This window comes from Sneathiella sp. HT1-7, from assembly GCF_020731145.1.
Classification (GTDB): Bacteria; Pseudomonadota; Alphaproteobacteria; order Sneathiellales; family Sneathiellaceae; genus Sneathiella.
In genome coordinates, this window is the sequence record NZ_JAJFZN010000004.1 from 1 (window position 1) to 113,841 (window position 113,841).

Genomic DNA, 113,841 nt, shown 5'->3' on the forward strand with positions numbered 1-113,841 from the left:
TAACCGGAAGGACATCAAACCCCTTCCAGAAAAACAAAATTACCGCGGGGTGGAGCAGCCCGGTAGCTCGTCAGGCTCATAACCTGAAGGTCGTAGGTTCAAATCCTACCCCCGCAACCAAATAATACAACGGCTTAGCAGGAAACTGCCGAGCCGTTTTTTGTTGACCGGAAGCATAATGGAAGCATAAAAGTATTTTTGTGCAATTTGATATCAAAATCTCCAATACGTTTTAAATATCTCAATGACCGTGGAAAAGGTTAAATTAATCGAAACTATTTTCTATTAATGATAGCGTCCAAAAATAAGACCTGTTACCTTCCTTTGTATTGCTGATTGAAGTGAAATAGTATGCACGGTAATTTGATGGCATCGAGTAAGGGAAGTGAGCCACTGTCGAATTAAAATATCTAAATCACTTTATTTGGTATCCAAAAAACAAAAAAATCAGTAACCATTTGTTTGGGGAGAAAGGTGGAGCCATGATAGCCTCAAAGCATCTGATAGCGCTGCTACGAAGCCATATCGATGGCGACAATGAGCAGTTCTTGTCTGTGGCTATGCAGGTTGCGGCTCATGAAGCGCGTCAGGGGCATGGTAATCTTGCGCAGCAACTCCGAGATTTAGTCGATGAGGCACGCTCACTTAAGCAAAGCCGGTCAAGCAGGCCTGTGCCTTTTGCCCAGCCCAAGGGCGATCTTGCTGCACTCATTTCGGCCAGCTATTCGGAAACACGTTTGTCCAGTATGGTATTACCGACGGCGCTAGAACAGCGCCTAAAGCGTATAATTACAGAGCAGCGGCAGCAACATAGACTCGTCGAGCACGGCCTGCACCCAAGACGGAAGATATTGCTTATTGGCCCGCCTGGATCAGGCAAGACGATGACGGCTGCGGCTCTGGCAGGCGAGCTTACATTGCCACTTTTCACAGTTGTTTTCGACTCTCTAATCACCCGGTTTATGGGTGAAACAGCGTCCAAACTGAGGCTCGTTTTTGACGCTATGCTTCAGACAAGGGGTGTGTATTTTTTCGACGAATTTGATGCAATCGGCGCCCGTAGAGCTGAACGCAATGACGTTGGAGAGATCCGGCGGGTGCTGAACTCATTTCTTCAGTTTTTGGAGAATGACAACAGCGAAAGTCTCATTATTGCCGCGACAAATCACCCTGAATTGCTTGATCCAGCCCTTTTCCGGCGGTTCGATGATGTCATCCACTACGATTTGCCTAACCCTTCCATTGCCTCAAGCATTTTGAAAGCACGTTTGTCAGGATTTGATACTAAAGGTATGCAGTGGAAGGATGTCGTAAAAGAAACCTCTGGGTTGAGTCAAGCCGAGGTTTCACGGGCCGCTGACGAGGCGGCAAAGCGGGCAATTCTCGCTGAACGTACTAAAGTTACGCGTGATGATCTATTGGGAGCAATAGCCGAACGCAAAGCGTCTACTGAACGGTAATTGGAGGCGCAACGTATGGCAGGAGAAGATCAACGCCCACTTCCACATATTTATTTACCCGCACATGGCGAGAGAGAAGATTTCACATCGCCACAAAGCGGTGGGGGCGGCGTAACAATCCCCCAGCGGAACCGTGAGCAACACGCCCAGCGGCTTGATCAAATGCTTACAGTAGCTGTTGACGTGGCTCAGGAGCGGATCGTCAATCGTGATCTTGAAATCAGTGGCGGCACGCCGGGCTTCTATCTTGAATTTGCGCTCCCACAATCTCAGCAGTCTATGCTGGATAAGCTGGAAAATAAACGAGGAAGAGAGCACATCGAATTAGTGGCCGCACGGCCGTCCATCGATGATCCAAATCTCATCAAGGCAACTGTGTTTGTCCCCGAATCAAAGCGTGAGTACTATCTAAGCAAAGTTCGCGCTTATAGGGAAGAGGATAATATCCGGTACCAGAAGGACGATGAGGGTAACTTCATACAAGATGAAGCTGGAAATCGCGTTGAAAAATCCCGCCGCCCCAAGAACGAAGACTTGGTTGCTTCATTGGAAACGGTGAGGATTGCAGAGGCGGAGTCACTTTACACGGATGATCTACAATTATTTCCGGCGGCGGGGCAGGAAGTCTGGTGGGAGGTATGGCTAAGAAATGATGGCCGCCCGATTCTGGAACATGCTGCGGGTCAACTCGATCTGATGACAAAAGAGCATTCCGTGACCTTTCCCGAACGGGAGGTGGTCTTACTTTGCGCTGCCCCAGAATCAATTGGTCTGATCATTGCCAATACCGATGCGATAGCCGAGCTTCGAATGGCACGGGATACTCCGTCCTTCTTTATGGAGATGAACGGAGCAGAACAGATTGAGTGGTCACAAGAGCTTGCTGGTCGAATTGTTGCGCCGGGAGTAAATGCTCCTGCCGTATGCTTGCTCGATAGTGGAACCACGCGTCGTCATCCACTCATTACTCCCGCTCTTGCAGAGGAAGATCAGCAGGCTTGGAATGCTGACTGGAACGTTGAAGATGTTGGTGCTCAGTGGCTCGGGCACGGCACTCAGATGAGTGGCGTAGCACTATATGGTGACCTGATAGATGCGCTTGTGGCAAATGGGCCGATTGAACTTTCTCACCGACTCGAATCCGTAAAAATTCTCCCTGATCATGGTGCCAATGATCCTGATCTATATGGCTATATTACGGCCGCTGCTGTGGGACGCACAGAAGTTCAGGCGCCTGAGCGGCCCCGAGCCTATTGTCTTGCTGTCACTAGCGTGGGCGATTATTGGCGTGGCAGACCGTCTTCATGGTCCGCTGCGTTGGATGACCTTGCATATGGCGATGGAGAAGATCAGAGACTGATCGCAGTTTCCGCAGGTAATATTCGAAACTACTACCCGGCAGGAGAATACTTAGATCAGAATGATACCGCAGCTGTAGAGAATCCTGCTCAGGCATGGAATGCGCTTACTGTCGGTGCCGTCACAGAGAAGATCACGATTACAGACCCTGATTTCTTGGGATGGCAGGCAATGGCTCCTACAGGAGACCTTTCACCCTCCAGCCGGACATCGGTAAGCTGGCATCACGATTGGCCCATCAAGCCCGACGTTGTATATGAAGGCGGCAATCATGGTGTCGATCCGGCGACCGGTAACAGCGATCATATTGACGATTTGGCTCTACTAACGACATTTAACCGGCCCGAAGAGCGGGCGTTCACCGTAACCGGCGACACGAGCGCTGCTACTGCGCAAGTTGCCCATCTGGCTGCACAGGTTCTTTCCGGCCGACCAGAATTATGGCCAGAGACTGTCCGCGCATTGATTGTTCATTCTGCGGAATGGACTCCGGCAATGCTACGGCATTTACCGGCCCACCCGAACCAAGGTGATCAACGTCTTATCTTGCGCCGTTATGGTTATGGTGTGCCAAGCCTTGATAGGGCGCAGCGCAGCTTCAACAGTGACGTGACACTGGTCGTAGAATCTGATTTGCAGCCTTACCTTCTTGAAGGGTCACGGACAAGCAGCTGCGATATGATGCTTCATGATTTACCATGGCCAATCGACAAGCTCAACGAGTTAGGCGAAACACCAGTAGAGATGCGTGTCACGCTGAGCTATTTTGTAGAACCCAATCCGGGTGAGCGAGGCTGGACGAAACGGCATCGTTATGGTGGGCATGGCCTGCGCTTTTCTGTCAAGCGCCCGGAAGAGAGCATTGATCGATTCCGTTGGAGAGTTAATGCCGCTGCGCGTGAAGAAGATGAGCGCGTCGGCAGAGCTGGTAACGATGAGGGCTGGGTACTTGGCCCACGGCTTCGCGATAGAGGGTCGCTACATTCTGATGTTTGGCGTGGTACGGCTGCTGATCTTGCTAACCGCCATGCTATTGGGATATTCCCTGTCGGAGGATGGTGGCGCGAGAAGCCAAGGTTAGATCGAGCTAATCGCCGTGTACGATATGCTCTGGTTGTGAGTCTTCGAGCTAACGTGGATATCGATCTTTACACAGAGATTGCTAACGCTGTTGGTATTGAGGTCGATATAGATACGTAATAAATTTGTTATTACTGTGCAAGATATTGATTTGTATTTGAAAATATTTAGTTTGAGAGAGAATATTTCATACATAATTGTTACGATATTTATTTTTAGTGAATGTGAGTTCGTTTCATTTTCTATCTTGAAATAAACACATACCGCCTTTCCGCCTTTTTGAGCTTGGAATAAAAATATTCCGTATCCCGGCAAAGGCTTTCGTACACCAGCTTTTGAACAGTCTCGGGTAGGGTTTCCGGGGACGCCGCTCGCCGATCCTCCAGTATCGCCGCATAGGAGGCGGAAAGGCCGGTTATTTGCCGCCCCAGCATCTCGGCATGTTCATGCCGGATTATCTCTTTCACGGCGCTCGGAGAGGCGTTGCAGGACATTTCAAAGAGGTCGAAACGCATTTCATGTTGAACCCGGTCCCAAAGCGGATCAATGGGCCAGCGGGCGCGATTGGTATCGCTCGACGGGATGCAGTATCGGATGGCGGATAGCGTTTCCTGCATCAAATCGCCGAGCTTATCGTCAAGGTCAGTCCATTTGCGGATATCCCATCGATCTTTGAGAAGCTTTTTGCCTGCCCGGCATTCAACCCGCCAGACTTGGGAAGCATCCCTGTCTTGCGGATCAATCGGCGGGAGTCCGTCCGCTTTCAGATTGGCATTCCAGATTTCCCACCATTCCGCTTTTCGCTTGGCGATAACGTCTGCCCGCTTGTCATAAATGGCGATCTGCCGTCCCGGCATCTTACCAATGCGCACGCCCGTCACGCGGCCCGAGCGGCCATGCACTTCCATTTCATGATTATCAATGCGGCTGCAACGTGAATGCATGACAAAATGCTCCGGGAAAAGCTGAAAGCCGGGGATGAGAAAATCAAGGCAGCAATCGACGCGGCCAATGCTCTCCGCACCGTCTGGATAGGGCGCGCCAATCACTTCCATAAAGTCGAACAGTCGAGTCCGGACGCCGCCCAGACCATAGAGGGCGAGGGAAAGGGATTTGACCGATACCCGAATGCCCCATGGATCGCGGGGATTGGGCTTCCTGAAGAACCAAGTCTCCCCGTCCGGGCCTGTATCCACCCGGTAGGCGTAGCCGCCTTGTGCGCCACTTTCAGCGACATGCATCAAAGCGCCGTTATAGTCCAGCAACTGCGTCTCATGGGAGGCGGCAGCTTCTTCTTTTGCCGTTTCCAATAGCGCCGCTAGTTCTTCCGGAATGCGTGATTGGAAGGCGATATCCAGTCCGTCAAAGCCTTTGTGTATCAGTTTCATCATGATTTCCTCCTACTTACTTCGGTGTATTTCTGGAGGGGGGTGTTACAAGACCCCCCGTTTACGGAATTGTTCCGTTGGTTTGTGATAGTTAGTTTGCTGTTTGGTGCGCTCCGCGCAGGGGAAGTTTTTAGGGGTTTTGAGGGAGGGGGCCGGAAAGCATCCCCTCCCGTGGGAGACAAAACACGGGAGGGGTGAGGGCTCCGCTCACAACCAGCCCTTCTGAGCGGAGCAAGGGTCAAGACGCGGAAAATGCGGAGGTGTTGGAAATCAGCAAAGACTCGGACCACGCAACTAATTCCCTGCGGCGATATCGAATGGAGCGGGAAGAGACTTTGACAAACTTCGGGCCGCCACCGCGCACCCGCCAATTTTGAAGAGCGCGGACGGTGTAACCTAGAAATTCTGCCGCTTGTTGCTCATTAATGAGCTGGTCAGGATCATATTTTATGTCTTGAGTATTGGTCGGCTGCATCGGTGTTCCTTTCATCGTTAGTCATGTGATGAAAGAACCTTGACCCAGTAGCCTGTCTAAAAAAATGTCTATAAAAGGGATCGCAATTTATAGTTTTTAGACAGTGCGAGTGGGCTTATTTGTGTTTCGCAATGAGCGGATTGACGATATTCGCCATTGTCTTATCGCCAAGACCACGTTCGCCAATTTCATTATCTGGGTAGTTGGCAAGGACCCATTGCCGGATAGCGGGATAGTTGGATTTCATAGGGCCGGAGAAATCAAGCAGCCCTTCCTTATAAAGCGCGTGAAAGGCCTCATTGATTTGATTTTGTCGGCTGGGCCGCCCGATGCTTTTTTCGGATTCTTGGCTGCTGGGCAGCATGTCCGGCGGCGCAATACGAACGCCAACAAAGGTTATTCCGTTTGCGGATACGGTTCCTTCATGCCAGTCTACCCAGTCTTCCCATGTATCAGGCGGGAGGAGTTTGGGAGAGCTTTCCGGCTGACGAGGTGCCCGAAAGCCAATCGTTTGAATTTTTCCGGATATTAGAAGTTTGATAAAATCTGCCTCCCAATCGTTAATTATCTCCGGCGGGGCTTTTGGATAATAGAGCTCTCTCGCTTCATAGATATACGCTTCCGGCAGAAGCTCCGCAGCTTCTTCCAAGATAGGCCATATATCCGAGCCAATAGCTTGATCGTACCGTGAACGCTCTAATTCAGCTTGGCACGCAGTTTTATATTTTTCTCTGAGCGTTTCGTCTACATCGGTGATAATAGCAGCCTCGATTGGAATAGCGGATTTCCAAGTATCCCAATTTGTCATGTTCTTCGTTATCCTAATCGACGAGCAATACAGAGTAATGGTGTGATACTAACCGTTTGTCGATTGGAAATTCCAGCATCTTGAATGAAGCCGCGCCCCTGTATCGTTTCCTATTGTATCGAGCACGGTGTGAGTTAGGGGAATTTGCGCCTTACGTAACGATACGTATCCTATTCAATCGGCAAAATTCGATTGTAGCTGGTGTAGTATTGTATCGATATGAAGGACACTATTATCAATTTCGAGCGCTTGAAGATTTTTATTCTCTCGGTAAAGTACTCTGAATGATGGAAATATTTGAAGGTAAATTCCTGAAAGGTAACGAATGTCTTTCAAACTTCTGATAGTTGCGGGATTAGTCGGGTTGCTGGTCGCCTGCAATGGTGCAAACACGGATACAGCAGTGAAGGATGAGTCGCCGATGAAGGCGACGCTTTCAAACTACTTCTATCATCAACTGATGGCAGCCGCAGGTGTGGGAAAAGTAAGTGACAAATCTTATAATGCGGAGATCAAAATCGGCGACACTAACCCTTACAATAATGGAAGCTTAATTCATCAGTACAAGGCGATGGCCATGTGCGTGAGCTGGGATGTCAATACATCGTCGGACAAAAAGACGACGGAAAACGCCGAAACAATAGTAGAAACGAAAACTACTAATTTCCAAATCTTTGCGAGGCCAAAAGCGGTTGAGATTAGCAACAGTGATGATTGGAACGTCGCCGGTTTTAATTCGTTACGAAATTGCGAGCAAAAGAAATTGCAGAAAGAACTGAACTGTAATTGTCAACTGGTAGATCGAGACGATACTAATGTTCTCGAAATTCCTGATGATATTTTGCAGTTCGTTCAACCCAATAATATTTCCCAGTGAGTTGCTGGGATGGCTCGCGCCTGATCTGCCAACTACTGAGGCAAAATGAAAAGTTTTTTGATCATCTACAACGTGCTTTTGGTGATGTCGTTATTGCTATGGCCCATGCTTCTGATTGGGTCGGTATTTGCGTTTGATGCCCCCGGCTCAGAAAATTCGCTTTTAACGAAGATGTTTGTTTTCTCTATTGCGGTGTATCCAGTGGCGGCTCTGGTTGGCGGGATAGGGTTTTGGATAGCGCTCAAGAAAAATAGCCTATCGAGTATGAAGTCATTTTCTTGTATTTCGGCAATTTCTCCAATTTTCATTGTTTGTTCTATCGCTCTGTTACAAGTCGTTTGCGGGGGCGAATTCAGCTGTAGAATTTAGGGTTTTATGGCTGTAGCACTATATGCTTGATCCTTTCAACAGCCTCGCCAATTCACTCGATACGCGCTCGGCGGCGTTTTGCATGGGATCGTCGGCAAGGTGCGCATAGCGGGCGGTTGTCTGCACCTGACTGTGCCCCAGCAGCTTGCCGATCATGGGAAGGCTCTCGCCCGATCCGACGGCGATGGAGGCGAAGGAATGCCGGAGATCATGAAGGCGCACATCTTTGAGATTGGCCGCCTTTCTTATCCGCCGCCATGGTTTCTGCATATCCGTGATATGGGAACCGGGGAGTTTTCCGGTAATGACGTAGGGGTTATCCTCGATACGTTCGACATTTGCGAGAACCTCCAACGCCGCCGGGCCGAGATAAATCCGTTTCGGGCCCGTCTTTGAATCCGGCAGATACGCCGAATTGCCTTTTATGAAGTCCCATTTGAGGGTTTGTATCTCTCCAAGGCGGCAGCCGGTCAGGATCAAAAGCCGGATACAATTAATTGCCGATCGTGATTCAATGCCTTCCGCTTCCAGATCGGCAAGTGTCTGGCCAAGGCGGGAAAGCTCCTCACCGCTCAAATACCGCTCTCGCTTCTTCTCCTCATATTTTTTGACATGACGGCAGGGATTGGTTCCCTCGGGGCGAAGGCCCCAGACTTCCGCCTGATTGAACATGACCGAAAGAACGCCCAAGGTCCGGTTCGCCTGATAGGGTTTGTCCCGGTGCTTGTGATGCAGATCGGCGATATCGCTTCGCTGCACTTCCTCCACCTGTACCGTTCCAAAGGCAGGCTTGATAAAAAGGTCCATGCAGCGGCGATATTCCTTCGCTGTGCTGTCCCGGCAATGAGAGGGGACATAATCCGACATAAACCTCTCGCAAAGTTCCGACACAATAGCCGCCCCGCGCTTGCGCTTGGCTTCTTCCGCAGGGTTTGCCCCATGGGCAACGCCTCCCAGCAGCTCACGGGCCTTGTCCTTGGCTTTTTCGGCGGTTACCGTCCCGTATCGCCCCAGCCCTTTCCGCCGGGTGCGCCCGCCGCCGTCCCGGTATTGAATGAGGAATGTCTTGCGCCCGGACGGCAGCACCCGCAAGCCATAGCCGGGCAGGGTTTCATCCCAGACAAAGTAGTCTTTCTCTTTCACTAAAAGGCCGTCAATGTTACGCTTGTTCAATCTCATATTCGCTTCCATTCCTCAATCTGGAAGCATAATGGAAGCAAGTGACAGCGAAAATCAAGATATTTATGAGAAGGCAAGAGTAACGATTATATATAATATCACAATTATAACAATGCTATATGTCTAACTATGCGACTAAATGCTAATCCGTGATAACATTAAAAAACTAACTCATAACCTGAAGGTCGTAGGTTCAAATCCTACCCCCGCAACCAAATTAAAAAGGGTCCCTTCAGGGACCCTTTTTTGTTCGGTGGCAAGGGCCAGGATGAAAAGCTTAGGGAAGTCCATCAAGGCTTTCCGAGGTTCGCGGCCAGCGCGAAGCGCGCCAGTCGCACGCATCACGGCGAAGCCGCGAGGACGCAAAAGCCGACTTCCGTAACCAATATTATTTTAGCCCGCCCTTCGGCGGGTTTTATGTTGTTTAGGGTGAGTATCTTTAAGTGCTGCTGTTGGTATCAGACGGCATGCCATGTGAAATTTAGATCTTCGCGGAATGCAAACCGGGCAAGATGTTGGGCGATGATATCTTGCAGGCGTTCAACTTCTGAATTGTCAGGAGTCACAACTGTCATTGTGAGCATGGTTTCATCGGCAGCCAATCTGCACTCTCCCATTGGAAAAGTGATTTTTCCGGCCTGTTTGTCAAAAGATACCTGAATTTTATGAGCGAAATGCTTGCATAGTTGCTGCAAATACTTCTGGGCGTTGGGAGTATCGATACTACAGATACTTTTTGTTGGTGATATTAATTCAGTCATTTCTATTCTCTACTAACTTGGCGGCTGCATCGATTGCAGCGGCTATATTTAGAGCGGATTGCTCATCAAGATTTTTCTCTTTCAGGCGAAGGCGTATTGCGATTTTTAAGTTTTTCACAGCCTGAAGAATAGGGCCCGGAATTCGTACTGAATCTGGCCCTACACGTGTCAATAGGGCCTCTGCCGCCGTACGGTTTGCTGTTAGGAATGCATGGCCCTCTTTTGTAATACCATAGCTTTTTCGACCGCCAGAACTCGCTGTGTCAATTGAGGTGTATCCCATGTCGTTAAGCCAGGCGAGGGTCGGGTACATGACACCGGGACTCGGCGAGTATGCGCCGTCAAATCTCTCTTCAATCAATTTGATAAGCTCGTATCCGTGCCGAGGTTCTTCGGCGATCATCATAAGAACAAGAAGGCGGAGTTCCCCATAGTCGAAAAGGCGGCCACCGCTGCGATGGTGCCGTCTTTTTTGGGAAGTATGGTCCGACATTTTATCTGGGTGGTCGGATCGGCAAACGTCCTTTTGATGGTTGTCTATATTTTTCATAGTTCCGATATATATTTAGATATATCTAAAAACAAGATATATCTAAAAAAATTTAGTTGCTGGTTTGATAATGAAACAGGAGGGCTGGCTATTATCAGCAGGAGTATTTTGAAGCAAAGCGGACAGCATTGGCAAAGGTATCGGTATTATCCGCGGTGATAACAAAGGCCCCATTGCCACCAATGATATGGTCTTTGAATGCGAGTTCAAGGTCATAGTTGTTGGGTAGACCGGAACAATAGCGGCAAAGAATCGCAAGGCCATTGATTGTGATACCGGCAGCAATAACTTCCTGCCGTGCCAGTTCAATTGGCGACCCATCCCAATTATTGGCGCTATCTGCGAAAATATCGATAAGGCTCTTTCCGAAGAAGAATGGCATTGTAATCGCGTGCTTTTCTCCGTTGCCGCCTTGCTATCGGTAAATTGACGCGGCTATAGTAGCGCTGAAGTGAAACGACAAGATTTATGCCTCAAGTATGGGGTGAGACGGAGGAAAAGTGGTGAGTATTCCTGATGTAGTCCCAATCGGTGTTGAGTTGCTGGACGAACCAATTCTGAACAAGGGCACGGCTTTTACTGTTGAGGAACGAGAAAAATACGGCCTGCTTGGCCTGTTGCCGCCGCATGTTGAAACCCTTCAGGAACAGACGGACCGCGCATATGACGCGCTCAAGGCGAAAGATACCGATCTGGAACGGCATATCTATCTCCGCGCGCTTCAGGATACGAATGAGGTACTTTTCTATAATCTGGTGATTAGCCATGTGGAAGAAATGATGCCGCTGATCTACACCCCGGTGGTGGGGGAGGCATGCGAAAAATTCAGCGAGATTTACCGACGTCCGCGCGGATTGTTCATTTCATATCCGCATCGGGATGAAATCGATAAAATACTCGATAACGCGATGAACGAAACAGTCGAGGCAATTGTCGTCACCGATGGAGAGCGTATTCTCGGCCTTGGCGATCAGGGAACCGGAGGCATGGGAATTCCCATCGGCAAGCTCGCGCTCTATACTGCGGCGGGCGGGGTGGATCCCTCTGTTACCTTACCGATTATTCTCGATGTCGGGACCAACAATCAGGAACGGCTCAACGATCCGCTCTATATCGGTTGGCGGCATGAACGGATCAGCGGCGATGACTATTTTGCCTTTGTTGATCAGTTCGTGCAGGCGGTGAAACGCAAATGGCCAAAGGTTCTCTTGCAGTTCGAGGATTTTGCCCAGCCACATGCGGAGCCGTTGCTCGCTAAATACCGCGATCAGCTCTGCACTTATAATGATGACATTCAGGGGACGGCGGCCGTTGCGGCGGGTACCTTGCTGGCGGCCTGCAAGATGCTGGGCAAGCCACTTTCGGCCCATCATATCGCCTTCCTAGGCGCAGGTTCGGCGGGCGCGGGCATTGCTGAGCAGCTTATCCGCATTATGATGGATGAAGGGTTATCGGAGGCGGAGGCCCGGAAGCATATCTATATGGTCGATCGCTATGGTCTTTTACACAGTGATATGGATGGGCTGATGGAATTCCAGCAGCGGCTCGCGCAGGATCATGGAAGCGTTGCCTCCTGGTCGAGCGCGGATGACGGCAGCATCAGCCTGATGGATGTAGTGAAAAACGGGATGCCGGATATCCTTATTGGCGTATCGGGGCAGCATGGCCTCTTTACCGAAGAGATTATCCGCGAAATGGCAAAGAATACGGAGCGGCCGATTATCTTCCCGCTCTCCAACCCGACATCAAGGGCGGAGGCTGTGCCAGCGGATATTCTTGAATGGACCGATGGCAAGGCGCTGATCGGGACGGGGAGCCCGTTCGATCCGGTGACCTATAAAGGCGTGAGCCATCACATTGCCCAGAGCAACAATACCTATATTTTTCCGGGCGTCGGCCTTGGCGTGCTTGCCTGTGAGGCAACGCGTGTCACAGATAACATGTTCATGGCGTCATCAAAGGCGCTTGCGGCGCTGTCACCAGCGCTGACGGATCCAACCGCCCCCCTGTTGCCGCCGGTCTCCGACATTCGAAGTGTTAGCAAGGCAGTCGCGGTTGCTGTTGCCAAGCAGGCCGTAGCCGACAAGGTCGCCCCAGGGCGGAGCGATGCGGAGCTAGAGCGCTGCATTGAGGCAGCGGTCTGGACACCCGCATACAAAAAACTGACTTAAAACACGGATTTATAGAGGGTTATTTTATGGCATTCGATTACGCAGGGTATCAGCCAAAAGGGGACAAGAAGAATTCAGAATTCTTTGATGAGTTCCGCCTGAAAATATTTGAACGACGTAAATCCAGCGGGATAGAGGATCTTGTCGGTAATATGCGCTGCTTGGTCACGCAGGTGGATCCGGGAACCAGCCTTGCGACGATGATTGAGCTTTACGAGATGACCCCCTATCGCCACGCGGCGAGTTATATCGGCGAAACCCATAAGTTTCATGTGCTCCACAGTCGCCCCGTCTTTCCTGCCTTGATCCTGATGGAGCCTTTAAGCGGTGCATTCGAGGAATATATCACCCGCGTCAACCGGATGTATCCGCTGTCGCGCGCAACCCCTCACAGCCGCTACGTCGGGGAAATTTACGAAAGCAGAAATAACGACGAAATTCGCAAGACCCTTGAAGATCAGGCCGCAAGATTTGAGTATCATGGCGAGGTTGAAAATCCTTTCTATGCCGCCGATGGATTTCTCTTCACCATGCCGTCGGATTTTACCGGTAATCGCATTGGCTACAGCGGTCATGATTTTAACAATCCGGACAGTTTGGGCCTCGGCGGGCGGTATGAATTGTCCGCGACGGAGCAGGCACAGCTTGAGGCGGCGGCAGCATTCTCCGAAAGCTCGGGTGTTGGGGAGCTTCTCCTCGGGGTGGATCATATGGCGACCCGTATTCTCGCAGCAGATCGGGAAGATGCTATTCTCGAATTCCTCACCCATGTGCCTTATTATTTCTGGGGAGCCTATAACATCATGGATATGAATTCATCGACCAACGTCAATCGTAATGGCTCGGTCATGGATGACAAGCTTTCCCCGGCCAAGGTCTTTACCGCCAACAATACGCCTTCCTTCGTGAATAGCTTCGAGAACCGGCCCATGCCGACGGAGACTTTCGTCCGGAACTACGGTCGACGGATGCATCATATTGCGATTGAGGTACAGGACGGCGATCATGCGACGGGCGAAAAGAATGTCGATTTTGTTGTGGATGCGCTGAAAGAGAAGGGCGTGGCTTTTCTTGCCCATGTCGTTGGCGAGTGCAAGGATGAGCCAAACCTGAAGCAGATATTCTCGAAACATTCAAAAAATACCATCCTGATCACGGAATATGTCGAGCGGTGTCATGGCTTTGACGGCTTTTTCACCAAGGACAATGTCGCGGCGCTTACTGCGGCGGCGGGCCAGGATGAACAGTTCAAGCATGGACAGGTCTTCGACTGACGGGTTACTTTCCGAGAAATTGGTCAAAACAGGGACAGGGGCGGCGCATCATGGCACGTAATATCTTTTTCGGAATATCCGTAGCAGGATTGCTCCTGATCTTTCTCGTGCAGTTTTTCTGGCCGCCGGTCATTCATCTGCTTTGGGTGCTGATCCCCTATATCCTGCTGGGCTTTTATGACATGCATTTCGCGCATCATAACGTCCTCAGAAATTATCCGGTGATTGGTCATTTGCGATACGCATTTGAATTTATCAGCCCGGAAATACAACAGTATTTTATTGAGACCAACGAAAGCGGTCGTCCCTATAATCGGCAGCAACGCAACCTTGTTTATGCGCGCGCGAACCGGGGTCTGGATACCCAGCCTTTCGGGACGCAATGGGACATCACCGATGTCGGGTATCAGCGGGCAAGCCACTCGCTGGCACCCAAGCATGTCGATCCGAGTAAGGGCAGAGTTCTTGTCGGCGGTCCGCAGTGCAAGAAACCTTATAATGCGTCACGCCTGAATATTTCCGCCATGAGCTTTGGCGCGCTCAGCGCAAACGCGATCCATGCGCTCAACGCCGGCGCGAAAATAGGTGGTTTTGCTCACAACACGGGGGAAGGGGGGCTCAGCCCGTATCATCTCGCGGGGGGTGGGCATATCATTTGGCAGATTGGCACCGGCTATTTCGGTTGCCGCACGGCGGAGGGGAATTTTGATCCCGAGAAATTCAAGGCCGCCGCAAATCGCGACGTGGTCAAGATGATCGAGATTAAACTCAGCCAGGGGGCGAAGCCGGCTCATGGCGGAGTATTACCTGCGGCTAAGGTGGATGAGGAAATCTCTAAAATTCGCGGTGTGCCCATGGGTAAGGATGTTCTTTCTCCTCCTGCTCATTCCGCATTTTCCTCGCCGGAGGGACTGCTTCATTTCATGGAGGAATTGCGGAACATGACCGATGGCAAACCTGTCGGGTTCAAGCTCTGCATTGGACGTCGCAGTGAATTTATGGGCATCTGTAAAGCCATTCTGAAAACCGGTATTCAGCCTGATTTCATCACCGTTGACGGGGCAGAAGGCGGCACCGGTGCGGCCCCACTTGAATTTTCCAACCGTCTTGGCGTTCCCATCGATGAGGCATTGATTTTCGTTCATAACTGCCTGGTCGGAATTGGTCTTCGCAAAGAAATCCGCATCATCGCCAGCGGTAAGGTCGTCACCGGTTTCGACCTGATGGAAAAAATAGCCCTTGGCGCGGATATGTGTAATGTCGCGCGGCCGATGATGTTTGCGCTTGGTTGTATCCAATCGCTCCGCTGTAATACCAATACATGCCCGACAGGGATCGCCACGCAGGATCAAACGCGCGCACGCGCCGTGGATATCCCAACCCGGCGGGAGCATGTCGCCAACTATCATGACGCGACGATTGAGAGTTTCCGCGAGTTATTGGGAGCCATCGGTCTTGACGATCCCGAAGATCTGACTCCGCATCATATATTCCAGCGGGTTGCCGATCATACAGAACTGTCGACCGATCAGATCTATGAGTATCTTGATGAACGGGAATTGCTTTCGGATACAATCCGGCCAAGCTATCAGAACGACTGGAATAGCGCTCGCGCAGAGGCTTTTTGACCCTATTGCAGGATTGCGGCGTCTTTCAGGGCGTTTGAAATTTCTGTCACCGTGACCACCCCGACGAGGTCCGCCGCGGTTTGCGCATTCGGGGCCGTCGATACGAGCGCGATATCGGCTTTGTTCTGGTCAAGAATTTGCAGTACGTCAATCATACCGTCTGTCTCGGCGACAATGACGTAATTTTCCGGCTTGCCGACAGAGAGAGTTTCCTCTGGACGGGTCTTATCAACAAAGCGCCGCTCTGTCTTGATGATCCGTCCTTCCCGTGTCCAGACAAAGATACCGGGACTATTGGGTGGAATATCACCCTCCGTCAGGACGATAAAGGTACGGGTCATGATATCTTTGACCTTTTTCGCCGCCAGGAACGCAGAATTCATGCCTTCCGGTACCGCATGACCGCGCCGATTAAGCTTAAGGGTATAGATACTGGCCGGAGATAAATGTCGGCGCACTACATAGGCGGAGGCCGCTGTGAGGATGGTTGGCAAAACAGTGTTGTGGTCGCCTGTCATCTCCGCCAGCATGACGACGCTGGTAAAAATTGCGCCTGTGGTTGAGCCAATCATCGCTGCCATACCGGCAATCGCGAAGACCGGGATACCAACGTCAAGTACCGGAAAGATCATATGCATAACACTGCCGAAGGCCGCGCCCAAAGTCGCTCCCATAAATAGCGAGGGTGAGAACACGCCGCCGGAGGCGCCGGAACCGAGCGTCAGGCAGGTCGCAATCATTTTCAGGACGAACAACAGCAGCAGGAACCACGGATCAGAGAGGGCATTTGTCAGGACATCCAGAATGGTCGCATAGCCAACGCCCTGCACATAGAAATGCCCGGCATAAAGCTGCATAAGATAGATCATCACCCCGACCAGCCCCATACCCAGCATATGGCGGCTGTAATAATTGCCGGGCATGGCGTCGAATTTGTCTTCTGCCCAATAGATAGCCCGCACGAAGACCGTGGCCGCAACACCGCAAATGAGGCCGAACGGCAGGAACAGGATCAGGCCCCAGTTTGCGCCAATCCCGAATTCAGGGATCTGTAACGCGGGCACATCGAAGCTTGGGGTCATACTCAGAAGTTGTCGCCCGATATAGGTGGCCAAAATTGTCGATGTGACGACAAGAAAAATACTCTGTGCGCTGACGGATACCAGCAACAGTTCGACCGCAAACAATATGCCGCCAAGTGGCGCGTTGAAGGTAGCGGCAATTCCGGCGCCGGCCCCCGCCGCTACGAGGATAACCCGCTGATGCGCAGGCATGGAAACCCAGCTTCCCATCATAGAGCCGAAGGTGGCGCCAATCTGGATGATAGGCCCCTCCCGTCCGATGGCACCGCCGCTGCCGATGGAGAGGGCGGACGCGATGGATTTCACGACCACGACAACGGGCCGGATATGTCCGCCGTTATAATAGATTGCGTCCATTACCTCAGGCACGCCATGACCCTTGGCCTCCGGCGCGAAGGTCTTGACCAGCCAGGCGACGCCGACCGCGCCAACCACAGGCACAAGAATGACCCACGCGCCCCAAATATCTGTGGCGGTGTGAATATTGGCGTCATAATGGAAATCGAATTTCTGCAAAAAGAGGAGATTGTGGAAAAAGCCGATCAACAGCCGGAAAATCCATGCCCCGATACCGGCGATAACCCCGACAAAGATAGCAAGCACACATAACAGCACAATGCTGCGATTTTCAGTATCCGGCATTTACTTCCCTTAAATATACATAATGGCGGCCATCATAGGGATTTTAACATAGGGATAAAGTGTTTAAAGGGCCCTAATTTTGGATGCTGGTTTAAATTTTCCTCTTTCTGTTGAAATTTGTCTCTGTTCCCCCTCATTATGAGGGTCCTTGATTGAGGAGAAAACCAGATGTCCGAGCCCTTACCGTCCTGGCGCAATGCGAATGTTCCGAACCCTATCCGGAGCGAGATGGAGACCTTGCGCCAAAAGCTCGATCTCGATGTACCGGCAAAAAGGGACGTGAGCCGCAATCTGCTGATCGCGACCTGGAATATCAAGGCCTTTTCCTCCCTCACCGAGAAATGGCTGGCCGGCGATGATGACATTCCGAAACGGGATTATCGCGGCCTCTGGGCGATTACCGAAATTATCTCGCGCTTTGATGTCATAGCCCTTCAGGAGATAAAGGGTGACTTAAAAGCACTTCGCACCATGATGAAGACACTGGGTCCGAATTGGCAATTTCTGATGACGGATGTCACCCGTGGCGACGCGGGGAATAGCGAGCGCATGGGCTTTATCTTCGATAGCCGTCGGGTGCAGCTTTCCGGGCTCGCCGGTGAACTTGTCATCCCCGAAGATGGTGTCATCGGGAGTGGCGCATTGCAGCGCCAGTTCGCCCGCACGCCCTATGCGGTCAGCTTCATTGCGGGCAAGGATACCTTTATCCTGACTACGCTGCATGTCGATTTTGGCGCGAATTCAGCGGGCCGTATCCCGGAGCTGACAGGCATAGCCGAATGGCTCTATGAATGGGCGGGGCAGGCAAATTCCTACGGACAGAATTTTATCGCCCTCGGTGATTTTAACATCGACCGCCATGGCGATGCACTTTGGCAGGCGTTTACGAGCAGCGGTCTGACCGTTCCGCCTGAGCTTCATGGCGTAAAGCGCTCCATTTTCGCGAAAGATAACGATCCGCAACTTAAGAAATATTATGACCAGGTTGCCTGGTTTGAAAGTGGCGGCAAGCGGAAGCTTAATCTCGACTATGTGACGGCAGGCAGTTTTGATTTCGTGCCGTTGATCTATACCGAGACAGATTTCACCAACGCCACGAAACAGCACCGCCTGTCCGATCACTACCCGCTCTGGGCGGAGTTCAACTGCCGGAGTTAGCGGCTAACCGTAAACAGCAGTCCCCCAGAGCTGGTTATGGGTATAGCGGGCGCCATGAGCGAAACCGACGGGGAGGATTTTCTCAATCTCCGCCAGATCAGACGCCGTGAGATTCATGGCATCCGCCTCTGCGCATTCCTGCAAGTGATCCGCACTTCTTGTGCCAGGGATCGGGACCATATCGCCATCCAGCGCGAGTACCCAGGCAATAGCGAGGGTGGCAGGCGTAACGCCCTTATCCGCGGCCATGGCGTTGAAAGGTTCAAGTGCCTTCATGTTGTAGGTGAAGTTCGGCTCGATAAAGCGGGGATTGTTCTTCCTGAAATCCGTGTCCTTGAAGGTCGATGGGTCGAGAGGTTTCTGGCTGAAGATGCCGCGTCCGACGGGAGAGAAGGGAACGAAGGTGACCCCGAGTTCCTGACAGGCCTGCACCATGCCAAGTTCGGGCATCCGGGTCCAGAGGGAGTATTCGCTCTGTACGGCCATGACCGGATGCACCGCATGAGCACGGCGAAGGGTGGTCGGTGCAATCTCTGAAAAGCCGAAACCGCCGATCTTGCCTTCCTTCTTGAACTTGACGAGCGTTTCAACCACTTCTTCAACCGGGCGGGTCTGGTCCTGCCGATGGATATAGTAGAGTTCAACATGTTCGACACCAAGGCGCTTGAGCGATTTCTCAAGTTCACCGCGTAAGTAGTCTTCACTATTGTCAAATGTGCGTTCCGTAGCGCCGGGTTCACGTTTGATGCCGCCCTTGGTCGCAATCTTGAAGAAGTTCGGATGGTCCTTGATGAAGGCGCCGATAACCTCTTCCGACTTACCCGCACCATAGACATTCGAGGTGTCGAGAAAATCAACCCCGAGATCCATGGCTTTCGCCAGCGTCGCATGGCTTTCCTTGATGTCAGTTGCCCCGTAAAAACCTGCAAAACTCATACAGCCAAGGCCAACAGCCCCCACCATCAATCCGTCACTTCCAAGCGGTCGCTTCTGCATATAACAACTTCCTTTTTTTCAGCGTCTTGTTTTTTATCCAATAATGTTACTATGTTAGGATCACGGCGCAAGCGGATAAAAAAATAAATAGAAGGGACCGACCCCATGCATAAACTTGAATTTTTCTTTGATTGTTCCAGCCCCTGGACGTATCTGGCTTTTGAAAGCCTACAGCAAATGCTGACGCGCCATCCTGATCTTGAGGTAGCCTATCGGCCATTTCTGGTGGGGGGCGTATTCAATACGGTAAACCCTTCGGTTTATGCATCGCGAGAGAACCCGGTGATCCCGAAGCAGCGTTATGGCAAGAAGGACCTGCAAGACTGGGCCGAGTATGTTGGCATCAAGATCATTCCGGCATCCGATCTGAAGGTTTTCCCCGTCAATAGCGTGAAAGCCATGCGTGGCGCTTTCGTCGCGATAGAGGAGGATTGCCTCGTTCCTTATGCCCGCCGGGTGTTTGAACGCTATTGGAGCGAGGGCGCAGATATTTCTCAGGAAGAGGAGTTGAACGGTATTATTGCCAATGTCGGGCTCGACAAGTTCGAATTCTACGACAAGATCAATGACCAAAAATACAAGGATATGCTGAAGGACAATACCACGGAAGTGATCGAGCGCGGCGGCTACGGCACGCCGACCATGTTCCTTGACGGCACGGATATGTATTTCGGCAATGATCGGTTCCCGCTTATTGAAGCGAAACTAAAATAATAATAAAGATATATAAGGTATTAAAATGATTGATCTTTATTACTGGCCCACACCGAACGGCTGGAAAATTTCCATCGCGCTTGAAGAAATGGGCATCGACTACCGCGTCGTCCCGGTGAATATCGGGAAGGGTGAACAGTTCGAGCCGGATTTCCTTAAAATCAGCCCGAACAACCGCATGCCCGCCATCATCGATCAGGACCCGGCCGACGGTGGGGAACCGATTTCTGTCTTTGAGACCGGTGCGATCCTGATCTATCTCGCGGAGAAGACGGGCAAATTCATGCCAAGTGATATTCGGGGCCGCAAGGAAGTGATTGAATGGGTAATGTGGCAGATGGGCGGTCTTGGCCCAATGCTCGGCCAGAACGGGCATTTCAAGTTCTATGCGCCTGAACAAATCCCTTACGCGCAGGAACGCTACTCAACGGAGGCACTCCGGCTTTTTGACGTGCTGAATACCCGGCTGGAAGGGCGGGATTATATCTGCGGGGAGTATTCCATCGCCGATATGGCCTGCTGGCCCTGGATCATTACCTATAAGCGGCAGGAGATTGACCTCGGCGAGTTTCCCAATATCCGCCGTTGGTATGACACCCTGAAATCCCGGCCTGCCCTCCGGCGGGGGTATGAAGTCGGCAAGGATATCAGCAAACCAATTGGAAAATGGAGCGAGGAATCGCGAAAACATCTGACAGCGCAGCGGCAACCAGCCAAATCGTAATTTTAACTGAATGAGCGATTTGACCGCTTATGTGAGCCTGTTTTTCAGCGCTTTACTCTCGGCAACGATCCTGCCCGGCACGTCAGAGGCGGCAATGGTGCTGCTCCTGAATGAAGGACAGGGCCTGCCCGTCCTGTTGTTTACCGTTGCGGTGATCGGGAATGTGTTGGGATCGGTCGTGAACTGGATTCTTGGCCGGTACTTCACTCATTTCAAGGACAGGAAATGGTTCCCGCTGAAAGAGAAACAATATGATCGGGCGGTGGGGTGGTTCGACCATTATGGGAAATGGACGTTGCTGCTTTCCTGGGCGCCGTTCTTTGGTGACCCGCTGACCATCGTCGCCGGGGCCATGAGGGTGCATTTTGGTTTTTTCTTGCTGCTGGTGACCCTCGGTAAGGCAGCGCGTTACCTGTTCGTTGTTCAGGCCGCGCTTGCCGTACTGGAATAGTTAGTCTGCGCCGTCAGCTTCGAGATACTGACCGGCCGTCCAGCCAACCATACCATTATACTGGATATTGCACCATTTACGTCGAGTCTCAACCTTGCGAATGGCGGTTGTTGAATTGCGCCATTCAAGATAGGGCATACCGACATGGCAGCCCAGATTGACAATGCCGTCAGTTTGGGCGGGCAGGGAACCTATCTTTTTACCCTTGAGAGACGGGTCTTTTCGAACATTTAGTGTGGCCCCTGGCTTCATATTGACCTTGAAATAATCGGGATTATCAATTTCAGCGTTCGCCGTGGAGGCGAGGGGGGCAATCGCGACACTTAGGCCGGCGGCCATAACGCTGATACGCAGGGCAGTTTTAACGGTAGAGATCGCTTTCATCGCAACAAATGCATCCTGTTTATGGCTCACAACACACCTCATCAGATTATTAATCTAAATTGACATTCCCCGATGATCAACAAAAGTTATTAAAAAACGGTTGTTAATAAAGGTTAACAATTTGTGAAATTAGGTTGGGCTGAGTTTATTATGATATTTTACACAGATTTTTCCTGCAAAAAAATTTGCTTGGCGTGATCCTTTGAGACCAGAAATTTCCGCGCTATGAATTAACCATATTATGCGCCGGACCGGTAAGGTCCGGATTCTATAAGGGAATTTACCCGCCGAATGGTGATATTTACATATATTTAATTATAGATTCAAAGATGGATACTAATGCATTGATTTTTATTAAAAATTTTTTCTATTATTTTTTCAACATATCCCCCGAATGAGGTATGAAAATCCTAATCTCCTCCGATATTGTTTTCACACTCATAGTCTGCCGGCCGTCTTCTGTTGTAAGGCTGACCGACGAATATTATGGATAGAAAAATGTCAGTGAATGAGATTGGCGAGGAGATTGTTTTTTCGGATGATGAAAGCGATACGCTTTTCATTTCTGCCGGAAAACATGACCTTGAGGCCTTCGAAAATATTAAGAATTTTTCTCATATGCTCGGGAATGAGGGCGAAGAATTCATTGCGTTTGCGTCTCTGGCTGGCTCAGAACCTGGGGATATGGACAACTTCGTCTATGCCGAGGAAGATACTTTCGATCTTGATCTGGTTCTGGCCACTACCACAGCGGAGGACGCGCCTCGGTCGTCACTTTCTATCAATGAGGCCCTGCCGGAAATTGCGGAAAGCAGCATAGATCTTGATCAACTTTTCGACATTATGCAGATTAATGCTGTGCTGTCTTTCTCTGAAACTGTTGATCTTGAATTAAGCGCGCCTGATGCGGTTGCTGATTCCGCACGGGAGATGGCTCTGCTGGATAGCTCTGCCCTTCCTGTATCGTTTCTCGACAGTCTTGATCCTTGTGCCGGGGTTGAAGATCTTTTCAAAAAACTGGTTCTTGCCGAAGAAAGCTAAGTCATCACATATTTCTTGCGATGATATGATGACGACATAGGCTTTGACGCGGCCCGTCGTTCGGCTATCATCCCCTAAACTAGAATAAAAAGAATGGGGGAAAGATGACCACGATCGACGATACCAATATATTCCTGCCCGACCTTTGGTCCACTCACGCTACCTTCAGTCCGGATAAAGATGCCCTGATTTGCGGAAACGAGCGGCGGAGCTGGGGCAATTTCGACAAGAATATGAGCCGGATTGCCAATGCGCTGATTAATCGGAACATCGGGCAGGGGGATAAGGTCGCCGTACTGGTCAGCAATAATATCGAGGCGGTGGAGATCATCTTCGGCGTCACGCGGGCCGGGGCTTGCGTAGTGCCATTGAGCGGGTTGTTGACGGCAGAACAGCTCGCCGTGCTGATCGATGATTGCGATGCGAGCCTTCTGATAGCCACCGAGAGCTATCTTGAACGCATCACGGATATCCGGGAGCGGCTCAAGAAGATTCCGGCGAAGAATTTTATCGCCGCGGATTTTACCGCCGATGGCTGGGTTGGCTTTGAGAGTTTTCTCGGCGACGCCTCCGATGCGATGCCAACGGTTGATTATCGCCTGGAGGATGATTTCAATATCATCTACAGCTCTGGCACGACGGGCCTGCCCAAGGGAATTGTCCAGACCCATCGCGCACGTCAGCACTGGTCCTACAGCAATGCGCTTGAGCTTCGCTTTCACAGAAATGCGGTGGCAATGACCACAACCTCGCTTTACTCGAATGGCACCTGGCTTATGATGCTGCCGATCCTGTTCCTGGGTGGTACGCTTGTCATCATGCCGGAATTCAGCCCGGAGGCATTTCTGGAAACAGCGGTCACCTACAAGATCACCCATACCTTTATGGTTCCGACACAATTCATCGTCACGCTGGATCACCCAAAATTTGATGACTATGACCTGAGTTCCCTGGAGTCGGTCCTCTGCGCGGGATCACCACTCCGGCCCGATACAAAGGCGGAAGTGTTGAAGCGCCTGACTCCGAACTTGACCGAGCTTTATGGCTGTTCCGAGGGCTTCGGGTCCATGTGTCACCCTGATATGCATGCGATCAAGCCTGGAAGTGTCGGCAAGCCCGTGTTGGGCTTTGATCTGAAAATTTTCGATGATGATGGCAATGAACTACCCCGTGATGAGGTTGGGGAGATTTGCGGATATGGCGCGGGCATGATGAAAGAATACTACAAGCGCGATGACCTGAGTGAGGCAATTGTCGTCCGTGACAGTCACGGGCGCAGCTTTCTCCGCTCCGGCGATATCGGCCGCATCGACAAGGACGGGTATCTCTATATCATGGACCGCAAGAAGGACATGATTATCTCCGGCGGTTTCAATATCTTCCCTGCGGATATCGAGGCGATAGTCGGCGAGCATCCGGATGTTCTGGATGTGACGGTGATCGGCGTGCCCCATGAAAAATGGGGAGAAACGCCGCTCGCGCTTCTTATTGGGCGGGACGGGGTTGAAGATACGGTGGAAATAGTTAAATGGGCCAATGACCGGCTCGCCAAGAGCCAACGCATCATCGGGGCGGAATTGCTTGCGGAGTTCCCGCGCAACGCGCTTGGCAAGGTTGTAAAACGCGAACTCAGGGATCCCTACTGGGAATAACCCGAACAAAAGAAGGAAGAGGCAAATGCGCTCCGAAAAAGTAATGTTTAAGGGCACAAGTGGCATGTTGGCGGCACGGCTGGACCTACCCGTCGGCACACCGCTGGTGTATGCGCTTTTTGCCCATTGTTTTACCTGTTCGAAGGATGTGTTTGCCGCGTCGCGTGTCTCGACAGCGCTTGCAAATCTCGGGATTGCTACCTTGCGGTTTGATTTTACTGGTCTTGGGGAGAGTGATGGGGAGTTCGAGAATACAAACTTTACCTCGAATATCGCCGATCTTCTCCACGCTGCGGAATTCCTTGGCGAAAAGTTTGACGCGCCAAAACTGCTAATCGGGCATAGCCTTGGCGGGGCGGCGGTGCTCGCCGCGGCGGCGGATATCCCATCGGCAAAAGCCGTTGCCACTATCGGGGCTCCCTTTGATCCGGCCCATGTCGGTCATCATTTCATCGATCAGCATGAAAAAATTAGATCAGAGGGCGTGGTCAAGGTCGATATCGGCGGGCGTCCGTTCAATGTCAGCCGTCAGTTCCTGGAGGATATCGAGGATCAGGCTCAGGCGGAAAAGCTCCATCATTTGCGAAAAGCCCTGCTGATTTTCCACAGCCCGACAGACAATATCGTTGGCATCAGTAATGCTACGAATATCTTTGTTGCGGCCAAGCATCCGAAAAGCTTTATCTCCCTCGATAAGGCCGATCATTTACTCAGCCGGAAAGAGGACTCCCAATATGTTGCGGAAGTCATAACAAGCTGGGCCCGGCGCTATATCCCGGAGCTCACGCAAAGCAAGGCGAGAACCGGCTTGAAACGACAGGAGGGGGATACGCTTGTTGTGGGCGCCCCACCAGAGAAATTCCTGCAATATGTTGATAGTAACGGGCATTCCCTGTTGGCTGATGAGCCGTTTGATTATGGCGGAACCAACCGTGGGCCGTCACCCTATGATTTATTGCTGTCCGGCCTTGGCGCCTGTACCTCAATGACGATCAGGATGTATGCGGATCGCAAGAAATGGCCGCTGGAGAATGTCGCGGTACGTCTTCATCACAAGAAGATACATGCAGAGGATTGTGATGACTGCGAAACAGGGACGGGAAAAATTGATGTCATGACCCGGCAAATAGAACTTACCGGCGAATTATCGGATGAACAGCGCGGTCGTCTGATGGAAATTGCTGATCGCTGCCCGGTGCATCAAACCCTGATGTCGGAAATAAAAATTGAAACGGTCATGGCCTGATACGGGGACGGGGCGCGTCAGTTATTCTGTCTCTTGCGAAAAGATAGATTGATGCGCGATGGTGCCACATGTATCTAGATCGGGAATCAGGGAATTACCCGATTCAAAACACAGTTTCGCCACGATTGTATTGGATAATGTAAAACTCGGTAAAGTTTTACCAAAATGCATCCCAAATACAACAGATTTTGGGCCTTGGAAAATTCCTTATCCCGTCATTTCCCCAAATTAACGATATGTTAATACTTCCCTGAGAGATTATCTGCAGGACCACTGTAACCATCGTTTTAGTATTGCGTATCGATGTAAGGATATTTTCTCGTGACGGAGCAATTTCATAAGCATTTTGGCGTTATTCTCGCCTTTCTCGCTGCGCTTTTTGCGCTTCTGTTCTTCTGGACTTATCAGGTTTATTCCCTGAATGCGCCAGCCCGTTGGCTCGACGCGGACCAGCATTTTGTCGATACCACAAATAACAATGAACAGGTTATGAGCCTCGTCGGCTTCCACAGTATGATCCACAACTTTAAGGATTATTTGCTGCGTGGTGAGTCTGAGGATAAGGACCGTTTTTTTGAACATTTCGATGATGCCCGCGAAGAGTTAGATATCTTGCGCGCTCATTTTGGCGCAGAGGTAGAGACGGAAGTGCTGGCGATTGATGCGATCTTGCGCGACTATTTCGTCTCCATCAACCGGGTTGATCAACTCCGCGAAGAAGGCAAGTCGATTGCCGAGATTGATAAGGCGATCTCCATCAATGACACGGCCGCCTTCAACGCATTTCGCAAGATTCTGGATTTGTATGAAGCGGAAAAAGCAGAAGTCCGCACTCTCGTTCTGGGGGCAATGGATCAGGATCGTGACAATCTGCAATCTCTTTATACAACCCTGTTTGCGATAGGTCTGCTGCTTGCCATTGCTGTGGTAATGGGTCTGCGCTTTGAATATTTGAAACGCCGCGCGTTGCAGGAAAAATCAGAAACGAAGTCACTGCTTGAAAGCTTTCTTGATTATTCGACGGTGCCATTTTTGATCGCCGGTCCCGACAGGATTATTCGTCATTGCAATAAGGCCGCTGCACAGCTTCTGGAAACAAAGCCTGCCAATCTCGTCGGGGCATCGCTCGCGCAGATTATTGAAACCGATGTACCTCTGAATGAGGTGCTATCGTTCGACATCGGCCGCACCAAGCGGATCAGTACAGAGATTGAACTTCAAAGCGGTCGCAAGCTGCCTGTGCGTGCCGATTTTTCGACCAACCGAGATGGTACGATGCGGATAGTTGCGCTGTTCGATCAAAGCAAGGAGTTGAAAATTCGCGAACGTATCCTGTATGAGGCTGAGCATAAGATGACCAACGACACGATAGATGGGAGTCTCTCCATCCGCCGTGATATCCAGAAATTCAACGATTTGGTGGCTGAATTCGCCGAGCATATCGGCTATGACAAGAAGGATTTCGCGCGACGGGCACTCGATATTGCACAATCGCTTAAATCTCATGTCGGAAACTTCATGTCGCAGTCCAATCCGGTTACAGAAGGACGGTTAGCGCTTAATCTGGATGGGCCGGTTTCGCAGAAGATCAGTGAGACAGTCTCCGCCACACTTGAGAAATTTGATAAAGCAATTCTGGATAATCAGTTGATGTTTAATTGGGTCAATCATGTGCCGGAGGTGCGGGAAATTGACTTTCCGGCGCAGCTTCAGCGCATCCTGAATAACCTTGTCAGCAACGCGGTTAATTACACCAAGCCGGGCGGAGCGATCAAGATCACCTCTTCAATAGAGGGGGAGTATCTGATCCTCAAGGTCGAGGATACCGGCATCGGGATCGAGGAAGAGGATATCCCGCGCATTTTTGAACGCGGCGTGCGGATGAAGAACGCGGCGCAGATGTGCGGCGGCCTTGGCATTGGTCTCAATGCTGTGCAGGAAACATTGCGCAACCTCGGCGGCAAGATTACCTGCAATTCCTATGCGGGGATTGGGTCAGATTTTGTGGTGAAAATTCCTGTGGCGCAACAGCCAGGAACCACAAACTCAGTAACGACGGCGACGGCCTCCTAGAGGCGAGTGACACCTTTATCTCTCAAGCTGTCGGCAATATAGGCACTTAACCATTTGCTGTGATCTAGATACCGTTCCCGTGCGTGTTTTTCATCGGCGGAGAGCAGTAGTTCCTTAATTTCGTTATGATCGCGCAGACAGCGCTCCTTCTGCTCGTGCTCGATATGACGCATTGCCTCAAAATTAGCCCGTTGAATAATATCGCGGAAAGAAAGACCCGTTTCCTGCAGTTTGGTGTTGCCGTTCAGGATAAACAGGCTGCGGTGAAATTTCTCGTCCGCCTCTGCCCAGGCATCGGCATTATCGCTTCGAAGCGCAGTTTCCTCGCTGGATAGTGAATAGAGAAGCGGCATGATATCGGTCCGCGATAACTTGCGGGTACAGATATTGCCGATGGCCTGCATTTCCAGTCCGGCAACAACCTGATAATACTCTGCGAGTTCAACGGCGCTTAAGGCAAGAATACGAATGCCGCGCTTGGGCACAATCTCAACGACTTTTTCCGTCTGCAGGCGGAGCATGGCCTCCCGGATCGGAGTCCGGCTCATGTCGAGCTGGCGTTCGATCTCTGGAATATTGATGAAGCTGTCGAGCGGAATTTTACCCGTATTGATCTCCGCCTTGATGGCCGAATAGGCCATGTCGGTCAGTGATTGCTTCCTCGGCACCAGAGACGGGCGCGCTTTATATTGCAAGGCAGTAGTCATAATGAAGACAGTTTGCCGTGAGGATGGTTGAAAAAGCGTTAATTAAACTCGGGTATTTGTCTGTCATGTCGGTGGGGCAGGGCATACGCCTGCTCTAGGAGAGGCAGATCAGGGTGTATTGGAAAACAATATAATATATTAAGGATTGTTTTACGTGCTTTTATTATAAGCTCGCTAAATATTTCATTAAACTTTAGAGAGTGGTTTTCGCCCCGTCCAGTTTGCAGGTCTTACTCCATTAATAATCTCATCAGCATGAGCCCCGGCCTCTTTCGGCTGTTGCTCGCCTCCCTCGTCGTCGTAAGCCATGTCTCGCGATATGACGTCGGGCGCCCGGCAGTTTTTATCTTTTTCGTCCTGAGCGGGTATTGGGTGTACCGCATGTATGATAGCAAATACCGGCGGTTTTCCAACCCCGTCAAAGCCTTCTATCTGTCTCGGTTTTTGCGTATCTGGCTATTTTTTGTCGTCTGCTGCCTGGTCGCCATCGTCCTTAGCGGTCATTTCGTGCCGGAGGACCTGTATGCCCTGCTGATTATCGGTGTCGCCTCGCGAAGCCACGATCCGCTCGGGGTGTCCTGGTCGCTCGACTATGAAATACAGTTCTACCTACTGCTGCCGCTGATCTGGCTGCTGTTCAACCGCATTACCGACCTACAGATCGCGGTGCTGTCGATCTCGCTTCTGGTGATCGTGATGATGGCCGGCGCACATGCCCTTGAAGCCTATTACGGAATCCTCACTGTGTTCGGCTTGCTGCCGCTGTTTCTGGCAGGTTGCTTGCTGGCGAGGCTTGACTACTGCCCGTCTGTCCACGCCGCAGCGATCAGTCTGGTCCTAACGGCGGTTGCCGTCATCGCCGTGTATTTTGTCCCGGCCACACATGACCTCTTGATCAAGGACGCTGGGAATCCGATCACCAAGGATTTGTTCTTCATTTTCATCTCGGGCATGCTGCTGCCGTTCATCGCCTATAATGTATCGCAAAAAAGCGACGGGCTGGATCGCCACGCTGGCAACTGGTCCTATGCCCTCTATCTGCTGCACAGCCCGATCATCACGGCGACCTATGCCCTGATGGCGGCGAAGATGGGGCAGCCCGCACTCAAAATTGTCGCCGTGGCCTGCGCATATGGAGGATCGCTGTTGATGTATCTTTTGATCGACGCCCGGATTGAGCGATGGCGTACCCGAAAATTCGAGGCCATCCGCTGACGCTACAAAAAATCGCCGCTCACGCCCGCCATTTCAGGAAGTACTTTTCCGCTTTCCCGATGATCCAGGCGAAGATGAGACCGATGCAAGAGAGGATGGCGACGCCTGTAATTAATTGGTCCGTCGCCATCAGGCTACCCGCGATCAGGATGTAGGCGCCGATACCATATTCGGCGGCGATCATCTCAGCGGCGACCAGAAGGATAATCGCGATGGCGGCGGAAATCCGCGCGCCGGAAAGAATAGCGGGCAGGGCACCCGGCAGGATAATTTTCCGGATTATCGACATCCGCGTAAGGCCAAAGGACTGTCCCATGCGGATCAGGCCGCGATCTACATTATCGATCCCGCCATAGGTGGCGATGACCGTTGGAAAGAAAGTCCCGAACAGGATGGTGGCGACCTTCGATCCCTCGCCAATGCCGAACCAGATGATGAACAGCGGCAGGAGCGCGATTTTCGGGATCGGGAAGATCGCCGAGACAAGCGGTTGCAGGCCGGACCGGGCAATCGAGAACAGCCCGATCAGGGTGCCGACGATAATACCGAGCATGGTGCCCGAGAACCAGCCGATCAGGAGCCTTTGTAAGGAGGCCGCGAGATGCTGCCAGAGAAGGCCGGAATTCACCAGATTCATAAAGGCATCAAATGCCTCCGACGGGGCAGGCAGGATCAGCGGGCTGATAAAGCCCGTGCGGCACCCCCATTCCCAGAAGGCTATAATCAGGATAAAAACAATCGGCGCGACGATTTTTCTCGATTTCGGCAGGAAACCGCCGCCGCGGTAGGGAACCGGTTTCCCTGTTATCTGATTGCCGACAGTTTCATCACTCATCAAGAAGCTCCATATCGGCGGCGCGGGCCTCATCGCGCATCAAATTCCAGAGCCGTTTCTGGATCGCCTCCAGCTCCGCATTCTCGGTTGTCCGTGCGGAAAGGGGCATATCAATTTCAACAATATCGCGGATCTCGCCGGGTCGACGGGACAGGACGACGATCTTGTGCCCCAAGCGCACGGCCTCGGCAAGATTATGGGTGACGTAAGCGGCGGTATAGTTTTCCTTTTCCCACAAATCGACAAGATCATCCATGAGCAGTTCCCGCGTCTGGGAATCGAGGGCGGACAACGGCTCATCCATCAGCAGGACGGCGGGCCGGACGGAGAGGGCGCGGGCAATGGCGACGCGCTGTTTCATGCCACCGGACAGCTGCCGGGGATAGGCCTTCCTGAAATCGCTCAGTTTCGTGCGGGCAAGCACATCAGCAATGATCTCCTCGCGCGCGGCGGCATCGAGGGGGTGGTTCTCTAGCACGAGGCTGATGTTTCCTTCCACCGTCCGCCAGGGGAGAAGCGCGAAATCCTGAAAAATATAGGTGAGGGGATTGAGGCAGTCTGCCGGCGGTTCGCCAAGTTGCAAAACCTCCCCCGAGGCCGGGCGCTCCAGACCGCCAATCATACGAAGAAGCGTTGACTTCCCGCAGCCCGACGGTCCGATAATGCAGACAATCTGCCCCTGTTCGATATCCAGATTGATATCGCGAAGGACCTCAACCTCATCATAGCGGTGAGTGATATGGCGAAGACTGAGGTCCATCTGCTATTTAGAAGGTCTCGACATAGTCGGTGTTGACCAGAGTTTCGATTGTGATGCTGTCCTTGACCAGACCTTCTGATTTGAACCAGTTAAGCTGGTCCGTCACATTGGTAAGGTTAAGTGCGGCCCCTTTGTTGACACGCATGGCACCATTTCGGATAGACGGGCCTGCCTTCTCGATCGGCCGGTCAGCATAGACATATTTATGGATCAGCTCCACCATGGCGGTGGCACCTTCTTCACCTGCGGTCTTGTCGACAAGAGCCGCATTGAAGTCATCCGCGCCCTTGGAGAAGGCGGCCAGGAAACGCTTCACGAGATCGGGTTTTGTTTCTGCGTTTTCGGTCGAGGTAAATACCGTTGTCACCTGATAGTCAGGGATGTAATCGGCAACCATGCCGATCTGGACAACGGCAGGACCCTTGGCGAGAGCCTTCGCGATATGCGGCACGATGGACCAGCTATCGACCTGTCCTGATTTGAGGGCACCGATGATCGCGCCAACTTTTTGCAACGAAACCAGTTTCATATCAGATGTGGAAAAACCTTCCTTCTCGGCAATTTTTGACGCCATGTAATGGAAGGAGGAACCAGCCTGCGTGATGCCGAAGCTGCGGCCCTTCAATTTCGCCGGGCTGGTGACGCCCTCATCATAGGCGGCTTTGGAAACGAGGATGATCTGCCCGTCAATGCCGGGTTCTTCCTGCAATGCGCCGCCGATTACCTTGATCGCGCCCTTGTCTGCGAGATTGATCAGACCACCTGATATGGCGGTCACGCCGAAATCCACATCGCCTGAGGCAATGGCGACGGCCATTGGCTGCGCGGCTTGGAAGAATTTGAACTCGACTTCCAATCCTTCGTCGGTGAAATAACCTTTTTCAAATGCGACAAAGCTCGGTGCATGGGACGTGAAGCGGAGCGCACCAACAGTGATTTTGTCGGCGGCGGCGGCCGTGAGCGTTGTGCCCCCGATTGCGGTAAGGGCGACAAGGCCACCGAGAAGCGCCTTTTTAAATGCCCGTCTTGATATTGACATCATGGAATTATTCCTCCCGAAAGGATTGATTTTTGGATCGCGTGATTTTGGCCTTTATCTACTTGGATATCCCGCCGGGAGTCAATTGATAAACTGCGGCTCTATTGCCCCGCAATCCAGCTTTTTACAACCGTCATATCCTCTCTAACGGCTACGATATCAGCGCGCATTCCGGCCGCAATCCGACCATGCGTCTTTTCGAGGCCAAGGAATGCCGCCGGGCTAGACGTTGCCATTATTACCGCTTCCTCCAGCGGGAGATCCAACAGGGTGACCGCATTGCGCACTGCCGCCGCCATATCAAGCGCGGAGCCAGCGAGCGTGCCATCCTTCGTGGTCAATCGACCATCCTTGAGAGTGATATCAGTCTCACCAAGTGTGAGATGGATTTCTTCTGTCCCAATGGTGGACATGGCATCCGTGACCAGCATCATATGATCAAGGCCTTTTACGGCGAGGGCTGCTTTCAGGGTTGCCGGATGCACATGGTGACCATCATTAATAATACCACAATAAACGTCCGGGGAATTTAGCGCCGCCCCAATGAGACCGGGCGCGCGGCTCTCCATCGGGGGCATGGCATTGTAAAGATGGGTGACGCCTGTCAGTCCGGCCTCTATCGCCGCCTGCATTTCTTTAAAGCTCGCGGTACTATGTCCGGCAGAGACATGCACGCCTTTCGCTGTCAGTTCCCGAATAATCTCCAGCGGGGTTTTTTCTGGTGCGAGCGTCACCAATACCTTGCCCAGATCGCCCGCAGCCACGAGATCGACAAAACGGTCGTCAATGTCGCGAATATGTGCTTCATCATGGACGCCTTTACGCGCCGGGTTGAGATAGGGCCCTTCGAAATGGATACCGAGAATTCCGGGCATGTCTTGCGCAATCGCCTCCCGGATCAGGGCGGCGATACGCTCCATCTTTTCCCAGCTATCGGTGATCAGGGTCGGGAGCATTGCCGTGGTGCCGAATTTCCGATGGGCAGCAGCAATAGTGGCAATGTCCTCAAGGTTTGTCGCATTGTTCAACATAACCCCGCCGCCGCCATTGACCTGCGTATCGATAAAACCGGGAAGCAAGCGATATCCGTCATAATTCTCGCATTCATACCCGGCAGGGCAATCAGATTCCCGACAGAGGCCCGCAATCCGTCCGTCGTCGATCAGCAACGTAAGTTCATCCTGCCAGCTATGTCCGGTCAGAATTTCCGCGTTTATGAGCGCCTTTTTCATGAGCGTACCGTGCCGGTCTTATTGATCAGGCCCGTCCGGTTGTTAATCAGCCGGAGCGCGCCGTCGAAAACATCGCCACGCGGCTGGGCCACATAGCGGCCATGCGCCTTGTCGAGCCAGGGGCGGATCGGTTCGGCCAGCCCGCCGACATGATGTATTTCCTTCACATCTCTTCTCACAAGGGCGCGGATTAGCTGATTGACTTCTTCGGCGATGGTCCGGACAAGGCTCTTTGCCACCTCATCCTCTTTTTCCGCATATTCGATGACGAGGCCCGCAAACGCGCCATAATCAACAGGCCTTGCCGTGCGGGCCCAACAGGAAACCTCAGCCGGATGGGCCCCGACTTCCGACAGCAGTTTCTTGCAAAAGGGGGAGGACGGCAGGATGTCATCATAGGCCTGCAGCGCCCGGCGCACGGCAAGATGACCGAGGCGCGCGCCCGACCCCTGATCGGAAACGGGAAAGCCCCATCCGCCGATATAGAATTTTTCGTCACCTTGCACCGCGAAGGCGCAGGAGCCGGTGCCGGTGATCAGCAAGCCGCCATCTCCGCCAGCAAAAGCCCCAAGCTGGGCGACGAAGGCATCCGTCTCTGCAGTCATGGAGGCAAACGGATGGGTGACGCGCAGGAATTCCTCCCGGCGCTCAGCCTCGACCAATCCGGCCATGGCAAAACCTGCATGCAGGCGGGAAAGGGGAATCGACAACCCGTCCAGCTTAGAAAGAGCATTACGGGTGGCACGGAAAATTTCGCTCAGCACTGCATTCAACCCGAGAGAGGCATTGGCTGGTCCGCCATGCCCTTCGCAAAGCATGGTGCCATCCTGGTCGTACAGGCGGACACGGCAATTGCTACCACCGCAATCTGCCGCCAGATAGACCGGTGTGTCATCCGCTCCTGTCATGTAAAACCGTTGCCCGTCCCAAGCTTAAAGGAATTTCTTATTCCCTTTGTTTCAAATTGAAATTAGGATCAATTGATCCTCCCTATAGTATTGGAAAAATGACAGGCTGCAATGCTGTGATTAGGAAAAATTAAATGAAAACGCAAGTCGCGATAATCGGGAGCGGTCCGGCGGGCCTCCTGTTAGGTCAGTTACTCCATACTCAAGGCATAGATAATATTATTCTTGATCGGGTGAGTCCGGGATATATCCTTGAACGGATACGCGCCGGCGTAATTGAGCAGGGATTTGTTGACTTGATGAAAGAAGCCGGTGTGGCCGAACGTATGCTGCGCGAGGGTGAAGTCCATCATGAAGTTGATATCGCCGTTCATGAGGAATATCACACCATTAATCTGACTGAATTGACGGGCGGAAAATCCGTCACCGTCTATGGCCAGACAGAAATAACTCATGACCTGATGGATGCGCGGAATGCGTCGGGCCAGATTTCCTTCTATGACGCGAAGAATGTTACTCCCCATGACATGAAGAGCGATAAGCCATATGTCACCTTCGAAAAAGACGGGGAGAAACATCGAATTGATTGCGACTATATAGCCGGTTGTGACGGATCCCACGGAGTTTGCCGCCCGAGTATTCCTGCCGGTGTGCTCAAAGAGTATGAAAGAGTATATCCGTTCGGCTGGCTTGGCCTTCTTTCAGATACGCCCCCGGTCGATTACGAATTAATTTATGTGAAAAGTGACGAAGGGTTCGCGCTTTGCAGTAAGCGTTCCGAAACACGGAGCCGATATTATGTTCAGGTGCCGCTGGATGAGAAAGTCGAGAACTGGTCCGATGACCGCTTTTGGGAAGAACTTAAACGTCGTATTCCGGATGATGCGGCGGCGCGGCTGGTGACGGGACCATCGATCGAGAAGAGTATTGCGCCGCTTCGCAGTTTTGTGGTTGAGCCGATGCAGTATGGCAATATGTTCCTGCTTGGTGATGCCGCCCATATCGTCCCGCCGACAGGGGCAAAGGGGCTCAACCTCGCGGCAAGTGATGTCAATACGCTCTATCGCATTCTGGTAAAGACCTATAAGGAGGGGCGCAAGGATCTCACGGCCCGCTACAGCGAAATTGCCCTTCGCCGGGTATGGAACGGGGTGCGCTTCTCCTGGTGGATGACCAATATGCTGCATCACTTCTACCGCGACAGCATCGAGGACAAGATCCGCGATTCCGAAATCAGCTTTTTCCTCGCCTGTGAACACCGCCGACGTATCCTCGCCGAGCAATATGTCGGGCTTCCTTATGAAGAAATTGTATAAGGACGGCTACCAGACGCCGAAATAGATGCCGCGTTTTTTCGCGGTGTCAGTCTTCTTTTCGATTTCTTCATGCGACGTCGTCGTGCGATTTCGCCGGTGGCGGAGCCAGTGATTGAGCCGCTCTTCCATCTCAGCGCGGATTTCCTTGTGTAAGTCGCTTTCCCCAAGATCAATCAATTCGTCAGGATCTTTTTGTAAATCGAAAAGCTGCGGTCGGAAATTGTCGTATGAGATATATTTCCACCGTTCGGTCCGGAGCATATAGGCACGGGCCTGATCCGGCGGTAGCTCAAGCGAAAGACGTGCGCCTCGCCAGGAATAGTCTGCCTCGCTGATAACAAAATCGCGCCATTCAGAGCTATTATTTCCCTCAAGAAGCGGCAGGAAGGATTTCCCTTCCAGCTGATGCGGCTTCGCTTCACCGCCGAGAGCGTCGATAAAGGTCGGGATGAGGTCAATCGCCTCGATCAGGGTATGAAGTTCGCTGCCGCGCGTCCCGGCGCAATCATGGCCCGGGTGGCTGACGATCATCGGGATGCGCACGCTTTCCTCATGGAACATTTCCTTCTCGCCGAGCCAGTGATCGCCGAGATAATCACCATGATCACTGGTGAGCACAATCAGTGTATCGTCAAGCCGTCCCTGTTCTTCAAGGAAGCTCATCACCCGGCCGATGTTATCGTCAATCTCCGTGATCAATCCCATATAGGCAGGGATGACATGGCGGCGCTTTTCCTCATCGGAGAAATTCACACTTTCCTCATGTGCCATAAAGGCCTCGATCACCGGATGCGGATTTGCCCGCTCTTTTTCTCCGCGATTGGCGGCAATCACATCTTGCGGCGAGTACATATCGTGGTAGGGCGCTGGCGCGATATAGGGCCAATGCGGCTTGATATAGCTGAGATGCAGGCACCAGGGTGTATCGGCGAGCTCGGTGATCTTGCTCATGGCGCGGTTCGTCATATAGGCGGTTTCCGAATGCGCCTTGTCCACACGTGCGGGCAGATGCGCATTGCGAAGATACCATCCGCTGACCACTTCGCCCTTTTCATTGACGCCGGAGTTCGCGTAAGTATGCCAGGGGTTATCCCCGTCATACCCCTGATCGCGCAAATAGACATTATAGGCGAGGTTCGGATCGGTGGAGGCATCGGGGTGAAGACCGTCATCGCGCTCCCATGGCTCAAACCCGCATTCCGCGGCAAGGGTGCCTTGAACGCTGCCCCGGTCGATGCCAAGCCGTTTCATGCCTGCGGCATCCGCCGCCATATGGGTCTTGCCAACAAGTCCGGTGGAGACACCTAACTCTCGCATATGATCGCCGAGCGTCGGCTCCCCGATACTGAGCGGTACGTTGTTATAGGTCGCGCCATGGGACTGCACATAACGCCCGGTATAAAATGACATCCGCGACGAACCACAGACCGGTGCCTGACAGAAGGCATTGGGGAACAGGACGCCGCGTTGCGCCAAGGCGTCTATATTCGGGGTTTTGATGGATGGATGACCGGCGCAGCCGAGGTAATCGGCGCGGAGTTGATCACACATGATGAAGAGGATATTTCTGACGCTACCCATTTCTTCTCTTTTCTTTAATTGATAATGATCAGATCACAGGATCGTCCAGCCGGTCCATATAGAAAGAAACATAACCCTTGATATCGAGCATCTCCGTAAACGGTTCCTCATAGGACCAGGCGAGATTGGCCTCGGTCCCGAAACTCCAGTAACTCGCCATGCCTTTATAGGGGCAATAGGTGTCCTTATCCGTCATTGCCGCTTGATCAAGGCGGACGTCTTCGGGCGGAAAATAGACCAGTGGCGGGTAATCGCCCTCCCGCAGGATAATCGCGCGGTTGCTGCGGGCGATGGTTTCCCCATGCAATGCGGCAACAAATTCCCGCTCCGGTCGTTCCAGAACAATCCGATAATCGGGGTTCTTGGCGAAACCGGGAGAGGGTTCAGAGACGTCATCCGTCATTTCTGTTTCCAAGTTTTTGTCTCCTTATCACATGGCGGGACGGGCGCTTAGTATGGCCGCGCTTATCACATGAATACAAGGATGTTTTTATTGGATTTTGGCAATCATTGGGCCGGAAAGGTCGACCGGCGCCTTTAGTGTTATTAATTCTTCTGACATTGGATGGTGAAACTCAAGGCTTTCCGCGTGAAGCTGCAACCGGTTCGCGCGTTTGCGAATGCGTGTCTCAGCATAGAAACGATCCCCAAGGATGGCATGGCCGATGGCCGCACAATGAAGGCGAAGTTGATGGGTGCGGCCGGTTTTTGGATAAAGCGCGAGCAGAGTTGCCTCATCACGCTTCTCCAGCACCCGCCAGCAGGTGAGGGAGGCTTTGCCCGTTTCCATATCGACTTTTTGCAGCGGGCGGTTCGGCCAGTCCGCTCCGAGCGGCAGGTCAATCTCTCCTTCTTCGTCTGACAGATACCCATCGACCCAGGCGAGATAGCGCTTATGGACCTTCCGAGACGCAAAGAGGAGACTTAGGCGCCGATGTTCCTCCGCGCCCTTGCCGAACAGCAATATGCCAGAGGTATCCATGTCCAGCCGGTGAACCGTGCGTGCATTGCGGTCATGCGCTTTCGCCCGCGCCTCCGCACAGTCGCTCAAATGGTCTCCGCGTCCGGGGACGGAGAGAAGCCCGCTCGGCTTGTTGAGCGCCAGCAGATGTTCATCTTCAAAAATGATGTCACTTGGCTGTGCGATCGGCGGGTCGTATGAATGCATCGGCATCATTAACTCATGCGTCCGATGACATTTTCATCAGCACAAGGCCGGAAACAATGAGCAAGGCAGCGGCAACCCGCATCGGGCTTGCCAGCTCTCCCATCACGAATATTCCGACAAGGAACGCGCCAACTGCGCCGATCCCCGTCCAGACCGTATAGGCCGTCCCGAGGGGGAGGGTGCGCATGGCCAGCGAGAGAAGCGCGAAACTCGCGATCATGGTGACGATGGTGATAACACTCGGTGTCAGGCGGGAAAACCCCTCTGACTGTTTCATGGAATATGCCCACACAACTTCAAGGAGGCCGGCGGCGACAAGGTAGATCCAGGCCATTTCATGGCTCCATCAAATGCCCGGGTCGTCCCGGAAATCATACTCATGAGAGGGTCGTCCCTTTCCCCGCCTAGATAATATATGAGTCGAAAGCGCGCAAGGGGAATTGACAGCGATAGTCAGGCGCGCTCCAGCATCACCGCATTGACCTTCGTGCGCGTGCGGAAGCCGAGATTCTCATAGACGCGAATGGCGCGTGTATTGGTTGCGAAAACCTGTAAGTACGGCTGATCCCCGCGCGCCAAAATCTGCTCCGCCACCTTCACGCAAAGCGCATGGGCGAGGCCGCGGCCAAGATAATCGGGATGGGTGCAGACGCCGCTTATCTCACTATATCCTGGATGCTTGAACCGCTCCCCCGCCATGGCGATGAGCCTGCCGTCCTCCTTCACGCCCCAGAAATCGCCGAGAAGGCGGGTGTCGCGAAGATACGGGCCGGGCTTTGTCAGCGTCGCAAGTTCGAACATATCTTTCGCATCGACCTCGGTCAGAGGCTGGATTTCAGGCGCGCTCGTTGTCGGTATCGTCAGCTTTTCCAGCAGCATCTGGCAGCCTTCCGCGGCCTTGGCGGCGCGAAGGCCATCCGGCAGGACAACCGGTGCTACCTGGATCAGGAAGAGATTCCCCTCTTCAGGCATCAGGCGGGTGAGGGAGGCAAGGCTGTCCGCGCTCTCATCCCTAACCCCGGCGAAGATACTGACAGTCGGCGTGAAGCGGCGGGCGCCGCCGTCGCCAATCGCGAAGGGGGCGTGCACGGTGGTGAGCGAGTTCCAGATCGGCCGGTCGAGAATATGGTCATCCATTTTTAATGCCCTCCTTCGTTTCCTTGACACGGGTATAGAGCGATTTTTCCTGCAGGCGGGTCTCAAGCGCGTCGAGCTGATCGAGGAGCGGACCGTCCGTGTCGGCGCAGATATCGGCAAGATGTGCCTCGATCAGGGGCCAGATCGTGCGGCGTCCGTCGGCGACCAGCATCCGGCCTTTCGCCGTCAACTCGACGCTTCTTTTCCGCTGATCGCGCGATCCGCGCCGGACCGTCACGACGCCCTGTTTGGCAAGCTGGCCGACGCTGCGGGTGACGCCGGGCTGACTGACGCCGAGCGCGGCGGCGAGATCCCCAACCGTCATCGGACCTATCTCGTCCAGCGCGGCGAGGAGGGGGTATTGCCCCGTCTGCACCGCCATACCCTCCGCGTCAATTAACTGCTGGACATCCGCCTGCAACCGATCCCCGATGCGCTTGAACCGCGTGCCGAGGGTAAGATAGCCCTTGCCGCGAACAAAATCTTCAACCATTGCCTTTCCCGATGTCGCTATATCCATAACATAAAATATAACAGGTTATATAAATTGTCAATTCCCTGAAACCGGACAGGGGCCAGGACGGCGGTTTAATGCGGTTCACCGCGAGCGGGGTATATGGTAGTCTCTTTTCATGGAGGATCCCTTCGCATTGCTGGCAAGACTGGAACTGGACGGCGTTTCCCTTGCCTATGACGATAACGGGACGGGTGCGCCGGTCGTCCTCGTCCATGGCGCGGCATCGGATATCCGGACATGGTCAGGGCAGTTACCGGCACTATCACGAAAGTTCCGGGTCATTACCTATAGCCGCCGCTTCGCCCGGCCCAACGCGCCCTTACCCGATGGCGCCGATGACCCCGTTGATGTTCATGTGAACGACCTTGCGCAACTGATGGACAAACTTAAATTAAATCCAGCGCATCTGGTCGGCCATTCCTGGGGCGGGTTGATCGTTTTGTTGCTGGCCTTGCAGAAACCGGAGAGGTTCCTGTCCATGACCCTGATCGAGCCGCCAGTCCTGCCACTGTTTACCGATGTGCCGCCAAAGTTGTCGCAGATTGTGTCGCTGATGTTCCGCGACCCGCGCACCGCCATCGCCATTCTCAAGTTTGGCGTCGGCGTCATGGCCCCTGTCGAAAAAGCCTTTAGGCGAGGGGATGACAAGGCCGCCATCGAGATATTCGGCAAGGGCGTGCTGGGGCCCGAAAAATTCGCGACATTATCAGAGGCGCGCTATGCGCAAATTTGGGAAAACCGCGCCACCGACAAGGCACAGATGTTGGGGGGTAATTTTCCTAGCCTGGATGTTGCCGAGATAAAACGCCTCACGATCCCGACCCTGCTGCTGGCAGGGGCGGAGAGTCCGCCGCTATTTCATCGGCTGTGTGAAGCTCTCTGCGATCTGCTGCCAGAAGCCGAACTTCATACTCTTCCCGGTGCCTCCCATATTGTGCAGGAAGACGCGCGGGAAGAGACGAGTGCCCGGTTGCTGGACTTTCTTAATCGGCAAGCAGGTCGCGGCTGATAATTTCCTTCATGATTTCCGTGGTGCCACCGGCAATGCGGGCCATGCGGTTATCGGCCCAGGCGCGGCAGATCGGGTATTCCCACATATAGCCATAGCCGCCATGCAGCTGCACGCAGTCATCAAGCACATCCCAGAGAACCTCCGTCGATTGCATCTTCGCCATGGCGGCGGTGACGGAATCAAGCTCGCCTTTTAGATGCGCCGCGATACAACGATCAACAAAGGCACGCATCATCACGGCCTTTGACTTGATCTCGGCGAGCTTGAAGCGGGTATTCTGGAACTCGGCGATGCTCTGGCCGAATGCCTTTCGTTCCTTTGTATACTCGACCGTCCATTCCAGCGCGGTCTCGATGCTGGTGGCGGATCGGACAGCGATGACCAGCCGTTCCTGCGGGAGCTGCTGCATCAGCTGCTTGAAGCCGCGCCCCTCGACGCCGAGCAGGTTGGATTTTGGCACCCGCACATCATTGAAGAACAGCTCCGAGGTGTCCTGCGCCTTATACCCGACCTTCTCAAGGTTACGCCCTCGCGAAAAGCCTTCGCGGTCGCCCTCGACCAGGACAAGGGAAACACCTTTGCCACCCGCATTCGGGTCCGTCTTGCAGGCAACCACGATAAGATCGGCAAGCTGGCCATTGCTGATAAACACCTTCTGGCCGTTGATCACATAGTCGTCACCATCGGCGATGGCAGTTGTCCGGATATTCTGCAAATCCGATCCTGCACCGGGCTCACTCATGGCGACGGCGGCAATCGCTTCGCCTTTCACCAGCTTGGGAAGCCAATGCTTTTTCTGTTCTTCCGTGCCATAGGCGGTGATATAGGGCGCGACAATCTCCGAATGCAGATGGAAGGAGGGGCCGCTCGTTCCGGCGCGCGCCAGTTCCTCCAGGAAGATCGCGCCAAACAGGAAGTCGCCGCCCGCGCCGCCATATTCCTCAGGTACTGAGCAACAGAGAAAGCCGCCTTCGCCAGCTTCCTGCCAGACTTCGCGGCTTACCTGGCCGTCTTTTTCCCACTGGGCATGGAAGGGGGCAATCCGCTCCTCGACAAAGCGGCGGGCGGAGGCCCGAAAGAGATTATGTTCTTCACTGAATAGTTCGCGTTGCATGATGGTTCCATCTTGTTATTGTTATTTTTATTACTCGATCCTTTATAATGCCCCGCTGTGGGGATGTAAATTATTGCTGACAGAATAGTCAATTTGATTTGGCAAATACGGACGGACCGATGCCGGTTTTTATTGCCCGCAGGAAAATAAGGATATGAGTGTTTTTAGCCGTCTATTTGATTTTTCCCTGTCGGCTCTTATTTTTTAAAAGGTTCAGGCTATGGGCTTGGATGGTAGTAGGGTGGTTTGCGTTTCTGTAACGAGACAGTAATCCTATATATTATTACTTCATAAGATATAAGTAAAAAATAGATAAATATCATTTAATTACGCAATGTTTGCTTTTCTTTGAGTATGTCAACAAAATTATTTTCAGTAGATAACCGTTATTAAAATAAATACATAATAATATGGATGTTTTTAATTATAACTATACTTTTAATAATTTGAAACATCCTGCTTTTTTTAATATTTTTATGAGTAAATAATATTTTTTGCTATCTCCATTGACGAGTTGCGCTTCGTTTCATTATGCTATGCGTTAACAAAGTCGAAAAGGATTGAAATTGCGGCATAATTTGCGTTGAACAGGAAAATTATAGTCGCAAAATGAACAAAATGGCTGCTGAAAAAATGTGACAGTCATATTATAAAAATAAAATTAACCAAGTAACCACAAATCGAAAATTTAACCTAAGATAGGGAGTTATCTCGTATGTCAGTCAAAAAGATGGATCATGAAGCGCCAGGGCGCATCCATCCCCTGATCGAAGATGTCACGGAACAATATAAGAGCGGCAAGATGGACCGCCGCGAATTCCTGAGAACATCAACACTGCTTGGCCTGTCGGCCGCCGCCGCTTATTCCATCGTTGGCATGGCAGATCCGACGATTGAAGCCAAGGCCGCCGAACCTAAGAAGGGTGGCATCCTGAAAGTTTCCATGGAAGTCCAGGAAATGAATGATCCGGCCGTCTACAGCTGGACACCCCCGTCGAATGTTGCGCGCCAGATGTGCGAATATCTTGTCATTACAGGCGCTGACAATGTGACCCGTCCGTATCTTGCGGAAAGCTGGTCTGCATCCGATGATCTCAAGACCTGGACATTCAAGCTCCGTAAGGGCGTGAAATGGCATAACGGCGATGACTTCAATGCCGATGACGTGATGTTCAACTTCACCCGTTGGCTCGATCCGGCAACCGGCTCCTCAAACGTGGGCCTGTTTGATTCCATGCTGACCACTGTCGGTGAGGGGGATGATGCCAAGAAAGTCATGACGGAAGGCGCGCTTGAAAAGGTTGATGACTACACGATCCGCCTCAATCTGAACTCGCCGGTCCTGTCCATTCCGGAAAATCTTTATAACTATCCAACGATGATCGTCCACCGTGACTTCAAGGGCAATATCGTCGAACAGCCGAACGGCACTGGTCCGTTCACGCTGGTTGAATTCGCCGTTGGGGAGAAGGCCATCCTGAAACGGGTTGACCAGCCATACTGGGGCGGGGAAGTCTATCTCGATGAAATTCATTACTTTGACCATGGTGCCGGTTCTGCCGCGCAGTTGGCCGCCGTCGCTTCCGGTCAGGTGGATATGAACTACGAATTTGACATTGCCTCTCTCGGCATGGCGAAGTCCATTCCGGGGATGAAAATCCTTGAAGCCCGGACCGCACAGACTGGTGTGATGCGTATGAATATCACGCAGAAGCCGTTTGACGACAAGCGTGTCCGTCAGGCCTTGATGGCTTGTGTTGATGCGGAAAAATTTAACGAGCTTGTCTATCAGGGACGCGGCGATGTTGGTGAACATCACCATGTGTCTCCGATCCATCCGGAATATTACCCACTCAACCGCCCTGAGCGGGATATCGACAAAGCCAAGCTCCTGCTGGCTGAGGCGGGATATCCGGACGGGCTGGAGCTGACCATCGATGTTGGTAATACCAACGGCCCATGGCAGCAGCAGGTTTGTGAAATCCTGAAGGATCAGGCTGCGGATGCGGGGATCACCCTCAACCTCAACCTGATGCCGGCCTCCAAATACTGGGAAGTCTGGGCAACGACACCGTTCGGTCTCACCGCCTGGACCCATCGCCCGCTTGGCACAATGGTCTTGAGCCTTGCCTATCGTTCCGGTGTTCCGTGGAACGAAACGGCCTATAGCAACCCCGCATTCGAAAAAGCACTCGATAAAGCGGAAGCATTGGTTGATGCGGAAAAACGTAAAGCCGCCATGGAGGAAGTTGAAAAAATCCTCCAGGATGACGCCATTATGATTCAGCCGCTCTGGCAGCCGAAATTCTTCCTGGCCAGTGAAAAGGTCATGAATGTGGAAGCGCATCCAACCCAGTACCATCAGTTTTATAAGGTTTGGCTCGACAGCTAAAATCGGGAATTGAAGATAAGGGCGATATAATATCGCCCTTATCTGTTTTTAGCGCCATTTTGCCCCGGGGGGAGCAATAATATGCTGATACTGGCATTCCGTCGATTTCTCTCAATGGCCCTGATTATGGTCATCGTCTCTTTTACACTTTTTGCCATTTTTGAATCCGATAAACTTTCCGTTGCCGGCAAGGTCCTCGGACCGTATTCAAACACAGAACAACGCGAGCTCTGGCTGGACCAGAATGGCTATAACGAGCCGTTTCTGGAACGCTATGTCACTTGGGTTGGTAATGCGCTTACGGGTGATTTCGGCTATTCTATCCAGTATAAATCCCCGGTCGCCGACGTGCTCTGGCCCCGGCTTGGGAATACCGCCATTCTTGCGGGGCTCTATATGCTCTTCATGATCCCGCTCTCCTTAACGTTGGGTGTGATCGCCGGAATGAAGGAGGGATCGATACAGGACCGGGTGGTCTCGGTGGGGTCAGTCCTCACAACATCGGTGCCGGAGTTTGCCTCTGCGACCTTCTTCTCCGCTATCTTCGTCTTCTGGTTAGGTTGGCTCCCCGGAACCTCCGCAATGACCAGCGGGTTTAGCTGGGCGGAGATATTCCTGCCTGTCTTTGTGCTGGTCATGTATGGCTTCGGCTATACAACACGCATGACCCGAGCCTCCATGGCGGAAGTCATGACCTCCCATTATATTCGCACGGCGGTGTTGAAGGGGATACCTTACCGACGCGTCATCATGAAACATGCGCTTCGCAATGCCCTGATCGCCCCCTTCACGGTGATCATCCTGCAGCTGAACTGGCTGCTCTCAGGTGTGATCGTGGTTGAGGTTTTCTTCGCCTATAAAGGCTTCGGAAAACTCCTTCTCGATGCCGCGCTGTTCGGCGATATTTTCGTGATTGAGGCCTGTACCCTGGTCGCGGTGTTCGTCGCCGTGTTCTCGCAATTCATCTCGGATATCGGCTATACGCTGCTTAATCCGCGCATTCGGTTCACATAAAGGAGGGCGTTGATATGACCGCAGAAATTCAATCAAACGATACGTCGCCCTCGGCGATGTCCAAATTCTTCAAATCAGTCGGATTGCTTCGGGAAAGCCCGATTGCCATCTTCGGGCTCTCGCTGATCCTGTTCTGGGTGATCCTCGCGATCCTCGCGCCGATCCTCCCGCTCTATGATCCGAACGCGCCGCTGGAACCCTTTAAAATGCCGCTGTCAGACGCAAGAGACGGCGGGCTTTACTGGCTCGGCACCGATCACAAGGGCCGCGATATTCTCTCACGCGTCATCTTCGGCGCACAGCAAGTCCTGATCTGGGCGACGACGGCAACGGCGGTCGCCTATATCGTCGGCATGTTGATGGGCGTTGTCGCGGGCTATCTCGGCGGCTGGTGGGATGAAGTAATTTCCTTTATTTCCAACGTGCTGCTCTCCTTTCCGGTGATCGTGCTTTACATCATCATCATCACCTATCTCGGCGCGACGGGCTTTAACATCGTGCTCGCGGTGACCTTTGCCTCGGCGCCCGGCATCATGCGTATCGTGCGTGGCCTCGTGCTCGATCTTCGAACGCGAGACTATATCTTCGCCGCCCAGACCCGGGGCGAAAGCGCCATGTATATTATGCTGGTGGAACTGCTCCCGAATGCGCGCGGGCCGCTCATTGTCGATGCCTGCCTGCGGCTTGGTTATACGACGATCACCATCGCCATGCTCGGCTATCTTGGGCTCGGCCTTCCGCCGCCAGATCCAGACTGGGGCAAGATGATCGCTGAAACCCAGCCGCTCGGCAGTTTCGCAGGACATATGGCGATTGTCCCGGCTGCGGCAATCTCGTCGCTGGTCCTCGGGTTTAACCTGCTGGCCGATGGTCTGCGCGAAATATCGATGAAGGATTAGGATTATGGAAGAACAGACACCTATTCTGGAATGCCGCAATCTTTGCATCTCCTACGATACGCGCGGCGGGGAAATCCCGGCAGTCATCGATTTCAACATGAAAGTGATGCCGGGGCAGGGCGTCGGCATCGTCGGGGAATCCGGCTGTGGCAAGTCCACGGTTGCCCTTGCCATCATGCAGTATCTCGGCTCCAACGGTTATATCAAGAGCGGGGAAATCTTCTTCCATGGCCGCGATATGCGCACCATGTCGGAGGAAGAACTGCGGGCCCTGCGCGGCTCCAAAATTGCGATGATCTATCAGGAGCCGATGGCATCCCTCAACCCCTCCATGAAGATCGGGGACCAGCTGGCCGAAGTGCCGCTCTTTCATGAGGATGTCACGGTAAGCGAGGCCAAGGCCCGCGCCCTTGAACTGCTTGAGGCGGTGAAGCTCCCCGATCCGAAGCGGATTATGGATGCCTATCCGCATCAGATTTCCGGCGGTCAGCAACAGCGCGTGGTGATTGCCATGGCGCTCCTCTCTAAACCTGATCTGCTGCTGCTTGACGAGCCCACCACTGCGCTTGACGTGACGGTGGAGCGGGGAATTGTCGAGCTGGTGAAGGAAATTTCAGCCGAATTCGGCACCGCCATGGTCTATATTTCCCATAACCTCGGGCTGATTTTGGATACCTGCGACCGGGTGACGGTCATGTATTCCGGCGAGGCGGTTGAGGACGGCACGGTTAATGAAGTCTTTGACGAGATGTGCCACCCTTATACGAGCGGCCTGTTTGCCTCCATCCCGCTGCCCGGTGCGGATAAGAACGAAAGACCGCTGGTTCCCATTCCGGGGCAGTTACCACTACCGCATCAGCGCCCACAAGGATGTTTTTTCGGGCCGCGTTGCGCCTTCTTCAAGGCGGGAACCTGCGATCAGGAAAAAGTCCCGATGCGTCCCGTCGAAGGAGAAGAAGGCCATACCGTCCGTTGCGCCCGGTTCGAGGATATTGACTGGGCAGAGGGTGATCATGAAGCCGTAACTGTGAAATCCGTGAAATCCGGCAAGATCGTGCTAGATGTGAAGAACATGAAGAAATATTATGAGGTTCGCTCAAGCTCGATCTTCTCCATGATCCGCGGTGACGCCGTGAAAACCGTGAAGGCGAACGAGAATATCAACTTCAACGCCCGGGAGGCGGAGACGGTTGCCATCGTCGGGGAATCCGGCTGTGGCAAGTCAACTTTCGCGAAGGTATTGATGGGCCTTGAAGAGGCGACGGACGGTCAGGTTATCCTGAACGGTGAAGACCTCGCCCATGTGTCCGTGCAGAAGCGGAAGGCGCGCACTGTCGGCCATTTGCAGATGGTGTTCCAGAACCCGTTTGATACGTTGAACCCATCTCATTCCGTTGGCAGCCAGATCGCCCGAGTCATTCGCAAGTTCGGGGTCGAGAAAGATCCGGACAAGGTGCGCGAGAAGGTCAATGAACTGCTTGATCTTGTGAAACTTCCGCGCGATTTTGCCCATCGCCGACCACGGCAACTATCCGGCGGCCAGAAACAGCGCATCGGTATCGCCCGCGCCTTTGCCGGCAATCCGGCGGTTGTGGTCGCGGATGAACCTGTCTCGGCGCTTGATGTGTCAGTTCAGGCGGCGGTGACGGGGCTACTTACCGAAATCCAGAACGACCTCCGCTCGACCCTGCTGTTCATCAGCCATGACCTGAGTGTTGTCCGCTATCTCTCTGATCGCGTTGTCGTTATGTATCTTGGCCATATCGTGGAGCAGGGGACGACGGATGAGGTTTTCTCGCCGCCCTATCATCCCTATACGGAGGCGCTTTTGTCCGCCGTACCGATTGCCGACACCTCGGTGGAGCAGAAGCAGATCATCCTGAAGGGCGATATCCCGTCGGCCATGAACCCGCCGCCCGGTTGCCCGTTCCAGACCCGCTGCCCGCGCAAGATCGGCAGCATCTGCGAGACGGAAATGCCGCCGGTGAAGGAGCTATCAAGCGGCCATACAATCCTCTGTCATCTGGAAGATGATGTTCTGAACGCGATGGAGCCGGTGATTGTCACCCATAGCGAGGAAAAAATCGCCTGAACCCCGACCGCAGCAATGAGAAAAAGGCGCTCTTCGGGGCGCTTTTTTATGCTCAAAACAACCGAAAAAGAGGCGGAAATTAACGGTTTCTTTATCCTGATTGGCTAAATTTCAGGCTCAACTCAATTTACGGGTGGGTTTGAAGGGTAAAAATGTCAACAGATACAAGCAATTATACAGAATTTGTTGTCCAGACGCTGTTCGATACCAAATGGCGCAGCTTCGGCCGTTATGAGGCGGAAACACCGGCACAGGATATCGCCCGCCAACTCATCGAGGAATGGGGCGGTCAGCGCGTGCGTATTCTCGGCGGGTATTTTTCCCGCAAGAAGGATCGCAACGTCTATCATGAAATTGAGATCACGGAGCGGGTCCGCTTTCGCGACACCCGTGCCTATAAAAATTCGAAATTTGCGGCGGGCAGCATGGCCCTTGGCGGGGCGATGCTCGCCGTCTTTCTGTTTGCCTATAGTATCGTGGCTCCCATGTCATCCATGGCGGACGACGGGAGAGGATCCGAGCAGGCGTCCAAGGGACAGCCGACCCAGATCGCTCCCATTGTCAAGCCCGTCAATCTGCGTGCACGCTTTACTGAAGTCATCAAGGTCCCCTATGACAAGGTGTGGGACTTCGATCGCGTGCCCCTGCGGCTGAGAGGTGCCTGGAGCACGGCTTGCAATACAGACGGAGTTGAAGTTGTCCTGGGTGAGCGGGAGCTGATCCCTTCCGAGGATGCGTCACGCACCCCCCTGACCTCCGTCTGGCAGACCGGCCAGCGCTACGGCCTAGTCCTGAAAAGCGGTTCTGTTGATATGGTGGACATGATCTCCGCTGATCGTCTGCAGAAGATCGGTACCATGAACCGCCACGGCGAGTTTACCGCCGATACCACCGGTGCCATCCTGAACCGCTGCCTCTGAAGGAACATAACCCTTTGGGGCCGACCTAACCCCCGGCACACGTCGCCCGGCTCTCCGGCTTACAAATACCCGCGAGGGCTTAGCGCCCCCTACGCCGGGTACATTTATTCGCATATATATGGAAAATAGCTGAAAGGGGCAGCCACCCCTTGTCACGTATCCTTGAGACTTATCAATGGCTCAACGTGAAGATGTATTATAGGTTATTATTGCGTGTTTTGCAAGTTTTTTTGGGATATAGGACACTGGAAGGTAATTACATGAGCCGCCCAACTTTCTGGCTCTTCTAAGAAGGAATACCTTTTCTGTTTGGATCATCGAACCATTTTTTCAAAGATTTTATAAACTTCCAAACATCATTCGATTTGGGCTTTAAATAACTTTTGCTGTTTGGATTGGAACCCATTTTTTCAAAGATTGGAATAAGCCATTGAGAACCATGGCCAGTAGCTTTTAGGTTTTTCAACCATGACTCAACCTCACCTCCGCGTACCGTGAATAACCCGTATTGATCAAGATTATCAAACAAGTTATTAGCAGCTTCCCTATCCTCATGTGCAAGAACGGCGACCCCACCATCTATTTTCATATCCTTTTCAGATTCTTCAAGTTTCCTTTTTAATATTTTTCTTTGCTCGGATAACGGGCCGTGAGAAGCCTGAGGAATATAACCACTTTTTAAAAAGCTTGTCCAAACTAGACCACCTTCTTTTAGTACATCAATATCAGTTATACCCGCTGCTGGAATACCAAGTTCGCGTAGCGGTTTAATAATTTTACGAATAGTTTGTTTGTTTTGTGCATTCAGAAAAAGGCAATTTGAGATACCTGAACTAGGCTTAAACTGAAGCAATCTTTCGTTTATTTCTTGATAAAATGCCCTATCCGTGTCTCCTTCCGTGACAACTACGTTCTCATAGAATAAACCCTCCAATACGCCTGTTGACCTGAGGAGTGGATCCCTCATAAGCAGTAGAACATCATCATTTGGCAATATTCTTGCTGTTGCGACTTTATTCTTATAGGTCAGCCTGACAATATTTAAGGGTACGCCTGATTGAATGCATCCCATTACAAAGTTAGAGCTATGCGTTGATACGAAGACCCTTTTGTTTGTACCTGCTGTAGCCGTTGCAATTTCTTTTCCTAATTTATGTGCCAAAGATGGATGTAAAAAGGCTTCAGGCTCGTCAATTAAAAGAATTTTTGGGTCACCTGCAATAATTTCAGTGATCATACCTGTAAAGGCTTTGACGCCATCACTTGCATTTTCTATTGGTTCTGCATTTGAGTGAAATTTAATAGCTTCATCATGTAGTCCGCATTCTTCACGGTTATCTTTTGGAGCGCGGTTGGAAAGCCTTGCTCTCAGGACTCCGCCTTTTGTTGGGTCAATAACGAAGTAAGAACCGAAGGCTTCCCTAATAATTCGTCTAACTTCTAACCTTTTTTCGTCATCTTTAAACAGCGATTGGAAACTGGTATGAGGGTTTTCTTGTAAATCCCCCATCCCTTGTTCGGCTACAAGTTTGATCCTATTTTTTCCGTCTAATTTGATAGTATCAAATCCTAGATACCATTGGCAAAACGACCTGGAATGATCATTTGGAGCCTGCAATGCGCTCTTTAGGAGATCTTTGTTTACAGTAATTCTTTCCTGCCTTTTGCCAACTATAGTATTATTTGGACGAACATTCTCGCCTCTACGAGGCTTTAATTTTATTTCTTCCAGTGCTTTAGTATAATTGACATCCTCAAAATCCATATTTTCAAGGATTACATTACCTGTGTTTTCTCGGCCATCCCTACAGTACTGATATATCTCAGATAGTACTTCACTCTTGCCAGAATTATTAGGCCCCACAAAAACAGTTACAGGAGTGGTATCGATTGAAAGTGGTTCCGTGTTTGGAACGCGCCCAAATTTTAAAATTATATTTTTTATCATATAGAATCATCTTAATGTTGTATCATTTAGTAATGCTCAAAAATGGATTCTACGTCTCCATTTAGGTTAGTGTACTAATCATTATACTACAGCAAGTTGGACTTAGCGTACTTCTATTTCCACCCTAACCCCCACACCAAAATACTGCGTCCCAAACACCGGCATAAACCCGCTTCTTGATTTATTTATTTTATCGGTCTTTAATCAGTCTCATAAAATACAGCGAGACATCAATCAAAAGAGGAAGCCGATGCCGTTCAAGTACAAGCTAATTGGGGTTTTCGGGAATGCTGTCCTCTCGGCCATATCTGCTGTTATTACCTTGATATTACTGTTCACCGACAAATTTGGCCCCGCCAGTGTGTTGCTGGGGTTAACGATCCTGAGCGGGATCAACAGCTATATTATCTGGCGCGCCTCTCAGCTTTTTTCGGAAGAGGAATATCTGAAGGCCGAAATCCGGAAGGAGGAATTGCGCGAACAACTGGACGAGATGACCGGCAAGCACGCGGCTCCGGACAACAAGACTTTAAACTAAATCCCCACCCCAAAATACTGCATCCCGAATATCGCGGCGAAGCCGAGCGCCATGGTGATCACGACGTTATTGGTGAGGATGGCCACAAGAAGCGCGAAGGCGGCGGCGATCCAGGTGAGGGGGCTCGCGTCGGCGAGGGAGGTGGCGACAAGGGCGACGATCAGGCAGCCCGGCAGATCATCGAGCAGGGTTTTCAGCTTCGCATTCTGCAAGATCGCCTGTCCGCCAATCAGCCCGGCAAGACGGAGGCCATAGGCCCCCACGGCGAGGAGGGCAATCAGCAGCCAGTGATCAAGGGTCATGGCAGCTCCCCCGTGTTTTCCTGCCGACGGAGGAGGGCGGCGACGGCAACACCCGCCAGACTGCCGAGCAGAATGGCATAGGCACTCTCCACTCCGAGCTTGACCAACAGGATGGTAAAGAGAAAAGTCGCGGCCCAAGGCATGAGATTGCGCGGACCCCGCCACATCGCCCGCGCCATGGCGATAAAGGCGGCAGTGAAGGCAAAGCCGAGGCCGTAGCTCGCAAGATCGGGCATCTGTTGACCCAGCAGCGCGCCGAGCGCGGTGGAGGTCGTCCAGACCGTGATCATGGTAATGCCGGACCCGATCAGGAAGGCGGCGCCGATCTTCGGGTCTTTTGCGTGGCGCGCCATGGTGAGGGCCCAGTTCTCATCGCCGGTGATATGAATGGCAATCAGCTTCTGCCAGAGCGGCGTCTCTTTCAAAATCGCGGAGAGGGACGCGATGATGCCAAGATAACGGAGGTTGAGCGCAACGCCCGCGAGCGCCGCGCCGACCACCAGCCCATCGACGGCGAACCGCTCCACCGCGACAATCTGCGATGATCCTGCATGGACGGAAAAACTCATCAGGGCGACGCCCCACCACGGATAGCCCGTCTGCGCGGCAAGAATGCCAAAGGCAAAACCATAGGCCGCCGCGCCGATGGCGAAGGGGAGAATGCTATAGAATCCCTGTTTCATGCGCGGCACAATAGCCGCGTGCGATCAGGCTGTCGAATTCCTTTTAGCGGCTCTCTCGCTCCAGACAGCGCCTGAACGCGGGGAGGTGGCGGGTTTGGGAAGAATCCCGCAAGTTTGAGAGCACATCATGGAGGGTGGCGTCCTCCGTCGCCTTGAGAAGACGCTCATACATCTCCGCATTCTCAATCTCGGCGGCGATAGCTTCCTCGCAGGCCTCGCGCAGGGTTGCCGGGACCTTTGTATCATGCGCCGCCCAGCTGTTATGGGGTGGTTTCAGGCCGAGCCGCTGATACTGCTGAAGGAGGGCCGCCGCATGGCGCCCCTCCGACTCGACAATATTCACGAACGGCTTGACCGGACCAAACGCCTTGATAATCGCGGCATAGGTTGCGCGGGCCTTGTATTCATCCTCCAACGCCTCGTCGAGGATCTTCTGTAGCTGTTCGCTCATCATTTTTCTCCGGTTAAGGTCCCTCAGCCAACGTTTGTCAGGCGGAGGTAAGGACGGATTTCATCCCAGCCCTGCGGGAAGATATCCTTCGCATCTTCATTGCTGATGGAGGGCGGGATAATAACCTTATTGCCCGGTTTCCAATCGGCCGGTGTAGCAATTTTCTTGGCGTCCCCAAGCTGGAGCGCATCAATAACCCGCAAAATTTCGTCGAAATTCCGGCCAACACTCATCGGGTAAGTCATGGTGAGACGGATTTTCTTGTTCGGGTCGATGATAAAGACACTGCGCACGGCCGCCGTTTCACTCTCGGAGGGATGGATCATCTCGTAAAGTTTCGCGACCTTCAAATCCGGATCGGCAACAATCGGGAAGGTGAGGGTGGTGTTCTGCGTGTCGTTTACATCGAGAATCCAGTTCTTATGTTCTTCCACTGTATCCGTCGAGAGGCCGATCGGTTTTACATTACGTTTCTCAAACTCATCGGCGAGCTGGGCGGTGCGGCCCATCTCCGTTGTGCAGACGGGTGTATAGTCAGCGGGATGGCTGAAAAAGAAACACCAGCTGTCACCAATCCATTGATGAAAATCGATCGCGCCATTGGTGGTTTCAACGTTGAAATTCGGGGCGGTATCGCCAATTCTAAGACTCATGCTCTTTCTCCTGTATTGGCCGTGAAAGCGGCGGTTATGCATAGACCCCATGCAGATGAACGTCATGGGCGGAATGTTTCTTGAGGATCGTAACGGCCTCTTGGCCGTGGGGCTCATCCCGGGCCCGCACCCAGAGAACCAGGCCGCCGTGATCAAGCTGATCCTGCAAATAATCTGCGTGATGTTTGTCAAGAAATGTCGCCAGAACTGTGCCGATCAAGCCACCCGCCGCACCTGCCGCGGCAACGGCGGCAATGGTCAGGGCAATCGGACCGCCCGCAACCGCCATTATTCCCGCCGTAGTGGCCGCCGCGATATACATTGGGGTTCCAATGAGGGCGCCTTCGGCCTCCCCGATTGACTCGGTGGGAATATAGGCAATTGTCGGAACGTCCGGGTTGTCTTCAAGTTCTGCCACCTTTGTATAGGCATGGCCGAGTTTTTCCTCGACAGTTGTTTCCCCAGCCAGCAGGCTAAGGTCTGCACGATCAAAGCCGGAGCTTTCAAGCTCATCTATCGCCGCCTGTAGAGACTCAACTTTATCAAAAACAGCTACGGCTTCACGAGCCTGAGATTTTACCTGATCGGACGACATAATGCTCTCCTCCTGTGGATTATGCAGAGAAGATAGAAGATATTTGGATGTCTGTTGTTGATTGAGGTCAATGGATTTGCACATTAGAGTTATTATTTTTTGATATATAGAGTGGCCCTGCAACGCCGATATATGGCGAGAGGAGAAGTTGTGTATACGGATTTCTGGATTGCCTTCCTGGCAAGCTTTCTCGCCGCCGCGGTGACGACAATCGGTCTTTACGTGATTCACCGGTTTGAGGACTGGGGTCGGCGGAACATGACCTATTTCGTCTGCTTTGCCGCAGGCGTACTGGTTTCCGTCTCCTTCCTGCATATCATTCCCAAAGCGTTTGAGATGAGTCCGAAGGCGCCCGCTTTCCTTCTCATTGGGTATCTGTTTATGTATTTCATCAATCGCTTTGTTACTGCCTTCGTTTGCGACAAACCGACGACGGCGGATTATGCCATTGGCTTGGTTCCGATGCTGGGGATCGGGTTCCATTCCTTTCTGGACGGTGCAATTTATTCAATTACCTTTACGGTCAGCACTCTCACGGGTGTCCTGACGGCGATTGGTATGGTCCTGCATGAATTTCCGGAAGGAATAATTACCTATCTTTTGCTGGTGCGGGGCGGTCTTTCCAATAGGGCCGCGTTGGTCGCGGCTTTTATCGCGGCCGCTGTGACGACACCGCTCGGCATGCTTGTCTCCTATCCCTTTATCAGCCAGATAGATGCCGATTTACTCGGCACCCTGCTTTCCTTGTCGGCGGGGGCGCTTGTCTATGTCGGGGCCAGTCATCTATTGCCGTCGGCCGAAAAAGACCCGCAGAAATATAGCTTCCTCGCCCTGACCGCCGGAATTGCCGTGGCGGTCGGTATTGTAGTTAGCAAGGGATAATCAGACCGGAAAGGTTTCGAGGAAGGCTTTCTCGCCGCGCGCGCTGAATGCGACAATTCGGGAGCTTTCAACGCGCTTCGCCCATTTAAGATCGTAAAAGCGGGTGAGGAGGGCGCTGCCCAGCGAACCGGCGAGATGGCTGCGGCGGTTGCTCCAATCGAGACAGGATTTGCATAAGGGACGCCGTAGTTTCTCAAGCGGTTCGAAATCGATCGCAAAATCCTCGAAAAAGGACTTCCCATCGTCAGTGAGGCCGAGGCCCTCGTTCTCCGGGGTGAGAAACCCTTTTGCAAGCAGGCTGTCCATCATCTGCACGCCAAGATCCCCGGCGAGGTGATTATAGCAGACCCGCGCATAGCGGAGCGCCGGATCCTTCGGGCCGGTTCTGGTTCTGAGATGGCCTTTCTTGGCGGCGAGGCCCATCATCGCCTCCAGCACACTACCAACATCATCATCGGCGAGGGCAAAATAGCGGTGCCGTCCTTGCTTGCGCTGCTGGAGCAGACCTGCCCCTTCCATCTTTGAGAGATGGGTGCTCGCCGTTTGCGGGGTTATCCCGGCTTCGCCGGCAAGTTCGCTCGCGGTAAGTGCCTTGCCTGACAAGAGCGCGGTCAACATGTTCGCACGCGCCGGATCGCCGATAAGGGAGCCTAGAAAGGCTATGTCTGGTCCTTCTTTCATAGTTCGATGGTAGACGAAGCATTTACAACGTGCAAGCGATATCATCGTGAAATCAAATTCAAGGAGAGACACATGCTTACCTGCTTTATCCGTTACCATATTGACCCGACAAAAAAAGACCAGTTCATGCAATATGCGCGAAACTGGGGGGAGGCAATTCCGCGCTGCGGCGGCGATCTTATTGGTTATTACGCCCCACATGAGGGGTCGAGCACGCTTGCCTATGGGGTGTATAATATCGAAAGTCTCGCCGCCTATGAGCAGTATCGCGCGCGTCTTGCCGCTGATCCGCTGGGTCGCGAAAATTATGAATTTGCGCAAAAGGAAAAATTTCTGCTGCGGGAGGACCGGACATTCCTCAAACTCGCGTCTGGCTAAGCCTTAAGCCACATTTTCTTTTGGCAGGAGCGAAGCGGGCAGGCCATCTTTTGCGAGGCGCGGACGGCGCATGGTGAGGAGGCGGGTCGCTTCCTCCGTCTTGCCAAGCTGCAACAACGCATGAACAAGCGTAAACTCAATCAGGTCGCGCTGCGCATTGCTGCCACCGAGGCGTTCATGGCTACTCATCAGGGGGAGGATGCCGTCAACCACCGCCTGCCAGTTCGCGCCGGCAAAGGCAGTAAAAACTTTACTGAGAATGCGCACCTGATCCGCCGCAGTGCCGGCTGTGGTTTCGCGCAGTTTTTGTAGTGCCATCTCTTGCCCAGCCATGGCGTGAGCCAGAGCAGCATGGGCATCGGCAAAACTCACCCCGGGCTCAGGGAAATGAATGCAAGCATAGTCACTGATTTCACGCCATAACGCGTCTTTCCGGGGGAGGCCCGCAAGTTCCGCACGGAACAGGAAAGAGACCATATCAGTCAGGACATTAATCGGTGGGCCCCAGGCCGCGCCGGGCCTCACCGCATCCTCAACGACTGACCAAGCGCCAGCTTCGTCCCCGAGTTCCAACGACCAGAGCGCATCATGCCAGGCGATATGACAATGCATCAGGCCTGCCGGATCGTATCCCGTCAACCAGTCACGCACAAACTCCAGGCCCGCTTTATGCTCTCCTGCCTCATAATGGTAATGCGCTTTATAGTGGGCTGCATTGGCGTTGGACGGGTTGGCGCTGTAGGAGCGCTCCAAAATTGGTTCGGCATCACTCAAACGCCCCATCTCGGCCAATGCGAAGCCATAGACGCAGTCGAACCACCAGTTTTTATCAAACGCACCCTTAATGTTATCAAAAAAGGCAAAGGTCTCCGCCTCACGCGACGCACGACCACTAAAGGCAATCAGGCTGAATACTCCGGCACAGGGCTGTAACGTGAGCATGTCACGGGGATAGTCCTGTATATGTGTCTTGATATCCCCATAGGCGCCTGCGGCATTGCCGTCAATCAGTTGCCCGATAATGGCAACATGGGCCTGCTCTCGCATTGTATAACCCGCGCCAAGTTCACGCGCCGAGATTATCGATTTAACGGCTTCCATCGGTTTGGCGTACATCTGGTGATGACGGGCGAGGGCCGCATGGGCAAGCGCGAAGGAGGGATCATGGGCAATCGCACGTTCGAACGCGGCACCGGCGCCGACCTGCGCCGCTAGAAAGAGATCCACCCCTTCGTTATAGGCATCAAGCGCCGCACGGGACCCAGTGCTCACCTCATTGCCATATTGATCCTGCATATTCCTGCTTTCCTTCGTGTTACTTCAACAAAAAGGGTAACAATATATAGCAGTTGTGTCACGAATGCTGTGATAAGAGGGAGAAATTGAGGTTTTGACCGCTATGGTCGCTTAATGAGGCCCATTTCCTCCATATAGGATTTGAACTTCAGGTCTCCAGTGACGACATCGTCCACCAAAAAACTGAACATTTCATGGCAGCATTCTTTAAGATTATCCTTGGATTTGATGTCTCGGCAGACATTCATGACCGCTTTCGCCCGCGCGAGCAGTTCCGTATGATACTCCCTGTGATGTTGCACATTCGGATATCCTACATCTTCCAGCATTTTCTCTTCGCGCTTGAAATGGGCAATAGTGAATTCGAGTAACTCTTCAAGCAATTCATTACAGAGGTCATAGGCTTCATTGTCTGCCGCGCGTTCAATTTTTTTCATGATCGCCAGCATACCGCGATGATCCTCGTCGACGTCTGTTATTCCTAACTCAAAGCTTTCAAGCCAATCAAATTTATCCAAAGCCATACCCCTCGTATCCTCGCCTCGAAAGCATGTGATCAAATTGATGCGAATTTTCCGTGGCGTTCATTGTTTTTTGGGAAATTAAGAGCCTGATTTCGAATTAAATCAATGATTTAATTGATCTTTATTTCATTTTTTGGAATATGCTAATATTAGCAATTATTGTTGATTATTATTAAATAAAAGCAAATTCTCGTGCTAAATTTTACTCCTGAAACAAGGAAAAACCAGCCTCTTTCCAGCTAATGATACCCCCTTTAAGATGGGTCACATCAATGAGGTTATTTTCCCGTAAAACGGATAGGGCGCGACCGCTTCTTCCACCTGAACGGCAATGCAGAACATAGCTTGCATTAGGATCAAGGGCGGTGATCTGTTCATCAAAATCGGGGGCATAATAGTCGATATTGATGGCATTCTTGATATGCCCTTCGTTAAATTCAGCGGGCGTACGAATATCGAGAATGATTACTTCTGGCGAATTCGCGATTATTTGGGCCGCCGCCGAGGCATCAACATGGATATACCCATATTGGTCGCGTGTATCGGCCGCGTCTGACGGCGCAATTTCCAAGAAAATGAAGGGGATGATTCCCAAAACAAGGACAACAAACCTTATCTTATTAAGAATCGGTGCCATTCGCAATTTCTCACACGTGGAAGGAGGAGCCGCAGCCGCAACGGCCTTTTTCGTTAGGGTTTTCGAACGTGAAGCGTGATTGCAGGCCTTCTTCGAGCCAGTCCATCTCGGTGCCCGCAACAAACTGCACGGCGTCATGGTCGATCAACAGGGTGATATCGCCCGTATCCACCACGGCATCGTCCGGTTTCTGGTCGGATGCATAGTCCATGGTGTAGCTGAGGCCGTTGCAGCCGGTATTGGTAATCCCGATGCGAAGGCCGAGCGGTTTTTCAGATGCCTTGCCGAGGAGCGCCTTAACACGCGTCGCGGCACGATCTGTCATTGTCATAATTTGCGTATCAGTCATATATCACCTGTACTATCAATATAGTTACGCCCCTAAAACATTCCAAGGTCTAGCCTTGCCGCATCCGACATATTATCAGGATTCCATGGCGGATCCCACAGGATTTCAACCTCGACATTCTTCACACCCTCAACCGGGAGAACCGCGTCACGAACCCAGATCGGGATTTCCCCGGCAACAGGGCAGCCCGGTGCGGTCAAGGTCATGCCGATATAAACATCGCCATTTTCCGCAATATCAACCACATAAATCAGGCCGAGATCGAAGATATTGACCGGAATTTCCGGATCAAACACCTCACGGAGGGCCGCAACGACAGCCTCCTCCAGCGGGGAGCCAGTAGTACCTTCTTCAAACGGGCCAGTTGCGGCAGGGCGTTCTATCTTGTCAATTGCCGTCATGATCTACTCCGTCGAAACATCGGGCTTGTCATCCATGGCGGATGTCATCGCGTGCCAGGCAAGGGTCGCACATTTGACCCGCATGGGGAATTCCTTCACACCGGCCAACACCATTAGCCGTTCCGTATCTTCCCCGGCGTCAAAATCATTTTCCTCGCCCTTGACGAGCTGCTGAAAGCCCTCAAAGATTTTTTTTGCTTCCGCTTCCGTCTTGCCCTTGATGATTTCGGTCATCATCGAGGCGGAGGCGAGGGAGATGGCGCAACCTTTCCCTTCAAACGCGGCATCCTCAATCAGGCCGTTATGACCCATTTTCAGATAGACATTCACTGTATCGCCGCAGAGCGGGTTATAGCCATGCGCCTCATGGTTCGCATCTTCCGGATGACGGAAGTTGCGGGGGTTCTTCGAATGATCCAGGATTACTTCCTGATACAGTTCGCGTAAATCATCAAACATCAGCCGAAAATCTCCTGTACCGATTTCACCGCCGAGACGAGCGCATCGACATCGGCGCGGTTGTTATAAAGCGCAAAGGACGCGCGAGCCGTCGCCGCCACATCGAAATGATCCATCAACGGCTGGGCGCAATGATGGCCGACCCGGATGGCGACACCGCCACGATCGACAATGGTGCCGATATCATGCGGATGAATGCCGTCGAGGGTGAAAGAGATGATCGCGGCTTTATGCTTTGCCTGCCCGATAATGCGCAAGCTGTTGATCTGGCCAAGCTGTTCTGTGGCGTAAGCAAGCAGAGTCTGCTCATGCGCACTGATCTTTTCAAACCCGATCTCGTTGACATAGTTGATCGCAGCACCAAGACCAATGGCCTGCACGATGGGCGGGGTGCCCGCCTCAAACTTGGCATGGCCCTTGGCGTAAGTTGTTTTGGCGAAGGTCACCCGTTCGATCATGTCCCCACCACCGAGGAAAGGCGGCATGGCGTCCAGCAATTCGGCCTTGCCATACAGAACCCCGATGCCCGTAGGCCCGAAGACCTTATGGCCCGTGAACACATAAAAATCTGCATCCAACGCCTGCATATCGATCTTCATATGCGGCGCGGCCTGACTCCCGTCGATGAGAACAACAGCGCCCGCGTCATGGGCGGCGTCAATAATCTGGCGCACAGGCGTGATCGTGCCGATGGCGTTGGAGATATGGGTGATCGCGACGATCTTCGTCTTCGGCCCCAGCATCTCAAGATAGGTATCCAGCATGAACTCCCCATGTTCATCGATGGGGACAGCTTTTACCACCGCGCCAGTTCTTTCAGCGATCAACTGCCAGGGCACGATGTTCGAATGATGCTCCAGGGTGGAGAGGATAATCTCGTCGCCGGGCTTCAGATTGGCGGCGCCGTAGGTTTGCGCCACAAGGTTGATGCTCTCGGTCGCGTTCTTGGTGAAGATAATTTCCTCAACATTGGCCGCATTCATATGAGCGCAAACAATCTCGCGGGCGCCTTCATAAAGCTCTGTCGAGACCTGGCTCAGGTAATGGACCCCACGATGGACATTGGCATAGGTTTCCGCATAAGCCTTCTCCATGGTGTCGATGACCACTTGCGGCTTCTGCGCGGAGGCACCGCTATCAAGAAAGGCGAGAGGTTTGCCATGCACTTCACGCGTAAAAATCGGGAAATCGCGGCGGATTTTCTCAACGTCAAATGTTGTCATGTCATTCATCGCCTACACCTTATCCATCCAGCGGGCCGTCACTTTGGCGAAATATTCCCGCACGCCATCGTTAGAGATTTCTTCGAGCACATCCGCGAGAAACGCATCTATCAGCATCTTTCTCGCCGATTTCTCGTCTATTCCGCGAGATTGCAGGTAAAAGAGCGCATCTTCATCAAGTTCGCCAGATGACGCACCATGACTGCATTTGACGTCATCCGCATGAATTTCAAGTTCCGGCTTGACCGAAACAGACGCCCGGTCGGATAGGAGCAGAGAGCGGCTTAACTGATCGCCATTAACCTGTTGCGCATCCGGCACAATCTGGATCTTGCCCTGAAAGACGCCCTGCGCTTCACCATCGAGAATGCCTTTATAAACCTGACGGCTTTCATTTTCCGGCACCAGATGGCGGGTGATGGTGGTCGTGTCCGCATGCTGCTGCCCGCGGATCAGATAGGCCCCGTTCAGAATACTGACTGCGCCTGAACCGGTGATCCGGCTTTCCAACTCGTTACGGGCAAGCCGGGCGCCAGTTGTCAGGGCGAAATTCTCATAAACCGCACCAGCGGCCAGTTCCGTATCCGTATTGGCGAGATGAAAGGCCGTATTGCTCTCCGCCTGATATTTATAGTGATTGAGTTTTGCATCGGCGGCCAAGGTAATATTGGTCATCGGATTGGCGAAATAGGCATGGCCGTCTATGCCCGCATGCTCCTCAACCAGTGTGATCGCCGAATTTTGACCGAGGCGGATGACGTTGCGCATATGATGGGCGTTTGTCCCCGTTCCCAGAAGGCTGAGAAAGCGGATGAGGATTGGCTCCGTGACGGAAACTCCATCTTCCACCATTAGTACAAATCCGTCTTCCATAAAGGCGGTATTGAGGGCTACAACGGCGCGTTTGTCCTCTGCATCTGAGCCAAGCAGTGCGCTATTGCCCGCATCCAACTCCGCCGCGACGGAAGAAAGCTTAACCCCGTCTGGCAGTTTATCAAGCCTGCTCTCATTCGCAGAAAAATGACCATTCACAAAAGTCATGATATGGGGCGTTTCAAACTCGGCGGCGGGTAGGGCTGCGTTCGCCGGCGCTTCTGTTGTCTCGATCCCTTTGGTCAGCGGGGAGAGGTTGGTGAAGCGCCATTCCTCGACTTTTCGACCTGGAAAATCGAGCGATGCGAAACGGGCGAGGCCGCTTTCACGCAGCGCCACCACTGCCGGGTTATCATGACCGGGCAAGCTCTCTCGTGCCGTATCAAAACGGTCAAGGTACGTCTGAGCTAAAGGCGTTAAGTTTTTCATCTTACTCATCAATTTCTATCTAGGCTGCGCTGAGGGCCGCATAGCCTTTTTCTTCCAGTTCCAGCGCGAGGCTCTTATCGCCCGATTTGACAATCTTGCCATCGGCCAACACATGCACGAAATCCGGCACGATATAGTCGAGCAACCGCTGATAATGGGTGATGACAAGCGCCGCGCGTTCCGGGCTGCGAAGACGATTGACGCCGTCCGCTGCTATTTTGAGCGCATCGATATCAAGGCCGCTGTCTGTCTCATCCAGAAGCATCATATCCGGCTCCAAGAGGGACATTTGCAGCACCTCGTTACGCTTCTTCTCGCCACCGGAAAAGCCGACATTGACGGCGCGTTTCAGCATATCGTCCTTGATGCCGAGTTCCTTGGTTTTCTCCCGGATGAGCTTCAGGAATTCCATCGCGTCGACTTCCGGCTCCCCGCGCGCCTTGCGCTGTGCGTTATAGGCGGTTTTCAGGAAGGTGGCCGACGGCACACCCGGAATTTCGACCGGATACTGAAAGGCGAGGAAAATACCCTTTGCCGCCCGCTCATCGGGGGAGAGATCAAGCAGGTTCTCTCCCTTGTAGAGGACTTCACCTGACGTCACTTCGTAGCCATCGCGGCCGGCGAGGACATAGGAGAGAGTCGACTTGCCCGCGCCATTCGGACCCATGACAGCATGAATTTCGCCCGCTTTGATGCTGAGCGTGATGCCTTTCAGGATTTCCTTACCGCCAACCGTGGCATGTAAATCTTTGATTTCCAACATAACTTTATCTTTCCTTAGCCGACGCTGCCTTCAAGGCTGATGCCGACGAGTTTCTGGGCTTCCACCGCAAATTCCATGGGGAGTTTCTGCAGCACTTCCTTGCAGAAACCATTGACGATCAGCGCCATGCTTTCCTCTTCAGAAAGGCCGCGCTGCTGACAGTAAAAGAGCTGCTCTTCACTCACCTTGGAGGTGGTGGCTTCATGCTCGATTGTCGCGGTGCGGCTCTGGTTTTCGATATAGGGGACCGTATGGGCGCCGCATTTATCGCCGATAAGAAGGCTGTCGCAAACCGTGTGGTTGCGGGCATTCTCGGCTTTGCGGCCCATGCGGACGAGGCCGCGATAGGTATTTTGCGCCTTGCCAGCCGAGATCCCCTTGGAAATGATCGTGCTCGACGTGTTCTTTCCCAGATGGATCATCTTGGTGCCGGTATCGGCCTGCTGCATATTATTGGTGATGGCGATGGAGTAAAATTCCCCGACCGAATTATCACCCTGCAGGATACAGGAAGGGTATTTCCAAGTAATCGCCGAGCCAGTCTCGACCTGAGTCCAGGAGACTTTTGCATTCTCCCCGCGGCAGGCGGCGCGCTTGGTGACGAAGTTGTAAATACCGCCAACGCCGTTTTCATCGCCCGGATACCAGTTCTGCACCGTGGAGTATTTGATCTCGGCATCCTTCATGATGACAAGCTCGACTACTGCCGCGTGAAGCTGGTTTTCGTCACGCATTGGGGCCGTGCAACCCTCAAGATAGCTTACATAGCTTTCATCATCAGCGATGATCAGTGTCCGTTCGAATTGCCCTGTCTGGGCGGCATTGATCCGGAAATAGGTCGACAGTTCCATCGGACAGCGCACGCCCTTCGGGATGTAGCAAAATGACCCGTCGGTGAAGACCGCAGAGTTCAGGGCTGCATAGTAGTTGTCCGTATAGGGCACAACGGAGCCGATATACTTCTGCACAAGCTCCGGATGATCGCGCACAGCCTCTGATATCGGGCAAAAGATAACGCCTTCCTTCTCCAGCCGCGCCTTGAAGGTGGTGGCGACGGACACACTATCAAACACCGCATCAACGGCGACATTATGCGCGCCCTCCACCCCCGCGAGCACTTCCTGCTCTTTCAAGGGGATGCCGAGTTTTTTGTAGACTTCAAGGAGTTCCGGGTCGACTTCATCAAGGCTTTTCGGCTTGTCCTTGGTTTTCGGTGCGGAATAGTAATAGATATCCTGAAAATCGATTTTCGGATAATGCACCTGGGCCCAGTCTGGCTCAACCATCGTCAGCCAGTGGCGATAGGCCTTCAGCCGCCATTCAAGCAGCCATTCGGGCTCTTCCTTCTTGGCGGAGATAAAGCGGACGATATCTTCACTCAGGCCAATCGGGGCGGTATCCGCTTCGATATCGCTGATGAAGCCATATTTATACTTGTCAGAAACAGAGGCAACCTGTTCGACGGTTTCTCGGGCGACAACCATTCTTTACTCCGCTTGAACGAGGGAGGAGGGGGCCTCAAGCGCACCCGGCCTCCGGTTCGTAATTACATTCTTGGTATCGTGACACATATCAGCGAGCGTCACTTCCTCAAGCGCGGTGTTGAGCGCCCGGTTGATCTTCTCCCAACCGCCGCGCATGGGGCAGCAGGACTGCACCGAGCAGTCATCCACGCTATCATCAACGCAGGAGGTGACCGCAACCGGCCCTTCCATCGCGCGGACAATCTCGGCGATGGAGATATCCGCAGGCTTCCGCGTGAGGCTATAACCGCCATGAGCGCCGCGCTGCGAATTCAGGAATGGGCTTTTCGCGAGGATACGCAGTATTTTTGCCGCCGTCGGTACGGGAAGTCCCGTATGCAGCGACACATCCGGCGCCGTCATTGTCCGGTCCGGCAGGCGCGCCATTTCGGACATGATGACCACGCCATAATCGGTCATTTTGCTTAGCTTGATCATGATATTATCTATATCGTACCAAATTAGTCTGTTTTCAAGCGCAATGTATAACAGACGAATTTGGTCTTGTATAGAGTCGTTCTAAAAAAGAAAAGGAATTTTCGGGCCCCGAGGCTTTTTCACGCAAGATACTTGACAAACGGCCCCAAACTGCCGTTTAAATACGCGCATGGCATACTGCATGAACATTATTGTGGCGAAGATTATCACCATTCCCCGAATGGCGGAAATCTGTATGCCCTAACGGCTACGATCCAACCGCCCTCTGAGGCGGTTTTTTAATGCACCCGTCTCCGAAGGCCCCCTAAATCAGGAGACGAAGAAATGTTACAAGAATCCCAAGAAGAAAATACGCCGCCCAGCAAGGAGCCGGACAATCGACCGACCGATCCGGTTCTCTACCTGCTTGTCGGCAAGATAGGCGCGGGGAAGTCAACGCTCGCCGCCAAGCTTGCCGCGCGGCCGGGCACCATCCTTTTTTCGGAAGATACATTGCTGTCGGAGCTTTATCCTGACGAGGTTAATGATCTCAGCGATTATATCCGTTCTTCCCTCCGACTGAGATATGCGTTGAAAAAACATATCGTTGAACTGTTGATGTCAGGCTTCTCAGTTGTGCTCGATTTTCCGGCAAACACACCCAACAGCCGCCGCTGGGGTAAAGAACTTTTCGAGGAAGCGGGCGTGCCGCATGAAATGCATTATCTCGATATCCCGAATACGATCTGCAAATCCCGTCTTCGGGCGCGGAATGAGGCGGGCAACCATCCCTTCAAGACCAGCGAAGCGGAGTTTGATACCTTTACCCGCCTGTTTATCCCACCCATGCCGGAGGAAGGCTTTAACGTCGTCCGGCATGTGAAATAAATGCGCGAGACATCACTGGAAAATGCGGAGCGGGGCAGCAGATTAGGGCCTAACTGTTGTCACCCGTCTCCGCAGAGCGCGTCTCTGCTAGCAGCCAGTTGCGAAAAGCCGCGATCTTTGGCTGTTCAGCGCTTTCTTTTGCGCTCAGCAGATAGTAGCAGAATTTGAACGGCGTGCTGAGCCCCGGATCGAAGGGATGCACAAGACGACCGGCTGCGACGTCGTCGGCAACCAGAACATCGGCAACCAATGCGACGCCCTGACCGTCAAGCGCGGCCTGCACCGCCATATTCTCCATATTAAAATGCGGCCCGCGGGTCGGCTCTATATCATGTAATCCCGCCGCCAGCAGCCACATCCGCCAGCTTGCTTCCGCATCACTCCAATCAATATGCAGCAGTGTGTGGTGACGAAGATCATCAGGCTCCCGCAAGGGATGCTCTCCGTTTAGAAGGACGGGGCTGCAAACCGGCGTGTTCACCGGGGTCAGCAAATGATCGACGCGCACGCCGCTGTAACCGCCAGGACCAAACCGGATGGCAACATCGGCACTATCCCGCGCGAGGTCAACCAGACGGTCCGTGCCATCGATGCGGATTTCAATATCCGGATGCCGACTGCGGAATCGTTCAAGCCGGGGCATCAACCACATGGCACCAAATGACGGGCTGACGCTGATGGTGAGCACGCCACTTTCACAATGGGCGCGCAATTGCTCAACCCCTTGGGCCAGCTTGTCAAACCCCTGAATGAGTGTTGGCAGGGCAGCCTGTCCCGCAACGGTGAGGCGAAGGGCGCGGGTCAGGCGATGGAACAGAGGGACATTGAGGATTTCTTCAAGCGCCTTGACCTGATGACTGACCGCACTGGGTGTAACGTTCAACTCTTCCGCTGCCTTGGTGAAGCTGAGATGGCGTGCGGCGACCTCAAAGGCCCGAAGTGAGTTCAGAGGCGGGAGGGGCCGGGTCATATTGTATGCATGAGATAAACTAACATATAAATGGATATCTTCTCGTTTGTTGAAGCCTCTAACAGTGCATATTCTCTATGTATAATCAAGTCGAAACTGCCCTGATGCGTAATGGTCTCAGGCAGACATAGTTTAAATATTCTCATTTAAATTCTGTCGACGGCCAGTCAAACAGAGAACCGATGGAGGATTCCATGAACTTGTTACAGTTGCAACGCGATCTCGACCCAAGCCTTCAGGCGCAGCAGCCTGAACGGACTGTTCAGCCAAGCTCCTGGAGCCGGCGGTTGTTTAATTCTCTGCTTTCGGCATTCGCCCGCTCGATCCAAAATCGCGCCAAGCACCATGAACTTAGGGTCCTGGATTCTCGTGCCCTGATAGATATTGGGTTGGATGGCTTTCAAATCGGCTCTTCGATTGAGGAGAGAATCGAGATGGAAAGAAGGATGAAATACAGGCCGGGCCGACATAGTTCCTTGCGGAGGTGAACGCGTCGCCCTGCCAGACATCTGTTTATTGGAATGAGGAATTTACGGTATAAAATTGCCCGCCTGTATATTCAGTGTTAAAAGGCCGCTGAACTCTTATCCTATTTGGCGAAAATTCCATGGCGGCACCTATTCTGGCCCTGCAAAACGCCCGCGTCACGTTTGGCGGCGGCGACCTGTTTAACGATATCTCGCTCGGGATTGAACCGGGGATGCGCGTGGCCCTGATGGGCCGCAACGGCTCGGGCAAGTCAACGCTCTTAAAGGCGCTCGCGGGGGATATTGACCTTGATGGCGGGGAGCGGTTCCAGCAGAGCGGCGTGAAAGTGAGTTACTTGCGGCAGCAGCCCATCATTACGCCCGGCCGCACGGTGTTTGAGCAGGTGCAATCCGGCCTGCCAACGGGCGGGGAGTTGGATGATCTTGGCTATCTCGTCGATCAAGTGCTGGATGGTGTTGGAATCGACGGCGTACGGCAGCTTGAAACGCTGTCAGGCGGGGAAGCCCGGCGGGTATCGCTCGCGGAGGCGCTGGTTTCCGATCCGGATGTCTTGCTCCTCGATGAGCCGACCAACCATCTCGATATCAAAACGATCCTCTGGCTGGAAGAGGAGCTTAAATCCTTCAAGGGCGCGCTGATGATCATCAGCCATGACAGGCAGTTCCTGAAGAATCTTACCAACCGGCTTTTCTGGCTTGATCGCGGCAAGCTTCGCACTCATGGCAAAGGATTTTCGGCATTCGATGACTGGTCGGAAGAAATCCTCCGTCGGGAGGAAGTGGAAGCCAAAAAACTAGACAAGAAAATCGCCGAGGAAACCGACTGGTCGCGCAAAGGCATCACCGCACGGCGTGCCCGGAATGAGGGCCGCATTCGGGCACTTCATCGCCTCCGAGCCGAACGTGCAGAACGGCAGGCGCCGGTAGGTTCCGCCAAGCTTTCCGTCAAGACCGGTGCAAAAAGCGGCAAGGTTGTCGTCGAGGCCACCGATATTTCCATGGCCTATGAAGATGCGGACGGTGGAACGCATGAGGTACTCAAGAAATTCTCCACGCGCATTATGCGCGGTGACCGGGTTGGCATCATTGGCCCGAATGGCGCCGGAAAAACGACACTTCTTAAAATCCTGATGGGGGAACTTGCGCCCACCACGGGGGAAGTCAAGCTCGGCACCAATCTCACGCCCGCGATATTTGATCAACGGCGTGACAGCCTTGATCCCGACATGAGCCTTTGGGATACTCTCGCCGATCCCGGCAGCGGCCAGCTTCTTGTGCGCGGCGAAGTGCGTCATGTGGTGGCATACTTGCGCGATTTTTTGTTCGAGGATAGACAAGCGAAAAGCCCGGTGAGTGCCCTTTCCGGCGGAGAGAAAAACCGCCTGCTGCTCGCAAAACTGCTGGCAAAGGAGAGCAATCTTCTTGTGCTCGACGAGCCGACCAACGATCTTGATATGGAAACCCTCGATCTGTTGCAGGATATGCTGTCCAGCTATGACGGCACCTTGGTTGTTGTCAGCCATGACCGGGAATTCCTCGACCAGCTTGTAACGTCCACCATCGTGATCGAGGAGGGCGGACGTGCGAATGAATATGTCGGTGGTTACAGCGATTATATGCGCATGAAAAAGGACGCGGAAAAAGCGCCCGCAAAAATCGCCAAATCAAAAGAGACGGCGCAGAAACCCTCCGGCCCGCGCAAGAAACTCACCTATAAGGATCAGCGGGACTATGAACGCCTCCCCTCCGTGATTGAGGCGTTGGAGCTGAAAATCAAAGCGCTTGAGGCCGCACTCGCCGATCCGGACCTGTTCGCGAAAAGCCCGAATGAATTCAACAAAAAAGCCGCCGAACTCACCCGTGTGCAGACCGAAAAAGACGAGATGGAGACCCGCTGGCTCGAACTCGAACTCCTGCAGGAGGAAATCGCGGGGAGTTAGAGCGTTACAAAAAATTTTTATCTTTAATTAATTTCCTAATAGTTAATTTTATTTTAATTTAGTGCTAGAATTAATCAAACATCTATTCATCAAAATATAGCCTGAGAGGGTGGTTGCCTTGGTGGACTTATTGCAAGAAAATTTTATCGCAAGTATTTTTCTAACGCTTGTTCTAAGTGTGATTGGTGCTGGAGTATGGGATATATTGTTAAAACCTGTATCCAGTTTCATAACAAAGTTCTTATATAAAATTTTTACCTTTGGTCGCCAAAAAGCAAAAAATGAAGCTTATGTATTGGCTGCATATTTATTTTTTGAACCAGCAAATATTAGCAGCAGTATTCGAGGTAATGGTTTGCTGTTAATGGCTATTGTCATGATGATTTTCTTTTACGGCCTTATTATGCCCGACCTCATAGGATGGAAGTGTTTCTATTTGGAGACTATTATCCAAGTCAATGAATGTGCAGAGGCAAGTGGTAAATATAAATCTCCTTTTAATGACAATTGGCTAACAGTTTATTGGGGATTGATAGCACTTATTTGTGTAATGTTAATTCTGCAGACTAGAAGGCTAGTAGTTAGAATTAAAATCGCCGAAATAATTGTGGTCTTTAAAATGAATTTAGAATTGCATAGCGCCGATATATCGAAAGAACAAAGGCAGCAATTTATGAGAGATTTTTGCAATATGAAAAATCCTGATGATTTTTATAAGATTATAAAAATTATTAGAAGCTCGGGTGAGGGCAGCTCATTAATTAAAAAAAAATAATCTCCACCCTCGAGCTTGGTTTATTAGCTGAATTATAACTATTCTAGATTGATGTAGGTTTCTAAATTTTAGGCGGAAATCACGGGGGTAGGCCTGCCCGCACTATTCAATCGGCAGGTTGTGCATTTTGAGAAAGCTGAGCTTATCCCAGTAGCCGCGCTGGAATTGGATCAGGCCGTCTTTTACCGTGAAGAAGCCGCAGCCGCGCAGGCCCAGCGGATAGCGCCACTCCAATATGGCGACGTCACCCGCCTCATGGATGACCTCGGGGATGCAGTGCATATCGGCGGCGGCGAATTCGCGCTCGAACATCGCCTTGATGGCGGCGCGCCCCTCCACCGGGTCCTGTGGCACCTGATGATTGACGGCCTCTTCCGCATAGAGGGCGGCGAGCCCGGAGGTATCTGCGGCATTAAAACGCTCGATCTATATTTCAACAACTTCACACGGCGTCATGGCTCTTTCGAGGCTCCAGATTATTGCGGTTTTCAATGCCGGTCTTTTAGCAGACATGGGTCAGGAAAGGCTAGACAACTTCGTCCGCGCCTGTAATCATCCCATTTAAACGGGGCCGTGCGGAGGGATAAAATTCATGCAGAATATGACTGTCAAAAGTGACCGCCTGTGGGACAGCCTGATGGAGATGGCGAAGATCGGCGCGACGGAGAAGGGGGGCTGTTGCCGTCTGGCGCTGACCGATCTCGACAAAGAGGGGCGGGACCTGTTCTCATTATGGTGCAGCGAGGTTGGTTGCACCATAAAGGTGGACAAGATGGGCAATATCTTTGCCCGTCGCGCCGGATCGCGCGATGATTTGCCGCCGGTGATGATGGGATCACATCTCGATACCCAGCCGACGGGCGGGAAATATGACGGGGTTTACGGCGTCCTCGCGGGGCTGGAAGTCCTCCGTACGCTCAATGATTTTGATGTGCAAACAGTGCATCCGGTGGAAGTCGCCGTCTGGACCAATGAGGAAGGCTCGCGCTTTGCCCCGGCGATGGTTGCCTCCGGTGTGTTCGCGGGTGCATTCGAACTCGACTATGGCCTCTCCCGCGCGGATGCTGACGGTAAGACCATGGGGGAGGAGTTGCAGCGCATCGGCTATGCCGGGACGGAGGAGGTTGGTGGTCGCGAGATCAAGGCTTTTTTTGAGGCGCATATCGAACAGGGCCCAATATTGGAGCATGAGAAAAAGACAATCGGCGTTGTTATGGGAGCGCAAGGTCAACGCTGGTATGAAGTAACTATCACCGGACAGGAGGCCCACGCCGGACCGACCCCGATGGCGCGGCGGAAAGATGCCCTCGTTGCCGCATCGAAAATCATCACCGAGGTGAACCGCATCGGCCTTGATAACCAGCCTTTCGCCTGCGCGACGGTCGGCATGATTGAGTCGCGCCCGAATTCGCGCAACACCATTCCGGGGCAGGTATTCTTTACCATTGATTTCCGCCACCCCAAGGACGAGATTTTAAGCAAAATGGATGCGGAGCTGCGGGCCTTCGCAACAAAAACCGCCACCGACGGCGGCCTTGAGATGAGTTTTGAGGAAATTTGGTATTCCCCGCCTGTTGTCTTTGACGAAGACTGTGTGAAGGCTGTCCGTTCAGGGGCGGAGAGGGCCGGCTTCTCCCATATGGATATCATTTCCGGCGCCGGACACGACGCCTGCTATATCTCCCGCGTGGCGCCGACAGCCATGATCTTCGTGCCCTGCGAAAACGGCATCAGCCATAACGAAGCGGAGGAGGCAACCCCAGAAGATCTCGCCGCTGGCTGCAATGTCCTGCTGCAGGCGATTGTCGATCGGGCTGGGATCGCATAGCCTTATTTCGGGAAAGAATATTGGCAGAAGGCGCCGCAGTTATAGTAAGCTGCTCCAAAATTGCGATAATAATTAAGGGAATGCACCCATGCTGACATCCGCCACCGCTCAATCTCCAGATTTTTTGAACCCGGAGATTCCGCCTGAGCTTCCCGTTCTTGATGTGCCTGTCATCGTCGCCTCGGACGAAACATTGGAAGGCTACGGCTGTCTTGTTGAGGATTACGAGAATTTCCCGATCGAGATTGTCACCTGGCCAACCTCCGGCACCCGTAAAGTCGATGAGGGAACAGGCAATCAGGGCGGCACGGCAGAAGGTATTTTCGAGTTCTGGTGGGAAGGGGATGTGCTTTGGGGCCGCAATAACGCTGTCGAGGATACCTATGTCCTCGGCTGGTCCCGCGATCCGGAAGAGGCGAACAGCAAAGTCGCCACGCGGGAGCAGGATCAGGTGCTGCTTTGGCATGCGAATTACCATCCCGATGGCGGGCAGCTTTTCTACTCGCTGGACGGGACACCATTCATGGTGCCGCTCGCGCTCCCGGGCGATGACGTGCAGCCGGAGGATTTCGTCTCCTTTTATTGCGATGGCACGAAAGGCCTCTATATCCATCCCAATATCTGGCATGAAGGCGTCTTTCCCATCGGTAGCGAGGGGCGTTTCTATGATCGGCAGGGCAAAGTCCACGCCCGTATCTCGGTCAATTTCGCCGAGGAATTCGGGATGCTGCTGAAAGTTCCGCTTATCGCGCCGTGAGAAAGATATGCGGGACGCGGTGAAGCCGGACCAAACGGGCCAGGGGATTATCATCATCTTGCTGTCCGTCCTGCTGATGGCTTTCGCGGATGCTTTAGTAAAGCGCGTCAGCGCGGATCTGACAATATGGCAACTGTTCTTCGCGCGTTCGCTTTTTGCCATTCCTGTTTTGCTGCTTTTCATCCGCGCAAGTCGCGCGCGTCTTACCTTTCAAACCCCGAAATGGACCTTAATCCGCAGTTTGTTTCTGGTGCTGACATGGCTTGCCTTTTACGCGTCGCTTCCCGTGCTGAGCCTCTCTGTGGCGGCGGTCGCAGTATATACCAACCCAATCATAACCACCTTGCTTTCTGCGATCCTGATAGGAGAGCCGGTATCAAAACGACAATGGGGTGGCGTGATGCTCGGGTTTCTGGGTGTGATCGCCATTTTGCGGCCCGGTACCGACGCCTTTTCCTGGTTCACCCTGCTTCCCTTGATAGCCGCCGTCTTTTATTCCCTGGCAATGATCCTGACCCGAAGCAAATGCCGCGATGAAACGCCGGTTATGTTGGCAATTGCCCTGCATGGATCATTTCTGATCACGGGATTGCTCGCGACCGGAGTGCTTTTTCTGCTCGATCTCGGCGCAGATACAAGCGCTCAGTTTCCGTTCCTGTTCGGCGACTGGATGCCAATGGGCGCGGAAGAGTGGGGCTTGATGCTTCTCCTCGGAGTTCTCTCCGCGGCCTTCTTTGTCGGCGTCGCCCGGGCTTATCAGATTGCGCCGCCATCAACTATTGCAACATTCGACTATGCCTATCTCGTTTCCGCTGCCATCTGGGGCTTTGTCTTCTTTGCCGAGACGCCGGACATATTGACTATGTGCGGGATGCTCCTGATCACAGCGGCGGGACTACTCGTCTCAATTTCCCCATCCAAGAAACTGGACCATACCTAGGCCCCGGTTTTTACCTGACGCTCCCGATAGAGAATGTAAAGCCCGCTGGCGACGATGATGGCCGCGCCGAGTATCGTGAAATTGTCGGGGAAGTTTCCAAAGACTAAATAACCGAAGATGGCCAGCCAGATAAGCTGCGTATACTGGAACGGCGCAACGGTCGAGGCTTCCGTATAGTCAAACGCCTTGATGATGATGAAATGGCTGAACCCGCCAATAAATCCAATTACACCCAGAATGAGCCACCCCTTCAAATCCGGCATAACCCAAAAGAAAGGAACGACGATACTCATACCGATGGTGCCAATCAGGGCAGAATAGGTAATGGTGGTCGCCGGACTGTCTATCCCGGAGAGAAATCGCGTGGCAATTTGATAGAGCGCGTAGAAGATCGAGGTTCCGATTACCAGGAAAAGCGCCGGATGTACTTCGAGCATGCCGGGTCGGAGAACGATCATCGCCCCGCCAAAGCCGATGATCACTGCCGCCCAACGTCGGGCGTTGACTTTTTCTTTCAGGAGGATAACTGAAAAGATAATTACGAAGAGCGGCGCCGTCGCCCCCAATGCCGCCGCATCGGCGAGCGGTACATATTTCACTGCTGTGAAAAAGCAAATCGTGGCAAGCAGCAGGAAGATGGATCGAATAAGCTGCATTTTTAGCCGTTTGGTCTTTATCAGCTGAATCCCGTGTTTTGGCAGCAAAATCACCGTCATCAGGACAGTGTGAAAGAAATAGCGCGCCCAGACAACCTGAATCGGCGGATAGGTCTCGTTCGCATATTTGACGGTCGTATCCATGACCGCAAAAAAGAAAATGGCCGTACAGAAAAGGAATATACCCTTATAGGAAAAAGTTGAATCTGCGGGGGTTGAGGGCGCTGACATTGGGTTCCTTAATTGTTTTTTTATTTTTGAGGTTGAACCCCTAGTTGGCGTCAACGATCCTCCCAATCAGGTTTAATGTCAAGTTTTCCGATGACATGCATTTGGATAATGCTAAGGTCAAAATCCCGATAATAGGCGAGTTTCATTGGGTCTATAAAGGAGAGAAGGATGAATCTGAACGAGATTATAAATTTTGGCCAGCATCCCATAAATGATCCTGCGTTTCGCGCAAACTGCCGCAACAAGCTGAATGAAGAGGGGGTTCTGGTTCTGCCGGAATTCGCGACAAAAGCAGCGACTGAGACAATGCATGCAGAAGGCGAGGCCAATCGCGATAAAGTCTATGCGAGCCGGGAGGAGCATACCGTCTATCTTAGCGCGGTTGATCCGGCTTTCGCCGTTGATCATACGCGCAATCGCATGGTCATCTCGTCCAAGGGCTGCATTACCGATGATCTGTTGCCAGGAGACTCGCCCTTGCGCACGTTATATGACGCGCCGGAATTCAGGGAGTTTCTCTGCGATATACTCGGGGAGGATAGGCTATATAACTACGCCGATCCGCTCTCCTCGGTCAATTTGCATTATGCAGAAACGGGGCAGGAACTGGGTTGGCATTTCGATAACTCCTCCTTCGCGATCACCTTGATGGTACAGCCTGCCACAAGCGGCGGGGAATTTGAGTATGTCACCGCCCTTCGGGACGCTGACGCCGGGGAAATGAATTTTGATGGCGTTGCCGATGTTCTGGATGGGCGGACGCAGGTAAGGCGTCTTTCACTGGACGCCGGGGCACTTGTCATGTTTCGCGGTCGGAATGCTATGCACAGGGTGACCCCGAATGAAGGAACAAGAACCCGTATGCTGGCTGTTCTTGCCTATAATACGGAGCCGGGGATCGCACTCTCGAAGGAAGCGCAGAAGACTTTCTACGGGCGGACCGCAGGATAATAGTCGCAGCTCGTGATTCCCGCTTTCCATTTCGCGAGTGATTGAGTAGCTTATCCCCCATGACTGAACCTTTAATATACGAACAAGATGAGGGCATTGTAACCCTCACGATCAATCGGCCAGAGGAGCGCAATGCCCTCTCCGATGATAAAATCTTCGACGCATTTCTGAATGCGGCGGACCGTATCAACAAAGACAACAGCGTACGCTGCGTGATCCTGACTGGCGCGGGGAAAGCCTTCTCCGCCGGTGGTAATGTCAAGCATATGCGCGACAAGGAAGGACTGTTTGCCGGCTCTCCCGCCCAAATTCGGGAAGGGTATCGGCAGGGCATCCAGAAAATTCCGTTGTCTTTCTACAATCTGGAAGTGCCGACAATCGCCGCCGTAAATGGTGCGGCTGTTGGTGCCGGTTTCGATCTTGCCTGCATGTGCGATATCCGCATTGCCGCAAGTTCAGCCCGGTTCGCTGAGAGCTTTGTCCGCCTCGGTATTATCCCAGGGGACGGTGGGGCGTGGTTCCTGCCTCGGGTTATCGGGCGCAGTCGTGCTGCGGAAATGACCTTCACTGGCGAAATGATCGACGCAAAAACCGCGCTCGACTGGGGCCTTCTTTCCAGTATTGTCGATGATGCAGACCTGATGACAGCGGCGAAAGACCTTGCAAAACGGATCGCCGTCAACCCGCCGCATTCTCTTCGCATGGCGAAAAAGCTGATGCGCGAAGGAGAACATATGCGCCTCGACAGTCTTCTGGAAATGTCCGCCGCCCTTCAGGCATTGGCCCATTACACCAAAGACCATGACGAAGCCATTTCGGCATTTTTCGATAAGCGCGATGGTAATTTCAAAGGTGAATGATCCTTTTCTCATCCTTCAAGGGACGCAAGCCGCAAGCTGGCTGGCGATGCGGGGCCAGACAATCGGCCTCGCAAGTCCCGCCCGCTACGTTCAGGAAGAGGATGAAGAAATATTTAAGCTAAATCATGAGATTTGCATTGTAACAGGTTCCAAAATAATAAAAAAAATAGAACAGGATTGGGAAAAATCGGTGCCGGATGGTATTGTTCTGCATCGACCCAACGCTGAACAAGTCGCTAAACTCAACGCTTTGATGCAGGCCAGAACCTAGCGGCGGAAGGGTGGACGCCTGATGACGGAAACATCTAATCCGCTGGCAATTCTCCTCACCGAAATTCGTGCCTGCCGGATTTGCGAAGCTCATTTACCGCTCGGACCGCGACCGGTTCTTATCGCAGACGCCGATGCACCAATCCTGATTGCGGGGCAGGCGCCGGGTACGAAAGTGCATGCGAGCGGCATTCCCTGGGACGACCCATCCGGTGATCGCTTGCGCGATTGGCTGGGGGTGGATAAAAAAACATTCTACAATCCAAAGAATTTTGCCATTGTGCCGCAGGGTTTCTGTTATCCCGGCAAGCAAAAAAGCGGCGGAGATGCGCCCCCACGCCCCGAATGCGCCAAAACCTGGCATCCAAAATTGATCCCGGAACTTAAAAATGTGCGACTGACCTTGGCGGTCGGGCAATATGCGCATAAATACTATCTGTCATCGACGCGTAAGAAAACACTGACAGAAACAGTCGCCGGATTTAGGGAATACGCGCCGTCTATTCTGCCGCTACCGCATCCCAGCTGGCGGGTGCAGGGCTGGATGAAGAAAAATGACTGGTATGAGAAAGACGTTATTCCCTATTTAAAACAACAAGTTCAGGAATTGGTTGAATGCAGTTAATCACGGCGGTATTTCGCAAAGCAGCGGTTTATCTATTTCTGGGATTTTTGCTCACCTCCTGCTCCCCGGTGGTACAGCAGGCCGGCCCCTCAACAATGAAGGCCGAACTCACCGATCATTATCTGCAAACCCCGGATGGTGAAAAGCTACCCGTCAAAATCTGGGCAGCAGAGGAGCCCGTCGCCGTTATTATCGCTGTGCATGGTTTCAATGACTACAGCAATACCTATGCGTATCCGGGCAGTTGGTGGATCGGGGAGGGGCTGACAACCGTCGCCTATGATCAGCGCGGCTTTGGTTTGGCGCCAAATTTCGGCATTTGGCCGGGACAGGAGTTGATGATTCAGGATCTCGCCACGATGGTAACGGAGGTCCGCGCGAAATACCCTGGCAAGCCGATCTATCTGCTGGGAGAGAGTATGGGCGGTGCTGTCCTGATCACAGCGGTAACGTCAGAAGGGTTTCCGAAGGTTGATGGCGTCATCCTTTCGGCCCCGGCCGTTTGGGGCTGGCAGGCACTCAACCCCTTTTATCAGGCGGTTCTCTGGACGGCGGCGCATACCTTCCCGGATGTCAAAATGACCGGTCAGGGCATGGGCATTCAGGCATCCGACAATATCTCAATGCTGCGTAATCTTTCGGCGGATCCGCTCTTTATCAAGGAAATCCGGATCGACAGCGTGTACGGCCTTGTTGGTATCATGGATGCCGCCTACGACGATGCGAAAAACATCAAACTGCCGACGCTGCTGCTATATGGGGAAAATGACCAGCTTATCCCGAAAGAACCGATTGAGAAGATCGCCGCGGAACTTCCGCCGGAAAGCGATATTGTCCTTTATGAGGAGGGATGGCATATGCTGATGCGCGATTTACAAGGCCCCGTTGTCTGGCGCGATATCGCCGACTGGATCAAGAAGCGGGAAATCCCGTCGGGTAAGAAAATCGCCTCTCTCCCGCTCTTTAAGGATGAATGAGTCGGAGAAAATTCTCAATTTATTATTGTGAATTTCCCTGCTGCAGGGTAGGAAATAATACCGGTAATAATATTTTTAGGTGTCTCCATGCGTATCATTCTTTCCCTCATCTCTTTTCTTATTCTTGTTGGTTGTACTTCCGCAAGCGGTCCACTCTTTACAGAGAGCCATAGTAAACAGGCGCCTGCGCCGGGAAAAGCGCTCGTATATATCTATCGGGTTGACACCTTTATAGCCGCGACCGTAACGGCAGATTTTCTGGATAACGGGAAGAACGTCGGCGCTGTGAATGTCGGCGGATACATTTCCTATGAAACGGATCCCGGACCACATGAATTGCTAACGGAAACCAGCCGAATTGATAAAGCTGTATATTTGTCTATGGAGGCGGGAAAAACCTATTATTTGCGGCTTGATTATGACCCCGGTATGTGGACCGGCACATTTTTAATCAGAAATATTCCTGAAAACGAGGCCCTTCCTCAACTCCAAGCAACCCGGTATCAGGGGAAATAAATTCCATCCAAATGTTTATCGTAATACGGCTTTAGTTATTAGGAGGCCTCATGCGTTTTCTTATCTCCGTTTTTGCTTTTCTATTTCTTGTTAGTTGCACGGCGACCGGTCCTAAATTTTCCGAGCATAATGCGGTGCTAAAACCGGAGCCGGGAAAAGGTCTCGTATACGTTTATCGGGTTAGCCATCAATTTAAAGGAACCGGAGGGACGACGCCTTTTCTTATTGACGGGGAACAAGTTGGAGAACTTCACACCGGCGGTTATATTGCGCTTCAAGTAGAGCCGGGTCCTCATCAATTTCGGACCGAACTATTTAATGTGGACCAAGCATTCGAATTGGAAATTGTCGAGGGTAAAACCTACTATATGAAGATATTTCAGGAAGGGTTTTGGCGGTTAGTCTATTACACAATACTTGTCCCGGAAAATCAGGCTTTGAGCGATATTCAGGAAATGCGATATCAGGGCAATTAACCCCACTCCTCAAAGCGATTTAATCAGCGGGAACAGCTCATTAAAGTGATCGATGATATGGTCAGGGCCAAGTTCCTGCACCGGGGTTTCTGTATAGCCGAAAGTGACCGCGACGGAGGGGATACCGGCATTTTGCGCGGCTTTGATGTCATTGATGCTATCTCCGATCATAAAGGCCTTTCCGCCGCTATGTCCCATCAGGTCAAGTGTGCCGGTAATATGGCCGGCATCGGGTTTTTTAACAGCGAAGCTGTCACCGCCGGTCATCGCCGTGAAATAGCGTGTCAAATCAAGGTCATTGAGCAATGGCTTGGCGAAGCCGATTGATTTATTGGTACAAACGCCGAGTTTTGCCCCTTCGTCCTGAAACGCCTCAAGCGCCGCCACCACGCCGTCATAAGGCTTGCTCCTGTCGCTCAGGTGATCCTGATAATAGGCGAAGAAAACCGCCACAAGCTCTTCAAATCGTTCATGTTCCGGCATGCCTCCTGTTGCGGAAAGTCCCCGTTGAAGCAAGGCGCGTGCGCCGTGGCCAATGAGGCCTTGGACATGTTCGATATCCATGGTATCGCGTCCCGCGGTGGTAAGAGTGTGATTAAGCGCGTCATGAAGATCCGGCGCGGTGTCGACCAACGTGCCATCAAGATCAAAAATTATTGCGATTTCCTGCATCTATGTAAAATCCGGTAACATTTTTTTATTTGTTTATCCTGTAGGATTAGGTGTTATTTAAGCCAAAGTATAGTCAAGTTTACGGAAAAACGAGTAAAGATATGTCAGCCATCGCCGCCGTTGTCCTCGCCGCCGGAGCCGGAACCCGCATGAAATCGGCCAAACCGAAGGTTATGCATGAGGTGGGTGGCAGGCCCATGATATCCCATCTGCTGGGGACTGTCGGCACGCTTGAACCAGAAAAAATCGTGGTGGTAACATCGCCAAACATGGATGCGGTCCAAAAAGAGGTATCCCCTGCAGAAATAGCGATACAGGCTGAGGCTCTAGGTACGGGGCATGCCGTCTCGGCGGCACTCGATTCCCTGGCCGGATTTACTGGTGATGTACTGATCCTTTATGGTGATACCCCACTGATAGAGGCGGACACCCTGCGACAGATGATCGAGAAGCGCCGCGCAAATGAGACTTGTGCTGTGGTTGTGCTGGGGTTTGAGCCGGATGACCCGCTGGAATATGGGCGGTTGATCACGGACGCCAGCGGCAATCTCACCGCCATTGTTGAATTTGCCGATGCCAATGCAGAAGAACGCGCAGTTGGGCTCTGTAATTCCGGGGTGATGGCGATCAATGGCGCGCATCTGGCAAACTTGATCAAGGCGGTTGATAACAAGAATGCCAAGGGAGAGTATTATCTCACCGATATTGTCGAAATTGCGATTAGGCAGGGCCTGACTTGCGCCTATGTGAAGGGCGAGGAGGAAGAGCTTCTCGGCGTCAACAATCGCGCCCAGCTTGCCGAAGCGGAAGCAATCGCGCAAAGCCGCTGGCGCGCGGCGGCCATGACGGCGGGAGCAACCCTGATCGACCCGGAGACCGTCTGGTTCAGCCATGATACAACGCTCGGCCGGGATGTGGTGATCGAGCCCGGTGTTTTCTTTGGGCCCGGCGTGACGGTGGGTGATAATGTCCGCATCAAGGCATATAGCCATCTGGAAGGCACAAGTATTGGTGAACAATCGCAGATCGGCCCGTTTGCTCGGCTGCGTCCCGGAGCGGATATCGCCAGCGAGGTGAAAATCGGCAATTTCGTCGAGGTGAAGAAATCCCAGATTGAAACGGGCGCAAAGGTCAGCCATCTTTCCTATATTGGGGATGCACGCATCGGCGCAGAGGCCAATATCGGCGCAGGCACCATCACCTGCAATTATGATGGCTACGACAAGTTCAAGACGGATATCGGGGCCGGGGCCTTTATCGGCTCTAACACCGCGCTTGTCGCGCCGGTCAAGGTCGGAGATGGCGCGATTATCGGCGCGGGCAGCACGGTTTCCAAGGACGTTGCGGCCGATGCCCTCGGTATTGAGCGGGCGGAAGAAAAACAGAAGCCCGGCTGGGCGAAGCGTTTTCGGGACTTGAAGAAAAAAGTCAAGAAATAGCGCCAGTAAATTGATTTTATTATAAGGTATTCGAAGTATGTGTGGAATTATCGGGGTTCTCGGCAAAAAGGATGTAGTCCCATCATTGATTGGCGGGCTGAAGCGTCTGGAATATCGCGGCTATGACAGCGCCGGGATCGCGACCCTGACCGAGGGCGGGATCGACCGTCGCCGCGCCGAGGGCAAGCTTGTAAACCTGGAAGAGGTACTGAAAGGCAATGGCCTGACGGGACTTGCCGGTATTGGCCACACCCGCTGGGCGACTCATGGCGTGCCGAACGAGGTCAACGCCCATCCGCATATGACCAAGCAGATCGCGCTCGTCCATAACGGTATTATAGAGAATTATCGCGAACTGGCCGGCGACCTGACGGCGAAAGGCTATGAGTTCGAATCCGAGACCGATACGGAAATCGCGGCGCAGCTGATCACCAGCTTTATTGATGAAGGCAAGACTCCGGAAGAGGCCATGGCCGGAGCGCTCAAGCATCTGCATGGTGCGTTTTCGCTCGCAGTGATCTTCAAGGGGCATGACAACCTGATGATTGGCGCCCGACGCGGCGCTCCGCTGGCGGTCGGTTGGGGCGACGGGGAGATGTTCCTCGGCTCCGACGCGCTTGCGCTCGCGCCGCTGACAGTGCGGATATCCTATCTGGAGGAAGACGACTGGGCCGTGCTCACCCGCGACGGCGCAACCTTCTACGATAAGGACGGCGATCAGGTCGAACGACCGATTAAACAGACCCAGCTCTCTGGTGCGATGATCGGCAAGGGCAACCACCGCCATTTCATGATGAAGGAAATCGCCGAGCAGCCTGCGGTGATGGGGGAGACGCTGAACAGCTTCTTCAACCCCAAGAGCCGGACAATCACGCTGCCCGATCTGCCATTCGATTGGAACGACCTGCCGAAAGTGACAATCGTTGCCTGCGGCACCTCTTTCTATGCAGGTATGATCGCGAAATACTGGTTCGAGGGGATCGCCGATCTCAATGTCGAGGTCGATATCGCCTCCGAGTTCCGCTACCGGCAAATGCCGCTCAAGAAAGGCGGGCTTGCGCTTTTTATCTCCCAATCAGGAGAAACGGCAGATACACTTGCGGCGCTCAAATACGCCAAGGCTAATGGTCAGCATATCGCCTCCATTGTGAATGTGGAGGAAAGCTCCATGGGACGGGAATCGGATTTTGTTTTCCATACACAGGCTGGGCCGGAAATCGGCGTGGCTTCTACCAAGGCCTTTACCTGCCAGCTGGTCACGCTTGCCTGTATCGCTATCGATGCAGGGGTCAAGCGCGGCGTTATCAATCATGAGGAAGAGGCGCGCCTCTGTGCAGCGCTGTCCGAAGTACCAGCACGGGCTGCTGAAATCCTCGATAGTGACGAGAATATAAAGGCGCTCGCCGAGGCCATATTCGAGGCGCGGGACGTGCTCTATATTGGGCGCGGCACCGGCTACCCCATCGCCCTTGAAGGCGCGCTGAAACTGAAGGAAATTTCCTACATCCATGCGGAAGGCTATGCGGCAGGGGAACTCAAGCACGGTCCCATCGCGCTGATTGACGAGCTAGTGCCGGTGATTGTGGTGGCGCCAAGCGATCCTTATTTTGAAAAGACGGCCTCCAATATGCAGGAAGTCATGGCGCGTAACGCACGGGTGATCTTTATGTCCGACGCGGCGGGGATCAAGCAACTCGGTGATCGCGCGCTTGGCTCGATTGAGCTACCGACGGTGGACCCGTTTGTCGCCCCGATTCTCTATGCAATCCCGGTGCAAATTCTGGCCTATCACGTGGCTGTCCTCAAAGGCACCGACGTCGATCAGCCGCGCAACCTCGCAAAATCAGTCACGGTGGAGTAGGGCTACTCCGCTGCGACGCGGGTGGCGCTGAGTTCATTTTCCTCAATCTCGGTGATATAGTCGCGGGTCAGCGGCAAGTCATCAAGCTGCTTGGCGAGCTGGATCTGGAAAACGACAAGTCCGCTGTTGCGAAAAGAAACCTCGCTTGCCGAGAGGTAATAATCCCACATCCGGCAAAAACGCTCGTCATAGATCTCCTGCACCTTATCGATCTTTTCATGAAAGCGAATGCGCCAGTCACGGAGGGTTTCGGCATAGTGCAAACGTAATATCTCGACATCCGTGACATAGAGCCCGGCTTTCTCAATCGCGGGCATAACCTGAGAGAGCGGCGGGATATAACCTCCCGGAAAGATATACTTTTGAATCCAGGCGTTGGTAGGTGAGGGGCGATCTGCGGTGCCGATGGTATGGATCAGCGCGACGCCATCATCCGTCAGGATCGATTTTACTTTTCTAAAATACTCCCTGTAATGGGGGACGCCCACATGCTCGAACATACCGACAGAGACGATACGATGGAATTTCTCGGTCACGTCCCGGTAGTCAGTAAGGCGATAATCAACCTTCGCTGAAAGCCCCGTCTGCTTGGCCTTCTCCTGCGCATAGGCAAGCTGGTTTTTCGAAAGCGTAACCCCGGTCACCTGAACATCGGCATTTTCCGCAAGAAAGCGCGCCATGCCACCCCATCCGCAGCCGATATCGAGCACCTTTTGTCCCGGCTCTAATGCAAGTTTAGCTCCGATATGCGCCATTTTCTGTAATTGTGCCTGCTCCAGACTGTCCTCTGGCGTTTTGTAATAGGCACAGGAATACTGCCGGTTCTCGTCCAGGAAGAACTCATAGAATTCATCACTTAAATCATAGTGATGGGCGACATTCTTCAGTGACCGTCTTTTTGGGTTGAACTGATTGAAAAACCAGTAGAATCGATAGGCGAAATCACCAAAGTCAACCAACAGATTGCGCGTGCCCCAGCCGAGGTTTCGGGTAAAAAGATCGAGAAGGTCGTAAATTCCGCCTTCCTCTATCGTGAGATCCCCCTCCATATAGGCTTCGCCAAGAAACAACTTTGGATAGATCGCGATCTTGCGCGCGGCCTTTCGTGAATGAATACGGATTTTTACGGCCGGGCCGGGTTCTGTTCCTTTATAGAAATGTTCCTTGCCGTCCGCATCATAAACCGTGAGTTGGCCTTGCCGAACAAGGCGTTTGAGTATTTGCGATAATAGGAACATATCAACTCCTGTAATCTGTTCCGACTTACGGGAAACGGTTGATCGTTTCACCCTGGAAGACGGAGAACATTGTGCAGTTGTCTTTAGATTTCCAATTAGGCCGCCAAACCGTGCCACCGCAGACTCTATCAGGTAGTCACCTGAACGATATTGCAGCCCCTCATAACCCTTTTCTAACTCGTTTACAGTACTGGTATATTTACAATTTTGAAACCTTGCAGAGCCAAAATCAAGTCCAATTTGAATGATTCAGACGTGTTTCTCCAATATTCCGCGCAAAATACATCGATTTTAAGCGAGGAAAAGGCGATAAGGTGGCCGCCGATTACAAATTTAGTCGACTAGCGAAATTGCCCCGAGGATGAAACCTACGGTACCGTCTTGGCGCAGGAGTGGGCAGTCAATTGTTTCAAAATGTGCTTCTCTCACGCCCGGTATCTCAACAGTACCTTTGCAATGTCCAGGCTTTTTCCCCTCTACCAGCCTATCCATATAGCTGGCAAAACGACGCAATTCGGGCAACGGACTGTTCACGGAAATATCGTGCCCACGCAAGGAAACACCGATAATGTCCACGACATTCTCCCCGTTCAGCCGGTGGAGGTATTCGCCCGGAGAAACCGTTTCGATCAAATAGAGCGAGGAGGCAATCGTCCAGTGATGGGTGATATCGAAATCTTCCCGAGTGGGTAAATTTGGCTTAAACCCGTCCCACCATTGATAGAGTTTGCTGACGGTAGGGGTCTCAAAATTATTCGCAGAGGTGATCTCATACCGATATATTTTTTTGAAATTGTCAGACCGGGGATCTTCTTCGACAGCGATGACATCCAATTAATGTTTTCCTTTTTAAATTTTTGTTCTTTTAAGCAGAATTAATTCGAATATGCGACAAGAAACTTTGGGCCTCGATAAAAATGCGCTTTACATCCGGAAACTGTTCTTTGATCCGGGTTTCAAAATCACTGACTGCTGCCTCGACTTGCTTTGAATCGAGCTCATCGGAAAAATCGATACTCACATTCACCAATATATCCGTCGGTCCCATATGCATGGTCAGGAGCTCGTTCAGGCTGACGATGCGTTTGTCGTTCGTGAAGATTTGTTCAATTCCTTCGACAACAGCCTTGCTCGCGCCTTCGCCAATCAGGAGTCCCTTACATTCGATAGCGAGAAGGACCGCGACGCCCGCCAGAATGACGGCAATGACAACCGACGCCACACCATCGAGTTCCGGTATGCCAAGATGCTGGGCGAGGAAAATACCGACAAGCGCCGTCACCAGGCCGAGCATTGCAGCAGTATCTTCAAACAGAATTGTAAAGATCGTCGGGTCCTTGCTGCGCCGAACTTCCTGCCAAAGCCCCCGTTTTCCCTTGGCGCGATTGAACTCAAGATAGGCCACGGTCCAGGCCCAGCCCTCAAAGATTATGGCAAGGCCCAGCACTACATAGTTCCATGTCGGGTCAATGATGACTTCAGGATTACGGATATGCTTGATCCCCTCATAGAGGGAGATACCGGACCCAAGCGCGAAAATAAGGATGGCTACGATGAAGGCCCAGAAATAGAGCTCCGTCCCGTAACCAAAAGGATGCATCTTGTCCGGTTTCTGTGCGGCTTTCTTGAGGCCATGCAGCATCAGGATCTGGTTTCCTGTATCCACTAGAGAATGCACACCCTCGCTCAACATCGCGGAACTTCCGGTGAAGAACGCCGCCGTGAATTTTGATATGGCAATGAGCGAGTTCCCGGCCAGTGCTGCATAAATAACTTTTTTCGATCCACTCGCCACAGCACATTCTCCGCAATAGTATTGATCGTCGATTCTGCGCCAGATTAGAGCGCTCCTTGTTTATTTTCAACAGACTCGCGCGTTAAAATCAAAAAACCGTTGAGGATCGCTGGTTGACTATTAGATATTGTGGCATAAACTCCGGCCACAATTACCGTTATACAGGCCGCGCGCACTGTCAAATTAACCTGAGGAGTTCACCATGCTAGATAACAACACCAATCCGCTTAATCTGAAAGATCCTGATCTACTGCGGATGCAAGGTCTCATTGATGGCAAATGGTGCGATGCGGACAGCGGCAAGACGTTGGATGTGACTAACCCGGCGACCGGTGATCTTGTCGGTACGGTCCCTCTGATGGGGACAGATGAGACTCGCCGCGCGATTGAGGCCGCGAAGGCCGCTATGCCGGCGTGGGCGGGCAAGACCGCGAAGGAGCGGGCAACTATCCTCCGTAAATGGCATGATTTGATGCTGGAAGCGACCGACGACCTTGCCAAGATCATGACGGTCGAGATGGGCAAGCCGCTGACCGAGGCAAAAGGGGAGGTGGCCTATGCGGCGTCCTTCATTGAATGGTTCGCGGAAGAAGGCAAACGCATCTATGGCGATACCATTCCGGAACATCAGAGCGACAAGCGTATCGTCGTGATCAAACAGCCGATTGGCGTAACCGTCGCGATTACCCCCTGGAATTTCCCCATTGCTATGATCACGCGCAAGGCAGCCCCGGCACTCGCCGCCGGTTGTCCCATGGTCATCAAGCCTGCCGAACTCACACCTTTTTCTGCCTTCGCCATGGCGGTACTGGCAGAAAGGGCCGGTATCCCGGCTGGTATTCTGGGTATTGTTACAGGCGAAGCGAAAGATATCGGCAAGGAAATGACCTCCAACCCGATAGTGGCCAAACTGACCTTCACTGGCTCCACTGCCGTCGGCAAGTTGCTGATGGAACAATGCGCGGGCACGGTCAAGAAAACCTCCATGGAGCTTGGCGGAAATGCGCCCTTCATCGTCTTTGATGACGCCAATCTTGAAGAGGCGGTCGAGGCGGCGATGGCGTCGAAATACCGCAACGCCGGACAGACCTGCGTCTGTGCCAACCGCATCTATGTGCAGGAAGGCATCCATGACGCCTTCGTTGCGAAACTGACGGAAAAGGCTAAAGGCCTGAAAGTTGGTAACGGTCTTGAGGACGGCGTCATGCAGGGGCCGTTGATCACTGAAGCCGCCGTCAAGAAGGTAGAGGATCACATCAAGGATGCCTTGAGTAAAGGCGCTACGCTCGCTGTGGGCGGGCATCGCCACTCCCTTGGCCAGACCTTTTTTGAACCAACGATCCTGACCGGCGTGACGCAGGACATGAAGGTCGCGAAGGAAGAAACATTCGGCCCCATGGCGCCTATTTTTACCTTCAAGGATGAGGCGGACGTCATCGCAATGGCGAATGATACAGAATTCGGTCTTGCCGCCTATCTCTGTGCCCGTGATATCGGCCGTATCTGGCGGGTGAGCGAAGCACTGGAATATGGCATCGTCGGCATCAATACAGGCATTATCTCGACGGAAGTTGCACCGTTCGGTGGCGTAAAACAGTCCGGTATTGGCCGGGAGGGTTCAAAATACGGCATTGATGACTATCTGGAAATTAAATACATGTGTATCGGCGGCATCGATAGCTGATCGCCGATACCAATTCCGGGGCAGCGCCAACCAGATGCCACAATGGCATCCGAGTATAGGAAGAATAAAGTGGAATTCGATTACGATCTTTTTGTCATCGGGGCTGGCTCCGGCGGTGTCCGTGCGTCTCGCATCTCCTCCAACCTCGGGGCCAAGGTGGCCATCGCAGAAGAGTTTCGCGTTGGCGGAACTTGCGTCATTCGTGGTTGCGTGCCGAAAAAACTTTTGGTCTATGCGAGCCATTTCTCAGAAGATTTTGAGGATGCGGCCGCTTATGGCTGGACCGTCGGAGAAACGAGCCATTCATGGGAAACCCTGATTGCCAACAAAGACAAGGAAATCGACCGGCTGAACCGCATCTATCATACGATCCTCGATAATAATAAGGTGGAGCTGTATCAGGGGCGGGCTACTCTGGTTGATCGCAACACCGTTAGGGTTGGCGATAAGGAAATTACGGCGAAATATATCCTGATCGCCACGGGCGGCGCGCCGGTCATGCCGGATGTGCCGGGGATCGAGCATGCCATTTCCTCCAATGAGGCGCTGCATCTGGAAGAATTCCCGAAACGCGTGATTATCGTTGGCGGTGGTTATATCGCGGTTGAGTTTGCGGGTATCTTTAATGGCCTCGGTGCGGAAGTCACGCAGCTTTATCGGAGCACACAGATCCTGCGCGGTTTCGATAAGGATGTGCAGAACTTCCTCGCGGATGAGATCCAGAAAAAGGGTATCGATTTGCGCACGCATTCGAACCCGGCCAAAATCGAGAAGACCGATAGCGGACTTAAAGTCACGCTGGAGGATGGCGATGTACTCGAAACAGATGCGATCATGTATGCCACGGGTCGGCGCCCCAACACGGACGGGCTCGGGCTGGAAGATATCGGCGTTGAGCTGAAAGAAAATGGTGCGGTCAAGGTCGCACCGGATTCGCAGACTACCGTCGATAATATCTATGCCGTTGGCGATGTCACCGACAGGATCGCGCTCACCCCCGTCGCCATTCATGAGGGCATGGCCTTCGCCGAGACGGTTTTTGGGGGTCGCCCCCGCGCAATGGATCACGAAAATGTCCCCTCCGCCGTCTTTTCTCATCCACAGGTCGGAACCGTGGGCCTGAGCGAGGCGGATGCACGGGAAAAATACGGTGAAGTCGATATCTATAAATCCGACTTCCGCCCGATGAAGATGACCCTCACCGGCGGCACGGAGAAGGCGTTTGTGAAACTGATCGTCGATGCTAAGACGGATATCGTTGTTGGGGCCCATATCGTCGGATCCGACGCGGCAGAGATTATTCAGGCCGTCGGCATCGCGCTGAAATGCAAGGCGACAAAGGCACAATTTGACGCAACAGTTGGCGTTCATCCTTCGCTCGCGGAGGAAATCGTCACCATGCGGGAGAAATTTATCGCGGCCTGATACCGATGCCATTTTCGGAATTAAGCACGTAATTGGCCGGTTTTTTGACCGAAATGTCAAGAAATGGCCGGTTATCCATTGCGAAAACCATAAAAGGCTGTAGATAATAGATTTTTTAGAGCGAATGAGATTTAAGGAATATAGAGATGTCTAAAACCTGGACCCCTGAAAGCTGGAGACAAAAACCTGTACGCCAGCTGCCAACATATCCGGACATCCAGGCCGTCGAAGCGGTCGAGAAGGAGTTGAAATCCTTTCCGCCGCTCGTTTTTGCGGGCGAAGCACGGAACCTGAAGAAAAAGCTGGCCGAGGTTGCCAATGGTCGGGCTTTTCTTCTTCAAGGGGGTGACTGCGCCGAAAGCTTCGCGGAATTCCATCCAGATAACATTCGCGACACCTTCAAGGTCCTGTTGCAGATGGCGGTTGTCCTTACTTTCGGCGCGAACTGCCCGATCGTGAAGGTGGGCCGTCTTGCCGGTCAATTTGCCAAGCCCCGTTCATCTGATACGGAAACGGTGGACGGTGTCGAATTGCCAAGCTACCGCGGCGATATCATCAATGGTTTCGAATTTGACGAAAACTCCCGCGTGCCGGATCCAACTCGGATGTTGAAAGGCTACTCTCAGGCGGCCTCAACCCTCAACCTTCTGCGGGCATTCGCACAAGGTGGTTATGCGGACCTGCATCAAGTTCATAGCTGGAACATGGGCTTTGTCGCGAGTGGAGCACAGGGGGACCGGTACCGTGAAATGGCGGATCGTATTCATGATGCACTTGCCTTCATGGAAGCCTGTGGCGTTTCCTCAACCAACACACCGGAAATGGGGCGTACAGATTTCTACACCTCACATGAGGCGTTGCTGCTCCCCTATGAGCAGTCTCTGACCCGCATTGACAGCACATCGGGTGACTATTACGACACGTCTGCGCATATGCTGTGGATCGGTGATCGTACGCGTGATCCGGATGAGGCGCATGTGGAATTCCTGCGTGGTGTTTCCAACCCGATCGGTGTCAAGGCCGGCCCGACTCAGACCGCGGATGGCTTGCTCCGCCTCATTGACGAGTTGAACCCGGAGAATGAGGCCGGTCGCATGACCGTCATTTGCCGCTTCGGCGCGGATAATGTCGAAAAGCATTTGCCGGAACTAATTCGCAAGATTGAACGGGAAGGGCGGACGGTTGTCTGGTCCTGCGATCCGATGCATGGCAATACAATCAAATCAACAACCGGATACAAAACGCGCCCTGTTGACCGTATCCTGGCGGAAGTACGTCAGTTCTTCGATGTGCATCAGGCGGAAGGCTCTTATGCCGGAGGTGTTCATTTCGAAATGACCGGACAGAATGTCACCGAATGTATCGGCGGCGCGTTCGAGGTAACCGAGGAGGGATTGAGCGATCGCTATCATACGGCTTGTGATCCACGCCTCAATGCCAATCAGGCACTGGAGCTTGCGTTCCTTATCTCCGAAATGATCAAAAAAGAAAGGGGAAATGGGACGGCAATTGCAGCCGCCTCGTAACCTTTAACCAATATGACCAGCCAGACGCCAGTAGCTAAAAGGGAGGCGGTGGATGCATCCATCGCTGACCATACAGATCAGTATTTCAACAAGACAAAGCGCGTCATCGGACAATTTGGCGATAAAACAGTAACTTATGCTGTTTTTATGCGGCGTCCGGTTATCTTCTGTCCACAGATTATGCTCGATTGGCTGGATAATATTGCGAAGATGCGCAATCACAGCTTCAAGATTGAACCTTGCTTTGAGGAAGGGGATTGGGTCGGCGCCGGTGAACCTCTGGTCTATATCACAGGAAGCTTTCACGATCTTGTCGATCTGGAAACGCTTTACTTGCAAAAACTCGGCTCGGCCTGCGTCGCCGCCTACAACGCCTTCACCATGTGCTCACACTTGCCCGAAGTGAAGTTTCTCGCGATGGATGCCCGTCATTGTGCGGGAAGTGAAATGGCCGATATGATGGCCTATGCTGCCTCCGTCGGGAGCCGCGCGGCACAAAAGGAATTTGACGCAGTCGGCTTTATCGGAAATGCCAATAACGCCACGGCGCATTATTTTGGAAATGACAAAGGCCTCGGCACTATGCCGCACGCCCTGATCGGCTACGCGGGGAGCACGACACGCGCAGCCGAGATGTTCCATGAAAGCTTTCCCGATGATCCACTCACCGTCCTTGTTGACTACTACGGCAAGGAAGTGACCGATGCATTGGCGACCTGCAAACGGTTTCCGGAACTGGCGGCAAAGGGAAAGATGTCCGTCCGTATGGATACCCATGGTGGCCGCTTTATTGAAGGGCTCGATCCTGCAACGTCTTATGCTGTGCTGGAACGTTATATGCCCCGTGGTATTCGGCAGTACCGGTCGGAGCAGGAACTGAAATGGCTGGTCGGAACAGGTGTTTCTGCGGCTGCAATTTACTCAATGCGCGAAAAACTTGATGATGCGGGTTTTGAGAAGGTCAAGATTGTTGCCTCCTCAGGTTTCTCGGTTGAGAAATGCCGAATTATGGGAAATATGAAGGCGCCAATTGATGTGGTCGGCACCGGATCCTTCCTGCCGGAGATCTGGCCCGAGACTTATGCCACCGCAGATATCATCGCCTATGACGGTGTCCCAGGCGTTAAAGTGGGCCGTGAATTCCTTCTCAAGAAGGAAAAGCGCTAACACTTCCTTCCTGGAATAGGATATGTCGCTTTTTGATTGGCAAGACGCCCTGTTTATGATCAAAAGCGGATAAATTAACTAGCCCTCTTTTTCAGATAGGTCGGCCATGTACGCTGCTGTATTAAATTCGTGGCCGCTCCTGATGGGGTTGGGCCTGCTGATGATCGGAAACGGCCTGCAACTCAGCCTTGTCGGTATCCGCGCATCCCTGGAAGGATTCCCGGCCGCCGTGACCGGTCTGGTGATGTCCGCCTACTATCTCGGCTTCCTGTTCGGGTCCGTTATCACGCCTAAAATTCTTGCCAACGTCGGCCATGTCCGCGTCTTTGCGGCGCTGGCATCGCTCGCCTCTTCGGCGGCGTTGATCTATGTCGTGTTTGTCGATCCCTTTGTTTGGGGTGCGATGCGGTTTATGACGGGTTTCGCCTTCGCGGGTCTTTATATCGTCTGCGAAAGCTGGCTCAATGACGCGGCGACCAACGAAACACGCGGGCAACTCCTCTCCGTCTATATGATCATCATGATGGGTGGGATGGCACTTGGTCAGGTCTTCCTGAATGTGGCAGACCCCGGTGGTTATTCGCTCTTTATCTTTGTTTCCGTGCTGGTTTCCTTGTCCTTGATCCCGATGGCTCTGACCGCAAACCCGGCGCCCAACTTTACCGCCAGCACCCGACTCAAGCTGAAGGAGCTTTATAACATCTCCCCGCTTGGTGTTGTCGGCATGTGCGCGCAAGGCGTTATCGGCGGTGCCTTCTACGGTATGGCGGCGGTGTATGGTGATAATATCGGTCTGTCTGTTGCGCAAATTTCCAGTTTCATCACGGTGTCCATTATGGGCGGTGTCCTGTTGCAATGGCCTGTTGGGCGGCTTTCGGATAAATTCGATCGACGCATGGTGCTGATGGTCACCACCATGTTAAGCGGCGGCGCCGCCTTGCTTGCAATGTATGCCGGGGAGACGGACAACTTCCTGCTGTTCCTGGGCGCGGTCGCGCTTTTCGGTGGCTTTTCTGTTCCGCTTTACTCTCTCTGTATTGCCTATACCAATGACTATCTGGAACCGGATAAGATGGTTGCGGCCAGCAGCGGCCTGATGTTTGCCAACGGCGTCGGCGCGATTTTCGGCCCACTGATTGTCGGACAGTTCATGACCTTCCTTGGCAGCATGATCTTCTTTGCCTGGATTGCGGGCGCCCATATTGCCATCGGCATATTCGCCATATACCGGATGCAGATAACCCGTGCCATGCCAATGGAGGATCAAGGGGCCTTCGTTGCCATGCCGGTTCGCGCCGGTGCGGCGGTTGCCACGCTTAACCCGGAAACGGAAGAATGGGTCAATGACGAACCCCCGGCTTATAGTGAAGGGGAGGTCGACGAGGATGCGGAACAGACGGAAATCATGGATGACGGCCCCGCCTATGGCTCGAATAATCCCTGAATTTCAATTTTTTAGCTGCTTTTCACCGGAAAACACGATCTAGCGATTGCTGCGCGCGTCAAGGCGGGTTAAAAATCCGTCATGACTGATCATTTGAAAATTGCACTGGCGCAGGCAAACCCGACACTTGGGGATATTGCCGGGAATGTTACGCTCGCCCGGGCCTTTCGCGAAGAGGCTGAAGCCTTTGGTGCGGATATTGTCGTCTATCCTGAATTATTCCTGACGGGATACCCGCCGGAAGACCTGGTTGAGAAGCCGGCTTTTCAGCGTACGGTTCAAGAGGCGATGGAAGAGTTGGTAGAACTCACTCTCGATGGTGGGCCTGCCATGCTGATGAGTGCACCGCTGGTGGAAGACGGCAATCTTTATAATGCCGTTTGCTTATTGGAAGAAGGCAAGATTTCCGCCCGACGCTTCAAGAACAAACTGCCCAATTATGGTGTCTTTGACGAAGTCCGGGTTTTTGATGCCGGGCCTCTTCCCGGGCCAATCCCGTTCAAGGGTGTCCGTCTTGGTGTCATGATATGTGAAGATATGTGGTATCCCGAGGTCGCCGAGTGTCTGAGTGAGACCGGTGCGGAAATGTTGATCGTGCCGAATGGCAGCCCGTATGATCATATGAAGCCTGATGAACGGCTGAACCATGCGATCCACCGGGTGACGGAAACGGGCCTCCCGCTCATATATCTTAACCAAATTGGCGGACAGGATGAACTTGTGTTTGACGGCTCGTCTTTCGTTATGAATGCGGACCGGTCACTTACCGTTCAGATGCCCGGATGGAAAGAGGGGCTTGTTGTAACCGATTGGCGTCGTCAGGAAGACGGGAATTGGAGATGTGAAACAGAAGAGATTACGGAACCCGGTAATGAGCTCGAACAAATCTATCACGCGATGGTTCTGGGCTTAAAAGACTATGTGGAGAAAAACCGCTTTCCCGGTGTTTTGCTGGGTTTGTCTGGCGGAATTGACAGCGCGCTCAGCGCCGCCGTCGCCGTTGATGCCCTCGGCGCGGAACGGGTTCACTGCGTCATGATGCCGTCAAAATACACCTCCACGGAAAGTCTTGATGATGCGGCAGAATGCGCACGCCTTCTGAATGCCACGCTCGATAATATTTCAATTGTGCCCGCAGTCGAGGCATTCGATGTGATGCTGCGCGAACCCTTCGCCGGGTTGGAGCAAGACATCACGGAGGAAAATATCCAGTCACGTATTCGCGGCATGACCCTGATGGCGCTCTCCAACAAGCTCGGCTATATGGTACTGACAACGGGCAACAAGTCGGAAATGTCCGTCGGTTATGCAACGCTCTATGGCGATATGTGCGGCGGCTATTCGGTGCTGAAAGACGTTTACAAAATTACCTGCTTCAAGCTGTCGGAATGGCGTAATACGCATTTCTCACCACTCTTCAAGGGCGCACCTGGGCCAGTGATGCCGCAGAATGTCATCACAAAACCCCCAACAGCGGAACTGCGCGAAGATCAAAAGGACGAAGACAGCCTGCCACCCTATGAAATTCTGGATGGCATTCTTTATGGTCTGGTGGAGAAGGAGAGTTCCTTCGCAGAACTGGTGGAGGCCGGATATGATACCCATACCATCGCTCGCATCCAGAACCTGCTTTATATCGCCGAGTATAAGCGCCGTCAGGCGCCGCCTGGCGTCAAGATTTCCACAAAAAGTTTCGGGCGCGACCGGCGCTATCCAATAACCAACGCCTTTAGAGATAAGCGATAATGACTAAATTACGATTTGCGCCGAGCCCGACAGGGTATTTGCATGTCGGCAATGCACGGCTTGCCCTGATTAACTGGCTGACCGCGAAGAAAGAGGGCGGGGAGATGATCCTCCGTCTCGATGACACGGACGAGGAACGCTCGACCGAGGAATATGCGGACGCCATTCAGGAGGATCTCAAATGGCTCGGGTTGGATTGGTCGGAACTGAAGAAGCAGTCGGACCGAAGCGATGCCTATACTGCCGCGTTCGAAACGCTAAAGGCTGCCGGGCGGCTCTATCCCTGTTATGAAACCGGCGAAGAGCTGGACTATAAGCGCAAGCGGCAGTTGGCCCGCAAACTCCCGCCGATCTATGACCGCACCGCGTTAGACCTGACTGAGGAAGACAAAGCCAAATATGAGGGGGAGGGACGCAAAGCCCATTGGCGTTTCAAGTTGGATCAAGTCGTTATCCGCTGGAAAGACATGGTGCGCGGAACCGTTGAGGTCGATGGCGCCAGCATGTCGGACCCGGTCCTGATCCGCTCCGACGGGCGGCCGCTCTATCATATGCCCTCTGTCGTGGATGACATTGATTTCAAGATCACCCATGTCATCCGCGGGGAGGATCATGTGAGCAATACGGCGCTCCATATCCAGATATTTGAGGCATTGGGCGCGAGCGTGCCGACATTCGGTCATATCCCGCTGCTGACGGGACCGGGTGGGGAGCCCCTTTCCAAACGAGAGGGGAGCCAGAGCCTCCGGGAGATGCGCGGGAACGGGATCGAAGCCATGGCCCTTAACAGCCTGCTTGCCCGTCTTGGCACATCTGACAATGTGGAGATCCGCCATAGTCTTGAGGAAATCGTCGCCGGGTTCGATATAAGCCATTTCAGCCGCGCCGCCGCGAAATTCGATCCGGCGGAGCTGTCCAATCTAAATGCCAAGCTGCTGCATGAGCTTAACTGGGCGGAAGTGAAGGAACGGATCGCCCTTGACGACGCGGACGAGACTTTCTGGCTTGCTATTCGCGGTAACCTCACCACCTTGAAGGATGCCGCGATCTGGTGGCAGGTGATTACCGGACCGATGACCCCGGTGGTCGAGGATGCGGATTTCTTGAGCGCGGCGGCAGAATTGCTGCCCAGCGGGGAGATGACCACGGACAGCTGGAAAGCATGGACAACCGCCGTCAAGGAGAAGACCGGCGCGAAGGGTAAATCGCTGTTTATGCCGCTCCGTCTCGCGCTCACCGGCCAACCGCACGGTCCCGAAATGAACAATTTGTTGCCCCTGATCGGCCGGGAAAATATACTCGCGCGCCTGACCGGCACCGCCGACTGAGTTTGAGGAAGAATAGTGACGCTGCATCTGTACAATACCGCCCATCGACGGAAAGAAGAATTCGTGCCCCTGAAGGAGGGGGAAGTGGGCATGTATGTCTGCGGGCCGACGGTCTATGATTTCGCCCATATCGGCAATGCGCGCCCGGTTGTGATCTTCGACGTTCTGGCGCGACTGCTGCGACATGAGGGCTACAAGCTCACCTACGTCCGCAATATCACCGATGTGGAGGACAAGATCATCGCCGCGGCGGAACAGAATGGCGAGAGCATCGACGAACTGACGACCCGCACAACAAAAGCCTATCACGACGATATGGCGGCACTGAATGCTGAGAAGCCGACCAAGGAACCGCGCGCGACGGAGCATATTGACGGCATGATCCGGATGATCTCGAAATTGATCGAGAAGGGCCACGCCTATGAGGCGGAGGGCCATGTGCTGTTCGACGTGAACAGTATGCCCGACTACGGCAAACTTTCGGGCCGCAACCGCGACGATATGATCGCCGGTGCCCGCGTCGAGGTGGCACCTTATAAAAAAGACCCCGCCGATTTCGTCCTCTGGAAGCCTTCCACCGATGACATGCCGGGATGGGACAGCCCCTGGGGCCGTGGGCGGCCGGGCTGGCATATTGAATGCTCGGTCATGAGCGAGGCGACGCTCGGTATTACGTTTGATATTCATGGCGGCGGCCGCGACCTGATCTTCCCGCATCATGAGAATGAAGTGGCGCAAAGCTGCTGCGCCCATGATGGCGCGCCTTTCGCCCGTTATTGGGTGCATAACGGCTTCCTGACAGTCGAGGGAGACAAGATGTCAAAATCCCTCGGCAATTTCCGTACCGTGCTGGAACTGCTGGAAGAGGCACCGGGGGAAGCCTTACGCCTCAATATGCTGTCTGCCCAGTATCGCCAACCGCTCGACTGGACAGCGGAAGGGGTCAAGCGCGCGAAAGCCAGCCTCGACCGGCTTTACACCGCCCTTCAGCACCTTGAGGATATAGAGGCCGGACCGATTAAACCTGCCGCCGGGGTGATCGCCGCCCTTGAGGATGACCTCAACACGCCACAAGCGCTGACCGAGCTATATGCCCTCGCCGGAGAAGCCAATAAAGCAACGGATGGTGCGGAAAAAGCGCGGATCAAGGGATTGCTGCTTGGGTCGGGTAATCTCTTGGGACTGTTGCAACAATCACCAAAAGAATGGTTCCAAAGTATAACTGTTCATTTAAAGGCAGATTCAATTGAAGCAAGATCAGAGCTTAGCTCACCGGTACTTACATCTGTAATTTCGAAAGAAAATATTGAAACGTTAATTGCCGAGCGCGACGAAGCCAAAAAACAGAAAAACTACAAGCGGGCCGATGAAATCCGCGACAATTTGAAAGCTGCCGGGATTATCCTCGAAGACGGACCGGGCGGCACCACATGGAAGAGAGCATAATGGCACGGGAAAGACTTTATCTTTTTGACACAACGCTGCGCGACGGCGCGCAGACGCAGGGCGTGGATTTCAGTGTCGAAGACAAGACGAATATTGCGAAGGCTCTCGATGCGCTTGGTATTGACTATGTGGAGGGCGGCTGGCCCGGCGCGAATCCCGGCGACACAGCCTTTTTTGCGAACCCGCCAAAACTTGAAAGAGCCACCTTTACCGCCTTTGGCATGACCCGGCGACCGGGGCGCAGTGTCTCCAACGATCCGGGCCTCAGCGCCATTCTCGATGCCAAGACGCCCGCCGTTTGTATCGTCGGCAAGGCCTGGGATTTCCATGTCGATGTCGCCCTCGGCATCAGCCTCGAGGAAAATCTTGAGTTAATCTCTGACAGCATTGCCGAGATCGTCCGACAGGGACGGGAGGCCATGTATGATGCGGAGCATTTCTTCGATGGCTATAAATCGAACCCGGAATTCGCGCTCGCCTGCCTGAAGGCAGCCTACGGCGCGGGTGCCCGCTGGATGGTGCTCTGCGATACCAATGGCGGCACTCTGCCCGATGAAGTAGAGCGGATCGTCACCGAGGTAATCGAGCATATCCCCGGCAGCCATCTTGGTATCCATACCCATAACGACACCGAGAACGCCGTCGCCAACACTCTGATGGCGGTGAAAGCGGGCGTGCGGCAGGTGCAGGGCACATTGAACGGCCTTGGTGAACGCTGCGGCAACGCCAATATCATCTCCCTCATCCCGTCGCTGGTGTTGAAGGAACCGTTCAAATCCATGGTCGATACGGGCATCACGGAAGAGGGGCTGAAAAACGTCACCACTGTATCGCGCCTTCTTGACGATATCCTCAACCGCTCTCCCAATCGACATCAGGCCTATGTCGGATCGTCTGCCTTCGCCCATAAGGGCGGGCTGCATGTCTCCGCGGTGGAGAAGGATCCGAGAACATATGAGCATGTGGAACCCTCCCTCGTCGGGAACAAGCGGCATCTACTCGTCTCCGATCAGGCGGGCCGCTCCAACATCCTCGCCCAGCTACGTGACTTTGGTCTCGATATCGATCCAAAGGACCCGAAAGTCGACCGGATGCTCGAAGAAGTGAAAGAGCGCGAGTTCGAAGGCTTTTCTTACGATGGCGCGCTTGCCAGCTTTGAGTTGATGGCCCGCCGTCGCCTCGGGCAGGTGCCAAAATATTTCGACGTGGAAAGCTTCCGGGTGCAGGTCGAGCGGCGCCATAACGCCAAGGGCGAGTTGCTCTCCGTCTCCGATGCGGTGGTTAAACTCCTTATCGATGGAGAGCGCTATATGTCCGTTGGCGAAGGGAACGGCCCGGTCAACGCCCTCGACAGTGCTCTCCGCAAGGATTTGGGCAAATATTCCGATTATATCGATGATCTTCGTCTCGTCGATTTCAAGGTGCGTATCCTCACCTCGGGCACAGAGGCTGTGACACGGGTTTTGATCGAGAGCACGGACAGCAGCAACAAGCGTTGGTTCACAGTCGGTGTCTCGCCCAATATTGTTGATGCGTCCTTTGCCGCACTGATCGACAGCATCACATACAAGCTTTATTGCGCAGGCGCGCCAGCCAGCGGGAAATAATGTCTCTTCAACCGGCCATTATCCTTGTTGAACCGCAAATGGGCGAGAATATCGGAGCGGCGGCGCGGGCAATGCTGAATTTCGGATTGACCGACCTCCGCCTTGTTGCCCCGCGGGATGGCTGGCCTAATGACAAGGCCGTCGCCATGGCGTCGGGTGCGAATATCGTGCTGGAGAATGCACGGGCATTTGAGACCACTGAGGACGCTATCGCCGATCTCAACCATGTCTATGCGACCACGGCACGCCCCCGCGATGTCATCAAAAAAATCGCAACGCCCCACGCGGCAGCGGCGGAACTGCGCGCTCATGCAAATAAGGGCGCGGCAACAGGAATTCTCTTCGGCAAGGAAAGCGTGGGCCTCTCACGGGAGGATGTGGCGCTCGCCGACAGCATTATTTCGGTGCCGCTCAATCCTGATTTTTCCTCCATCAATCTCGCACAGGCCGTCCTGCTGGTTGGTTATGAATGGTTTCAGGCTGCAGATGATACGCCTCCTGTGCAGGTCCATAACGAGGAACGACCGGCTAACAAGGCGGAGCTTTCTTACCTTTTTGACCGGATCGAGCGGGAACTGGACACACGGGGTTTTTTTGACCCGATTATGCAGCGCAAGCATGTTATCTTGCAAAATATGCGCAATATGTTTCAGAGGCTGGGGCTGATGGAATCTGATGTGCGGGCGTTTCAGGGTATTGTTAAAGGCCTGACCATGAAGCTGAAAGACAAAACAAATGACAGCGATCAGTCATAAGCGCGTAAAAATTGGTGATATCAATCTCCACTATGCCGAATGCGGTTCCGGGAATGAGGAACTCATCCTTATGCTGCACGGCTTTCCGGAATTCTGGTACTGCTGGAAAGATCAACTTCCCGCGCTTGGGGAAAGGTATCATGCCGTCGCGCCAGACATGCGTGGCTATAATCTTTCTGACAAACCGGAAGGCGTGAAGGCGTACCGAATCCACCATCTAATCGGCGATATGGTTGGCCTTGCCGATCATCTGGGGCAGGAAAAGTTCTATCTTGTTGCCCATGACTGGGGAGTTGCCGTCGCCTATGCGATCGCCATTGCATATCCCGAGCGGATTAAGGGCCTGATTGTTATGAATGGCCCGCATCCCTATATTTTCGCCGAATTGCTCAACAATAACGACGAACAGATCAAGCATAGCCAGTATATGGCCTATTTCCAGACGCCGGGTGTCGAGGAAGAAATGCTAAAAGACAACGGCAAATGGCTGATGGACTGGACGTTCAAGCACCTTATCGAGTCCGGCCAGATGTCGTCCGAGGATGAAATGGCCTACCGTACGGCGTGGGCCCAGCCGGGGGCGATGACCGCCATGCTGAACTATTACCGCGCATCGCCGCTTGTCCCGGCGACTTCGGCGACGAAGGGCAGGGGGTCCGGTATGGATCCGGAAAAATTCAAGGTGCATGTTCCGACGCTGATCCTTTGGGGCGATGCGGACCATGCGCTGATAAAAAGTAATATCACGGGCATCGAGAAATTCATCGATGACGTCACCGTCAAAATGCTCCCCGGCGTGACCCATTGGGTCACTCACGAAGCCCCGGAAACCGTCACAGAGGAAATTCTCAGCTTTATTGGCGGGCTGGAATAGAAAAATTATCCAAAATGGATTGACAACAGGCGCCTAAAACCTATTATGCGCGCCTTGTGCAGGCCTCGTCGGCGTGCCTTTTTCCTGAATTAAAAACTGGATCAAGTTTATGAGCAAACGCATTCAAGCGAAATACAAAATCGATCGCCGTATGGGCGAGAACCTCTGGGGCCGTCCGAAAAGCCCTGTTAACCGCCGCGAATATGGACCGGGCCAGCATGGTCAAGGCCGCCGGGGTAAAATCTCCGACTTTGGTATCCATCTCCGCGCGAAGCAGAAACTCAAAGGCTATTACGGCAATATCACCGAAAAAGGTTTCCGTCGCCTGTACGCAGAAGCGACTCGTCTGAAAGGCGATACATCGGAAAACCTCATCGGCTTGTTGGAGCGGCGTCTTGACGCTGTTGTCTACCGCATGAAATTTGTGCCGACCGTTTTCGCGGCCCGTCAGTTCGTCAACCACGGCCATGTCATGGTCAATGGCCGCAAGGTCAATATCGCCTCCTATCAGGTGAAAGTGGGGGACGTGGTTGAAGTCCGCCAGAAATCAAAGCAGATGGCCCTCGTCCTCGAAGCCGCCGACAGCGCCGAACGGGATGTCCCGGAATATATCGAGGTGGATCACAAAGCCATGAAGGGGACCTTTAACGCGATCCCGAAACTGGCCGATGTGCCGTATCCGGTCGTCATGGAGCCGAACCTGATCGTCGAATATTACTCACGTTAGGTTTACTCTATATCGTTGGTGGCTCTGAGCCACCTTCCGAAATTCTTAAAAACCGCGCCAAAATGGGGCGGTTTTTTTGTGTCAAAATTCTACTTGCAATATTATACCTAAATACAACTTATAGGTGATTAACGTTATTCATTTTGAATATTTTGTTGTTTTGGAGAATTGTTATGAAAAAACCAACGAATGGACCCTCATCCCAAAATCAGGGACCCGGCGAAAAACAAAGGCACGGACAACGTCCACGACCAGAGCGGGCCGATCCTTCGGAAATCAAACATAATAATGAAAAAGGGCCTGTCAAAGGCCCGCGCAGAGGGCCTCAGCGTTAAAGTGAATTACAACACAGCGCACCTCACCTTGAGATAAATTAATAAAAGAGAATGGCCGGACGCTTGATAAGCTCTCCGGTCATTCATAAATGTCAAAGCCCGCCGTCGCGCTTTTCATCATTGATGGATTTTTTTACCCGGTGATAGTCATCCACACCGATTAGCAGGCATATCAAAGCAATTGGCAGGAGTGCCCATCCAAGATAGGTAAGCCAGCCGTCTTCCAGCAATTTGAGCAGGGCGATGGACGCGGCAGTCAGGCCGATGGCCGTCCGGAAATAGGCCATGAGGGTACGGCGATTGGCAAGCTCGGTACGGTGTACGGCAAGCTTGAAGGTATCAACGTTGCGCCGATCGGCGACAACTTCTTTTGTCTCACCTGTCATAAACCAGATTCTATCGCAATTTGACGGGATTCAGCAACCACCTAACGCAAACCAAGTTACGGCGCCGGGACATTCTCCGGTAAAATTGTCTGAACAAAAGTTTCGTCACCCTTGATAACTTTCATAATGGTTACGGATTTTGTCGGGATCTGGCTATCGTTTGAAAAGCTGATCTCTCCCGTGATGCCCTTAAAATTCGTGAGGGTGGAAAGAGCCTCGCGGATTGCCTCCACGTCTGTGCTGCCCGCTGCCTCGATTGCGGCAGCGACCAGCTTAACAGTATCATAGCCGAGTGCAGAGAAGGCATCAGGTTCCACATTTGGGAACTTCTTCTTGAAGGCGCTGCGGAAGGCTGTCACCGATGGACTTGTGTTGTCCGCGCTTACATCCGCATGGGTCGTGAAATAGACATTGCTTTCATCGGGAAGGTTTGCCCATTCCGTTCCGATATCAAAACCATCCCCGCTTATAATCGGGACAGTAACACCGGCATTCCGAAGCGCGCGGATTTCATCCACCACCTGATCGGGAGAGGCGGAAAGATAGATAAAGTCTGCTTCGGGGAGCGTCGCAACAGCATCATCAAAGCTATCAGGGCCATAGCCCCGACTAAATAATATATCTCCCCCAAGGTCTTTGAAGCTTTCCTCAAAATATCGCCGGAGAAGCATCGTGTAGGACATATTCTCTTTGTAAAGCACCGCGACATTCGTGAATTTTAACTCATCACGGGCGAAACTGGCGGCGGCGGCGGCCTGAACATTATCGCCATAACAGGCGAGATAGAGAAAGTCCGGCACATCTTGCGGGAGTAGAGGGGACGTTGCCCCGGAAGTGACGAATATCCTTTTATCCTTCGCGGCGGCTTTGGCCGCGGCCAGAACGACATCCGTATCCGACATGCCAATCAACACGGGCATATCAGGATTCTGTGCAATCATTGTAGCCGTTTTCTTGGCAATGACGTCTGTATTCGTCTCCCCATCCTCAATCAGGAGCGTGGCCGGGCGCCCTAGGATACCGCCAGAAGCGTTTATTTCGTCCATGGCGAGCTCTGCCCCTTGCGATGAAGGGATGTCGAGATTGCGTTGCTCTCCGGTGAGATTATAGATTGCTCCGATGGTGGTCATGACAGGCTCCTTCCCGCAGGCAGTAGATACAACCGAGAAAGCGAGCAGGCCTCCCAGAAGCGTTGCGAACTTATTGGTTGTTTTACCCATCATATTTACGCCAATATTAAATTTCTTCAAGCCTTGGATTAATCAAAGAAAGAGGTTCTTCTCTTGCCTGTTCGATAATAACTCGGGAGCCATGGATTTTTACCCTGTTTTCGGCAACCAGACCAAGGGCCAGCGGATAAATTTTATGCTCCTGCTCCAATATTCGGCTGGCAAGACTGTCGGGTGTGTCATCCTGCAGGATGGGTACGGCGGCCTGCGCAATGATCGGCCCGTCATCCATTTCCGGGCGGACATAATGCACGGTGCAGCCGGTAAACCGAGCCCCGGATTCGATGGCCCGCTCATGCACATGCAGCCCCTTGAATGCTGGGAGAAGGGACGGATGGATATTCAGGATACGATCGCGCCAGCGATTGACGAAATCCGCCGTCAAGAGCCGCATAAATCCCGCAAGACAAATCAAATCAACATTCAAATCCGTAAGATATCGGGTGATCTCCGCCTCAAATTCCTCACGGCCGTCAAAGTCGCGGTGATCTATGGTGCGGGTCGGGATACTGTGCTCGGCCGCGAACTTGAGGCCGGCGGCTTCCAGATTGTTGGACAGCACGCATGCTATCTCGGCCGGGAAATTCGGTACCTGACAGGCCCGGACGAGTGATTGCATGTTGGTTCCGCGAGAGGAGATGAAAACCGCGACTTTCAGCTTTGCCAATTTTCTTCCAACCCGTTGATGATGACCTGCTCAGTGTTATCTTCACGTGAAACCAACGCTCCGATCCGGTAAACCGTCTCGCCTGCCGCGCTGAGCATTGCTGTTGCGGCTTCCGCCTTATCCTCGGGGACGACAACAACCATGCCAAGGCCGCAGTTAAAAGTGGTGGCAAGTTCACGCGGCGCAATGTTCCCAAGTTCGGCCAGCCATTTGAACAGCGGGGGCAGGGACCAGCTTGAGGCGTCAATCTCTGCCACAAGTGTCTTCGGCAAGACACGGGGTATATTCTCATAAAGACCGCCACCGGTGATATGGGACAGCGCGTCAATATAACCGGCCCGTATCGCCTCAAGGCAGCTTTTGACATAAATCCGCGTGGGCTCAATCAGGGCATCGCCAAGCGTTACAGCAGAATCAAACGGGGCCGGTGCCGCATAATCGAGATTGAAATCCGCGACAATTCGCCGAACCAACGAAAAACCGTTCGAATGTAAACCGGAAGACGCAAGACCCAGCAGAACGTCCCCTTCGTTGAGGTTATCCGCTTTTAGAAGTAGATCACGTTCCACCGCGCCAACGGTAAATCCCGCCAGATCGTAATCGCCCTTGGCATACATTCCCGGCATTTCCGCTGTTTCCCCGCCGATGAGGGCACAACCAGCCTGTTTACAGCCATCAGCGATTCCCGCAACAATATCCCGTGCCGCCGCGACATCAAGGCCGCCCGTCGCGAAATAATCGAGGAAAAAGAGTGGTTCCGCGCCTTGTACCACCAAATCATTCACACACATCGCCACCAAATCGATGCCGACCGTATCGTGGCGGTTCATATCAATGGCAATTTTTAATTTAGTCCCAACGCCATCCGTCGCGGAAATAAGAAGAGGGTCCTTGAAACCTGCGGCACGGGGGTCAAAAATCGCCCCGAAACCGCCTAAATCTGCGTCTGCGCCGGACCTTCGGGTGGCGGCGGCGAGGGGCTTTATGGCCTCAACAAGTGAGTTTCCGGCCACAATATCGACGCCTGCATCCTTGTAGCTGTAACTTTTTTTGGAGCTATCGGTGTTCATAAGTTATGCTGCACCCAAGTTTATGACTATGATCGGGCCAACATACTTTTTTTCCAGTGGTTTGCAATGACGGATACACAGCTAAATCCAATCTTTTCGCGCCTCCTTGCTATGGCAGTCGCGGTTTTTTGCCTTGCGGGCAGCGTTTCGTTTAGCCATGCCGCGGACAATTTTTACGTTGTCAGGGACATTGCCGTTGATGAAACGGCCTCCTCTGCTTCGGCTGCACGCACAATCGCAGTGCAGAAAGGCCAGAAACGGGCGTTTAATGCCCTGTTACGCCGTTTAGTGCCAGTGCCTTACTATGCAAGCTTACCAGTCCTGGATGATGCGGCGATCACGCCAATGGTCGCTTCGTTTCAGGTGGCCAATGAACGTACCTCGGCGAAACGCTATCTCGCTGACCTGACGTACGAGTTTAAGCGCGACGATATACGTAAGTTGCTACGCAGCAATATGCTGCCTTTTTCCGAATCCTTCGGCAAACCGATCCTGGTGTTGCCTGTTTTCCTGGCCGATGGTCGCGCCTATCTCTGGGACTACCCCAATCCCTGGCGGACGGTATGGATCGATATCATTGATTACGGATTGCGCCCACAGGAGCCGGACAGCCTCCGTGATGACTGGGTACAGCGTTTATTGCGCCCGGTGGTCATTCCATCAGGCAGCCTTGAAGATATGAAGGCCATCGACGCTAGCCAAGCGATGGAGTTGAACGCCACCGCCCTAGATCGGCTTCGCGAAGAGTATGGCGCCGCAGAGGTTGAGGTCATTAGCGCGAGCCTGCGCACTGATACGGACGGCACCCTGTTTCTTGATGTAACACGGAATGTAGTCGGTCAGACAGAACTCGCCACTTTGCAAACCTTTAAAGGCAGCGAGGATGAAGAAGGATTGATGCAGAGCGTCGTATTCGACATTATGGGACGCATGCAGGAGGAATGGAAACAGCAGAATGTTCTCGATTTCAGTATTGAAAACACCTTGGCCGTTACCACAGACATTTCAAGCCTGCCCGATTGGCTTGCGTTGCAGAGCAAGGTAAAGAGCCTGTCTGCAGTCAATGACCTGACAGTCAAGGATCTCAGCGTCAAGCGGGCCTTTTGGCACATTACCTTTGTCGGCAGTATAGACAGGCTAGTTGCGGCGCTTGACCAGCGGGACCTTGCGCTCACGGATCAGGGCGGCTATTGGACACTTAATCAAAAATAGGCGCCCGGTGCGTTAATGCTATCTGATAAAGCGGGGTTTGGTTAAGGCTTTGAATATCCCCAATACGATTACATTGCTCCGGATGATCCTGGTTCCGGTTATTGTCTGGCTGATCCTGGCTAACCAGATGTATGCCGCCTTTATCGCATTTGTGCTTGCTGGACTATCCGATGCGCTTGACGGACTAATCGCCAAGCAGTTTAACCTGGTGACCCCGCTCGGGACCTATCTTGATCCCCTTGCAGACAAGATATTGCTAGTCTCCATCTATGTGACACTGGGGATACAACAGGATCTCCCCAGTTGGCTCGTGATTCTGGTGGTTAGCCGCGATATCCTGATTGTCGGCGCTATAATCCTGACGTTTCTTTTGGAACTGAATGTCACCATCGTGCCATCAAAGCTGAGCAAGCTTAATACGTTCTGCCAGATCAGCCTCGCAGCTGTAGTGCTTGGAAACAAGGGATTCGAGACGGGATACGAAGACGCGATTGAGTTTTTTGTCTATATCGTCGGGGTGACGACGGTTCTTTCCGGGCTTACTTATATCCTGCAATGGTCACAACAAAACACCGAGAAAGCGGAAAATTCATGACGTTAAAGCAACATATGAGATTTTGGGCCATCGCCCTTGTTGTATTTATCATTTTTCTGGTTTTACTCAGCAATATTCTGCTACCTTTCGTTCTCGGGATGGCCGTTGCCTACTTCCTGGATCCCGTCGCGGACCGGATGGAGGAGGTAGGCCTGAACAGGACTGCCGCGACAGCAATCATTATTGGGGTATTCCTGATCTTTGTCATTCTGGCATTGATGCTTCTCGTTCCGGTCATCTTTGAACAGATATTCGGCCTTTTGAATAACCTGCCAACCTATTACCAGAGCCTGCATGATTTCTTCCTGCCGATTATTGACCGTTTTGTCGATATTCCGGCATTGCAGGAAAGCGATGAATTCAAGAACACTATTGGCCAATATGTCGGAGAGGCGGTCAAGGGCCTTGGCTCTCTGTCAAAGAATATTGTCGGCGGCGGGTTGGCTGTGGTCAATATGGTCACTCTTCTGGTTATTACCCCGGTGGTTGCCTTCTATCTCCTCCGGGACTGGGATCATATTATTGCGCGTATCAACAGCTGGCTGCCCCGCAAGAATGCCCATCAAGTCCGCAAGTTAGCACAGCAAATTGATGATGTACTGGCTGGGTTCGTGCGTGGACAATCGACGGTCTGTCTGTTGCTGGCTATCTATTATGGCGTCGCACTGATGGCGACTGGCCTTGAGTTCGGACTGGTCATCGGGATTATCACCGGCCTTATCTCCTTCATTCCCTTTGTTGGCGCGATTATCGGTTTTATTGCATCGGTCGGCGTGGCCTTGGTCCAGTTCTGGCCTGATTTCATCATGATCGGCATTGTCGGGGCAATTTTTGTCGTCGGGCAGGTTCTGGAGGGATACGTGCTGACCCCCAATCTCGTTGGAGAAAAGGTCGGGCTGCATCCGGTGTGGGTCATGTTCGGCCTACTCGCAGGCGGCAGCCTGTTCGGTTTCGTCGGCGTCTTGCTTGCTATTCCCATGGCAGCCGTGGTCGGCGTTGTCAGCAGATTTGCGATTGACCAGTATCTGCAAAGCCCTTTATATGGCGCGCCACCACCCGCACAAGCCGATCCTGATGAGTTTCCTGAGGATTAATATGCAACCCTCTCAAATTCCGATGAATTTCGAGTTTCGTGCCGCCACGGGACGAGAGGATTTTCTCGTCACGCCCGCGAATGAGGAGGCGGTCGCCTGGATTGATAAATGGCCGGACTGGCCGGTTCGATCCCTGCTGCTCGTCGGGCCATCCGGTGCAGGAAAAACTCATCTTGCCCATGTTTGGCAAACACGGACTGACGCCAGGATTATCACGGCGGCGGAGCTTGATCATTTCGACATAGAGAAATTCAGTACGCTTGCGGCCCACCCGCTAATTATGGAAAATGCCGGAGCGGGCCTGAAGGAAGACGCCTTGTTCCATCTTTTCAATTTGATACAGGAAAAGGGCGGCAGTCTGCTGATCACCGCAACGACGGCGCCAGGTGCCTGGAACCTCACACTTAAAGATCTTTCCTCCCGTCTTGGGACGGTGCCGGTGGCGCGTATTCAAGAGCCGGATGATGCGTTGTTTGCGGCACTTGTCATCAAGCTTTTTTCTGACAGGCAGCTTGCTGTCACACCGGATGTCGTTCAGTATATCACGCAGCGGCTAGAACGGTCTTTTGCCGAAGCCCGTCGGTTTGTAACGCGCCTTGATAACAGCGCGCTTGCCAAAAAACGAAAAATTACGATTTCGCTGCTCCGCGAAGTCTTCAAGGAAGAGCAAGGATAAGAAAATGGATTTAGGAATTTCAGGAAAATGGGCAATTGTCTGCGCCTCCAGTAAGGGACTTGGTCGCGGCTGTGCGGAAGCATTGGCCGCCGAAGGCGTTAATCTGGTTATTACAGCAAGAACCAAAAGTACGCTGGAAGAAACGGCCGACCATATTCGCGCGATTTCCCCGGTGCAAATAAAAGCAATCGCCGGTGACATAACTTCGCCTGAAGGCCGCGCGGAAGTGTTAGAGGCCTGCCCAGAACCGGACATCCTGATCAATAACGCCGGGGGACCGCCAACCGGTGATTTTCATGACTGGACACTCGATGACTGGCAGAAGGCGCTGAACGCCAATATGCTCACCCCGATCGAACTGATCAAGGCAACGGTCGACGGAATGCGGGCACGCAAATTCGGACGCATTATCAATATTACCTCAAGTGCGGTGAAGGCCCCGATTGATATTCTTGGCCTTTCCAATGGCGCTCGGGCAGGGCTGACCGGTTTTGTCGCCGGGATCGCCCGCAAGACAGTCATCGATAATGTGACCATCAATGGCCTGTTGCCCGGCCCGTTCGATACAGATCGCCTGCGCGGTAATTTTGAGGCTGTCTCCAAATCAAGCGGTCGCCCCTTGGAAGATATCCGCAAAGAACGCGCCGCTGGCAATCCCGCCGGACGTTTCGGCACGGCAGAGGAGTTCGGTGCGGCCTGTGCCTTTCTATGCAGCGATAAAGCGGGCTTCATTACAGGGCAAAATATATTATTGGATGGCGGCGCTTTCCCGGGTACATTGTAAGATAGCAAGCAACCGGAGGTAATTAACATGCGAACTCTGACACTTTCTATCAGTCTGCTCATCACCCTTCTGTTGATCATCGCGCCGGCACGGGCCGATGTAACTGGTATCTGGTCCACGGTAGAGGGGAGAAGCCACGTAAAAATAGAGCCTTGCGGAGATAAGTTCTGCGGAAAGATTGTCTGGTTGAAAGAACCACTGACAGAAGCCAAGGTTGATAAGACGGACATGAAGAATGAAGATCCCAAACTGCAGGGACGTAAAATTCTCGGGCTTCCTCTGCTGGAAGGCTTTGAGCCGGACGGTGAGAATGAATGGGATGACGGGACAATCTATAACCCGGAAGACGGAAAAACCTATTCCTCATCCCTGACGTTGGTGAACCCGACCACCCTTGATGTAAAGGGCTGCGTCCTGTTCTTTTGTAAAACACAAACCTGGACAAAAGTTAAATAGACTAACCTAAGTATGTGAAATGGTGAAAAACACCAATAAAATACGTATTTTGTCATAATTTGTTGATGTTAGACCTATATCTTTCATAGTGAACAATAGTCGCGAATGGAACAGAGCTAATCATGTCGACAAAGATCAAACCCTCGGACGCTGCGCCATCAGACCTTCTCGCCAGCCCGGAGCGCTTCATCAACCGGGAGCTTTCTTGGCTGTCGTTTAACTGGCGGGTGCTTGAAGAATCGGCGAATACAGCCCATCCGTTGTTTGAACGACTCCGGTTTTTGTCAATCTCTGCCGCAAACCTTGATGAATTTTATATGGTGCGTGTCGCGGGTCTCTGGGGTCAGATCAAGGCCAATATCAAGACATTGAGTGATGATGGCCTCACCCCGGCGCAACAGCTCGAGGAAGTGGACCGCAAGGCAAACAGCCTGATGGCGGAGCAGACATTGCAATGGAACCGCCTGATCAAGGAACTCCGGCAGGAAGAGGTTTATGTTCTTAGCCCGAAGGACCTCACCAAGCAGGAGCGGATCTGGCTCGAAGATTATTTCAAGCGACAGATTTATCCAGTTCTGACACCGATGGCACTTGATCCGGCGCATCCATTCCCCTTTATCCAGAATCTCGGCTTCGGCCTGTTTCTGGAACTTGTTCGCAAAGAATCCGAGCGAAACCTGAAGGCCCTTTTGTTGCTGCCACAGGCACTTGATCGGTTCATCCGCCTGCCGGGATCAAAAATCCGATTTATCAGCCTTGAAAATATCGTGATGCTGTTCCTTGATCATCTATTTCCGGGATATGAGGTCGCCAGCAAAGGCATGTTCCGTGTCGTCCGCGACAGTGATATGGAGGTCGAAGAAGAAGCAGAGGATTTGGTTCGGCTCTTTGAATCTGCACTGAAACGCCGGCGGCGGGGCAGTGTCATTCGGCTAAAAGTAGATAAGGAAATGCCTCAGGAGTTTGTCGACTACCTGATTAAGGAACTTGACCTTGATAAGCGCGCCCTGATTATCACCGACGGGTTATTGGGCCTTGCCGATACATCGAAACTTATCACTTCGGATCGGCCGGAACTCTGTTTCAAACCATACACCCCCCGCTATCCTGAGCGGGTGCGCGATGCGGGCGGCGATATTTTCTCGGCCATCAGCAACAAGGACTTCATTGTCCACCATCCGTATGAAAGCTTTGACGTCGTCGTTCAGTTTCTTCGTCAGGCCGCCGCGGACCCAAATGTAGTGGCGATCAAGCATACGCTCTATCGGACGTCCACCAACTCACCTGTGATCAAAGCCCTGATAGAAGCAGCAGAATCAGGTAAATCCGTAACCGCCTTGATCGAGCTCAAGGCTCGCTTCGATGAAGAAGCCAACATCCGCTGGGCACGTGATCTGGAGCGGGCAGGGGCGCAGGTTATCTATGGCTTTATTGACCTGAAGACACATTCAAAGGTGTCCGTTGTCGTCCGGCGAGAGGGGCAGGACCTTAAAACCTATATGCATTTCGGGACCGGCAACTACCACCCGATCACCGCAACGATCTATTCCGATCTATCAATGTTCACGACCGATGCACAGCTCGCGAAAGATGTAACATTGATGTTCAATTATGTGACCGGATATGCCAAGCCGAAGGGACTCGAAAAACTGACGCTATCTCCCTACAGCTTGCGAAATTCGCTGATAAAGATGATTGAGGAGGAAGTCGAGCATGCGAAAGCGGGCCAACCGGCGGCAATCTGGGCCAAGCTCAATTCTCTCGTCGATCCGACTATCATCGACGCGTTGTACCGCGCCAGCAATGCCGGGGTCGATATTCGTCTCATCATTCGCGGCATCTGCTGTCTGCGCCCGGGCATCAAGGGAATTTCAGAGAATATTCAGGTGACAAGTATCGTGGGCCGGTTTCTTGAGCATTCGCGAATTGTCTGCTTCGGCAATGGCCATAAGATGCCCTCTGACAAGGCAAAAGTCTTCATTTCCTCTGCCGACTGGATGCAGCGCAGTTTTGACCGGCGGGTGGAAACACTCATTCCCGTCACCAACGAGACAATCCACCGCCAGGTTCTCGACCAGATTATGGTGGTGTGCCTTAAAGATAACCAGCAAAGCTGGAGACTCCTTGAAAACGGTGAGTATGAGCGCATTTCTACTGATAAAAAACCCTTCTCTGCCCATAATTATTTCATGACGAACCCGTCTTTATCTGGACGCGGCAAGGCTTTGCTTGTAAAGGAACCTGTACCCAAGCTTGTACCACCAAGCTAGGAAATTTGGTTTTCGTATTCCAGGTGTTAGGGTTTTATGGAAGATCGGGATAGAGAGCTGGATCCCTCGGTTAAACTGTCGGATCGGTCTACTGCTGTTATCGATATCGGATCGAACTCGGTTCGTCTGGTTGTGTTTGATGGTCCCCAACGGGTACCGCTTCCCAAGTTTAATGAAAAAGTCCTCTGCGGTCTCGGCAAGGAACTCGGCACGACAGGCCGACTTGGTGATAAGGCGATGCTGGATGCACTTGCTGCGCTTCGCCGTTATGCCGCACTTGTCCACCATATGGGGATCGATCGCGTTATGGTCGCCGCCACGGCCGCGGTACGTGAAGCCGAAAACGGCTCCGAATTTGTTTCGGAAATCGAGCAGCAATGCGACCTTAATGTTCAGGTCCTGAGTGGTCGGCAGGAGGCACGATATTCCGGGCTTGGGGTGCTTTCCGGCATTCCGCAGGCGAATGGTCTCGCCGGTGACTTGGGTGGAGGTAGTCTGGAACTGGTGCAAATAGCAGATTTTCGCATCCAGGAGACAGCGACACTCCCCCTCGGCGCGCTGCGGCTTTCCTATATGGATATGCCCGAGAAGAAGCTGCGCAAGTTCATTAACAAGAAATTCGCCAAAGCCGAATGGCTGGAGGAGATGTCCGGACAGGATTTCTATGCTGTGGGCGGAGCCTGGCGTGTTTTGGCGCGCTATCATATTTTCAAGACCGGTCATCCGCTGAATATCATCCATAGCTATCGATTAAGCGCGGAACAAATGACCGAACTGCTT

General features: G+C 52.8%; 113 protein-coding genes and 1 tRNA gene (1 of these 114 only partly in view). 62 read left to right on the forward strand and 52 right to left on the reverse strand.

The window, feature by feature from the left end; translation table 11 throughout:
* Positions 1-43 precede the first annotated feature (43 nt).
* From LKE13_RS13555 to LKE13_RS13565, 3 genes are all read left to right on the forward strand, one after another.
* A tRNA-Met gene (locus LKE13_RS13555) sits at positions 44-120 on the forward strand.
* A gap of 362 nt (positions 121-482) precedes the next feature.
* Positions 483-1,460 carry an AAA family ATPase gene (locus LKE13_RS13560; RefSeq protein ID WP_227951921.1) on the forward strand — a complete coding sequence of 326 codons (978 nt, stop codon included), beginning with the start codon at positions 483-485 and terminating at the stop codon, positions 1,458-1,460.
* Between the two features lie 15 nt (positions 1,461-1,475).
* Complete coding sequence (locus tag LKE13_RS13565) at positions 1,476-4,019, forward strand: S8 family peptidase (RefSeq protein WP_227951922.1); 2,544 nt, start codon at positions 1,476-1,478, stop codon at positions 4,017-4,019.
* Between the two features lie 122 nt (positions 4,020-4,141).
* Here LKE13_RS13565 and LKE13_RS13570 read toward each other — a convergent pair whose 3' ends face one another.
* The 3 genes from LKE13_RS13570 to LKE13_RS13580 all read right to left on the reverse strand — a co-directional run bounded on the left by LKE13_RS13570 (position 4,142) and on the right by LKE13_RS13580 (position 6,570).
* Positions 4,142-5,290, reverse strand: a complete 1,149-nt coding sequence (locus tag LKE13_RS13570) for a hypothetical protein (RefSeq protein WP_227951923.1) — start codon at positions 5,288-5,290, stop codon at positions 4,142-4,144.
* Positions 5,291-5,525: 235 nt separating this feature from the next.
* A complete protein-coding gene (locus tag LKE13_RS13575; RefSeq protein ID WP_227951924.1) occupies positions 5,526-5,762 on the reverse strand; it encodes a helix-turn-helix domain-containing protein in 237 nt (78 codons plus the stop codon).
* Positions 5,763-5,877: 115 nt separating this feature from the next.
* Positions 5,878-6,570 carry a hypothetical protein gene (locus tag LKE13_RS13580; protein ID WP_227951925.1) on the reverse strand — a complete coding sequence of 231 codons (693 nt, stop codon included), beginning with the start codon at positions 6,568-6,570 and terminating at the stop codon, positions 5,878-5,880.
* Positions 6,571-6,895: 325 nt separating this feature from the next.
* On the opposite strand from LKE13_RS13580, the gene LKE13_RS13585 reads away from it, so the two are divergent.
* Positions 6,896-7,447, forward strand: a complete 552-nt coding sequence (locus LKE13_RS13585; RefSeq protein ID WP_227951926.1) for a hypothetical protein — start codon at positions 6,896-6,898, stop codon at positions 7,445-7,447.
* Positions 7,448-7,834: 387 nt separating this feature from the next.
* Here the strand turns inward: LKE13_RS13585 and LKE13_RS13590 are convergent, their stop codons facing one another.
* The 4 genes from LKE13_RS13590 to LKE13_RS13605 form a co-directional block, all read right to left on the reverse strand.
* Positions 7,835-8,995, reverse strand: coding sequence for a tyrosine-type recombinase/integrase (locus LKE13_RS13590; protein WP_227951927.1), 1,161 nt, complete (start codon positions 8,993-8,995; stop codon positions 7,835-7,837).
* Positions 8,996-9,453: 458 nt separating this feature from the next.
* Complete coding sequence (locus LKE13_RS13595) at positions 9,454-9,756, reverse strand: DUF2218 domain-containing protein (protein WP_227951928.1); 303 nt, start codon at positions 9,754-9,756, stop codon at positions 9,454-9,456.
* Positions 9,749-10,249, reverse strand: coding sequence for a PadR family transcriptional regulator (locus LKE13_RS13600; protein ID WP_227951929.1), 501 nt, complete (start codon positions 10,247-10,249; stop codon positions 9,749-9,751). Before LKE13_RS13600 ends, LKE13_RS13595 begins: the two co-directional genes overlap by 8 nt.
* A gap of 151 nt (positions 10,250-10,400) precedes the next feature.
* The gene (locus LKE13_RS13605) at positions 10,401-10,688 is read right to left on the reverse strand and encodes a DUF1194 domain-containing protein (RefSeq protein WP_227951930.1); all 288 of its coding nucleotides are present in this window, start codon (positions 10,686-10,688) and stop codon (positions 10,401-10,403) included.
* A gap of 121 nt (positions 10,689-10,809) precedes the next feature.
* Between LKE13_RS13605 and LKE13_RS13610 the strand changes: the two genes are divergently transcribed.
* Genes LKE13_RS13610 through LKE13_RS13620 form a run of 3 tightly spaced genes read left to right on the forward strand, consistent with a single transcriptional unit; the run spans position 10,810 to position 15,379 of the window.
* On the forward strand, positions 10,810-12,477 hold the full coding sequence (locus LKE13_RS13610; protein WP_227951931.1) for an NAD-dependent malic enzyme: 1,668 nt from the start codon (positions 10,810-10,812) through the stop codon (positions 12,475-12,477).
* A 26-nt stretch (positions 12,478-12,503) separates the two neighbouring features.
* Positions 12,504-13,751, forward strand: coding sequence for a hypothetical protein (locus tag LKE13_RS13615; protein ID WP_227951932.1), 1,248 nt, complete (start codon positions 12,504-12,506; stop codon positions 13,749-13,751).
* 50 nt (positions 13,752-13,801) lie between these two features.
* Entirely contained in the window at positions 13,802-15,379 is a 1,578-nt protein-coding gene (locus tag LKE13_RS13620) for an FMN-binding glutamate synthase family protein (RefSeq protein WP_227951933.1), read from the forward strand.
* A 2-nt stretch (positions 15,380-15,381) separates the two neighbouring features.
* Here the strand turns inward: LKE13_RS13620 and LKE13_RS13625 are convergent, their stop codons facing one another.
* A complete protein-coding gene (locus LKE13_RS13625; protein ID WP_227951934.1) occupies positions 15,382-17,103 on the reverse strand; it encodes a chloride channel protein in 1,722 nt (573 codons plus the stop codon).
* Between the two features lie 168 nt (positions 17,104-17,271).
* On the opposite strand from LKE13_RS13625, the gene LKE13_RS13630 reads away from it, so the two are divergent.
* A complete protein-coding gene (locus LKE13_RS13630) occupies positions 17,272-18,261 on the forward strand; it encodes an endonuclease/exonuclease/phosphatase family protein (RefSeq protein ID WP_227951935.1) in 990 nt (329 codons plus the stop codon).
* A 3-nt stretch (positions 18,262-18,264) separates the two neighbouring features.
* Here LKE13_RS13630 and LKE13_RS13635 read toward each other — a convergent pair whose 3' ends face one another.
* Positions 18,265-19,257 carry an aldo/keto reductase gene (locus LKE13_RS13635; RefSeq protein WP_227951936.1) on the reverse strand — a complete coding sequence of 331 codons (993 nt, stop codon included), beginning with the start codon at positions 19,255-19,257 and terminating at the stop codon, positions 18,265-18,267.
* Positions 19,258-19,362: 105 nt separating this feature from the next.
* Between LKE13_RS13635 and LKE13_RS13640 the strand changes: the two genes are divergently transcribed.
* From LKE13_RS13640 to LKE13_RS13650, 3 genes are read left to right on the forward strand one after another with little or no spacing between them, the layout of a single operon-like run.
* A complete protein-coding gene (locus LKE13_RS13640; protein WP_227951937.1) occupies positions 19,363-19,971 on the forward strand; it encodes a 2-hydroxychromene-2-carboxylate isomerase in 609 nt (202 codons plus the stop codon).
* A 25-nt stretch (positions 19,972-19,996) separates the two neighbouring features.
* Entirely contained in the window at positions 19,997-20,695 is a 699-nt protein-coding gene (locus LKE13_RS13645) for a glutathione S-transferase N-terminal domain-containing protein (RefSeq protein WP_227951938.1), read from the forward strand.
* A 10-nt stretch (positions 20,696-20,705) separates the two neighbouring features.
* Complete coding sequence (locus LKE13_RS13650; RefSeq protein WP_227951939.1) at positions 20,706-21,146, forward strand: YqaA family protein; 441 nt, start codon at positions 20,706-20,708, stop codon at positions 21,144-21,146.
* Here LKE13_RS13650 and LKE13_RS18790 read toward each other — a convergent pair whose 3' ends face one another.
* Positions 21,147-21,560, reverse strand: a complete 414-nt coding sequence (locus LKE13_RS18790) for an SH3 domain-containing protein (protein ID WP_227951940.1) — start codon at positions 21,558-21,560, stop codon at positions 21,147-21,149.
* Between the two features lie 468 nt (positions 21,561-22,028).
* Between LKE13_RS18790 and LKE13_RS13660 the strand changes: the two genes are divergently transcribed.
* The 4 genes from LKE13_RS13660 (at position 22,029) to LKE13_RS18795 (ending at position 27,542) form a co-directional block, all read left to right on the forward strand.
* Positions 22,029-22,571 (forward strand): hypothetical protein, encoded by a 543-nt coding sequence (locus LKE13_RS13660; protein ID WP_227951941.1) that lies wholly within the window; start codon positions 22,029-22,031, stop codon positions 22,569-22,571.
* Positions 22,572-22,675: 104 nt separating this feature from the next.
* Entirely contained in the window at positions 22,676-24,223 is a 1,548-nt protein-coding gene (locus tag LKE13_RS13665; RefSeq protein ID WP_227951942.1) for a class I adenylate-forming enzyme family protein, read from the forward strand.
* Positions 24,224-24,248: 25 nt separating this feature from the next.
* Positions 24,249-25,469, forward strand: coding sequence for an alpha/beta fold hydrolase (locus LKE13_RS13670; RefSeq protein ID WP_227951943.1), 1,221 nt, complete (start codon positions 24,249-24,251; stop codon positions 25,467-25,469).
* A 321-nt stretch (positions 25,470-25,790) separates the two neighbouring features.
* Complete coding sequence (locus LKE13_RS18795) at positions 25,791-27,542, forward strand: ATP-binding protein (RefSeq protein ID WP_227951944.1); 1,752 nt, start codon at positions 25,791-25,793, stop codon at positions 27,540-27,542.
* Here LKE13_RS18795 and LKE13_RS13680 read toward each other — a convergent pair.
* Positions 27,539-28,249, reverse strand: coding sequence for a GntR family transcriptional regulator (locus tag LKE13_RS13680; protein ID WP_227951945.1), 711 nt, complete (start codon positions 28,247-28,249; stop codon positions 27,539-27,541). The two genes, LKE13_RS18795 and LKE13_RS13680, sit on opposite strands and share 4 nt — an antisense overlap.
* A 255-nt stretch (positions 28,250-28,504) precedes the next feature.
* On the opposite strand from LKE13_RS13680, the gene LKE13_RS13685 reads away from it, so the two are divergent.
* Positions 28,505-29,464: an acyltransferase family protein gene (locus LKE13_RS13685; protein WP_227951946.1), complete on the forward strand. Its 960-nt coding sequence runs from the start codon at positions 28,505-28,507 to the stop codon at positions 29,462-29,464.
* A gap of 19 nt (positions 29,465-29,483) precedes the next feature.
* Here LKE13_RS13685 and LKE13_RS13690 read toward each other — a convergent pair whose 3' ends face one another.
* From LKE13_RS13690 to LKE13_RS13710, 5 genes are all read right to left on the reverse strand, one after another.
* Complete coding sequence (locus tag LKE13_RS13690; protein ID WP_227951947.1) at positions 29,484-30,299, reverse strand: ABC transporter permease; 816 nt, start codon at positions 30,297-30,299, stop codon at positions 29,484-29,486.
* On the reverse strand, positions 30,292-31,059 hold the full coding sequence (locus tag LKE13_RS13695; protein ID WP_227951948.1) for an ABC transporter ATP-binding protein: 768 nt from the start codon (positions 31,057-31,059) through the stop codon (positions 30,292-30,294). The genes LKE13_RS13690 and LKE13_RS13695 overlap by 8 nt, the downstream gene beginning before the upstream one ends.
* A gap of 7 nt (positions 31,060-31,066) precedes the next feature.
* Positions 31,067-32,101, reverse strand: a complete 1,035-nt coding sequence (locus LKE13_RS13700) for an ABC transporter substrate-binding protein (RefSeq protein WP_227951949.1) — start codon at positions 32,099-32,101, stop codon at positions 31,067-31,069.
* Between the two features lie 98 nt (positions 32,102-32,199).
* Complete coding sequence (gene nagA / locus LKE13_RS13705) at positions 32,200-33,330, reverse strand: N-acetylglucosamine-6-phosphate deacetylase (protein ID WP_227951950.1); 1,131 nt, start codon at positions 33,328-33,330, stop codon at positions 32,200-32,202.
* Positions 33,327-34,238: a BadF/BadG/BcrA/BcrD ATPase family protein gene (locus LKE13_RS13710; RefSeq protein WP_227951951.1), complete on the reverse strand. Its 912-nt coding sequence runs from the start codon at positions 34,236-34,238 to the stop codon at positions 33,327-33,329. Before LKE13_RS13710 ends, nagA begins: the two co-directional genes overlap by 4 nt.
* A gap of 134 nt (positions 34,239-34,372) precedes the next feature.
* Here LKE13_RS13710 and pobA point away from each other — a divergent pair, with 134 nt between their 5' ends.
* Entirely contained in the window at positions 34,373-35,554 is a 1,182-nt protein-coding gene (pobA, locus tag LKE13_RS13715) for a 4-hydroxybenzoate 3-monooxygenase (protein WP_227951952.1), read from the forward strand.
* Positions 35,555-35,560: 6 nt separating this feature from the next.
* Here the strand turns inward: pobA and LKE13_RS13720 are convergent, their stop codons facing one another.
* From LKE13_RS13720 to LKE13_RS13745, 6 genes are all read right to left on the reverse strand, one after another.
* A complete protein-coding gene (locus LKE13_RS13720; protein WP_227951953.1) occupies positions 35,561-37,135 on the reverse strand; it encodes a sulfatase-like hydrolase/transferase in 1,575 nt (524 codons plus the stop codon).
* Positions 37,136-37,163: 28 nt separating this feature from the next.
* The gene (locus LKE13_RS13725; protein ID WP_227951954.1) at positions 37,164-37,538 is read right to left on the reverse strand and encodes a DUF427 domain-containing protein; all 375 of its coding nucleotides are present in this window, start codon (positions 37,536-37,538) and stop codon (positions 37,164-37,166) included.
* Between the two features lie 87 nt (positions 37,539-37,625).
* Positions 37,626-38,312 carry an RluA family pseudouridine synthase gene (locus tag LKE13_RS13730; RefSeq protein WP_227951955.1) on the reverse strand — a complete coding sequence of 229 codons (687 nt, stop codon included), beginning with the start codon at positions 38,310-38,312 and terminating at the stop codon, positions 37,626-37,628.
* Between the two features lie 4 nt (positions 38,313-38,316).
* The gene (gene sugE, locus LKE13_RS13735) at positions 38,317-38,637 is read right to left on the reverse strand and encodes a quaternary ammonium compound efflux SMR transporter SugE (protein WP_227951956.1); all 321 of its coding nucleotides are present in this window, start codon (positions 38,635-38,637) and stop codon (positions 38,317-38,319) included.
* A gap of 119 nt (positions 38,638-38,756) precedes the next feature.
* Positions 38,757-39,440, reverse strand: coding sequence for a GNAT family N-acetyltransferase (locus tag LKE13_RS13740; protein WP_227951957.1), 684 nt, complete (start codon positions 39,438-39,440; stop codon positions 38,757-38,759).
* Entirely contained in the window at positions 39,433-39,933 is a 501-nt protein-coding gene (locus LKE13_RS13745) for a MarR family winged helix-turn-helix transcriptional regulator (protein ID WP_227951958.1), read from the reverse strand. The genes LKE13_RS13740 and LKE13_RS13745 overlap by 8 nt, the downstream gene beginning before the upstream one ends.
* A 139-nt stretch (positions 39,934-40,072) precedes the next feature.
* Between LKE13_RS13745 and LKE13_RS13750 the strand changes: the two genes are divergently transcribed.
* Entirely contained in the window at positions 40,073-40,966 is an 894-nt protein-coding gene (locus tag LKE13_RS13750) for an alpha/beta fold hydrolase (protein WP_227951959.1), read from the forward strand.
* Here the strand turns inward: LKE13_RS13750 and LKE13_RS13755 are convergent.
* Positions 40,941-42,086 carry an acyl-CoA dehydrogenase family protein gene (locus tag LKE13_RS13755; RefSeq protein WP_415776540.1) on the reverse strand — a complete coding sequence of 382 codons (1,146 nt, stop codon included), beginning with the start codon at positions 42,084-42,086 and terminating at the stop codon, positions 40,941-40,943. The two genes, LKE13_RS13750 and LKE13_RS13755, sit on opposite strands and share 26 nt — an antisense overlap.
* A 712-nt stretch (positions 42,087-42,798) precedes the next feature.
* Here LKE13_RS13755 and LKE13_RS13760 point away from each other — a divergent pair.
* From LKE13_RS13760 to LKE13_RS13780, 5 genes are all read left to right on the forward strand, one after another.
* On the forward strand, positions 42,799-44,475 hold the full coding sequence (locus LKE13_RS13760) for an ABC transporter substrate-binding protein (RefSeq protein ID WP_227951961.1): 1,677 nt from the start codon (positions 42,799-42,801) through the stop codon (positions 44,473-44,475).
* A gap of 81 nt (positions 44,476-44,556) precedes the next feature.
* Positions 44,557-45,489 (forward strand): ABC transporter permease, encoded by a 933-nt coding sequence (locus LKE13_RS13765; RefSeq protein WP_227951962.1) that lies wholly within the window; start codon positions 44,557-44,559, stop codon positions 45,487-45,489.
* A 14-nt stretch (positions 45,490-45,503) separates the two neighbouring features.
* Positions 45,504-46,388 carry an ABC transporter permease gene (locus LKE13_RS13770; RefSeq protein ID WP_227951963.1) on the forward strand — a complete coding sequence of 295 codons (885 nt, stop codon included), beginning with the start codon at positions 45,504-45,506 and terminating at the stop codon, positions 46,386-46,388.
* A 4-nt stretch (positions 46,389-46,392) separates the two neighbouring features.
* Positions 46,393-48,480: an ABC transporter ATP-binding protein gene (locus LKE13_RS13775; RefSeq protein ID WP_227951964.1), complete on the forward strand. Its 2,088-nt coding sequence runs from the start codon at positions 46,393-46,395 to the stop codon at positions 48,478-48,480.
* Between the two features lie 152 nt (positions 48,481-48,632).
* Positions 48,633-49,400, forward strand: a complete 768-nt coding sequence (locus tag LKE13_RS13780) for a hypothetical protein (protein ID WP_227951965.1) — start codon at positions 48,633-48,635, stop codon at positions 49,398-49,400.
* Positions 49,401-49,686: 286 nt separating this feature from the next.
* Here the strand turns inward: LKE13_RS13780 and LKE13_RS13785 are convergent, their stop codons facing one another.
* Positions 49,687-51,348, reverse strand: a complete 1,662-nt coding sequence (locus LKE13_RS13785) for an ATP-dependent nuclease (RefSeq protein ID WP_227951966.1) — start codon at positions 51,346-51,348, stop codon at positions 49,687-49,689.
* Positions 51,349-51,598: 250 nt separating this feature from the next.
* Between LKE13_RS13785 and LKE13_RS13790 the strand changes: the two genes are divergently transcribed.
* Positions 51,599-51,886, forward strand: coding sequence for a hypothetical protein (locus LKE13_RS13790; RefSeq protein ID WP_227951967.1), 288 nt, complete (start codon positions 51,599-51,601; stop codon positions 51,884-51,886).
* Here LKE13_RS13790 and LKE13_RS13795 read toward each other — a convergent pair.
* Genes LKE13_RS13795 through LKE13_RS13815 form a run of 5 tightly spaced genes read right to left on the reverse strand, consistent with a single transcriptional unit; the run spans position 51,883 to position 54,570 of the window.
* Positions 51,883-52,188, reverse strand: a complete 306-nt coding sequence (locus LKE13_RS13795) for an AzlD domain-containing protein (RefSeq protein ID WP_227951968.1) — start codon at positions 52,186-52,188, stop codon at positions 51,883-51,885. The genes LKE13_RS13790 and LKE13_RS13795 overlap by 4 nt on opposite strands.
* Complete coding sequence (locus LKE13_RS13800; protein ID WP_227951969.1) at positions 52,185-52,871, reverse strand: AzlC family ABC transporter permease; 687 nt, start codon at positions 52,869-52,871, stop codon at positions 52,185-52,187. Before LKE13_RS13800 ends, LKE13_RS13795 begins: the two co-directional genes overlap by 4 nt.
* A 43-nt stretch (positions 52,872-52,914) precedes the next feature.
* Positions 52,915-53,322 carry a ferritin-like domain-containing protein gene (locus tag LKE13_RS13805; RefSeq protein WP_227951970.1) on the reverse strand — a complete coding sequence of 136 codons (408 nt, stop codon included), beginning with the start codon at positions 53,320-53,322 and terminating at the stop codon, positions 52,915-52,917.
* Positions 53,323-53,345: 23 nt separating this feature from the next.
* A complete protein-coding gene (locus LKE13_RS13810) occupies positions 53,346-53,975 on the reverse strand; it encodes a peroxiredoxin (RefSeq protein WP_265334911.1) in 630 nt (209 codons plus the stop codon).
* 34 nt (positions 53,976-54,009) lie between these two features.
* The gene (locus LKE13_RS13815) at positions 54,010-54,570 is read right to left on the reverse strand and encodes a hypothetical protein (protein ID WP_227951971.1); all 561 of its coding nucleotides are present in this window, start codon (positions 54,568-54,570) and stop codon (positions 54,010-54,012) included.
* A 150-nt stretch (positions 54,571-54,720) separates the two neighbouring features.
* On the opposite strand from LKE13_RS13815, the gene LKE13_RS13820 reads away from it, so the two are divergent.
* On the forward strand, positions 54,721-55,452 hold the full coding sequence (locus LKE13_RS13820) for a ZIP family metal transporter (protein ID WP_227951972.1): 732 nt from the start codon (positions 54,721-54,723) through the stop codon (positions 55,450-55,452).
* On the opposite strand, the gene LKE13_RS13825 is transcribed toward LKE13_RS13820, so the two are convergent.
* Entirely contained in the window at positions 55,453-56,133 is a 681-nt protein-coding gene (locus LKE13_RS13825) for an ArsR/SmtB family transcription factor (protein WP_227951973.1), read from the reverse strand.
* Between the two features lie 72 nt (positions 56,134-56,205).
* Here LKE13_RS13825 and LKE13_RS13830 point away from each other — a divergent pair, with 72 nt between their 5' ends.
* Entirely contained in the window at positions 56,206-56,511 is a 306-nt protein-coding gene (locus LKE13_RS13830; RefSeq protein ID WP_227951974.1) for an NIPSNAP family protein, read from the forward strand.
* Between the two features lie 3 nt (positions 56,512-56,514).
* Here the strand turns inward: LKE13_RS13830 and LKE13_RS13835 are convergent, their stop codons facing one another.
* From LKE13_RS13835 to LKE13_RS13885, 11 genes are all read right to left on the reverse strand, one after another.
* Positions 56,515-57,807: a hypothetical protein gene (locus LKE13_RS13835; protein WP_227951975.1), complete on the reverse strand. Its 1,293-nt coding sequence runs from the start codon at positions 57,805-57,807 to the stop codon at positions 56,515-56,517.
* Positions 57,808-57,908: 101 nt separating this feature from the next.
* The gene (locus LKE13_RS13840; protein ID WP_227951976.1) at positions 57,909-58,331 is read right to left on the reverse strand and encodes a bacteriohemerythrin; all 423 of its coding nucleotides are present in this window, start codon (positions 58,329-58,331) and stop codon (positions 57,909-57,911) included.
* 202 nt (positions 58,332-58,533) lie between these two features.
* Positions 58,534-58,968 carry a rhodanese-like domain-containing protein gene (locus LKE13_RS13845; protein WP_227951977.1) on the reverse strand — a complete coding sequence of 145 codons (435 nt, stop codon included), beginning with the start codon at positions 58,966-58,968 and terminating at the stop codon, positions 58,534-58,536.
* 10 nt (positions 58,969-58,978) lie between these two features.
* Entirely contained in the window at positions 58,979-59,317 is a 339-nt protein-coding gene (locus LKE13_RS13850) for a HesB/IscA family protein (protein ID WP_227951978.1), read from the reverse strand.
* A gap of 32 nt (positions 59,318-59,349) precedes the next feature.
* Positions 59,350-59,718, reverse strand: coding sequence for an SUF system Fe-S cluster assembly protein (locus LKE13_RS13855; RefSeq protein WP_227951979.1), 369 nt, complete (start codon positions 59,716-59,718; stop codon positions 59,350-59,352).
* Positions 59,719-59,721: 3 nt separating this feature from the next.
* A complete protein-coding gene (gene sufU, locus LKE13_RS13860) occupies positions 59,722-60,177 on the reverse strand; it encodes a Fe-S cluster assembly sulfur transfer protein SufU (protein ID WP_227951980.1) in 456 nt (151 codons plus the stop codon).
* Positions 60,177-61,400: a cysteine desulfurase gene (locus LKE13_RS13865; protein ID WP_227951981.1), complete on the reverse strand. Its 1,224-nt coding sequence runs from the start codon at positions 61,398-61,400 to the stop codon at positions 60,177-60,179. Before LKE13_RS13865 ends, sufU begins: the two co-directional genes overlap by 1 nt.
* Before the next feature lie 12 nt (positions 61,401-61,412).
* On the reverse strand, positions 61,413-62,711 hold the full coding sequence (gene sufD, locus LKE13_RS13870) for a Fe-S cluster assembly protein SufD (protein WP_227951982.1): 1,299 nt from the start codon (positions 62,709-62,711) through the stop codon (positions 61,413-61,415).
* A gap of 10 nt (positions 62,712-62,721) precedes the next feature.
* On the reverse strand, positions 62,722-63,465 hold the full coding sequence (gene sufC, locus LKE13_RS13875; protein ID WP_227951983.1) for a Fe-S cluster assembly ATPase SufC: 744 nt from the start codon (positions 63,463-63,465) through the stop codon (positions 62,722-62,724).
* A 14-nt stretch (positions 63,466-63,479) separates the two neighbouring features.
* Positions 63,480-64,949, reverse strand: coding sequence for a Fe-S cluster assembly protein SufB (sufB, locus tag LKE13_RS13880; RefSeq protein ID WP_227951984.1), 1,470 nt, complete (start codon positions 64,947-64,949; stop codon positions 63,480-63,482).
* Between the two features lie 3 nt (positions 64,950-64,952).
* The gene (locus tag LKE13_RS13885) at positions 64,953-65,426 is read right to left on the reverse strand and encodes an SUF system Fe-S cluster assembly regulator (RefSeq protein WP_227951985.1); all 474 of its coding nucleotides are present in this window, start codon (positions 65,424-65,426) and stop codon (positions 64,953-64,955) included.
* A 324-nt stretch (positions 65,427-65,750) separates the two neighbouring features.
* Here LKE13_RS13885 and LKE13_RS13890 point away from each other — a divergent pair, with 324 nt between their 5' ends.
* Entirely contained in the window at positions 65,751-66,293 is a 543-nt protein-coding gene (locus LKE13_RS13890) for an AAA family ATPase (RefSeq protein ID WP_227951986.1), read from the forward strand.
* 49 nt (positions 66,294-66,342) lie between these two features.
* Here LKE13_RS13890 and LKE13_RS13895 read toward each other — a convergent pair whose 3' ends face one another.
* The gene (locus LKE13_RS13895; protein ID WP_227951987.1) at positions 66,343-67,263 is read right to left on the reverse strand and encodes a transcriptional regulator GcvA; all 921 of its coding nucleotides are present in this window, start codon (positions 67,261-67,263) and stop codon (positions 66,343-66,345) included.
* Positions 67,264-67,457: 194 nt separating this feature from the next.
* Between LKE13_RS13895 and LKE13_RS13900 the strand changes: the two genes are divergently transcribed.
* The 3 genes from LKE13_RS13900 (at position 67,458) to LKE13_RS13910 (ending at position 70,466) form a co-directional block, all read left to right on the forward strand.
* Positions 67,458-67,751, forward strand: a complete 294-nt coding sequence (locus LKE13_RS13900; protein WP_227951988.1) for a hypothetical protein — start codon at positions 67,458-67,460, stop codon at positions 67,749-67,751.
* 119 nt (positions 67,752-67,870) lie between these two features.
* A complete protein-coding gene (locus LKE13_RS13905) occupies positions 67,871-69,691 on the forward strand; it encodes an ABC-F family ATP-binding cassette domain-containing protein (RefSeq protein ID WP_227951989.1) in 1,821 nt (606 codons plus the stop codon).
* Positions 69,692-69,812: 121 nt separating this feature from the next.
* Complete coding sequence (locus tag LKE13_RS13910) at positions 69,813-70,466, forward strand: hypothetical protein (protein ID WP_227951990.1); 654 nt, start codon at positions 69,813-69,815, stop codon at positions 70,464-70,466.
* Between the two features lie 102 nt (positions 70,467-70,568).
* Here the strand turns inward: LKE13_RS13910 and LKE13_RS13915 are convergent, their stop codons facing one another.
* The gene (locus LKE13_RS13915; protein WP_227952427.1) at positions 70,569-70,892 is read right to left on the reverse strand and encodes a nuclear transport factor 2 family protein; all 324 of its coding nucleotides are present in this window, start codon (positions 70,890-70,892) and stop codon (positions 70,569-70,571) included.
* Between the two features lie 166 nt (positions 70,893-71,058).
* Between LKE13_RS13915 and LKE13_RS13920 the strand changes: the two genes are divergently transcribed.
* The 3 genes from LKE13_RS13920 (at position 71,059) to LKE13_RS13930 (ending at position 73,991) form a co-directional block, all read left to right on the forward strand.
* Positions 71,059-72,294 (forward strand): Zn-dependent hydrolase, encoded by a 1,236-nt coding sequence (locus tag LKE13_RS13920; RefSeq protein WP_227951991.1) that lies wholly within the window; start codon positions 71,059-71,061, stop codon positions 72,292-72,294.
* Positions 72,295-72,382: 88 nt separating this feature from the next.
* A complete protein-coding gene (locus tag LKE13_RS13925) occupies positions 72,383-73,051 on the forward strand; it encodes an ureidoglycolate lyase (protein ID WP_227951992.1) in 669 nt (222 codons plus the stop codon).
* Between the two features lie 7 nt (positions 73,052-73,058).
* Complete coding sequence (locus LKE13_RS13930; RefSeq protein WP_227951993.1) at positions 73,059-73,991, forward strand: DMT family transporter; 933 nt, start codon at positions 73,059-73,061, stop codon at positions 73,989-73,991.
* On the opposite strand, the gene LKE13_RS13935 is transcribed toward LKE13_RS13930, so the two are convergent.
* Positions 73,988-74,878 (reverse strand): DMT family transporter, encoded by an 891-nt coding sequence (locus LKE13_RS13935; protein WP_227951994.1) that lies wholly within the window; start codon positions 74,876-74,878, stop codon positions 73,988-73,990. The two genes, LKE13_RS13930 and LKE13_RS13935, sit on opposite strands and share 4 nt — an antisense overlap.
* 168 nt (positions 74,879-75,046) lie before the next feature.
* Here LKE13_RS13935 and LKE13_RS13940 point away from each other — a divergent pair, with 168 nt between their 5' ends.
* The 7 genes from LKE13_RS13940 to LKE13_RS13970 all read left to right on the forward strand — a co-directional run bounded on the left by LKE13_RS13940 (position 75,047) and on the right by LKE13_RS13970 (position 79,553).
* Complete coding sequence (locus LKE13_RS13940) at positions 75,047-75,829, forward strand: hypothetical protein (RefSeq protein WP_227951995.1); 783 nt, start codon at positions 75,047-75,049, stop codon at positions 75,827-75,829.
* Positions 75,830-75,888: 59 nt separating this feature from the next.
* On the forward strand, positions 75,889-76,689 hold the full coding sequence (locus LKE13_RS13945; RefSeq protein WP_227951996.1) for a crotonase/enoyl-CoA hydratase family protein: 801 nt from the start codon (positions 75,889-75,891) through the stop codon (positions 76,687-76,689).
* Positions 76,682-76,960, forward strand: a complete 279-nt coding sequence (locus LKE13_RS13950; RefSeq protein WP_227951997.1) for a hypothetical protein — start codon at positions 76,682-76,684, stop codon at positions 76,958-76,960. Before LKE13_RS13945 ends, LKE13_RS13950 begins: the two co-directional genes overlap by 8 nt.
* Before the next feature lie 18 nt (positions 76,961-76,978).
* Positions 76,979-77,584, forward strand: a complete 606-nt coding sequence (locus LKE13_RS13955) for a uracil-DNA glycosylase family protein (RefSeq protein WP_415776541.1) — start codon at positions 76,979-76,981, stop codon at positions 77,582-77,584.
* Positions 77,575-78,561, forward strand: coding sequence for an alpha/beta hydrolase (locus LKE13_RS13960; RefSeq protein WP_227951999.1), 987 nt, complete (start codon positions 77,575-77,577; stop codon positions 78,559-78,561). Before LKE13_RS13955 ends, LKE13_RS13960 begins: the two co-directional genes overlap by 10 nt.
* Before the next feature lie 87 nt (positions 78,562-78,648).
* Positions 78,649-79,077 carry a DUF2846 domain-containing protein gene (locus LKE13_RS13965; protein ID WP_227952000.1) on the forward strand — a complete coding sequence of 143 codons (429 nt, stop codon included), beginning with the start codon at positions 78,649-78,651 and terminating at the stop codon, positions 79,075-79,077.
* Between the two features lie 50 nt (positions 79,078-79,127).
* The gene (locus LKE13_RS13970; protein WP_227952001.1) at positions 79,128-79,553 is read left to right on the forward strand and encodes a DUF2846 domain-containing protein; all 426 of its coding nucleotides are present in this window, start codon (positions 79,128-79,130) and stop codon (positions 79,551-79,553) included.
* A gap of 9 nt (positions 79,554-79,562) precedes the next feature.
* Here LKE13_RS13970 and gph read toward each other — a convergent pair whose 3' ends face one another.
* Positions 79,563-80,225, reverse strand: coding sequence for a phosphoglycolate phosphatase (gph, locus tag LKE13_RS13975; protein ID WP_227952002.1), 663 nt, complete (start codon positions 80,223-80,225; stop codon positions 79,563-79,565).
* 101 nt (positions 80,226-80,326) lie between these two features.
* Between gph and glmU the strand changes: the two genes are divergently transcribed.
* Both glmU and glmS read left to right on the forward strand, forming a co-directional pair.
* Complete coding sequence (gene glmU, locus LKE13_RS13980; RefSeq protein ID WP_227952003.1) at positions 80,327-81,664, forward strand: bifunctional UDP-N-acetylglucosamine diphosphorylase/glucosamine-1-phosphate N-acetyltransferase GlmU; 1,338 nt, start codon at positions 80,327-80,329, stop codon at positions 81,662-81,664.
* A gap of 37 nt (positions 81,665-81,701) precedes the next feature.
* The gene (gene glmS, locus LKE13_RS13985; RefSeq protein WP_227952004.1) at positions 81,702-83,525 is read left to right on the forward strand and encodes a glutamine--fructose-6-phosphate transaminase (isomerizing); all 1,824 of its coding nucleotides are present in this window, start codon (positions 81,702-81,704) and stop codon (positions 83,523-83,525) included.
* A gap of 2 nt (positions 83,526-83,527) precedes the next feature.
* Here the strand turns inward: glmS and LKE13_RS13990 are convergent, their stop codons facing one another.
* The 3 genes from LKE13_RS13990 to LKE13_RS14000 all read right to left on the reverse strand — a co-directional run bounded on the left by LKE13_RS13990 (position 83,528) and on the right by LKE13_RS14000 (position 86,558).
* Positions 83,528-84,763, reverse strand: coding sequence for an SAM-dependent methyltransferase (locus LKE13_RS13990; RefSeq protein WP_227952005.1), 1,236 nt, complete (start codon positions 84,761-84,763; stop codon positions 83,528-83,530).
* Between the two features lie 333 nt (positions 84,764-85,096).
* A complete protein-coding gene (locus LKE13_RS13995; RefSeq protein ID WP_227952006.1) occupies positions 85,097-85,597 on the reverse strand; it encodes a PAS domain-containing protein in 501 nt (166 codons plus the stop codon).
* Between the two features lie 31 nt (positions 85,598-85,628).
* A complete protein-coding gene (locus LKE13_RS14000) occupies positions 85,629-86,558 on the reverse strand; it encodes a cation diffusion facilitator family transporter (RefSeq protein WP_227952007.1) in 930 nt (309 codons plus the stop codon).
* 202 nt (positions 86,559-86,760) lie between these two features.
* Here LKE13_RS14000 and gabD point away from each other — a divergent pair, with 202 nt between their 5' ends.
* From gabD to rpsD, 12 genes are all read left to right on the forward strand, one after another.
* Positions 86,761-88,242 (forward strand): NADP-dependent succinate-semialdehyde dehydrogenase, encoded by a 1,482-nt coding sequence (gene gabD, locus LKE13_RS14005; RefSeq protein WP_227952008.1) that lies wholly within the window; start codon positions 86,761-86,763, stop codon positions 88,240-88,242.
* Positions 88,243-88,311: 69 nt separating this feature from the next.
* Complete coding sequence (gor, locus tag LKE13_RS14010; RefSeq protein ID WP_227952009.1) at positions 88,312-89,667, forward strand: glutathione-disulfide reductase; 1,356 nt, start codon at positions 88,312-88,314, stop codon at positions 89,665-89,667.
* A gap of 146 nt (positions 89,668-89,813) precedes the next feature.
* Entirely contained in the window at positions 89,814-91,193 is a 1,380-nt protein-coding gene (locus tag LKE13_RS14015) for a class II 3-deoxy-7-phosphoheptulonate synthase (RefSeq protein ID WP_227952010.1), read from the forward strand.
* A gap of 12 nt (positions 91,194-91,205) precedes the next feature.
* Positions 91,206-92,360: a hypothetical protein gene (locus tag LKE13_RS14020; RefSeq protein WP_227952011.1), complete on the forward strand. Its 1,155-nt coding sequence runs from the start codon at positions 91,206-91,208 to the stop codon at positions 92,358-92,360.
* 142 nt (positions 92,361-92,502) lie between these two features.
* Complete coding sequence (locus tag LKE13_RS14025) at positions 92,503-93,804, forward strand: MFS transporter (protein ID WP_227952012.1); 1,302 nt, start codon at positions 92,503-92,505, stop codon at positions 93,802-93,804.
* Positions 93,805-93,885: 81 nt separating this feature from the next.
* Entirely contained in the window at positions 93,886-95,550 is a 1,665-nt protein-coding gene (locus LKE13_RS14030) for an NAD+ synthase (RefSeq protein WP_227952013.1), read from the forward strand.
* Positions 95,550-96,878, forward strand: coding sequence for a glutamate--tRNA ligase (gene gltX / locus LKE13_RS14035; RefSeq protein ID WP_227952014.1), 1,329 nt, complete (start codon positions 95,550-95,552; stop codon positions 96,876-96,878). The genes LKE13_RS14030 and gltX overlap by 1 nt, the downstream gene beginning before the upstream one ends.
* Before the next feature lie 15 nt (positions 96,879-96,893).
* On the forward strand, positions 96,894-98,324 hold the full coding sequence (cysS, locus tag LKE13_RS14040) for a cysteine--tRNA ligase (RefSeq protein ID WP_227952015.1): 1,431 nt from the start codon (positions 96,894-96,896) through the stop codon (positions 98,322-98,324).
* Complete coding sequence (gene cimA / locus LKE13_RS14045; protein ID WP_227952016.1) at positions 98,324-99,931, forward strand: citramalate synthase; 1,608 nt, start codon at positions 98,324-98,326, stop codon at positions 99,929-99,931. Before cysS ends, cimA begins: the two co-directional genes overlap by 1 nt.
* Positions 99,931-100,686 (forward strand): RNA methyltransferase, encoded by a 756-nt coding sequence (locus tag LKE13_RS14050; protein WP_227952017.1) that lies wholly within the window; start codon positions 99,931-99,933, stop codon positions 100,684-100,686. Before cimA ends, LKE13_RS14050 begins: the two co-directional genes overlap by 1 nt.
* On the forward strand, positions 100,667-101,560 hold the full coding sequence (locus LKE13_RS14055) for an alpha/beta fold hydrolase (RefSeq protein ID WP_227952018.1): 894 nt from the start codon (positions 100,667-100,669) through the stop codon (positions 101,558-101,560). Before LKE13_RS14050 ends, LKE13_RS14055 begins: the two co-directional genes overlap by 20 nt.
* A 109-nt stretch (positions 101,561-101,669) precedes the next feature.
* Positions 101,670-102,287, forward strand: a complete 618-nt coding sequence (gene rpsD / locus LKE13_RS14060) for a 30S ribosomal protein S4 (RefSeq protein ID WP_227952019.1) — start codon at positions 101,670-101,672, stop codon at positions 102,285-102,287.
* Positions 102,288-102,714: 427 nt separating this feature from the next.
* Here rpsD and LKE13_RS14065 read toward each other — a convergent pair whose 3' ends face one another.
* The 4 genes from LKE13_RS14065 to purM are packed head-to-tail and all read right to left on the reverse strand — an operon-like array spanning position 102,715 to position 105,974.
* Positions 102,715-103,008: a DUF202 domain-containing protein gene (locus tag LKE13_RS14065; protein ID WP_227952020.1), complete on the reverse strand. Its 294-nt coding sequence runs from the start codon at positions 103,006-103,008 to the stop codon at positions 102,715-102,717.
* Between the two features lie 56 nt (positions 103,009-103,064).
* A complete protein-coding gene (locus tag LKE13_RS14070; protein WP_227952021.1) occupies positions 103,065-104,231 on the reverse strand; it encodes an ABC transporter substrate-binding protein in 1,167 nt (388 codons plus the stop codon).
* A gap of 13 nt (positions 104,232-104,244) precedes the next feature.
* Complete coding sequence (gene purN / locus LKE13_RS14075; RefSeq protein WP_227952023.1) at positions 104,245-104,904, reverse strand: phosphoribosylglycinamide formyltransferase; 660 nt, start codon at positions 104,902-104,904, stop codon at positions 104,245-104,247.
* Positions 104,892-105,974: a phosphoribosylformylglycinamidine cyclo-ligase gene (purM, locus tag LKE13_RS14080; protein ID WP_227952024.1), complete on the reverse strand. Its 1,083-nt coding sequence runs from the start codon at positions 105,972-105,974 to the stop codon at positions 104,892-104,894. The genes purN and purM overlap by 13 nt, the downstream gene beginning before the upstream one ends.
* 66 nt (positions 105,975-106,040) lie before the next feature.
* On the opposite strand from purM, the gene LKE13_RS14085 reads away from it, so the two are divergent.
* From LKE13_RS14085 to LKE13_RS14120, 8 genes are all read left to right on the forward strand, one after another.
* Positions 106,041-107,186 carry a DUF2066 domain-containing protein gene (locus LKE13_RS14085; protein ID WP_227952025.1) on the forward strand — a complete coding sequence of 382 codons (1,146 nt, stop codon included), beginning with the start codon at positions 106,041-106,043 and terminating at the stop codon, positions 107,184-107,186.
* Positions 107,187-107,235: 49 nt separating this feature from the next.
* Complete coding sequence (locus LKE13_RS14090) at positions 107,236-107,781, forward strand: CDP-alcohol phosphatidyltransferase family protein (protein ID WP_227952026.1); 546 nt, start codon at positions 107,236-107,238, stop codon at positions 107,779-107,781.
* Positions 107,778-108,875 (forward strand): AI-2E family transporter, encoded by a 1,098-nt coding sequence (locus LKE13_RS14095; RefSeq protein ID WP_227952028.1) that lies wholly within the window; start codon positions 107,778-107,780, stop codon positions 108,873-108,875. The genes LKE13_RS14090 and LKE13_RS14095 overlap by 4 nt, the downstream gene beginning before the upstream one ends.
* Before the next feature lies 1 nt (position 108,876).
* Entirely contained in the window at positions 108,877-109,551 is a 675-nt protein-coding gene (locus tag LKE13_RS14100) for an HdaA/DnaA family protein (RefSeq protein WP_227952030.1), read from the forward strand.
* A 4-nt stretch (positions 109,552-109,555) separates the two neighbouring features.
* On the forward strand, positions 109,556-110,335 hold the full coding sequence (locus LKE13_RS14105; protein WP_227952032.1) for an SDR family oxidoreductase: 780 nt from the start codon (positions 109,556-109,558) through the stop codon (positions 110,333-110,335).
* 27 nt (positions 110,336-110,362) lie between these two features.
* Positions 110,363-110,791 (forward strand): DUF2147 domain-containing protein, encoded by a 429-nt coding sequence (locus tag LKE13_RS14110; RefSeq protein WP_227952033.1) that lies wholly within the window; start codon positions 110,363-110,365, stop codon positions 110,789-110,791.
* A gap of 122 nt (positions 110,792-110,913) precedes the next feature.
* A complete protein-coding gene (locus tag LKE13_RS14115; protein ID WP_227952034.1) occupies positions 110,914-113,061 on the forward strand; it encodes an RNA degradosome polyphosphate kinase in 2,148 nt (715 codons plus the stop codon).
* 36 nt (positions 113,062-113,097) lie between these two features.
* Positions 113,098-113,841 carry the 5' end (the start) of a Ppx/GppA family phosphatase gene (locus LKE13_RS14120; RefSeq protein ID WP_227952035.1) on the forward strand. The gene runs 771 nt beyond the window's last position, so only the first 744 of its 1,515 coding nucleotides appear in the window; the start codon lies at positions 113,098-113,100; its stop codon lies off the right edge, out of view.

What these genes read in the sequence shown, in the direction of transcription:
- LKE13_RS13560 (WP_227951921.1), top strand. Translation starts at nt 483, where the DNA reads ATGATAGCCTCAAAGCATCTGATAGCGCTGCTACGAAGCCATATCGAT.
- LKE13_RS13565 (WP_227951922.1), top strand. Translation starts at nt 1,476, where the DNA reads ATGGCAGGAGAAGATCAACGCCCACTTCCACATATTTATTTACCCGCA.
- LKE13_RS13570 (WP_227951923.1), bottom strand. Translation starts at nt 5,290, where the DNA reads ATGATGAAACTGATACACAAAGGCTTTGACGGACTGGATATCGCCTTC.
- LKE13_RS13575 (WP_227951924.1), bottom strand. Translation starts at nt 5,762, where the DNA reads ATGCAGCCGACCAATACTCAAGACATAAAATATGATCCTGACCAGCTC.
- LKE13_RS13580 (WP_227951925.1), bottom strand. Translation starts at nt 6,570, where the DNA reads ATGACAAATTGGGATACTTGGAAATCCGCTATTCCAATCGAGGCTGCT.
- LKE13_RS13585 (WP_227951926.1), top strand. Translation starts at nt 6,896, where the DNA reads ATGTCTTTCAAACTTCTGATAGTTGCGGGATTAGTCGGGTTGCTGGTC.
- LKE13_RS13590 (WP_227951927.1), bottom strand. Translation starts at nt 8,995, where the DNA reads ATGAGATTGAACAAGCGTAACATTGACGGCCTTTTAGTGAAAGAGAAA.
- LKE13_RS13595 (WP_227951928.1), bottom strand. Translation starts at nt 9,756, where the DNA reads ATGACTGAATTAATATCACCAACAAAAAGTATCTGTAGTATCGATACT.
- LKE13_RS13600 (WP_227951929.1), bottom strand. Translation starts at nt 10,249, where the DNA reads ATGTCGGACCATACTTCCCAAAAAAGACGGCACCATCGCAGCGGTGGC.
- LKE13_RS13605 (WP_227951930.1), bottom strand. Translation starts at nt 10,688, where the DNA reads ATGCCATTCTTCTTCGGAAAGAGCCTTATCGATATTTTCGCAGATAGC.
- LKE13_RS13615 (WP_227951932.1), top strand. Translation starts at nt 12,504, where the DNA reads ATGGCATTCGATTACGCAGGGTATCAGCCAAAAGGGGACAAGAAGAAT.
- LKE13_RS13620 (WP_227951933.1), top strand. Translation starts at nt 13,802, where the DNA reads ATGGCACGTAATATCTTTTTCGGAATATCCGTAGCAGGATTGCTCCTG.
- LKE13_RS13625 (WP_227951934.1), bottom strand. Translation starts at nt 17,103, where the DNA reads ATGCCGGATACTGAAAATCGCAGCATTGTGCTGTTATGTGTGCTTGCT.
- LKE13_RS13630 (WP_227951935.1), top strand. Translation starts at nt 17,272, where the DNA reads ATGTCCGAGCCCTTACCGTCCTGGCGCAATGCGAATGTTCCGAACCCT.
- LKE13_RS13635 (WP_227951936.1), bottom strand. Translation starts at nt 19,257, where the DNA reads ATGCAGAAGCGACCGCTTGGAAGTGACGGATTGATGGTGGGGGCTGTT.
- LKE13_RS13640 (WP_227951937.1), top strand. Translation starts at nt 19,363, where the DNA reads ATGCATAAACTTGAATTTTTCTTTGATTGTTCCAGCCCCTGGACGTAT.
- LKE13_RS13645 (WP_227951938.1), top strand. Translation starts at nt 19,997, where the DNA reads ATGATTGATCTTTATTACTGGCCCACACCGAACGGCTGGAAAATTTCC.
- LKE13_RS13650 (WP_227951939.1), top strand. Translation starts at nt 20,706, where the DNA reads ATGAGCGATTTGACCGCTTATGTGAGCCTGTTTTTCAGCGCTTTACTC.
- LKE13_RS13660 (WP_227951941.1), top strand. Translation starts at nt 22,029, where the DNA reads ATGTCAGTGAATGAGATTGGCGAGGAGATTGTTTTTTCGGATGATGAA.
- LKE13_RS13665 (WP_227951942.1), top strand. Translation starts at nt 22,676, where the DNA reads ATGACCACGATCGACGATACCAATATATTCCTGCCCGACCTTTGGTCC.
- LKE13_RS13670 (WP_227951943.1), top strand. Translation starts at nt 24,249, where the DNA reads ATGCGCTCCGAAAAAGTAATGTTTAAGGGCACAAGTGGCATGTTGGCG.
- LKE13_RS13680 (WP_227951945.1), bottom strand. Translation starts at nt 28,249, where the DNA reads ATGACTACTGCCTTGCAATATAAAGCGCGCCCGTCTCTGGTGCCGAGG.
- LKE13_RS13685 (WP_227951946.1), top strand. Translation starts at nt 28,505, where the DNA reads ATGAGCCCCGGCCTCTTTCGGCTGTTGCTCGCCTCCCTCGTCGTCGTA.
- LKE13_RS13690 (WP_227951947.1), bottom strand. Translation starts at nt 30,299, where the DNA reads ATGAGTGATGAAACTGTCGGCAATCAGATAACAGGGAAACCGGTTCCC.
- LKE13_RS13695 (WP_227951948.1), bottom strand. Translation starts at nt 31,059, where the DNA reads ATGGACCTCAGTCTTCGCCATATCACTCACCGCTATGATGAGGTTGAG.
- LKE13_RS13700 (WP_227951949.1), bottom strand. Translation starts at nt 32,101, where the DNA reads ATGATGTCAATATCAAGACGGGCATTTAAAAAGGCGCTTCTCGGTGGC.
- nagA (WP_227951950.1), bottom strand. Translation starts at nt 33,330, where the DNA reads ATGAAAAAGGCGCTCATAAACGCGGAAATTCTGACCGGACATAGCTGG.
- LKE13_RS13710 (WP_227951951.1), bottom strand. Translation starts at nt 34,238, where the DNA reads ATGACAGGAGCGGATGACACACCGGTCTATCTGGCGGCAGATTGCGGT.
- pobA (WP_227951952.1), top strand. Translation starts at nt 34,373, where the DNA reads ATGAAAACGCAAGTCGCGATAATCGGGAGCGGTCCGGCGGGCCTCCTG.
- LKE13_RS13720 (WP_227951953.1), bottom strand. Translation starts at nt 37,135, where the DNA reads ATGGGTAGCGTCAGAAATATCCTCTTCATCATGTGTGATCAACTCCGC.
- LKE13_RS13725 (WP_227951954.1), bottom strand. Translation starts at nt 37,538, where the DNA reads ATGACGGATGACGTCTCTGAACCCTCTCCCGGTTTCGCCAAGAACCCC.
- LKE13_RS13730 (WP_227951955.1), bottom strand. Translation starts at nt 38,312, where the DNA reads ATGATGCCGATGCATTCATACGACCCGCCGATCGCACAGCCAAGTGAC.
- sugE (WP_227951956.1), bottom strand. Translation starts at nt 38,637, where the DNA reads ATGGCCTGGATCTACCTTGTCGCCGCCGGCCTCCTTGAAGTTGTGTGG.
- LKE13_RS13740 (WP_227951957.1), bottom strand. Translation starts at nt 39,440, where the DNA reads ATGGATGACCATATTCTCGACCGGCCGATCTGGAACTCGCTCACCACC.
- LKE13_RS13745 (WP_227951958.1), bottom strand. Translation starts at nt 39,933, where the DNA reads ATGGTTGAAGATTTTGTTCGCGGCAAGGGCTATCTTACCCTCGGCACG.
- LKE13_RS13750 (WP_227951959.1), top strand. Translation starts at nt 40,073, where the DNA reads ATGGAGGATCCCTTCGCATTGCTGGCAAGACTGGAACTGGACGGCGTT.
- LKE13_RS13760 (WP_227951961.1), top strand. Translation starts at nt 42,799, where the DNA reads ATGTCAGTCAAAAAGATGGATCATGAAGCGCCAGGGCGCATCCATCCC.
- LKE13_RS13765 (WP_227951962.1), top strand. Translation starts at nt 44,557, where the DNA reads ATGCTGATACTGGCATTCCGTCGATTTCTCTCAATGGCCCTGATTATG.
- LKE13_RS13770 (WP_227951963.1), top strand. Translation starts at nt 45,504, where the DNA reads ATGACCGCAGAAATTCAATCAAACGATACGTCGCCCTCGGCGATGTCC.
- LKE13_RS13775 (WP_227951964.1), top strand. Translation starts at nt 46,393, where the DNA reads ATGGAAGAACAGACACCTATTCTGGAATGCCGCAATCTTTGCATCTCC.
- LKE13_RS13780 (WP_227951965.1), top strand. Translation starts at nt 48,633, where the DNA reads ATGTCAACAGATACAAGCAATTATACAGAATTTGTTGTCCAGACGCTG.
- LKE13_RS13785 (WP_227951966.1), bottom strand. Translation starts at nt 51,348, where the DNA reads ATGATAAAAAATATAATTTTAAAATTTGGGCGCGTTCCAAACACGGAA.
- LKE13_RS13790 (WP_227951967.1), top strand. Translation starts at nt 51,599, where the DNA reads ATGCCGTTCAAGTACAAGCTAATTGGGGTTTTCGGGAATGCTGTCCTC.
- LKE13_RS13795 (WP_227951968.1), bottom strand. Translation starts at nt 52,188, where the DNA reads ATGACCCTTGATCACTGGCTGCTGATTGCCCTCCTCGCCGTGGGGGCC.
- LKE13_RS13800 (WP_227951969.1), bottom strand. Translation starts at nt 52,871, where the DNA reads ATGAAACAGGGATTCTATAGCATTCTCCCCTTCGCCATCGGCGCGGCG.
- LKE13_RS13805 (WP_227951970.1), bottom strand. Translation starts at nt 53,322, where the DNA reads ATGAGCGAACAGCTACAGAAGATCCTCGACGAGGCGTTGGAGGATGAA.
- LKE13_RS13810 (WP_265334911.1), bottom strand. Translation starts at nt 53,975, where the DNA reads ATGAGTCTTAGAATTGGCGATACCGCCCCGAATTTCAACGTTGAAACC.
- LKE13_RS13815 (WP_227951971.1), bottom strand. Translation starts at nt 54,570, where the DNA reads ATGTCGTCCGATCAGGTAAAATCTCAGGCTCGTGAAGCCGTAGCTGTT.
- LKE13_RS13825 (WP_227951973.1), bottom strand. Translation starts at nt 56,133, where the DNA reads ATGAAAGAAGGACCAGACATAGCCTTTCTAGGCTCCCTTATCGGCGAT.
- LKE13_RS13830 (WP_227951974.1), top strand. Translation starts at nt 56,206, where the DNA reads ATGCTTACCTGCTTTATCCGTTACCATATTGACCCGACAAAAAAAGAC.
- LKE13_RS13835 (WP_227951975.1), bottom strand. Translation starts at nt 57,807, where the DNA reads ATGCAGGATCAATATGGCAATGAGGTGAGCACTGGGTCCCGTGCGGCG.
- LKE13_RS13840 (WP_227951976.1), bottom strand. Translation starts at nt 58,331, where the DNA reads ATGGCTTTGGATAAATTTGATTGGCTTGAAAGCTTTGAGTTAGGAATA.
- LKE13_RS13845 (WP_227951977.1), bottom strand. Translation starts at nt 58,968, where the DNA reads ATGGCACCGATTCTTAATAAGATAAGGTTTGTTGTCCTTGTTTTGGGA.
- LKE13_RS13850 (WP_227951978.1), bottom strand. Translation starts at nt 59,317, where the DNA reads ATGACTGATACGCAAATTATGACAATGACAGATCGTGCCGCGACGCGT.
- LKE13_RS13855 (WP_227951979.1), bottom strand. Translation starts at nt 59,718, where the DNA reads ATGACGGCAATTGACAAGATAGAACGCCCTGCCGCAACTGGCCCGTTT.
- sufU (WP_227951980.1), bottom strand. Translation starts at nt 60,177, where the DNA reads ATGTTTGATGATTTACGCGAACTGTATCAGGAAGTAATCCTGGATCAT.
- LKE13_RS13865 (WP_227951981.1), bottom strand. Translation starts at nt 61,400, where the DNA reads ATGACAACATTTGACGTTGAGAAAATCCGCCGCGATTTCCCGATTTTT.
- sufD (WP_227951982.1), bottom strand. Translation starts at nt 62,711, where the DNA reads ATGAGTAAGATGAAAAACTTAACGCCTTTAGCTCAGACGTACCTTGAC.
- sufC (WP_227951983.1), bottom strand. Translation starts at nt 63,465, where the DNA reads ATGTTGGAAATCAAAGATTTACATGCCACGGTTGGCGGTAAGGAAATC.
- sufB (WP_227951984.1), bottom strand. Translation starts at nt 64,949, where the DNA reads ATGGTTGTCGCCCGAGAAACCGTCGAACAGGTTGCCTCTGTTTCTGAC.
- LKE13_RS13885 (WP_227951985.1), bottom strand. Translation starts at nt 65,426, where the DNA reads ATGATCAAGCTAAGCAAAATGACCGATTATGGCGTGGTCATCATGTCC.
- LKE13_RS13890 (WP_227951986.1), top strand. Translation starts at nt 65,751, where the DNA reads ATGTTACAAGAATCCCAAGAAGAAAATACGCCGCCCAGCAAGGAGCCG.
- LKE13_RS13895 (WP_227951987.1), bottom strand. Translation starts at nt 67,263, where the DNA reads ATGACCCGGCCCCTCCCGCCTCTGAACTCACTTCGGGCCTTTGAGGTC.
- LKE13_RS13900 (WP_227951988.1), top strand. Translation starts at nt 67,458, where the DNA reads ATGAACTTGTTACAGTTGCAACGCGATCTCGACCCAAGCCTTCAGGCG.
- LKE13_RS13905 (WP_227951989.1), top strand. Translation starts at nt 67,871, where the DNA reads ATGGCGGCACCTATTCTGGCCCTGCAAAACGCCCGCGTCACGTTTGGC.
- LKE13_RS13920 (WP_227951991.1), top strand. Translation starts at nt 71,059, where the DNA reads ATGCAGAATATGACTGTCAAAAGTGACCGCCTGTGGGACAGCCTGATG.
- LKE13_RS13925 (WP_227951992.1), top strand. Translation starts at nt 72,383, where the DNA reads ATGCTGACATCCGCCACCGCTCAATCTCCAGATTTTTTGAACCCGGAG.
- LKE13_RS13930 (WP_227951993.1), top strand. Translation starts at nt 73,059, where the DNA reads ATGCGGGACGCGGTGAAGCCGGACCAAACGGGCCAGGGGATTATCATC.
- LKE13_RS13935 (WP_227951994.1), bottom strand. Translation starts at nt 74,878, where the DNA reads ATGTCAGCGCCCTCAACCCCCGCAGATTCAACTTTTTCCTATAAGGGT.
- LKE13_RS13940 (WP_227951995.1), top strand. Translation starts at nt 75,047, where the DNA reads ATGAATCTGAACGAGATTATAAATTTTGGCCAGCATCCCATAAATGAT.
- LKE13_RS13945 (WP_227951996.1), top strand. Translation starts at nt 75,889, where the DNA reads ATGACTGAACCTTTAATATACGAACAAGATGAGGGCATTGTAACCCTC.
- LKE13_RS13960 (WP_227951999.1), top strand. Translation starts at nt 77,575, where the DNA reads ATGCAGTTAATCACGGCGGTATTTCGCAAAGCAGCGGTTTATCTATTT.
- LKE13_RS13965 (WP_227952000.1), top strand. Translation starts at nt 78,649, where the DNA reads ATGCGTATCATTCTTTCCCTCATCTCTTTTCTTATTCTTGTTGGTTGT.
- LKE13_RS13970 (WP_227952001.1), top strand. Translation starts at nt 79,128, where the DNA reads ATGCGTTTTCTTATCTCCGTTTTTGCTTTTCTATTTCTTGTTAGTTGC.
- gph (WP_227952002.1), bottom strand. Translation starts at nt 80,225, where the DNA reads ATGCAGGAAATCGCAATAATTTTTGATCTTGATGGCACGTTGGTCGAC.
- glmU (WP_227952003.1), top strand. Translation starts at nt 80,327, where the DNA reads ATGTCAGCCATCGCCGCCGTTGTCCTCGCCGCCGGAGCCGGAACCCGC.
- glmS (WP_227952004.1), top strand. Translation starts at nt 81,702, where the DNA reads ATGTGTGGAATTATCGGGGTTCTCGGCAAAAAGGATGTAGTCCCATCA.
- LKE13_RS13990 (WP_227952005.1), bottom strand. Translation starts at nt 84,763, where the DNA reads ATGTTCCTATTATCGCAAATACTCAAACGCCTTGTTCGGCAAGGCCAA.
- gabD (WP_227952008.1), top strand. Translation starts at nt 86,761, where the DNA reads ATGCTAGATAACAACACCAATCCGCTTAATCTGAAAGATCCTGATCTA.
- LKE13_RS14015 (WP_227952010.1), top strand. Translation starts at nt 89,814, where the DNA reads ATGTCTAAAACCTGGACCCCTGAAAGCTGGAGACAAAAACCTGTACGC.
- LKE13_RS14020 (WP_227952011.1), top strand. Translation starts at nt 91,206, where the DNA reads ATGACCAGCCAGACGCCAGTAGCTAAAAGGGAGGCGGTGGATGCATCC.
- LKE13_RS14025 (WP_227952012.1), top strand. Translation starts at nt 92,503, where the DNA reads ATGGGGTTGGGCCTGCTGATGATCGGAAACGGCCTGCAACTCAGCCTT.
- LKE13_RS14030 (WP_227952013.1), top strand. Translation starts at nt 93,886, where the DNA reads ATGACTGATCATTTGAAAATTGCACTGGCGCAGGCAAACCCGACACTT.
- gltX (WP_227952014.1), top strand. Translation starts at nt 95,550, where the DNA reads ATGACTAAATTACGATTTGCGCCGAGCCCGACAGGGTATTTGCATGTC.
- cimA (WP_227952016.1), top strand. Translation starts at nt 98,324, where the DNA reads ATGGCACGGGAAAGACTTTATCTTTTTGACACAACGCTGCGCGACGGC.
- LKE13_RS14050 (WP_227952017.1), top strand. Translation starts at nt 99,931, where the DNA reads ATGTCTCTTCAACCGGCCATTATCCTTGTTGAACCGCAAATGGGCGAG.
- LKE13_RS14055 (WP_227952018.1), top strand. Translation starts at nt 100,667, where the DNA reads ATGACAGCGATCAGTCATAAGCGCGTAAAAATTGGTGATATCAATCTC.
- rpsD (WP_227952019.1), top strand. Translation starts at nt 101,670, where the DNA reads ATGAGCAAACGCATTCAAGCGAAATACAAAATCGATCGCCGTATGGGC.
- LKE13_RS14065 (WP_227952020.1), bottom strand. Translation starts at nt 103,008, where the DNA reads ATGACAGGTGAGACAAAAGAAGTTGTCGCCGATCGGCGCAACGTTGAT.
- LKE13_RS14070 (WP_227952021.1), bottom strand. Translation starts at nt 104,231, where the DNA reads ATGATGGGTAAAACAACCAATAAGTTCGCAACGCTTCTGGGAGGCCTG.
- purM (WP_227952024.1), bottom strand. Translation starts at nt 105,974, where the DNA reads ATGAACACCGATAGCTCCAAAAAAAGTTACAGCTACAAGGATGCAGGC.
- LKE13_RS14085 (WP_227952025.1), top strand. Translation starts at nt 106,041, where the DNA reads ATGACGGATACACAGCTAAATCCAATCTTTTCGCGCCTCCTTGCTATG.
- LKE13_RS14095 (WP_227952028.1), top strand. Translation starts at nt 107,778, where the DNA reads ATGACGTTAAAGCAACATATGAGATTTTGGGCCATCGCCCTTGTTGTA.
- LKE13_RS14100 (WP_227952030.1), top strand. Translation starts at nt 108,877, where the DNA reads ATGCAACCCTCTCAAATTCCGATGAATTTCGAGTTTCGTGCCGCCACG.
- LKE13_RS14105 (WP_227952032.1), top strand. Translation starts at nt 109,556, where the DNA reads ATGGATTTAGGAATTTCAGGAAAATGGGCAATTGTCTGCGCCTCCAGT.
- LKE13_RS14110 (WP_227952033.1), top strand. Translation starts at nt 110,363, where the DNA reads ATGCGAACTCTGACACTTTCTATCAGTCTGCTCATCACCCTTCTGTTG.
- LKE13_RS14115 (WP_227952034.1), top strand. Translation starts at nt 110,914, where the DNA reads ATGTCGACAAAGATCAAACCCTCGGACGCTGCGCCATCAGACCTTCTC.